The sequence below is a fragment of the Sulfitobacter sabulilitoris genome (assembly GCF_005887615.1).
In the GTDB taxonomy this organism is placed as follows: Bacteria; Pseudomonadota; Alphaproteobacteria; order Rhodobacterales; family Rhodobacteraceae; genus Sulfitobacter_E; species Sulfitobacter_E sabulilitoris.
The window spans coordinates 1-113,910 of the sequence record NZ_VANS01000001.1; the positions used below are offsets into that span (position 1 = coordinate 1).

The 113,910-nt window shown below is 66.1% G+C and carries 103 protein-coding genes, 2 tRNA genes, 1 rRNA gene and 1 riboswitch (1 of these 107 only partly in view); of the genes, 54 read left to right on the forward strand and 52 right to left on the reverse strand.

The genetic code is table 11. From position 1 onward, the window contains the following. From rrf to FDT80_RS00025, 5 genes are all read left to right on the forward strand, one after another. Positions 1–99: ribosomal RNA gene (gene rrf, locus FDT80_RS00005) — 5S ribosomal RNA — on the forward strand; the annotation flags it as partial. A gap of 123 nt (positions 100–222) precedes the next feature. Continuing rightward, positions 223–299, forward strand: a tRNA-Met gene (locus FDT80_RS00010). 270 nt (positions 300–569) lie between these two features. Next, positions 570–1,682, forward strand: a complete 1,113-nt coding sequence (locus tag FDT80_RS00015; protein ID WP_138660204.1) for a family 8 glycosyl hydrolase — start codon at positions 570–572, stop codon at positions 1,680–1,682. Between the two features lie 124 nt (positions 1,683–1,806). Further along, on the forward strand, positions 1,807–2,958 hold the full coding sequence (locus FDT80_RS00020) for an HlyD family secretion protein (protein WP_138660205.1): 1,152 nt from the start codon (positions 1,807–1,809) through the stop codon (positions 2,956–2,958). A gap of 4 nt (positions 2,959–2,962) precedes the next feature. Next, positions 2,963–4,942 (forward strand): glycosyltransferase, encoded by a 1,980-nt coding sequence (locus FDT80_RS00025; RefSeq protein WP_138660206.1) that lies wholly within the window; start codon positions 2,963–2,965, stop codon positions 4,940–4,942. 5 nt (positions 4,943–4,947) lie between these two features. Here the strand turns inward: FDT80_RS00025 and FDT80_RS00030 are convergent, their stop codons facing one another. From FDT80_RS00030 to FDT80_RS00045, 4 genes are all read right to left on the reverse strand, one after another. Further along, positions 4,948–6,042 (reverse strand): HAMP domain-containing protein, encoded by a 1,095-nt coding sequence (locus tag FDT80_RS00030; protein ID WP_138660207.1) that lies wholly within the window; start codon positions 6,040–6,042, stop codon positions 4,948–4,950. 13 nt (positions 6,043–6,055) lie between these two features. After that, on the reverse strand, positions 6,056–6,682 hold the full coding sequence (locus FDT80_RS00035) for a hypothetical protein (protein WP_138660208.1): 627 nt from the start codon (positions 6,680–6,682) through the stop codon (positions 6,056–6,058). Between the two features lie 176 nt (positions 6,683–6,858). Then, positions 6,859–10,296, reverse strand: a complete 3,438-nt coding sequence (locus FDT80_RS00040; protein ID WP_138660209.1) for a YhaN family protein — start codon at positions 10,294–10,296, stop codon at positions 6,859–6,861. Beyond that, the gene (locus FDT80_RS00045; protein WP_138660210.1) at positions 10,296–11,552 is read right to left on the reverse strand and encodes a metallophosphoesterase family protein; all 1,257 of its coding nucleotides are present in this window, start codon (positions 11,550–11,552) and stop codon (positions 10,296–10,298) included. Before FDT80_RS00045 ends, FDT80_RS00040 begins: the two co-directional genes overlap by 1 nt. 187 nt (positions 11,553–11,739) lie before the next feature. On the opposite strand from FDT80_RS00045, the gene FDT80_RS00050 reads away from it, so the two are divergent. Next, the gene (locus tag FDT80_RS00050) at positions 11,740–12,588 is read left to right on the forward strand and encodes a glycosyl hydrolase (protein ID WP_246039768.1); all 849 of its coding nucleotides are present in this window, start codon (positions 11,740–11,742) and stop codon (positions 12,586–12,588) included. Positions 12,589–12,646: 58 nt separating this feature from the next. Here the strand turns inward: FDT80_RS00050 and FDT80_RS00055 are convergent, their stop codons facing one another. The 5 genes from FDT80_RS00055 to FDT80_RS00075 form a co-directional block, all read right to left on the reverse strand. Further along, the gene (locus FDT80_RS00055) at positions 12,647–14,002 is read right to left on the reverse strand and encodes a CoA transferase (RefSeq protein ID WP_138660212.1); all 1,356 of its coding nucleotides are present in this window, start codon (positions 14,000–14,002) and stop codon (positions 12,647–12,649) included. Between the two features lie 73 nt (positions 14,003–14,075). After that, positions 14,076–15,500 (reverse strand): hypothetical protein, encoded by a 1,425-nt coding sequence (locus tag FDT80_RS00060; protein WP_138660213.1) that lies wholly within the window; start codon positions 15,498–15,500, stop codon positions 14,076–14,078. Positions 15,501–15,507: 7 nt separating this feature from the next. Then, the gene (locus FDT80_RS00065; RefSeq protein WP_342777619.1) at positions 15,508–16,272 is read right to left on the reverse strand and encodes a methyltransferase domain-containing protein; all 765 of its coding nucleotides are present in this window, start codon (positions 16,270–16,272) and stop codon (positions 15,508–15,510) included. After that, positions 16,269–16,670 (reverse strand): GtrA family protein, encoded by a 402-nt coding sequence (locus FDT80_RS00070; RefSeq protein WP_138660214.1) that lies wholly within the window; start codon positions 16,668–16,670, stop codon positions 16,269–16,271. Before FDT80_RS00070 ends, FDT80_RS00065 begins: the two co-directional genes overlap by 4 nt. Further along, entirely contained in the window at positions 16,667–17,668 is a 1,002-nt protein-coding gene (locus tag FDT80_RS00075) for a glycosyltransferase family 2 protein (protein ID WP_138660215.1), read from the reverse strand. Before FDT80_RS00075 ends, FDT80_RS00070 begins: the two co-directional genes overlap by 4 nt. 285 nt (positions 17,669–17,953) lie before the next feature. On the opposite strand from FDT80_RS00075, the gene FDT80_RS00080 reads away from it, so the two are divergent. Together FDT80_RS00080 and mnmH are read left to right on the forward strand one after the other, a co-directional pair. Beyond that, positions 17,954–18,784: a DUF2189 domain-containing protein gene (locus tag FDT80_RS00080; protein WP_138660216.1), complete on the forward strand. Its 831-nt coding sequence runs from the start codon at positions 17,954–17,956 to the stop codon at positions 18,782–18,784. Between the two features lie 79 nt (positions 18,785–18,863). Continuing rightward, complete coding sequence (gene mnmH / locus FDT80_RS00085; RefSeq protein ID WP_138660217.1) at positions 18,864–19,919, forward strand: tRNA 2-selenouridine(34) synthase MnmH; 1,056 nt, start codon at positions 18,864–18,866, stop codon at positions 19,917–19,919. Here mnmH and selD read toward each other — a convergent pair. Then, positions 19,916–22,093: a selenide, water dikinase SelD gene (gene selD / locus FDT80_RS00090; protein WP_138660218.1), complete on the reverse strand. Its 2,178-nt coding sequence runs from the start codon at positions 22,091–22,093 to the stop codon at positions 19,916–19,918. The two genes, mnmH and selD, sit on opposite strands and share 4 nt — an antisense overlap. A gap of 217 nt (positions 22,094–22,310) precedes the next feature. Between selD and FDT80_RS00095 the strand changes: the two genes are divergently transcribed. From FDT80_RS00095 to gdhA, 4 genes are all read left to right on the forward strand, one after another. Then, positions 22,311–23,489, forward strand: a complete 1,179-nt coding sequence (locus tag FDT80_RS00095) for an efflux RND transporter periplasmic adaptor subunit (RefSeq protein WP_138660219.1) — start codon at positions 22,311–22,313, stop codon at positions 23,487–23,489. Then, on the forward strand, positions 23,486–26,605 hold the full coding sequence (locus FDT80_RS00100; protein WP_138660220.1) for an efflux RND transporter permease subunit: 3,120 nt from the start codon (positions 23,486–23,488) through the stop codon (positions 26,603–26,605). The genes FDT80_RS00095 and FDT80_RS00100 overlap by 4 nt, the downstream gene beginning before the upstream one ends. A 197-nt stretch (positions 26,606–26,802) precedes the next feature. Beyond that, positions 26,803–27,897 carry an alkene reductase gene (locus FDT80_RS00105; RefSeq protein WP_138660221.1) on the forward strand — a complete coding sequence of 365 codons (1,095 nt, stop codon included), beginning with the start codon at positions 26,803–26,805 and terminating at the stop codon, positions 27,895–27,897. An 81-nt stretch (positions 27,898–27,978) separates the two neighbouring features. Next, positions 27,979–29,331 carry an NADP-specific glutamate dehydrogenase gene (gdhA, locus tag FDT80_RS00110; RefSeq protein WP_138660222.1) on the forward strand — a complete coding sequence of 451 codons (1,353 nt, stop codon included), beginning with the start codon at positions 27,979–27,981 and terminating at the stop codon, positions 29,329–29,331. Positions 29,332–29,337: 6 nt separating this feature from the next. Here gdhA and FDT80_RS00115 read toward each other — a convergent pair whose 3' ends face one another. Continuing rightward, positions 29,338–30,747: a pyridoxal phosphate-dependent decarboxylase family protein gene (locus tag FDT80_RS00115; protein ID WP_138660223.1), complete on the reverse strand. Its 1,410-nt coding sequence runs from the start codon at positions 30,745–30,747 to the stop codon at positions 29,338–29,340. Positions 30,748–30,923: 176 nt separating this feature from the next. Here FDT80_RS00115 and FDT80_RS00120 point away from each other — a divergent pair, with 176 nt between their 5' ends. Genes FDT80_RS00120 through FDT80_RS00130 form a run of 3 tightly spaced genes read left to right on the forward strand, consistent with a single transcriptional unit; the run spans position 30,924 to position 35,076 of the window. Continuing rightward, positions 30,924–32,270, forward strand: a complete 1,347-nt coding sequence (locus tag FDT80_RS00120; protein ID WP_138660224.1) for an aromatic ring-hydroxylating dioxygenase subunit alpha — start codon at positions 30,924–30,926, stop codon at positions 32,268–32,270. Between the two features lie 56 nt (positions 32,271–32,326). After that, positions 32,327–33,769, forward strand: a complete 1,443-nt coding sequence (locus FDT80_RS00125; protein ID WP_138660225.1) for a glutamine synthetase family protein — start codon at positions 32,327–32,329, stop codon at positions 33,767–33,769. Continuing rightward, positions 33,769–35,076: a cytochrome-c peroxidase gene (locus FDT80_RS00130; protein ID WP_138660226.1), complete on the forward strand. Its 1,308-nt coding sequence runs from the start codon at positions 33,769–33,771 to the stop codon at positions 35,074–35,076. The genes FDT80_RS00125 and FDT80_RS00130 overlap by 1 nt, the downstream gene beginning before the upstream one ends. Here FDT80_RS00130 and FDT80_RS00135 read toward each other — a convergent pair. Then, positions 35,073–36,632 (reverse strand): CRTAC1 family protein, encoded by a 1,560-nt coding sequence (locus FDT80_RS00135; protein ID WP_138660227.1) that lies wholly within the window; start codon positions 36,630–36,632, stop codon positions 35,073–35,075. The two genes, FDT80_RS00130 and FDT80_RS00135, sit on opposite strands and share 4 nt — an antisense overlap. Then, a complete protein-coding gene (locus FDT80_RS00140) occupies positions 36,548–37,825 on the reverse strand; it encodes an ROK family transcriptional regulator (RefSeq protein WP_138660228.1) in 1,278 nt (425 codons plus the stop codon). The genes FDT80_RS00135 and FDT80_RS00140 overlap by 85 nt, the downstream gene beginning before the upstream one ends. A 219-nt stretch (positions 37,826–38,044) precedes the next feature. On the opposite strand from FDT80_RS00140, the gene xylF reads away from it, so the two are divergent. From xylF to FDT80_RS00170, 6 genes are all read left to right on the forward strand, one after another. After that, positions 38,045–39,058: a D-xylose ABC transporter substrate-binding protein gene (gene xylF, locus FDT80_RS00145; RefSeq protein WP_425471970.1), complete on the forward strand. Its 1,014-nt coding sequence runs from the start codon at positions 38,045–38,047 to the stop codon at positions 39,056–39,058. 117 nt (positions 39,059–39,175) lie between these two features. Further along, positions 39,176–40,477 carry a sugar ABC transporter permease gene (locus FDT80_RS00150; protein WP_138660230.1) on the forward strand — a complete coding sequence of 434 codons (1,302 nt, stop codon included), beginning with the start codon at positions 39,176–39,178 and terminating at the stop codon, positions 40,475–40,477. Position 40,478: 1 nt separating this feature from the next. After that, the gene (locus FDT80_RS00155) at positions 40,479–41,252 is read left to right on the forward strand and encodes an ATP-binding cassette domain-containing protein (protein ID WP_138660231.1); all 774 of its coding nucleotides are present in this window, start codon (positions 40,479–40,481) and stop codon (positions 41,250–41,252) included. A gap of 5 nt (positions 41,253–41,257) precedes the next feature. Beyond that, positions 41,258–42,697, forward strand: a complete 1,440-nt coding sequence (gene xylB, locus FDT80_RS00160) for a xylulokinase (RefSeq protein WP_138660232.1) — start codon at positions 41,258–41,260, stop codon at positions 42,695–42,697. Next, entirely contained in the window at positions 42,694–43,998 is a 1,305-nt protein-coding gene (gene xylA / locus FDT80_RS00165; RefSeq protein WP_138660233.1) for a xylose isomerase, read from the forward strand. Before xylB ends, xylA begins: the two co-directional genes overlap by 4 nt. A 9-nt stretch (positions 43,999–44,007) precedes the next feature. Next, complete coding sequence (locus FDT80_RS00170; protein WP_138660234.1) at positions 44,008–44,949, forward strand: glucokinase; 942 nt, start codon at positions 44,008–44,010, stop codon at positions 44,947–44,949. 34 nt (positions 44,950–44,983) lie between these two features. Here FDT80_RS00170 and FDT80_RS00175 read toward each other — a convergent pair whose 3' ends face one another. Together FDT80_RS00175 and FDT80_RS00180 are read right to left on the reverse strand one after the other, a co-directional pair. Further along, positions 44,984–45,898, reverse strand: a complete 915-nt coding sequence (locus tag FDT80_RS00175) for a 2-dehydro-3-deoxygalactonokinase (protein ID WP_138660235.1) — start codon at positions 45,896–45,898, stop codon at positions 44,984–44,986. Further along, on the reverse strand, positions 45,895–46,659 hold the full coding sequence (locus FDT80_RS00180; RefSeq protein ID WP_138660236.1) for an SDR family NAD(P)-dependent oxidoreductase: 765 nt from the start codon (positions 46,657–46,659) through the stop codon (positions 45,895–45,897). Before FDT80_RS00180 ends, FDT80_RS00175 begins: the two co-directional genes overlap by 4 nt. 442 nt (positions 46,660–47,101) lie before the next feature. On the opposite strand from FDT80_RS00180, the gene FDT80_RS00185 reads away from it, so the two are divergent. The 9 genes from FDT80_RS00185 to FDT80_RS00225 all read left to right on the forward strand — a co-directional run bounded on the left by FDT80_RS00185 (position 47,102) and on the right by FDT80_RS00225 (position 55,973). Further along, a complete protein-coding gene (locus tag FDT80_RS00185; RefSeq protein ID WP_138660237.1) occupies positions 47,102–47,584 on the forward strand; it encodes a MarR family winged helix-turn-helix transcriptional regulator in 483 nt (160 codons plus the stop codon). Between the two features lie 72 nt (positions 47,585–47,656). After that, positions 47,657–49,276 (forward strand): AMP-binding protein, encoded by a 1,620-nt coding sequence (locus tag FDT80_RS00190; RefSeq protein ID WP_138660238.1) that lies wholly within the window; start codon positions 47,657–47,659, stop codon positions 49,274–49,276. Continuing rightward, positions 49,273–50,112, forward strand: a complete 840-nt coding sequence (locus tag FDT80_RS00195; RefSeq protein WP_138660239.1) for a tryptophan 2,3-dioxygenase — start codon at positions 49,273–49,275, stop codon at positions 50,110–50,112. Before FDT80_RS00190 ends, FDT80_RS00195 begins: the two co-directional genes overlap by 4 nt. Beyond that, positions 50,113–51,303 (forward strand): kynureninase, encoded by a 1,191-nt coding sequence (gene kynU, locus FDT80_RS00200; RefSeq protein WP_138660240.1) that lies wholly within the window; start codon positions 50,113–50,115, stop codon positions 51,301–51,303. A 129-nt stretch (positions 51,304–51,432) separates the two neighbouring features. Next, positions 51,433–52,539, forward strand: coding sequence for an ABC transporter substrate-binding protein (locus FDT80_RS00205; RefSeq protein WP_425471971.1), 1,107 nt, complete (start codon positions 51,433–51,435; stop codon positions 52,537–52,539). Positions 52,540–52,635: 96 nt separating this feature from the next. Beyond that, positions 52,636–53,556, forward strand: a complete 921-nt coding sequence (locus tag FDT80_RS00210; protein WP_138660242.1) for a branched-chain amino acid ABC transporter permease — start codon at positions 52,636–52,638, stop codon at positions 53,554–53,556. Further along, positions 53,556–54,539, forward strand: coding sequence for a branched-chain amino acid ABC transporter permease (locus tag FDT80_RS00215; RefSeq protein ID WP_138661719.1), 984 nt, complete (start codon positions 53,556–53,558; stop codon positions 54,537–54,539). Before FDT80_RS00210 ends, FDT80_RS00215 begins: the two co-directional genes overlap by 1 nt. After that, on the forward strand, positions 54,532–55,287 hold the full coding sequence (locus tag FDT80_RS00220) for an ABC transporter ATP-binding protein (protein WP_138660243.1): 756 nt from the start codon (positions 54,532–54,534) through the stop codon (positions 55,285–55,287). The genes FDT80_RS00215 and FDT80_RS00220 overlap by 8 nt, the downstream gene beginning before the upstream one ends. Next, positions 55,284–55,973 carry an ABC transporter ATP-binding protein gene (locus tag FDT80_RS00225; protein ID WP_138660244.1) on the forward strand — a complete coding sequence of 230 codons (690 nt, stop codon included), beginning with the start codon at positions 55,284–55,286 and terminating at the stop codon, positions 55,971–55,973. Before FDT80_RS00220 ends, FDT80_RS00225 begins: the two co-directional genes overlap by 4 nt. On the opposite strand, the gene FDT80_RS00230 is transcribed toward FDT80_RS00225, so the two are convergent. The 3 genes from FDT80_RS00230 to FDT80_RS00240 are packed head-to-tail and all read right to left on the reverse strand — an operon-like array spanning position 55,970 to position 58,013. Continuing rightward, complete coding sequence (locus FDT80_RS00230) at positions 55,970–56,767, reverse strand: metal ABC transporter permease (RefSeq protein ID WP_138660245.1); 798 nt, start codon at positions 56,765–56,767, stop codon at positions 55,970–55,972. The two genes, FDT80_RS00225 and FDT80_RS00230, sit on opposite strands and share 4 nt — an antisense overlap. Further along, entirely contained in the window at positions 56,767–57,537 is a 771-nt protein-coding gene (locus tag FDT80_RS00235) for an ATP-binding cassette domain-containing protein (protein WP_138660246.1), read from the reverse strand. The genes FDT80_RS00230 and FDT80_RS00235 overlap by 1 nt, the downstream gene beginning before the upstream one ends. Continuing rightward, on the reverse strand, positions 57,537–58,013 hold the full coding sequence (locus FDT80_RS00240; protein ID WP_138660247.1) for a helix-turn-helix domain-containing protein: 477 nt from the start codon (positions 58,011–58,013) through the stop codon (positions 57,537–57,539). Before FDT80_RS00240 ends, FDT80_RS00235 begins: the two co-directional genes overlap by 1 nt. Positions 58,014–58,102: 89 nt before the next feature. On the opposite strand from FDT80_RS00240, the gene FDT80_RS00245 reads away from it, so the two are divergent. Continuing rightward, the gene (locus FDT80_RS00245; protein WP_138660248.1) at positions 58,103–59,035 is read left to right on the forward strand and encodes a zinc ABC transporter substrate-binding protein; all 933 of its coding nucleotides are present in this window, start codon (positions 58,103–58,105) and stop codon (positions 59,033–59,035) included. Between the two features lie 117 nt (positions 59,036–59,152). Here FDT80_RS00245 and FDT80_RS00250 read toward each other — a convergent pair whose 3' ends face one another. Both FDT80_RS00250 and FDT80_RS00255 read right to left on the reverse strand, forming a co-directional pair. After that, entirely contained in the window at positions 59,153–61,189 is a 2,037-nt protein-coding gene (locus FDT80_RS00250; protein WP_138660249.1) for a PhoX family protein, read from the reverse strand. A 198-nt stretch (positions 61,190–61,387) separates the two neighbouring features. Then, positions 61,388–62,596 carry an FAD-binding domain-containing protein gene (locus FDT80_RS00255; protein WP_342777621.1) on the reverse strand — a complete coding sequence of 403 codons (1,209 nt, stop codon included), beginning with the start codon at positions 62,594–62,596 and terminating at the stop codon, positions 61,388–61,390. Positions 62,597–62,812: 216 nt separating this feature from the next. Between FDT80_RS00255 and FDT80_RS00260 the strand changes: the two genes are divergently transcribed. The 6 genes from FDT80_RS00260 to FDT80_RS00285 all read left to right on the forward strand — a co-directional run bounded on the left by FDT80_RS00260 (position 62,813) and on the right by FDT80_RS00285 (position 66,689). Beyond that, on the forward strand, positions 62,813–63,445 hold the full coding sequence (locus FDT80_RS00260; RefSeq protein ID WP_138660251.1) for an ATP-dependent Clp protease proteolytic subunit: 633 nt from the start codon (positions 62,813–62,815) through the stop codon (positions 63,443–63,445). A gap of 145 nt (positions 63,446–63,590) precedes the next feature. Next, positions 63,591–64,856: an ATP-dependent Clp protease ATP-binding subunit ClpX gene (gene clpX / locus FDT80_RS00265; protein ID WP_138660252.1), complete on the forward strand. Its 1,266-nt coding sequence runs from the start codon at positions 63,591–63,593 to the stop codon at positions 64,854–64,856. Positions 64,857–64,997: 141 nt separating this feature from the next. Then, positions 64,998–65,378, forward strand: a complete 381-nt coding sequence (locus FDT80_RS00270) for a RidA family protein (RefSeq protein WP_138660253.1) — start codon at positions 64,998–65,000, stop codon at positions 65,376–65,378. A gap of 85 nt (positions 65,379–65,463) precedes the next feature. Further along, on the forward strand, positions 65,464–65,847 hold the full coding sequence (locus tag FDT80_RS00275; protein WP_138661720.1) for an NADH:ubiquinone oxidoreductase subunit NDUFA12: 384 nt from the start codon (positions 65,464–65,466) through the stop codon (positions 65,845–65,847). A 12-nt stretch (positions 65,848–65,859) separates the two neighbouring features. Then, the gene (gene mlaD / locus FDT80_RS00280; protein ID WP_138660254.1) at positions 65,860–66,321 is read left to right on the forward strand and encodes an outer membrane lipid asymmetry maintenance protein MlaD; all 462 of its coding nucleotides are present in this window, start codon (positions 65,860–65,862) and stop codon (positions 66,319–66,321) included. Positions 66,322–66,359: 38 nt separating this feature from the next. Further along, positions 66,360–66,689: a DUF2155 domain-containing protein gene (locus tag FDT80_RS00285; RefSeq protein ID WP_342777622.1), complete on the forward strand. Its 330-nt coding sequence runs from the start codon at positions 66,360–66,362 to the stop codon at positions 66,687–66,689. On the opposite strand, the gene aat is transcribed toward FDT80_RS00285, so the two are convergent. The 8 genes from aat to FDT80_RS00325 all read right to left on the reverse strand — a co-directional run bounded on the left by aat (position 66,653) and on the right by FDT80_RS00325 (position 74,705). Beyond that, positions 66,653–67,261 carry a leucyl/phenylalanyl-tRNA--protein transferase gene (aat, locus tag FDT80_RS00290; RefSeq protein ID WP_138661721.1) on the reverse strand — a complete coding sequence of 203 codons (609 nt, stop codon included), beginning with the start codon at positions 67,259–67,261 and terminating at the stop codon, positions 66,653–66,655. The genes FDT80_RS00285 and aat overlap by 37 nt on opposite strands. Positions 67,262–67,294: 33 nt before the next feature. Next, on the reverse strand, positions 67,295–68,647 hold the full coding sequence (gene accC / locus FDT80_RS00295; protein ID WP_138660255.1) for an acetyl-CoA carboxylase biotin carboxylase subunit: 1,353 nt from the start codon (positions 68,645–68,647) through the stop codon (positions 67,295–67,297). 13 nt (positions 68,648–68,660) lie between these two features. Further along, positions 68,661–69,155 (reverse strand): acetyl-CoA carboxylase biotin carboxyl carrier protein, encoded by a 495-nt coding sequence (gene accB, locus FDT80_RS00300; RefSeq protein WP_138660256.1) that lies wholly within the window; start codon positions 69,153–69,155, stop codon positions 68,661–68,663. A gap of 247 nt (positions 69,156–69,402) precedes the next feature. Beyond that, positions 69,403–70,158, reverse strand: a complete 756-nt coding sequence (locus FDT80_RS00305; protein WP_138660257.1) for an ABC transporter ATP-binding protein — start codon at positions 70,156–70,158, stop codon at positions 69,403–69,405. Between the two features lie 60 nt (positions 70,159–70,218). Next, on the reverse strand, positions 70,219–70,977 hold the full coding sequence (locus tag FDT80_RS00310; RefSeq protein ID WP_138660258.1) for an ABC transporter ATP-binding protein: 759 nt from the start codon (positions 70,975–70,977) through the stop codon (positions 70,219–70,221). 11 nt (positions 70,978–70,988) lie between these two features. Then, on the reverse strand, positions 70,989–72,179 hold the full coding sequence (locus tag FDT80_RS00315) for a branched-chain amino acid ABC transporter permease (RefSeq protein ID WP_138660259.1): 1,191 nt from the start codon (positions 72,177–72,179) through the stop codon (positions 70,989–70,991). A gap of 3 nt (positions 72,180–72,182) precedes the next feature. Continuing rightward, positions 72,183–73,214: a branched-chain amino acid ABC transporter permease gene (locus FDT80_RS00320; protein ID WP_138660260.1), complete on the reverse strand. Its 1,032-nt coding sequence runs from the start codon at positions 73,212–73,214 to the stop codon at positions 72,183–72,185. Between the two features lie 126 nt (positions 73,215–73,340). Then, positions 73,341–74,705: a substrate-binding protein gene (locus FDT80_RS00325; RefSeq protein WP_138660261.1), complete on the reverse strand. Its 1,365-nt coding sequence runs from the start codon at positions 74,703–74,705 to the stop codon at positions 73,341–73,343. 236 nt (positions 74,706–74,941) lie between these two features. On the opposite strand from FDT80_RS00325, the gene FDT80_RS00330 reads away from it, so the two are divergent. The 5 genes from FDT80_RS00330 to FDT80_RS00350 all read left to right on the forward strand — a co-directional run bounded on the left by FDT80_RS00330 (position 74,942) and on the right by FDT80_RS00350 (position 81,071). Then, positions 74,942–76,258: a helix-turn-helix transcriptional regulator gene (locus FDT80_RS00330; RefSeq protein ID WP_138660262.1), complete on the forward strand. Its 1,317-nt coding sequence runs from the start codon at positions 74,942–74,944 to the stop codon at positions 76,256–76,258. Positions 76,259–76,370: 112 nt separating this feature from the next. Then, positions 76,371–76,739, forward strand: a complete 369-nt coding sequence (locus FDT80_RS00335; RefSeq protein WP_138660263.1) for a response regulator transcription factor — start codon at positions 76,371–76,373, stop codon at positions 76,737–76,739. A 5-nt stretch (positions 76,740–76,744) separates the two neighbouring features. Then, on the forward strand, positions 76,745–77,041 hold the full coding sequence (locus tag FDT80_RS00340) for a hypothetical protein (protein ID WP_138660264.1): 297 nt from the start codon (positions 76,745–76,747) through the stop codon (positions 77,039–77,041). Next, positions 77,041–79,728 carry an ATP-binding protein gene (locus FDT80_RS00345; protein ID WP_138660265.1) on the forward strand — a complete coding sequence of 896 codons (2,688 nt, stop codon included), beginning with the start codon at positions 77,041–77,043 and terminating at the stop codon, positions 79,726–79,728. The genes FDT80_RS00340 and FDT80_RS00345 overlap by 1 nt, the downstream gene beginning before the upstream one ends. A 116-nt stretch (positions 79,729–79,844) precedes the next feature. After that, the gene (locus FDT80_RS00350) at positions 79,845–81,071 is read left to right on the forward strand and encodes a FliM/FliN family flagellar motor switch protein (protein ID WP_170311750.1); all 1,227 of its coding nucleotides are present in this window, start codon (positions 79,845–79,847) and stop codon (positions 81,069–81,071) included. Here the strand turns inward: FDT80_RS00350 and FDT80_RS00355 are convergent. The 13 genes from FDT80_RS00355 to FDT80_RS00415 form a co-directional block, all read right to left on the reverse strand. Next, positions 81,068–81,493 (reverse strand): protein tyrosine phosphatase family protein, encoded by a 426-nt coding sequence (locus FDT80_RS00355; protein WP_138660267.1) that lies wholly within the window; start codon positions 81,491–81,493, stop codon positions 81,068–81,070. The genes FDT80_RS00350 and FDT80_RS00355 overlap by 4 nt on opposite strands. Positions 81,494–81,502: 9 nt before the next feature. Further along, entirely contained in the window at positions 81,503–81,934 is a 432-nt protein-coding gene (locus FDT80_RS00360; RefSeq protein ID WP_138660268.1) for a DUF6691 family protein, read from the reverse strand. Further along, entirely contained in the window at positions 81,934–82,362 is a 429-nt protein-coding gene (locus tag FDT80_RS00365; RefSeq protein ID WP_138660269.1) for a YeeE/YedE family protein, read from the reverse strand. Before FDT80_RS00365 ends, FDT80_RS00360 begins: the two co-directional genes overlap by 1 nt. A gap of 104 nt (positions 82,363–82,466) precedes the next feature. Continuing rightward, a complete protein-coding gene (locus tag FDT80_RS00370) occupies positions 82,467–82,709 on the reverse strand; it encodes a hypothetical protein (RefSeq protein ID WP_138660270.1) in 243 nt (80 codons plus the stop codon). Positions 82,710–82,758: 49 nt separating this feature from the next. Then, complete coding sequence (locus tag FDT80_RS00375; protein WP_138660271.1) at positions 82,759–83,577, reverse strand: TonB family protein; 819 nt, start codon at positions 83,575–83,577, stop codon at positions 82,759–82,761. Continuing rightward, positions 83,577–83,963, reverse strand: coding sequence for an ExbD/TolR family protein (locus tag FDT80_RS00380; RefSeq protein ID WP_342777624.1), 387 nt, complete (start codon positions 83,961–83,963; stop codon positions 83,577–83,579). The genes FDT80_RS00375 and FDT80_RS00380 overlap by 1 nt, the downstream gene beginning before the upstream one ends. After that, positions 83,960–84,343: an ExbD/TolR family protein gene (locus FDT80_RS00385; protein ID WP_138660272.1), complete on the reverse strand. Its 384-nt coding sequence runs from the start codon at positions 84,341–84,343 to the stop codon at positions 83,960–83,962. The genes FDT80_RS00380 and FDT80_RS00385 overlap by 4 nt, the downstream gene beginning before the upstream one ends. Beyond that, positions 84,343–84,987 carry a MotA/TolQ/ExbB proton channel family protein gene (locus FDT80_RS00390; protein WP_138660273.1) on the reverse strand — a complete coding sequence of 215 codons (645 nt, stop codon included), beginning with the start codon at positions 84,985–84,987 and terminating at the stop codon, positions 84,343–84,345. Before FDT80_RS00390 ends, FDT80_RS00385 begins: the two co-directional genes overlap by 1 nt. Further along, complete coding sequence (locus FDT80_RS00395) at positions 84,984–85,775, reverse strand: cobalamin-binding protein (protein ID WP_170311751.1); 792 nt, start codon at positions 85,773–85,775, stop codon at positions 84,984–84,986. The genes FDT80_RS00390 and FDT80_RS00395 overlap by 4 nt, the downstream gene beginning before the upstream one ends. Beyond that, positions 85,775–86,542: an ABC transporter ATP-binding protein gene (locus FDT80_RS00400; RefSeq protein WP_138660274.1), complete on the reverse strand. Its 768-nt coding sequence runs from the start codon at positions 86,540–86,542 to the stop codon at positions 85,775–85,777. The genes FDT80_RS00395 and FDT80_RS00400 overlap by 1 nt, the downstream gene beginning before the upstream one ends. After that, complete coding sequence (locus FDT80_RS00405) at positions 86,539–87,519, reverse strand: FecCD family ABC transporter permease (RefSeq protein WP_138660275.1); 981 nt, start codon at positions 87,517–87,519, stop codon at positions 86,539–86,541. The genes FDT80_RS00400 and FDT80_RS00405 overlap by 4 nt, the downstream gene beginning before the upstream one ends. Next, entirely contained in the window at positions 87,516–88,361 is an 846-nt protein-coding gene (locus FDT80_RS00410) for an ABC transporter substrate-binding protein (RefSeq protein WP_246039771.1), read from the reverse strand. The genes FDT80_RS00405 and FDT80_RS00410 overlap by 4 nt, the downstream gene beginning before the upstream one ends. Further along, complete coding sequence (locus FDT80_RS00415; protein ID WP_138660277.1) at positions 88,348–90,159, reverse strand: TonB-dependent receptor plug domain-containing protein; 1,812 nt, start codon at positions 90,157–90,159, stop codon at positions 88,348–88,350. The genes FDT80_RS00410 and FDT80_RS00415 overlap by 14 nt, the downstream gene beginning before the upstream one ends. Before the next feature lie 146 nt (positions 90,160–90,305). Further along, a riboswitch (cobalamin riboswitch) is annotated at positions 90,306–90,516 on the reverse strand. Between the two features lie 131 nt (positions 90,517–90,647). Here FDT80_RS00415 and FDT80_RS00420 point away from each other — a divergent pair. Further along, positions 90,648–90,935 (forward strand): DUF2312 domain-containing protein, encoded by a 288-nt coding sequence (locus FDT80_RS00420; protein WP_138660278.1) that lies wholly within the window; start codon positions 90,648–90,650, stop codon positions 90,933–90,935. A 371-nt stretch (positions 90,936–91,306) separates the two neighbouring features. Next, complete coding sequence (locus FDT80_RS00425) at positions 91,307–92,263, forward strand: calcium/sodium antiporter (protein WP_138660279.1); 957 nt, start codon at positions 91,307–91,309, stop codon at positions 92,261–92,263. A 6-nt stretch (positions 92,264–92,269) separates the two neighbouring features. Here FDT80_RS00425 and FDT80_RS00430 read toward each other — a convergent pair whose 3' ends face one another. Beyond that, positions 92,270–93,145: a hypothetical protein gene (locus FDT80_RS00430; protein WP_138660280.1), complete on the reverse strand. Its 876-nt coding sequence runs from the start codon at positions 93,143–93,145 to the stop codon at positions 92,270–92,272. 127 nt (positions 93,146–93,272) lie between these two features. On the opposite strand from FDT80_RS00430, the gene FDT80_RS00435 reads away from it, so the two are divergent. Continuing rightward, positions 93,273–93,348: transfer RNA gene (locus FDT80_RS00435), tRNA-Thr, on the forward strand. A 161-nt stretch (positions 93,349–93,509) separates the two neighbouring features. Here the strand turns inward: FDT80_RS00435 and FDT80_RS00440 are convergent. The 3 genes from FDT80_RS00440 to FDT80_RS00450 all read right to left on the reverse strand — a co-directional run bounded on the left by FDT80_RS00440 (position 93,510) and on the right by FDT80_RS00450 (position 95,035). Further along, positions 93,510–93,881 (reverse strand): hypothetical protein, encoded by a 372-nt coding sequence (locus FDT80_RS00440; protein ID WP_138660281.1) that lies wholly within the window; start codon positions 93,879–93,881, stop codon positions 93,510–93,512. Between the two features lie 198 nt (positions 93,882–94,079). Next, complete coding sequence (locus FDT80_RS00445) at positions 94,080–94,634, reverse strand: hypothetical protein (RefSeq protein WP_138660282.1); 555 nt, start codon at positions 94,632–94,634, stop codon at positions 94,080–94,082. Beyond that, the gene (locus FDT80_RS00450) at positions 94,631–95,035 is read right to left on the reverse strand and encodes a hypothetical protein (RefSeq protein ID WP_138660283.1); all 405 of its coding nucleotides are present in this window, start codon (positions 95,033–95,035) and stop codon (positions 94,631–94,633) included. Before FDT80_RS00450 ends, FDT80_RS00445 begins: the two co-directional genes overlap by 4 nt. Positions 95,036–95,580: 545 nt before the next feature. On the opposite strand from FDT80_RS00450, the gene FDT80_RS00455 reads away from it, so the two are divergent. Beyond that, positions 95,581–97,317: a plasmid recombination protein gene (locus tag FDT80_RS00455; protein ID WP_170311752.1), complete on the forward strand. Its 1,737-nt coding sequence runs from the start codon at positions 95,581–95,583 to the stop codon at positions 97,315–97,317. Here FDT80_RS00455 and FDT80_RS00460 read toward each other — a convergent pair. Further along, positions 97,277–97,984, reverse strand: coding sequence for a hypothetical protein (locus FDT80_RS00460; RefSeq protein WP_138660285.1), 708 nt, complete (start codon positions 97,982–97,984; stop codon positions 97,277–97,279). The genes FDT80_RS00455 and FDT80_RS00460 overlap by 41 nt on opposite strands. Positions 97,985–98,224: 240 nt before the next feature. Here FDT80_RS00460 and FDT80_RS00465 point away from each other — a divergent pair, with 240 nt between their 5' ends. From FDT80_RS00465 to FDT80_RS00485, 5 genes are all read left to right on the forward strand, one after another. Beyond that, positions 98,225–99,760 carry a type I restriction-modification system subunit M gene (locus FDT80_RS00465; RefSeq protein ID WP_138660286.1) on the forward strand — a complete coding sequence of 512 codons (1,536 nt, stop codon included), beginning with the start codon at positions 98,225–98,227 and terminating at the stop codon, positions 99,758–99,760. After that, positions 99,753–101,069, forward strand: coding sequence for a restriction endonuclease subunit S (locus FDT80_RS00470; RefSeq protein WP_138660287.1), 1,317 nt, complete (start codon positions 99,753–99,755; stop codon positions 101,067–101,069). Before FDT80_RS00465 ends, FDT80_RS00470 begins: the two co-directional genes overlap by 8 nt. After that, positions 101,066–101,905, forward strand: coding sequence for a DUF3800 domain-containing protein (locus FDT80_RS00475; RefSeq protein ID WP_138660288.1), 840 nt, complete (start codon positions 101,066–101,068; stop codon positions 101,903–101,905). Before FDT80_RS00470 ends, FDT80_RS00475 begins: the two co-directional genes overlap by 4 nt. Positions 101,906–101,924: 19 nt before the next feature. Continuing rightward, a complete protein-coding gene (locus tag FDT80_RS00480) occupies positions 101,925–105,020 on the forward strand; it encodes a type I restriction endonuclease subunit R (protein WP_138660289.1) in 3,096 nt (1,031 codons plus the stop codon). A 125-nt stretch (positions 105,021–105,145) separates the two neighbouring features. Next, positions 105,146–105,337: a hypothetical protein gene (locus FDT80_RS00485; protein ID WP_138660290.1), complete on the forward strand. Its 192-nt coding sequence runs from the start codon at positions 105,146–105,148 to the stop codon at positions 105,335–105,337. Positions 105,338–105,366: 29 nt separating this feature from the next. Here FDT80_RS00485 and FDT80_RS00490 read toward each other — a convergent pair whose 3' ends face one another. Next, positions 105,367–106,806: a DUF6538 domain-containing protein gene (locus FDT80_RS00490; RefSeq protein WP_342777625.1), complete on the reverse strand. Its 1,440-nt coding sequence runs from the start codon at positions 106,804–106,806 to the stop codon at positions 105,367–105,369. Between the two features lie 779 nt (positions 106,807–107,585). On the opposite strand from FDT80_RS00490, the gene FDT80_RS00495 reads away from it, so the two are divergent. Both FDT80_RS00495 and FDT80_RS00500 read left to right on the forward strand, forming a co-directional pair. Beyond that, positions 107,586–108,656: an OmpA family protein gene (locus tag FDT80_RS00495; protein ID WP_138660292.1), complete on the forward strand. Its 1,071-nt coding sequence runs from the start codon at positions 107,586–107,588 to the stop codon at positions 108,654–108,656. Then, positions 108,657–110,180: a caspase family protein gene (locus FDT80_RS00500; RefSeq protein WP_138660293.1), complete on the forward strand. Its 1,524-nt coding sequence runs from the start codon at positions 108,657–108,659 to the stop codon at positions 110,178–110,180. Here FDT80_RS00500 and FDT80_RS00505 read toward each other — a convergent pair whose 3' ends face one another. From FDT80_RS00505 to FDT80_RS00525, 5 genes are read right to left on the reverse strand one after another with little or no spacing between them, the layout of a single operon-like run. Beyond that, complete coding sequence (locus FDT80_RS00505) at positions 110,181–111,677, reverse strand: DUF4384 domain-containing protein (protein ID WP_138660294.1); 1,497 nt, start codon at positions 111,675–111,677, stop codon at positions 110,181–110,183. After that, entirely contained in the window at positions 111,674–112,078 is a 405-nt protein-coding gene (locus FDT80_RS00510; RefSeq protein ID WP_138660295.1) for an ExbD/TolR family protein, read from the reverse strand. The genes FDT80_RS00505 and FDT80_RS00510 overlap by 4 nt, the downstream gene beginning before the upstream one ends. Further along, the gene (locus FDT80_RS00515; protein ID WP_138660296.1) at positions 112,075–112,479 is read right to left on the reverse strand and encodes an ExbD/TolR family protein; all 405 of its coding nucleotides are present in this window, start codon (positions 112,477–112,479) and stop codon (positions 112,075–112,077) included. Before FDT80_RS00515 ends, FDT80_RS00510 begins: the two co-directional genes overlap by 4 nt. Before the next feature lie 3 nt (positions 112,480–112,482). Next, entirely contained in the window at positions 112,483–113,103 is a 621-nt protein-coding gene (locus FDT80_RS00520; protein WP_138660297.1) for a MotA/TolQ/ExbB proton channel family protein, read from the reverse strand. A gap of 3 nt (positions 113,104–113,106) precedes the next feature. Then, entirely contained in the window at positions 113,107–113,535 is a 429-nt protein-coding gene (locus FDT80_RS00525; RefSeq protein WP_138660298.1) for a hypothetical protein, read from the reverse strand. A 318-nt stretch (positions 113,536–113,853) separates the two neighbouring features. Here FDT80_RS00525 and tssA point away from each other — a divergent pair, with 318 nt between their 5' ends. Beyond that, positions 113,854–113,910, forward strand: the 5' end (the start) of a protein-coding gene (tssA, locus tag FDT80_RS00530) for a type VI secretion system protein TssA (RefSeq protein WP_138660299.1). Its footprint extends 963 nt past the window's final position; 57 of the gene's 1,020 nt are visible here — the first part of the coding sequence; it begins with the start codon at positions 113,854–113,856; its stop codon lies beyond the right edge, outside the window.

The window sequence follows — 113,910 nt, forward strand, 5'->3', positions numbered from 1 at the left end:
CGAGCAAAACACCCGATCCCATCCCGAACTCGGCAGTTAAGTGCCGCCGCGCCGATGGTACTGCGTCTTAAGGCGTGGGAGAGTAGGTCACCGCCAAACCTAGTAAAACCTCTGCAAAACCGTATCTCTCGATCGATGACACACACAGCGACACAACGCGCGATCCAAACGATCCGCACACAGGGCCAAAACTCGCAAAGCGCGACAACCGGCCATAAGCGTCGCGGGATGGAGCAGCCCGGTAGCTCGTCAGGCTCATAACCTGAAGGTCGTAGGTTCAAATCCTACTCCCGCAACCAGTGTTACAGAACCGCCCGCAGCACCAAAACTGCGGGCGTTCTTGTTTGCGCCAAGTGTCGATGAATTTCATGTCAAACCGCCGCGGTACGGAGCAGCCTTTGGTCGCGCCGTGCACCACAATGACGTAGCTTCGGGCGATCTTATCGATTGGCCGGACGACTGGATTTCGCGATAGTGGTCAACACCGGGGCGCGTTGTTTGTGAATCGGTCGCCGCCGATTTTTGGCAGCAGACTGGCCGCAACTGCCTGACAGAAGACGCGAGAAGAGATGGCACGTTCAATTGACCCACGGTTCCGCCGTTCGAGCGCCGGTGCGAGCGGCAACGTCATGGACCGGCGCACGGCGGCGCTTGGTCTGATGGCGGCCTGCGCTGTGGCAGGCGACGTCGCGGGCGAGACGGCTGGCGCACCGGCGGCCGTGCCGCAAAATGCCGCCTGGTCGAGTTGGGCCGCAAGGTTTCTTGGGGCCGACGGTCGGGTGATCGACGATCAGGCGGGCGGGATCAGCCATTCCGAAGGCCAGGGGTACGGGCTCCTTCTGGCGCAGGCGCATGGCGACAAGACGGCGTTTCGCGGCATCGAGGACTGGACGACCGCCAATCTTCAGGTGCGTCAGGATCACCTGATGGCCTGGCGCTGGCACGTGAATGGTGCGGTGCGGGCGATGGACTGGCACAGCGCCACCGATGGCGATGTGTTCCGCGCCTGGGCGCTGCTGCGCGCCGGGCGGGCAACCGGCTGTTCCGACTGGGTGGCCCGGGCAGTCGCGATCGCCCGCGATATAGACGCCCTGTGCATCGCGCCCGATCCGCGTGCGCAGCAGCTTCCGATCCTGCGCCCGGGCGCCGAAGCGCGCATGACGGCGGACAGGGTGTTGTTCAATCCTTCCTACATCATGCCACGTGCCTTGCGCGCACTCGGCACGGCGGCCGGCACGCCGCGACTGATCGCTGCGGCGGATCATGGCGAACGGCTGATCGCGGACCTGGCGGGGCAGGGGGCGGTGCCAGATTGGATCGACGTGACTGAACAAGGCTTTGACGCACCGCGCGAACACGACCTGCGATCTGGCTATGATGCGCTTCGCCTGCCGCTTTATCTGATCTGGTCCGGACAAGGGCGGCATCCGGGTGTCGCGCGCGGCCTCGAAACCCTGCAGCGGGCCCGCGCCCCCGGTCATCTTGCGGTTGTCACCGATGCGGATGGCGCCGTGACTGCCGAAAGCGATCAGCCGGGTTACCTGTCCATCGCGGCGCTCGCCCGGTGTCGCCCGCGTCCTGTCACGCCAACAGATGCGGCGGGCCAATCCTATTACCCTGCGACCCTGCAGCTTCTGGCGCAGGTGGCGGCGCGTGAACAGGACGCATGCGAAACCTTGTGATCCTGTTGCAAGTCATGGCTGGCGGGTTTCTTCCGACTTGCCTAGGGTGCGATCCAGTTCTATGGCGAGCCTGCCGTGACATGGCTTGTCTTTCCCCTAGTGTCTTGAGTGTTGGAAGAGTTGCATGAAGTATTCCAGGCTGTTGTTTGGTCTGTTGGTTGTCGTGATCGCGCTTTGGGTTCTTGTCGGCGAACAGATGGCCGGCGCAAGCGCCAATGCCTTTGTCAATGCGCGCGTGGTGACCGTGCGCAGCGACGTGGCGGGGCAGGTCGACATGCCCGCACGGTCGCTGGGCGCGCGCGTGGCCCAAGGCGAGGTGCTGGCCTCGGTCACCGACCCGCTGGTCGATACCATCCGCCTGAATGATCTGCTGATGGAACGGTCGTTTCTCGAGGCCGAACAGGCGCGCCTGGCAGAACGGCACGACACCGCCAAGGCCACGGCCGCGCGGTTGGAGGATCGGTCCGCCGCATATGCCGCCGCGCGCATCGCTGACATTTCCGCACGGCTCGACCATGCTCGCATCCGCCTGGCGTTTCTGATGGGGCAGGTCCCGGCCGGAACCGTTGCCGCGTCGGAGGGGGGCGCGGCAGCGATGGCGCGGGCCACGCCCAACCTTGCGGTCGATCAGGCGCGCGAGCTGGTCGAGGTGCTCGAAATTGCCCTGCGCGCGGCCAGGGCGGGCGTGTTTCTGGGCGATGGCTACAATGACGCCCCCCATTCCGAGCAGCGCGCGCTGGACCTGGACGACGACATTGCCACCCTGGAGGCCGCGCGCACCGAGGCGGCCGCCCGGCATGCCGCGCTTGAGACACGCATCGCGCACGAACGGCGCCACGTGAACGGCCTGACGGGCGGAGAGCTTTATGCCAACGCCGACAGCCTGTTCTGGGAGGTTCTGGCCGCCGATGGCATCTTTGTGCAGCGCGGCGACCCGATCCTGCGCCTTGTCGATTGCACTTCGCAAATGGTCAGCGTGTCTGTCAGCGAAACGGTGTATAACGACCTGCGGCCGGGCCAAGAGGCCGAATTCCGCGCGATGGGCGCATCCCGTGTCTTTCCGGCGACCGTGTCGCGGCTGGCGGGAAACGGGGCCGCAACGGTGTATCAAACCCTTGCCGTCGCCCCGAGCCAGGATCACCTGGAGCGCTATGACGTGACGTTGCTGGTGCCCGGGCTGGCCGAGGACCCCGACTTGAACTGCGCGATCGGCCGGACCGGGCGGGCGTTCTTCGATCGCCGCCCGCTGGATTGGGTGCGGGCATGGTGGCCCTGACGCGATGATCTTTCCCCATATCAGCGAAATTGGTTCCGCCTATACATTGGTGATGCTGTTGGCGGGGCTTGGGCTGGTGCTGCCCTTCGTGGTCGACCGGCAGCGCACGCTGCACCGGACGCTGCTGTTTGGCGTCGCTTTCGTGTTCGCCGCTCGCTACGCGATCTGGCGGACGACCGACACGCTGGCCCCCGCCGCGTTGACGCTCGACATGGCGGCAAGCTGGTCGCTCTATGCACTTGAGATGCTGGCATTGGCGGGATCGCTCAGCGCATTCGTCATCATGTCGCGCCTCACCTCGCGCAGCGACGAGGCGACCGCGAACGCCGGCTGGTGGGGGGCCGCGACGCCCAAGGTCTCGATCCTGATCGCCACATACAACGAATCCCTCGAAGTTCTGGAGCGCACGGTGATCGGCGCCAAATCCCTGCGCCATCCCAACAAGGAGGTTTGCGTTCTCGATGACGGGCGCCGCGACTGGCTGCGCGACTACTGCGACGCGCAGGGGGTGCGCTATGTCCGGCGGCCCGACAACAAGGGCTCCAAGGCGGGCAACATCAACCACGCGCTGGCGCTTTTGGCCATGGACCCGGAGCCGCCCGATTTCATCGCCGTGCTGGATGCCGATTTCGTGCCGCACCGGGGCTTTATCTCGCGCAGCCTGGCGCTGTTTCATGACCCGCAGGTGGGGCTGGTCCAGACGCCGCAACACTTTTTCAATGCCGACCCCATTCAGCACAACCTGGGCGTCAGCCGATCCTATCCCGATGAACAGCGGTTCTTTTTCGACCATATGCAGCCATCGCGCGATGCCTGGGGGATCGCGTTTTGCTGCGGCACGTCATCGCTGGCGCGTTGGTCCGCGGTGCAGGACATCGGCGGCTTTCCCACCGATAGCGTGACCGAGGATTTCATGCTGACACTGGCGCTGCAGGACGCGGGCTGGCGCACGGTCTACCTGGCGGAGCCGCTGACCGAAGGCCTCGCGCCCGAAGGCCTGAAGGAATACGTTACCCAACGCGCGCGCTGGTGTCTCGGCCTGATGCAGATCGCCCGGTCGCGGCTGGGTCCGCTGGGGCGCAACGCGCTGCGCCTGCGCGACCGCTGGAGCGTGATCGACAGCGTCTTCTACTGGCTGACGACCTTTCCGTTCCGCATCGCTGCGATCATCTATCCGCTGCTTTACTGGTTTTTCAACATCACCGTGGTGGATGCGCGCCTGGCCGACGTGATCTCGTATTTCGGCGCCTATTACTTGTGGATCCTCATCACCCTCAATCTGCTGAGCCGCGGCATGGTGGTGCCCATCCTCAACGACGTCAGCCAATTGCTCGCGGCGCTGCCGATCACCCGCGCGGCGGTCGTCGGTCTCCTCCGCCCGCACGGACATCCCTTCAGCGTCACGGCCAAGGGCGGCGACCGCGACCGGATCAACGTGCAATGGCGGTTGATGGCGCCCTTTGCGGTGCTGCTGGCGCTGACGCTGGTCGGGCTGGGCATCGGGATCGTCTCGGACCGTTTCGCGTTCAACGATGCGGGCGACGGAAAATGGGTGGTGCTGTTCTGGACAGTCTACAATGTCGTGGTGCTGGCGGTGACCGTGCTGGCCTGTGTCGAGCTGCCGCGCCGCGAACGCCATGTCGCGGACACGCCCGAGCGCGCCTGCTTTGTCACCGGCGACGGCGCGAAGGATCTGTGGATCACGTCGCTGACCGAAGACACCGTGCGCCTGCGCGGCCCGATTTATCCCGAGGGCACGCGCGGCATCCTGGGGATCGACGGGGTCGGCGACGTGGAGGCCACCGTGATCTCGGGTCTCAAGGACGGGGCGCGCCTGCACCTGCGGCCCACGACCGCGCAGCGCGAGGCACTGCTGCTGCGCTTTTACACCGAAGACAACACGCCCGGCATCGCACGGGTCAGGACATCGGCGATGCTGGGCGATATCGTGCGGCGCCTGTCGTTCAGTTCCGGACGGTCCTGAGCCGGCTAGGGCTTGCGCGCCGCCTGTAGCCGCGCCAGGGCCGATGACATCTGCGCCAACTCGCGCGTCCGCTTGTGATCGGGCGGATACACGTCATCGCCATCCGCGATCTGTTCGGCCGAGCGCGCCAGATGTTCAATCGGGCGGATGAAGACCAGCGAAAACACGGCCGTGATACTGGCCAGAAGCGTCAGAAAGCCCGCAACGGCGATCCACCAGACGTCCCCGAGCCAGCTCAGGCTGGGTTGAAACGCCTCCGCATCGAGCCGCCCGACAAGCCGCCAGCCGAAATTCGGCAGATCGCCATAGGTGACGGTCGGCACCAGCGACGCAAACGACACCCGCCCATCGGGCCAGACCTCGCGCCCGCCGCCCGCCGTGCCCGCCGCCGCCGCGCGCAGAATCTGCAATTCTTCGGGCGAGGGAACATCGGGACGTGTTGCCACGATCACGGTGCCGTCGGCGCGGGTCAGGTAAAGGTCGAGCCCGAGAGACGCCGCCGTCTCCGAAAGGATCCGCTGGGCCCAGGAAAAGTTGACGTGAACCCCGACGACGCCCTGAACGCTGCCTTGCGCATCGCGCACCGGATGCGCAAGATCGACAAAACTCAGCACCTCGTTTCTGCCGGGATAGATGAACCGTGAGAGCGCTTCCGATTTGCGCACGTCGCCGCCGTAGCCGGTCTTCAGGCCATTGCGAAACCAAGGCTCCGCGCTGACGTCCTCACCGACCAGCATCTTGTCCGACGCCTGCCGCACCGTGCCGCTCAGATCGCTGTAACCGATCCAGCTTATCCTGCTCTTGTCGGCGCTCAGCCCGTCCAGAAGGGTCGCGATCTCAGCGGGCGCCGCGCCGGGAATGGCCTGCGACACGAATTTCAGGTCGTTCCAATTATAGTGCAGCGTCCGCGCCAGCACGAGGCCCGCCGCCTGGGTGCGTTGCCGGACCGCGGTGTCGAGCGCATCATCGACCAGCCGCGCCGAATGGCTCAGGAAAAACGCGACACATCCAAGCCCGACCGCCACGACACCCACCGCGACAAAGCCGTAGACGGCCCTGACCAGCGTCAATTGAGGGTAGGTTGCACGTTGGTCGGCCATGATCGATCCCTTTTCAGAACGTATTTATCGCGATGCCGGCGAATACTTCACCTGCGTCGAAACGGTATCCCGCACGCAGGCTGACCGGGCCATCGTCGAGCGCGCGCGACATCGCGAGGGTGGTTTCCCGGTAGGTGTCGCTTTCGCCGTGCGATACCTCGATGGTGATGCCCGGGCCCGACAGGCCGAACTGCGCCAGCAGGAACCACGCGTTTTCGATGGAATTGAGGTCTGCCAGCACGAAAAAGCTGCCATATCGCGTGGCATCGTACCGTTCGGCCACCAGCTTGACGCCGGCCCTGGCCCGGCCCGCGCCGGTATCCTTGCGTTCGTACCCCAGCGACGGACCCGCCCGCAGGGTCGCAAGGTCGCCGCCCCAGGGAAGTCGATAGAGCGCGTTCACCCCATAGCTGTCGCCGCCGTCGTAATCCACGGCGATGGCCCCGAAGGACACCGGGCCGCGCGCCATGTTGACCACCGCGCTGGTGGTCGAGGACGATACGTCGAACTGAAAAAACGTGCCGTCGGCCTGTGCGGGGGCGGCCTGCAACGCGGCAAGAAGGGGCAGCGCAAGGGCAGGCCACCACGACCGCCTCCGCATCGGGATACCGCGCGGCGCGCAGGCACTCTTGAACATCATCGGCAACTCGCAAACCTCGTATCGACCAGACGGAACGCCGCCGGCGGTACGGGCCTGCGGGCACAAGTCGTTAATCACACCCGCGCGCCGGGGTTAAGCCGTCGCGTCACGCGGGGCGAAGGATTGCCGACGCGCCGACGCGTTGCGGCAACACCGGTGGAGGGCGGCGCGCCGGGTCAGACGATTTCGTGCACGACCGGCTCTGTGGTGCACACTTCGCGCGCGATATCGACCACGTGGCGGTGATGGGTCAGGTAGATGGCCTGTCCCGATTGCCCGATCCGCTCCATCACCCGGCAGGCCGCCCGCGTGCGGTCCTCGTCGAAGGTCTCGAAGATGTCGTCGCAAAAGAACGGCAGGCGCACCCCCTGTTGCGCAAGTTGGGTATAGGCGGCCGCCCGAAGCGCGAGGTAGAGCTGAAACCGCGTGCCCTTGGACAGGTCCTGCGCCTGCTTGGCCACGCCCGCGGCATCGACGGCCAGCAGCATCTCGGACGTGCCGTCGGGCTGCGTGCGCAATTGCGTGTAGGCGCCGTTGGTCAATTCGGCAAAGGCCTGCTCGGTGGCCTGCATCATGCCGCTGCGATGCGCGTCCCGGTATCGCCGGATCGCCTCTTCGGCCAGCCGCAGGCCAAAGCGCAGTTCGAGATAGCCGAGCGCCGCATCCTCCAACTGCAACTCCAGCGTCGCCCTGCGTTGGGTCAGCCGCGCGACATCCCAGTCGCCGGTCACGCCGTCCATCTCCCGCCGGGCGGTGGTGCGCGCCTCTATGGCCTGGTCCAGCCGGGTCTGAACCGTCTCCAACTCGTCGTCGATCGTCGCCGCTGCGGCCTCCAGGTCGGCCGCCGTCGCGGTGTCGAGCGCCGCGCGCGCGGCTGTCAGCGACCCGACGGACAGGACGTTCAACACCTGCGCGGTCAAGTCAGCAAGCCGGGTCCGGCCGTCGATTGCCTCGCGGGCCGTGGCCACGGCCGTTCGCAGGTCGGCGACCGTAGCCGTCGCGACGGTGTCGGGAAACAGCGCGCCGATGTCACGGACCTGGCGCGCGATGTCCTCCAGCGTCTCGCGGGCCAGCGCCAGCTTGGCGTCACCGTCTTCGATGTCGCGTGTCAGCCGGTCATGCCGGTCCTGCGCTTGCCGCGCCTGCTCGGCGATCCCGCTCAGGGTGGCATGGGTGTCCAGCGGGTGTGCGTCCTGCGGCACCTGATGCGCCGCGGCGAGGGCCGCCATCCTGTCGACAAACGCGGCCTGGTCGGCTTCCATCGTGCTCACCTGCCGTGCAGCGGTGGTGCGGGTGGCGTCCAGTTCGCGCAAAACGCTCAGCGGTTTGAGGGAGGCGTCAAGCGTCGCCGCATCGACGGCACCGGACAAGGCTTCGGCGACCAGCGCCGTCCAGGCCTCCGCCGCCTGCGTCGCGGCCTGCGTCAGCGCGGCAAGGCGCAGCCTGCGGCGCGACAGATCGGCGGCCCGGTCGGCCACGGCCTTGCGCGCATCGCCCAGGCTGGTTTCGTGGTCGCGCTCGGCCAGGGCAAGATCGCGCGCGGTGGCGATCAGGGCGTCGAACGCGGGCGCATCCAAGGCCACCCGCGGGCGCAGCGCATCGGCCAGCCGCTGCACGGTGTCGAGCAGGGGGGCGTGGCGTTGGCGAATACGCGCAAGCCGGGTGTCCGCCGTGGCGGCGGTGGTGTGGCGCGTGACCCAGCCCAGCAGATCGGGGGCCGACAGTGGTGCGGTCAGGCCGCAGTCCCGGCAGGCCGCTGCGATCCGCGCCTCGACCGCCTCGCGCGATGCCAGTTGGCCCCGCAACGTGGCCTCCGCCGCATCGGTGCGCGCGCCTGTCTGCTCCCGGGTGTGCTGGATATGCCGCAACTGGCCCAACTCGCGGGCCTGCGCCAGACGCGCCTTTGCCAAGGCATCCACCCGCGCCATCGCCTCGGCCACAGGCGCCGCGCTGTCGCGCGTCAGCGTCGAAAGATGCGCGGCCCAGGCCCTGTCCCGCTCCGCGGTCAGGGCGTCGGCCTCGGCGTCCCCGATCTGGCCCAGGTCCGAGGCCATCCGGGCGATCCGGGTGTCATCGACCGCCGCGTCCTCGCGGTGTTGCGCCAGGGCGTCGCGGGTTCGGGCGATGCCCTGGGTCAGGGCGGCGTGTTCATCGACAAGGGCCTGCGCCTCTAGCAAGGTGACCGGGCAGGCCGGCAGATCGTCGAACCGCTGCCCCTTGATCGCCAGCGCATCGAGCGCATCGCGACGCTGCGCGGCGGCGTTTTCGATGTCGTTTCGCGCGGCGGCGTGGTCGGGCAGGATCCGATCGGCGGCGAACCGGGTCAGGATCTCGCCGATCCCGGCCTGCGGCCCAGCGGCCTTGCGGATCGTGGCCAACTCCGCCTCGGCCTGCGCGTGCTGCTCTGTCAGCGCGGCGACTTCGTCGTGCTCGGTGGCGCGGTCGCGGGCGGCGGCGCGCATCGCGTCGCGCGCGGCCTCGATCTGTTCGATCTGCGCGGGCGAGAGGACAAGCCGGCGCGGATCGGCTTCCTCGGGCAGGTCCAGGGCGCTGGCCTCGCGACCCATGTCGCGGGTCGCATCCTGCACCGCCTGACGTCGTCGCGCCAGATCAAGATCGGCAGAGATGAAGCGGATGCGCAGGGTGTCGACGGCCTCCAGGTCATTGGCCAGCCGCGCCTGTTCGGGGTGCAGCGCGATCTGCCCCCTTGCGGCGCGCAACTGCTCGATCTCGTCGGCGAGCCGGTCGGCGTTGGCCTGCGCGCGGGTCTGTTCGGTCAGCAGGCGGACAAGGTCTTCGGGGTTGACGTCGAGCCGTGCGGGATAGTGATCCAGCGGCGCGACCTTCTGCTCAAGGGTGGCGATCTGCGACAGCATGGGCAGGGCCGCGCGCTGGGCGCGCGTCCCGGCCTCCCGGCTGCGCAACCGGTCGCGCCCGGCGCGCAGCGCGTCTTCCTCCGCCTGTGTGTCCTGCACGGCTTGCTTGAGCTTGCGGTAAGCGCTTGCGGGCACATCGAGGTCGCGGATCTGGCGGTCGATCTCGGCCAATTCCTTTTTCAACTGCGCCATTTCGGTGGTGCTGGCGCGCTTGCGGTATAGCGCATCCGCCTGTCCCGCGACCTGATCCAGAACCGCGGTCAGGTCGCTGACGCCGGCGGCCGCGGAAAACAGCAGTCGGCCGATGTCGCCCCTGCTGCTGGCGATTTCTTCGCCGCCCTTTTCGATGGTCTCGTCATCGAGGCACAGAAGATTGCGGTAATCGCCAAGCGACAGGCCGCCCAGATGTGCCTGCAAGGCGCTTTCGGGCAGGGGGGTGCCGTGATCGTCCAGCAACGATCCGCTGCGTTGCGGCAATCGCGTGAAATGCCGGTCGGCGCCGTCGATCTGCAACAGGCCCGACACCTGAAGGTTCTTGCGCTGGTGCTGGAAGTCATAGGGCTCGCGGTGGGCAAACCCGTAGAGCAGGCGCAAGAACGCCTCCATCGACGTGGTTTTGCCCGCTTCGTTCGGGCCGTAAATCACATGGAAATCGCACTGTCCCGTGCCATCGCCGAAATCGTAGCTCTTGCCGTTGAAATGGCCGAAACGGTCCAGGGTCAGCCGCCGGAGACGCATCAGCCCGCCGCCGCTTTCATCAGCGCCAGAAGCCGCGCGGCGCCCGACGAGGCCAGTGCCTGACCAAGGGCGGTGGCGGCGGCCTCGTCGGGGATCAGCTTGGCGCGGCGCTGCGGCGGCAGTTCGGCCAGCAAGGTATCAAGCTCGGCCTGAAGCTCGGCGGTGAATGCGGGTTCGCGCCGGATCGCCTGCATCAGATGCGCCAGCTCGTCCGTGGACGCCGCCGCGTTGCCGTCGTCATGCCCGGCCGGGTCGCGCAGATCGAAGTCCAGCTTCTCCACCCAGATCCGTCCGGTGTCCGCGGCCAGTGCGTCGGCGGTTTCGCGCCACATGTCGCGGTCGCGCAGGTACTGCCAGCGGCGCGCGGTCGGTCCCGTCACCGTCAGCCGGACGATGGCCGCCTGCGATGGCAGGTCCCGTGACACGCCGCGCAAATCCTCGCGCAGCCGGGCCCGCAGGGCGGCGTCGTCATCCATGCCGGTCGCATCGACGGCAAGGTCCAGGAATTCGATGGCCGAGGTCGGGATCTCTTCGATGCCGATCGCGGCGCCGTCGATGCGCAGCAGGGTCGCGGATTTCGTGCCCGCCTCGCCGATGTCGCGGCCCTGCGGCATGCCGGGCATGACGATCCAGGGCCGGTGCGCATGCACCTGCCGCTTGTGCACGTGTCCCAGCGCCCAATAATCGAACCCCATGCCCGCCAGTTCCGTGACAGAGCAGGGCGCATAGGGATCGTGCCCCGCGGCCCCCGCCAACGACGTGTGCAGCATGGCGATATTGACCGCCCCGTCGACGGGCGCGCCGAATTTGCCAAGCAGGCTTTCGGGCGCGTGCCGCCCCGAAAAGCTGACGCCGTGGATCCAGATGTCGTGACCGCCAAGCTGCACCTTGCCGCCGCGCCCGTCGAAGACATGGACATTGTCGGGCAGCGAAACCTCGCCAGTGATCGGGTTCTCGGCGTCGTGGTTGCCCTTGATGTAGAAGACGGCGATGCCCGCCGCGTGCAGCCGGTCCAGCTGGGCGGTCAGAAAGGCGGCGGTCCGCGCACTGCGTTCGGCCCCGTCGAAAAGATCCCCCGCGATCAGCAGGGCGGCGACCGCTTCGTCCAGCGCCACGTCGACGATCCGGGTGAACCCCGCGCGCGTGGCCGCCTGAACCCGGTCGCGCAACGCCGCATCGCGCAGCGCCAGCGAAAGCAGCGGCGAATCGAGGTGGCAATCCGCCGTGTGCAGGATCTTGATCGGGGTCTGTGTCATGTCCCGGTCAGGTAGAACTTGGCGCGCGCGGAAATGCAACGGGCGATATGCTCCCGCCCTGCGCCTGCGCCCATCGCGCGGCTCGAAACCGCGGGTGGGGTTTCACCTTTGCCACAGTCTCGTGCCATGACCGCCATATTCTCATCCATGTCGCCGCGTAACCTCGCGCAAACACTGCGAGGGCGCTATGATCCGTCGACTTGTCATCTTTTGTCTGGGGCTCATGCTCGTGACCCAAGCGGCCCATGCGCAGAAAGCCGGCGTCGGCGCCTGGGAAAACTCGCGCAACACCACGCTGGAATGGATCGAAGACACCCCCGCGCTCGGTTGGTATTACAACTGGCGCACGGACCAGATGTGGCATGCCAAACGATCCCGGCGATCGGTGGAATTCGTGCCGATGATCCATGGCGCGGGCGACATCGACAAAAAGATCCAGTCATCCCTGCGCGTCACCCATCTTTTGGGCTTCAACGAACCCGATGGCGGCTCGGGCCGTCATCAGGCCGGGCTGTCGGTGGAAAAGGCCGTGGCGCTCTGGCCCCGGCTCGAGGCGCGGGGCCTGCGGCTTGGCAGTCCCGCCACCACGCAGGGCGGCACGTTGGGCCGCGGGTCGTGGCAGCGGCGCTTCATGGACGAGGTCGAGGCGCGCGGCCTGCGCGTCGATTTCATGGCGGTGCATTACTACTCCACCGATGGCGATGTCGGCGCCTTTCGCAACTGGCTGAGGGCGGTGCACGCCGAATATCGCAGGCCGATCTGGGTGACGGAATTCGCTCTGATCGACTGGAGCAGACCGGCGGCCACGACCCATGCCCGGAACGCCCAATTCGCACAAGCCGCCATCGTGATGATGGAACAGCTGCCCTTTGTCGAACGCCACGCGTGGTTCGCGGCCAATCCCTACAAATGGAAAGGCCGCTATCCGCAGATCAACCTGGTCGATGACCGGCTGAGGCCGACGGCCGTCGGCATCGCCTTTGACAAGGTCCTGAGCGCGGTGGGCGGCAGGACGGTCGCAGGGCTGTCGCAATAATCCGTCCGATGATCGCGGCTGCCGGACCTGACCGCGACTTCAGGGTCCGCTAAGGCCCTTACTCCACGCGCCACTGCGGCGGATCGCGGCGCAAGGGCCCCGCCGCCCGGTCCCAGTGCTGCGACCAGTCGCCGACCTGCACCGGCGGTGCGACACGCCGTGCGGGCCCCCAATGGGTGTTCTCCGGCGCCGGTGCCAGGTCGTCGTCGCGCAGCGTGACGGGATGCGCCGGCGCAAGGCTCCCTGCGCATTGCATCAAGAGGTGTGCGCTGCGGGCCAGCGACAATCGCGCGCTTGCGATCCGGCCCTGTTCGCGCAGCGCCAGTGCCTGCACCGCCGCGGCGGCCATCAGGTATCCGGTGCCGTGGTCCAGGGCCTGCACGGGCAGCGGGCGGGGGGCGCGCGCATCACCGTCGCCCTGCGGCGCGGCGATGCCGGTGCTCATCTGGACAAGGCTGTCGAAGCCGCGCCGCTGCGCCCACGGGCCGGTCCAGCCATAGGCGCACAGCGTCACGTCGATCAGATCGGGGTTCAGCCCCCGCAGCGTTGGGGTGTCGTATCCCAACCCGGCCAGCGCGCCGGGGCGCAGCCCGTGCACCAGGATGTCGGCCTCTCGCAGCAGCCGTTCGAACACCCTGCGATCGGCGGCCGCCCGCAGGTCCAGTTCCGCACAGCGTTTGCCCAGCGTGATCTCTTGCTCGACCGCCGGTTCCGTCCAGCCCGGCGGATCGATCCGCAGCACATCGGCCCCGAACCCCGCCAGAAACCGCGTTGCCACCGGCCCGGCCAGAATGCGCGTCAGGTCCAGCACGCGGCACCGGCCAAGCGGGCGGCCGGGCGTGCCGACCGCGCCATGCCGCGCCTGCGCGGCGCGCTGATCCCAGTGTATCAGCGGTTCGGCCCGAACCGCGCGGCCCTGCGGGTGCCTGGCCCAGTCCTGCGGCGCGCGTAACTGCGCCGCGCATCCGCCCGCGCGGACAATGGCATCCTCCAGATCGGCCGCCGACCACGCGGCGATGGCCTCGGCAAAGGCGTCCTTGCCGGGCTGCGCCGCCACGACGCGCAGTGCCGCCGCGCGGTGATGCGGCGCGTTCGTGTGCAACCTGATCCACCCATCCCGCGCGCGGTAGTTCGCGCTGAGCGCATCCCAGGCGTCGGGACTGTCCCAGCCATCGGGTCGCAGGGTCATGTCGAACCACAGCGACGCGCGCCGCCTGTCCACCCGAACCGCGCCCGGGGCCACGCCGCCCAGCCGCCCCAACGCCACACCCGCCGCCCCGATCGTCGCCGCCGCGAAATCGCTGACCGCATAGGCCGAGGGCAATGCGCACCCCGCGTCGCGGTCGGTGTCTATTTCGGGCAGGGGGGCCCCGAAGAGAGCGGTGGTGATGTCGGTCCAGTAGGCAAGCGTCATGTTCGGCGTCTCCTCGGGCGATGACGGCGCTAGGCATATCCGTGCCATCCATAGCCTTTGACCGGTGAAATCTCTAGCGGGAAGGGACCGTGGAGGGCAACCAGATCAGGCTGCCGCCGTCGTGCTGCGCGATCAGCGCCTCGCCCGCCTGCACCGGCCGCGCCGAGGCGGGCGGCGTCGCCGGATGCCCGGTGCAGAGCTGGGGTGTCTCGGCACACAGCACGACCTCGCGGCCCGTCAGGTACACCAGCCGCAGGCGCAGCCCGCGCGCGTTCTGGATACCCGCGCGGGTCGCGCCCGCCAGCGTCCGGTAGTCGCCGCGCAGGATGATCGCGCCGCCCGAGGGCCCGGCGGCCTGCGCCAGCGCGCGGGTCTGCGCCTGCCAGTCCCATCCGTCGGTATATTGCCTGGCGGTTTGCAGCAGGTAGCTTGCGACGATGAAGATCACCATATTACGCGCCAGCCGCGCGGCCAGGCCGCCGCGTCGCGACAGCAGCAGCGCCGCGCGCATCATGACCACGACATGGATCATCCAGACAAAGCCGAAGGCGCGCACCGGCACGGTCACGCCGGTGCTCAGGATCTGCAGGCACAGCAGCCCGGTGCCCGCGATCAGGACCGTCAATGCGGCCACGGCGGCCCAACGCTCCGCCCGCCACAGCACGATCAGGCCGCCCGCCGCCAACAGCCCATGTGCCACCGACAGCGGCGTGAACCCCCATGCAAAGGCCAGCGCGGTCTTCCGCGCGACCACGCCGATGCGGTCAAGATTGGCCATCAGCGACGCCAGGTCCCGCGTCGGCTGCGGCGTGCGCCAGTCGGCCATGGGAATGCCGAAAATTCCGTGCTCAAGATAGTTCAGCCCGTAGATCGCGAGTATCCCGAGCGCGAAGCTGGCGATGAAAATCGCCAACGGCCCGGCGACGTCGCGCCACGATGTCTGCGCGCCGTGTGTCGTCAGGCAAACCGCCAGCAGCAGCAGTGGATAGGTCGTGTAGGCCATCAGCGTGAGCGGCACGAAAAGCACCAGCAGCCAGCGCATCGCGCGCGGCGGCAGCCGGTTGGCCAGCACCGCGAACAGCGCCACCAGCGCCAGACCGGGGATCAGCGTATTGAACCACAGCGAAATCAGCAGCGCGGGCGGCGCGACGGCGATCAGCAGCGCAAGCCCAAGCACCGGCCAGACCGCGGCATCGCGGCCCAGGGCCGCGCGCGCGGCGGCGGCGCAAAACACCGCCCAGCACAGTTGATAGGCGGCGAAATTGGCCCAGGCAGGCGTCATCACCCCCCGCAGGTGCCACCAGTAATTCAGCCAGCGCCCTTCGTGCAGGGTCTTGGCATAGAACCCCGAAGGATCGACCAGAAGCGCCGGGAAATCGTCGTGCCGCACCAGCGGATCGATCAACTGCGGCAGCGACACCGCCATGAGCACCGCATAGACGACCGCCACCAGCCGCAGGAGCGACGGTGGCGCGCCGCTGTCCCACAGACGCGCCATGCCGGGCTCAGACCTGCCGCGCGCGCGCCCGCGCCCGACGCGCGATAACCCCCGCGCGGACCTGAGCGATGCGCGTCACCGCGCCGCGTGGCAGCAGCGACACCACCGCCAGCCGCAGGCGCCACGACGCGCCGCCCCCGGTTTGCAGCCTTGCGCCGTCCTTGAGTTCGCGCGCCAGAACTTCTGGCGGCAACCCGGCGCGACCAGCGTCATTGGCATAGAGCACCGTGTTGAAGCGATACCATTTTTCGACCTCCGCGCGGTCGCGCAGCGCCGGGCGCACGCAGTCGAACGCGCCGTAGCCATGCGCCGCGAACAGGTCCTGCCAGAAGGCCAGCGGCTGTTCGTTGATGTGAAATTCGCCGCCTTGACCGGGGACGGCGGCGGAAAACAAGACCCTGTCGCTGTGGCGCACAAGGCTTTCGACCAGTTGCGCCGAGGCCGCGGCGGGCAGATGCTCTCCGACCTCGAGGCTTTGCGCCAGGTCGAAGCGGCGGCCGAGGTCGAGAGGCTGCGTCAGATCGGCGGCGCAAAAACGGTCGCGCGGCACGGCAAGCCGGTCGCGATCAACGTAATCGCCGTCCACCGCCATCACGTCGTCCACCCCCGACGCGCGCCATTCGCCCGCCCAGACACCGCGCCCGCTGCCCAGATCCAGCAGGCTGCGCGCGCCCAGATGCGGCTGCATGACCGCGATCATGGCTCGGGCCGACCGGCGCGCGCCGGCGTCGATATAGTCGAAAAACTGGTTGGAATAGATATGCGCCATCATTGCCTCGCGCCGGGGTCTGCATCGGCAAATACCCAGAGTCTGAAAAAGAGATAGTTCTGCACCGGAAGCACCACGGCCACCAGCCCCGCCGCCATCCACGCGGGCCAGCCCAGCCGCGGCCCCAGCCCGGAGGTGATCAGCGTCGAGACCACAAGCCCCAGCCCGATGGCGACGGCAAAGCGCAGCGCCTGCGCGGACACGTTTAGCGGCTTGCGGAAGGTCCAGAGAGACTGGGCCACGTATTGAACGGCCACGGCCAGGCCGAAGGCCGCGACATTGGCAAGACCGCGCGACAGCCCGAGCGCTGCAAGGCCCACGAAGATCGCGACGTAGAGTGCCGCGACCCCGATGCCGACCGCCGCAAAGCGCAGCATCGCGGAGGAGGGCGCAAGGCTCATCCCTTGGCCTGTGCTTTGACGGGGGCCTGCGCCTTGGCGGGGGCGGCATCGTCGGCGGTGTCGGGGCGGGCCGCGGCCTCGCCGCCGATCTCGTCGGCCAGGAAATAGAGCGGACGGCGCTTGGTTTCGGTATAAAGCCTGCCGATGTATTCGCCCATGATCCCCAACGTCAAAAGCTGGATGCCCGAGAAAAAGCTGATGGCCAGCGTGACCGAGGCCCAGCCGGGGGCGGTGCTGAACAAATAGAGCGAGCCGAAGACATAGACGGCCATCAACAGCGTGACGAAGAGGCTGAGAAAAGACAGCCGCGTGGCAAAGCGCAGGGGCTTGATCGAAAACCCGGTCAGTGCATCCGTGGCAAGCCGCAGCATCGCGCGCAGCGGATACTTGGTCACGCCGGCGTGGCGCGCGTCGCGTTCGTATTCAAGCCCGATCTGGCGAAACCCGGCCCATGCGAACATCCCCCGGATGAACCGCGCGCGTTCGGGCATGGCCAGCACGGCGTTCAGCACCTGGCGGTTCACCAGCCTGAAATCGCCTGTGTCCTTGGGAATGGGCACGTCCGACAGGGCATTGAGATAGCGATAGAAGAGATAGGCCGACAGGCGCTTGAACACCGTCTCGCCCCGGCGCGCGGCACGGCGGCCATAGACCATGTCATAGCCGCGATCCATCAGCGCCATCATGTCGGTCAAAACCTCCGGCGGGTCCTGCAAATCGGCGTCGAGCATGAAGATCCGCGCGCCGCGGGCCGCCTGCAGCCCCGCGGTCAGCGCAACCTGATGCCCGCGGTTGGCCGACAGCCGCAGGCCGCGCACCTGTGGCACCTGGGCTTGCGCCGCGACGATCCGGTCCCAGGTTTGATCGGAGGATCCGTCATCGACGAGTATGATCTCGGCCCGCGCGGACCACGGCGCGATGGCCGCCGCCAGTCGCTCGACCAGATGGGGGATCGTTTCTTCCTCGTTGTAACACGGGACGACGACGCTCAACTCCACGGGATGCCTGTCTTTCTGCTCGGGACATTTGCTTTTTGTCTATTTCCGCCGCGTCAGGGCCCTCTGGCAAGGGCCAGCGCCCCGTCGCCACCGTCAAAGCCGCCGGGACGGGGTGAAATGTGCGTTAAATGCCACAACAGGCGCGCAGGGGTGGGGGTCACGGGGGTATCACAACGCCGTGCGGTCACGGGACGATGACCGGCATTTCTGGTATGCTTACCAGCGGATGGCCTGCGGACCGAGTCTTGCGGGTGCCACGGCCTTTCCCGACCGAAAGGACAGCCCATGACCGATTTTCACGTGCTCAGTCCCGGCCGCCACGCGCCGCCGCAGGTGACCCTGCGCCGGATCACGATGCGCGATGTCTTCGGCGCGCTGGCCGACGGATGGGATGATTTCATGGCGCGGCCCTCGCATTACTTCTTCGTGGCGGTGCTTTATCCCTTCATGGCCTTTGCGCTGTATTTCTGGGTATCGCGCGGCAATGCGCTGCAACTGATCTACCCGATGATCACCGGCTTCGCGCTGCTGGGGCCGGTGGCGGCGCTTGGGTTCTATGAAATCAGCCGCCGCCGCGAACAGGGGCTCGACGACCGCTGGCGGCATGCGCTTGGTGTGCTGCGGTCGCCGGCCTTGCCCGCGATCGCGGTGCTGGGGCTGTGGCTGCTGATCCTGTTTCTGGCGTGGATCTACACGGCCGAGGCGCTGTACAACGCGACGATGGGGCCGGGGCGCGCGGTCGGGCTGGGCGACATGCTCTGGCAGATCATGACCACGCGCGCGGGCTGGACCCTGATCGTGCTGGGCAATCTGCTGGGCGCGGTGTTTGCGCTGGTGACGCTCTGCACGACCGCGATCGCCTTTCCGCTGCTGCTGGACCGCGATGTCGGGCTTGTGACGGCGGTGTCTGCCTCGACCCGCGCGGTGCTGGACAACCCCGGCCCGATGCTGGGCTGGGGGCTGATCGTGGCGGGGTGTCTGGCGCTGGGGGCGCTGACGCTGATGATCGGGCTGATCATTGTGCTGCCGGTGCTGGGCCACGCGACGTGGCACCTGTACCGTGCGCTGGTGCCCGCGCCGCCGGGCGGGCCCGGAGGGCAACAGGCGCCAGATTGACCTTGGCGCGGTATTGCGGCACACCCCCGGTAACAGACGCGCGCCGCCGCGCATCTGCGCCCCTGACCCCCAAGGCCCGATGCCCATTCATCTCACCGACCTCAAGGCCCTCGCCGATCTGCCCTTCGATCAGGTGATCGATGTCCGCTCTCCGACCGAATTCGCCCAGGATCACATTCCCGGCGCGATCAACCTGCCCGTGCTGAGCGATGCCGAGCGAGCGGAGGTCGGCACGATCTATGTGCAAAAGGACCGGTTTCTGGCGCGCAAGGTGGGGGCGGCGCTGGTCGCGCGCAATTCCGCCCGCCACATCGAAGGTCCGCTGGCGGATCGTGACGGTGGCTGGCGTCCGCTGGTCTATTGCTGGCGCGGTGGGCAGCGGTCGGGATCCTTCGCGTCGATCCTGCAACAGATCGGCTGGCGCGTCGGGCTGGTCGAGGGCGGCTACAAATCCTATCGTCGGCTGGTGGTCGATGCGCTGTACGACCGGCCGCTGGATCTGCGGATCGTGCTGCTGGCCGGGGGCACCGGCACGGCCAAGACACGGATCCTGCATCACCTGAAGGCCGCCGGTGCGCAGATGCTGGACCTTGAGGGGCTGGCAAATCACCGCGGGTCGCTGTTTGGCGGCATGGGCGATCCGCAACCGAGCCAGAAGATGTTTGAATCGCGGCTGGCGACGGCAATCACCACGCTCGACCCCGCGCGCCCCGTGATCGTCGAGGCGGAAAGCAACAAGATCGGCGACCTGCTGATCCCGCCTAGCCTTTGGTCGCTGATGAATGCGGCCCCGCAGGTCGAAATTACCGCACCGCTGGCGGCGCGGGGGCGGTATCTGATCACCGCCTATGCCGATCTGCTGGACGACGCGGATCTGCTGGCGCGCCGCATCGACAAGCTGGCGCCCTATCACGCCAAGGCCCAGGTCGAGGCATGGCACGCGATGGCCGGCCGCCGCGCGTTCGAGGCGCTGGCGCGCGATCTGGCCGAGCAGCATTACGATCCGCGCTATGCCAAATCGACGCTGGAGCGCCGCGACGTGGCCGCACGGATCGACATGCAGGAGCTGACGGATGCGGAGATGGTGGCGGTCGCACCGCGGATCATCGCCGCCGCGGAGCGCGCCGCGGGTTAATCCGCGACGCGCAGCGCCGGCGGCCCGCTGGTAAACCTGCCGATCAGGGCGGCCTCGTGCCCCGCGGCGCGAAGCCTGTCCACCAGCGCGCGTGCGTCTTGCGCGGCAACCGCCGCCAGCAACCCACCGGCGGTCTGGGGATCGTGCAGCAACGCGCCGCGCGGGCCGCGCGCGCCGGCGACCGGCGCATGCGCCAGGTTGTCGGCATGGATCGTGGATCGGTGGCCCGCCGCCGCCAGGTCCTGCGCACCGGAATAAAGCGGGATCGCATCGAGCGTGATCCGCGCGCCCACGCCGCTGGCCCGGCAGATCGCCATCAGGTGGCCCGCCAGGCCGAAACCGGTCACATCCGTCATCGCGTGGGCCCCGCGCAGGATCGCCGCCGCGTCGCCCTGCGGCGTGGCCATGCGCGCCAGCATCGCGGCCACGTCGCGGCCCCTCGCGCGGCCCGCCATTTCGGCCGCCAGGATCGTTCCGCTGCCGATGGGCCGGGTCAGCAGGATCGCATCGTCTGCCCGTGCGCCCGCCTGCGTGATCGGATCGCCGGGGCACAGGCCCGTCACGCTGAACCCGATGGTCAGTTCCGAGCCCATCGAGCTGTGTCCGCCGACCACATCCGCCCCGGCCGCGCCAAACACCGCCCGCGCGGTGTCCAGGATTTCGGCCATGCTGCGCGCCTGCAGCGGCGGCGACATGCGCGGCAGGATGACGGTGCACAGCGCGGCCTGCGGCTCGGCCCCCATCGCCCAGATGTCGCCCATCGCATGCACCGCCGCGATCCGCGTCTGCATCGCCGGATCCCCGGTGAAGCCGCGCAGGTGATCGGTCGTCAGAACCTGCCGCGTCTCGCCGAGGCGCAGCACCGCCGCATCGTCGCCGGGGCGCGACAGAACATCGTCGCGGCGCGGCTCGAACCCGGCCAGCGCGGCGCCCAGAACCCCGGCGCCGACCTTGGATCCGCAGGCGCCGCACAGCGGCTGGGCGGCGGCGTTGCCGTCGTCATCATCCAGGGCGCGCGGCACCGGGGCAGGGGGCACGGCCATCTGCGGCAGGTCGCCCAGTCTGTCCATGAAGGCGCGGTCGATCCGGTCCTTCCAGCGCCAGAGCAGCGGGCCGGACAACGGCAGGCCGTATTTCTCGGCCAGCGCCGATCTGCCGCCCAGCGAGATCAGCTTGAGGTAGCGCTTTTGCGGACGGAAGGCGCGCATCGCGCGGCCTGACAGCGCGGCGCGCAGGTTGTCGTGCAGCACCGGCGCCGCGCGCACCGCGAACACCCCCGCCTTGGGACGCGGCGCATGCGCGAGGTGGGCGCAATCGCCGACCGCGAACAGCCCGTCGTGACCGGCAACTTGCAACGTCGGTCCCACCCGGATGAACCCGTCCCGCAGGGGCAGACCGGTGTCGCGCAGCCAGTCGTGCGGCGTTGCCCCGGCGGCCCCGACCACCAGCCGCGCGGGAATATGGTCGCCGGTTTCCAGCGTGACGCCGCGATCCGTCACCTGCGCCACCCGCGCGTCGAAGCGGCAGGTCACCCCCTGCGCGCCAAGCGCCCGCATCAGCCGGGCACGGGTCGCGGGGCCGGTCCCCGTCAGCGTCGTCTCGGCCTCGATCAGCGTCACTTGGGCGCGCGCGCCCGCGGTGCGCAGCGCATGCGCCATTGCCATCGACAGCTCGACCCCCGCGACGCCGCCGCCGATCACCGCCACCTGCGCCGGCAGATCGCCTGTCCGGACCCCGGCCAGCATCTCGCGCCAGGCGGCCGCGAAACGGTCCAGTGGCTTGGCCGCGATGCCATGTTCGGCAAAGCCGTCGATCTGCGGCATCTGGGCCGTGATGCCGATATCGAGCGACGCGACATCGTAGCCGACCGCACCATGCCCCGGCACCATCGCCTCGCGCCGATCCGTATCGATCCCCGTCACCGCGCCCAGGATCAGCCGCGCGCCGGCAAAGCGCGCCAGCCGCACCAGGTCTATGTCCAGCTCGTCGCGGGTGTAATGCCCGGCGACATGCCCGGGCAACATGCCGGTGTAGGGGGCGGTGGGGCCGGGGTTGATGAGTGTCAGGCGCGTGCCCGGCAGCGGATTCATCCCCCAGCGCCGCAGCACCAGCGCATGCGCGTGGCCGCCACCGATCAGCACCAGATCACGGGTCAAGGGAATATGCGCCTGCATCGGTGGCCTGTCTGTCCAAGGGCGGTGGTGTCCGGCGGGCCGGATACCCGCCGTGAGGCGCGATGTAGCGCAAATTCCCGGCGATGGCCAATACCGCCCAGCGCCCGATGTCACGCTTTCGTCAATCCAGCGTGACATTTGCCGGAACGTGCTATCCTTTCACGTCAGGCACGTCCGGATCATGACCGGGACCGCGTAACACTTAAGGAAGCCGCCAATGTCATTTCTGCGCCAGCTGATCCTGTCCCTGGCGGTCATCGCCGGGGCGCTGTTCGCATGGATCACCTATGTCCCCTCGGCGGTTCCGATCCTTGATCGCATCGGCGTGCTGACCCTGCTGGGCGTGGACCCCGCCAGCCTGCAGTCCGCGCCGCAGGCCGGTGCGGCGCAGCGGCGCGGCGGGGGCGCGTCGCAGGTGCTTGTCTCGCCGGTGCGCGAGGAGGTGATGACCGACCGTGTCACGGCCATCGGGGACGGGCGCGCGCACCGCTCGGTCATCGTGCGTGCCGATGCGGTGGGCACGATCACCGAACTTTCCGCCACGGCCGGGACCTACACCGAAGCGGGAACCGTGATTGCCCGCCTCGACAACGAGGCGGAGACCATCGCGCTGGAGCGCGCGCGGATCACCCTTGCCGATGCGCAGGACGAGGCCCAACGCCTGTCGCGGCTGGAAACCACCGGTGCCGTGACCGAAGTGCGCCTGCGCGAGGCCGAACTGGCGCTGAGGACGGCGGAGCTGGCGGTGCGGCAGGCCGAATACGACCTGTCCAAGCGCCGGATCGATGCGCCGATCTCGGGGTGGCTGGGCCTGATCGACGTCGAGCCGGGCGACCGTGTCGCGGCCTCGGACGTGGTGGCGCGGATCACCGACCGGTCGCGGATCGTGATCGATTTTCGCGTGCCCGAACGGATCATTAACCAGCTCCGCACGGGCGGCAGCGTCGAGGTGGTGCCGCTGGGACTGCGCGGCACGGTGCTGCAGGGCGCGATCAGCGCCATCGACACGGTGGTCGACCGCGCCAGCCGCACCCTGCGGGTGCAGGCCGAGGTGGAGAACGCCGCCGACCGTCTGCGCGCGGGCATGGCGTTTTCCGTCGCGCTCAGCTTTGCGGGCGATGCGGTGTTGGCGCTCGAACCGCTGTCGCTGCAATGGTCGAGCGGGGGCGCATTCGTCTGGGCCGTGCGGGAGGGCAAGGCGGCGCGGGTGCCTGTCACGATCCTCCAGCGTACCGCCGACAGCGTGTTGGTCAAGGCCGATCTCGACCCCGGCGAGCCGGTCGTGACCGAGGGCGTGCAAAGCCTGCGCCCCGGCGCGGAGGTCAGCATCGCCGACCAGACCGAAGCGGCGCTGCGCCGCCAGGCGGACGCGGCGCGGGGCGAGGTGACGCAATGACCGACGCGCCTGCACCCGGCGGGGCGGCACGCGATGCGCACCGCTCGGGCACGGCGCTTTTCGTGCGGCGCCCGATCCTGGCCTTCGTGCTCAATGCGCTGATCGTCATGGCGGGGCTGGCGGGGCTTCTGGGCGTCGAGATTCGCGAATTGCCCAACGTGGACCGGCCCGTGGTCACCATCACCACGCAGTTTCCCGGGGCCTCTCCCGAGACGGTGGACCAGGAATTGACCGGTCGGATCGAAGGGGCCGTGGGCCGGGTCGCGGGGGTGCGGTCGATCTCGTCCAACTCGCGTTTCGGGCGCAGCCGCGTGACGCTGGAATTTGAGGACGGCATCGACATCGACGTGGCGGCGACGGATGTGCGCGACGCGGTGGCGCGGATCGCGGGGCAGATCCCCGACACGGCGGAACCGGCGCAGATCGTCAAGGCGGACGCCAATGCCCAGCCGGTTATGCGCATCGCCGTCACGTCCTCGGGGCGGTCGCCGCAGGATCTGACCCGCATCGTGCGCGAGCGGGTGGAGGATCGGCTGATTTCGGTGAACGGCGTCGCCGACCTGCAAATCTACGGCGACCGGGAGCCGATCTTCCGCGTCGATATCGACCTGCTGGAACTGGCCAGCCGCGGGCTGACGCTAGCCGACATGCGCCGCGCGCTGAGCACGGTGGCCTTTGACACGCCGGCGGGCGACCTGACGGGCAGCCGCCAGACGATCAGCGTGCGCACCACCGCAACCATTGCCACCCCCGCCGCCTTCGAGGCGTTGCAGATCGCGCCCGATGTCGCCGTACGCGACGTGGCGCGCGTCACCCTTGGCCCGGCACCGGATGAGACGCTGCTGCGCGCCAACGGCCAGACCGGGCTTGGCATGGGCGTGATCCGCCAGGCGACCTCGAACACGCTCGAGATTTCCAAGGCGGTGCGCGCGGTCGTGGCCGAACTGGACAGGACCCTGCCCGACGACATCAACATCTTCGTCACCTCCGATGACGCGGTTTTCATCAACGGCTCCATCATCGAGGTGCTGAAAACGCTGGGCCTGGCCATTTCGATCGTGGTCCTGGTGATCTTCGTGTTCCTGCGCGACGCGCGCGCCACGCTGATCCCGGCGCTGACCTTGCCCGTGGCGCTGATCGGGACGCTGGCGGCGATCTACCTGGTGGGGTTCTCTGTCAATATCCTGACGTTGCTGGCGCTGGTGCTGGCCACTGGCATGGTGGTGGACGACGCCATCGTGGTGCTGGAAAACATCGTGCGCCGCCGCGGCGAGGGAATCGGCCCGCGCGCCGCGGCGATCCTGGGCACCCGGCAGGTCGTCTTTGCCGTCATGACCACCACCGCGACACTGGCGGCGGTCTTCATTCCGCTGTCGTTCCTGCCGGGCCAGGCGGGCGGGCTCTTTCGCGAATTCGGCTTCACGCTGGCCATCGCGGTCATGCTGTCCTCGGTCGTCGCGCTGACGCTGTGCCCGGTGCTGGCCAGCCGCCTGCTGACGGCAGCGCCGCGCCGCGATGCCCGCGGGCCGCTGATCTGGCTTGGCGCGCGATTGCAGGCGGTCTATGCCGCCAGCCTGCGCGGCGCACTGGCGGTGCCGGTGGTGGTCGTGCTGGTGGCGGCGCTTTTCGCGGCGACGGCGGTCATGGTCGCGGGCGGCATCCGGCAAGAACTGACCCCGACCGAGGACCGCGCGGTGGCGCTGCTGTCGGTCACGGCGCCGCAGGGCGTGTCGCTGGACTACACCACGGGCAAGATGCAGGAGATAGAGGACGCCGTGGCCCCGCTGCAGGCGTCGGGCGAAATCACCAATGTCTTTTCCATCACCGGCTTTGGCGCCGACAACCGCGGTTTTATGGTGTTCACGCTGGCCAAGTGGGACCAGCGCGCGCGGCCGCAGTCCGCGATCGTGGGCGAAATCAACGGCAAGCTGCGCCAGATCATCGGCGTGCGCGCCTTTGCGATCCAGCCCAATTCGCTGGGGATACGGGGCGCGGGCCGGGGGCTGAGCTTTGCCATCACCGGCGACAATTATGACCAGCTGGCGCAGGTGTCGCAGACGCTGGTGGAGCGGATGCAGGACAATCCGGCGATGGGGCAGGTCCGGCTGGAATACGAGACAACGCAGCCGCAACTGTTTATCGACATCGACCGCGCCCGCGCCTCCGACCTTGGCATCGACATCACCGGGCTGGGCGATGCGCTGCGCGCGGTGCTGGACGGCCGGACGATCGGCGCGGTGTTCATCGACGACACCAGCTACGACGTGCAGATGCTGTCGACATCGACGCCGGTCGACGACCCCGGCGATCTTGAGAACATCTTTGTCCAGACGGGCGACGGGCAGATGGTGCCGATGTCCAGCTTCGTCACGCTTGAGGAACGCGCTGTGGCGCCCGAACTGGACCGCGAAGGGCAGAACCGTTCGGTCGAGATCTCTGCCGGGCTGACGCCCGAGCTGTCGCTGGGCGACGCGCTGGACCAGGTGCGCGAGCTGTCCCGGGAGGTGTTGGCCGAGCAGAACCGGATCGTGCCGCTGGCCGAGGCGGCGACGCTGGACCAGACCTCGGCCGGGCTGCTGGTGACCTTCGGCTTTGCGATCCTCGTGGTGTTCCTCGTGCTTTCGGCACAGTTCGAAAGCTTCGTCTCGGCGGTGGTCGTGATGGCGACGGTGCCCATCGGGCTGGCCTGCGCGATCTTTGCGCTGCTGTTCACAGGGCTCAGCTTGAATGTCTATAGCCAGATCGGTCTGGTGATGCTGATCGGGATCATGGCCAAGAACGGCATCCTGATCGTGGAATTCGCCAACCAGTTGCGCGATCAGGGGCAGGATGTGAAATCCGCCATTCTCGATGCCTCGACGATCCGGCTGCGGCCGGTGATGATGACGATGACATCGACCGTGCTGGGCGGTGTGCCGCTGATCCTGTCGGCGGGCGCGGGGGCCGAAGCGCGCGAGGCGCTGGGCTGGGTCATCGTGGGCGGGCTGGGGCTGGCCACGTTGTCCACGCTCTACCTGACTCCGGTGGCTTATCTGCTGCTTGCGGGCCTGTCCAAGCCGCGCGCCGCGCAGGACGCCCGCATCGTCGAGGAGTTGGAGGCCGCCGAAGCCTCCTGACGGGTCGCGCCGCCGCGCGCCGCCGGCCCCGTCGCGCGCATCCGATCGCGCGGAACGATGCCTCGCGGGTCGCTGACCGCACTGCGCGACGGTGCACAGGCCCGGTGCGCGCCCCGGTTGCCCGGACGCGGAACAACCCTGCCGACATTGCGTTGACCCCGGACCGATCAACCGACGCAACGTGAAAGCAATTCCCCATGACACACCATGAAAACCTGTTCGATCCCGCACTGATGGGCGATCTGACCCTGCCCAACCGCGTGCTGATGGCGCCCCTGACGCGCAACCGCGCGCAGGGCGACGGCGTACCCAGGGACATCGCGCAGACCTACTATACCCAGCGCTCCAGCGCCGGGCTGATCCTGACCGAAGCGGCGCAGATCTCCGCGATGGGCAAGGGCTATCTCGATACACCCGGCATCCATACCGACGCCCAGATCGCAGGCTGGAAAACCATCACCGACGCGGTGCATGCCGCCGGGGGACGGATCTTCTGCCAGCTATGGCACGTGGGCCGCATCAGCCATGTGTCGCTGTTGCCCGAGGGGCGCCAGCCGGTCAGCTCGACCGACACCGCCGCCAAGGCGCAGACCTTTACCGCCAACGGGTTCGAGGACACGTCCGAGCCGCAAGCGCTGGATGCGGAGGGGATCGCGCAGACGCTCAAAGACTATGCCACCGCGGCCCGTGCCGCCAAAGACGCAGGCTTTGACGGGGTCGAGGTGCACGCCGCCAACGGCTACCTGATCGACCAGTTCCTGCAGGACGGCGTGAACGACCGCGGCGACGCCTACGGCGGATCCGTAGAGGGCCGGATGAAGTTTCTGATGGAGGCGCTGGACGCCGTCGAAACCGTCTGGCGGCCCGAGCGCATCGGCGTGCGCCTGTCGCCCCTGGGGCAGGCCAACGACATGTCCGACAGCGACCCCGAGACGCACTACGCCCGCATCTACGCAGCGCTGAGCGCCCGCAAGCTGGCCTATCTGCATGTTGTCGAGCAGTTTCCCGGCAACGAGGACGACGCCGGCGTGCAGATCCTGCGCCGCCTGCGCCGGCATTACGACGGCTTTTATATCGCCAACGGCGGCTATGACGCGGGCAGCGCGGAGCGGGCGATCGCGTCGGGCCATGCCGACGCCGTGACCTTTGGCCGCGATTTCATCGCCAACCCGGATCTGCCGGAGCGGTTTCGCCGCGGTGCGGATCTGAACCCGCAGGACCCCGATACGTTCTACGGCGGTGGGCGCGAAGGTTATACCGACTACCCGTTTCTGGAAACCGAACCCGCCTGATCTATCTTTCCCGGCAACAAACGGCCCCCGCGTGTCTGCGCGGGGGCCCGTGCTGCCGTCATTCCCCCGAAAGGACCGCCCATGCCAAGCCCCGCAAAACTCGATGTCGATGATTTCCTGTCGCGTCTTAAGGACCGCACCCCGCACGAGGATGCCTTTCATCAGGCGGTGGGCGAGGTCGCGGCCGACGTGATCCCGATGATCAACGACCGCCCCGCCTACCGCGAGGCAGCACTGCTGGAGCGGATGGTCGAGCCCGACCGCGTCGTCAGCTTCCGGGTCGAATGGGTGGATGACGATGGCCGCGTGCAGGTCAATCGCGGTTACCGGGTGCAGTTCAACTCCGCCATCGGACCCTACAAGGGTGGGCTGCGGTTTCACCCAACCGTGACACCTTCGGTGCTGAAATTTCTCGGGTTCGAGCAGACGTTCAAGAACGCGCTGACGGGCCTGCCGATGGGCGGCGGCAAGGGGGGATCGGATTTCGACCCCTCCGGCCGGTCAGAGGCCGAAATCATGCGCTTTTGCCAATCCTTTATGCTTGAGCTTTATCGCCACATCGGCCCGGACATCGATGTGCCCGCCGGCGACATCAACGTCGGCGCGCGCGAAATCGGGTATCTGTTCGGTGCCTACAAGCGCATCACCAACAATTTCGAGGGCGTGCTGACCGGCAAGGGCCTGTCCTACGGCGGCAGCGAAATGCGCACCGAGGCGACGGGATACGGCGTGGTGCAGTTTCTCGATCACATGCTGGCCGCGCACGGTCGGTCGGTCGACGGGCAGAACATCGTCATCTCGGGCGCCGGCAACGTCGCGACCTATGCCGCCGAACTGGCCACCGACCGGGGCGCCAAGGTCATCACTCTGTCGGATTCGCGCGGCACCATCCACGACAAGGACGGCTTGACGCCCGAAAAGATCGACTGGGTGCGCGATCACAAATCCAAACCCGGCGCCAGCCTCGAAGCCTATGCCAACGCGTTCGACGCCGAGTGGCTGGAGGGCAAGGCGCCCTGGGGCGTTGCCTGTGACATCGCGCTGCCCTGCGCCACGCAGAACGAACTGGACGAAGAGGGGGTCAAATCGCTGATCGACGGCGGCTGTTTTGCGCTGGTCGAGGGGGCGAACATGCCGGTCACGTCCAAGGGGTTGAAGGCGGTGCAGCAAAGCGACCTGCTCTATGCGCCGGGCAAGGCCGCCAATGCGGGTGGCGTCACCGTGTCAGGGCTGGAAATCAGCCAGAACCAGATGCGCCGCGACATGACCAAGGAGGAATTATGCGCGTTGCTGAAGGACGCGATGAAGGAAATCCACGACAAATGCGCGCAAGCCGGGCGGATCAACGACGCGCGTGTCGATTACGCCCGCGGCGCCAATATCGCGGGCTTTGAAAAGGTCGCGACCGCGATGCTGGCGCAGGGCGTGTTCTGAGGACCGTCACAGGGTGGCGGCGATTTCGGTGATGACCTCGAAGGCCATGTCCACATCCTGTGCCGTGGCGGTGAACGCCCCCGCCTGAAACCGCACCACCAGCGCGCCGTCGATGCGCGTCTGTGTCAGGTAGATGCGCCCATCGTCGTTGATCGTGTTCACCAGCCGCTGGTTCAGCGCATCCAGATCGCCCGCGCGCGGCGGCGCGTAGCGAAAGGTGAACAGCGACAGCATCGGCGGGGTCACGATCTCGAACCCCGGCACCGCCGCGATCCGCCGGGCCAGCCCCTGCGCCCAGGCGACGTGGTCGCGGATCATCGCGCGCAGGCCCACTAGCCCGTGCACGCGGATCAGGAACCACAGCTTGAGCGCGCGAAACCGGCGGCCCAGCGGCACGGACCATTCGGAATAATCGATCACCCCGTCCGCGCCATGGGTCCTGAGGTATTCCGGCTGAATGGCCAGCGTGCGCACCAGATCGTCGGGATCGGCAACGAAGTGCGTGGTGCAGTCGAACTGCGCGCCCAGCCATTTGTGCGGGTTCAACACGACGCTGTCGGCCCGGTCCACCCCCGCCCAGAGCGGCTGGAACTCGGGGCAGATCATCGCCGACCCGGCCCAGGCCGCATCGACATGGGTGTAAAGCGCCTCTGCCTCGGCCACGTCCATCACGGCGGCGATGTCGTCGGTGGCCCCCGCGCTGGTGCCGCCGACACAGGCGACGATGCCTGCGGGCAGATGGCCCGCCGCGCGGTCGGCGGCAATCGCCCGGCGCAGGGCGGCGGTGTCCATCGCGCGGCCGGGACCGGTGGTGGGGATGCGCACCAGGTTGGCCGCCCCGATCCCCGCGATCCAGATCGCGCGGTCGATGGAACTGTGCACCTCCGCCGAGGCATAGACACGCAGCGCGGGTTCTCCCGAAAGTCCGGTGGCGTTCCCGCGCCAGCGCAGCGCGCGTTCGCGCATCGTCAGCACGGCGCACAGCGTGGCCGATGACGCGCTGTCCTGAATGACGCCCGCAAATCCGGGCCGCAGCCCGACGGCCTGGCGCATCCAGTCGGTGACGCGGGTCTCAAGCTCGGTCGCGGCAGGCGAGGTCTGCCACAACATGCACTGCGCCGCGATAGCCGAGACGTAATATTCCGCCAGCACCGACACCGGCGCGGCGTTGGCCGGGAAATACGCGAAGAAGCGGGGATGCTGCCAATGGGTCATGCCGGGCAGGATCGTGGCTTCGAAATCGGCCAGGATATCCTCCATGTCCTCCGCCGTCTCGGGCGGGGCACCTGGCAGGGCCGACAGGATCGCGCCGGGTGCCGTCTGCGCGCGCACCGGGCGGTCGCGAAGCCCCGCGTGATAGTCGCTGGCCCAATCGGCGGCGCGGCGGCCCCAATGGCGAAAGTCGTTCCAGTTCATTGCCTTGCCCCTGCCGCCATTGTCCGGTCTGGCGCGACCCTATGCCGGGCGGCGGCCCCTGCGCAAGATCGCCCGACGCGCCATGCCGCGTCTTGACAGGCGCGGACCAAGGCCCAAAGCTGACGCGCGACGCAACCGGCCGCCGCGGCGGCCCGACAGCCCCGAAAGGCCGCTCCATGATCTCGCAGGAGATGAACGACCGCCTGACCCGAACCGGCCCCGGCAGCGACGCGGGCGCGGTCATGCGCCGCTATTGGCAGCCCGCGGCGCTTTCGGACGAACTGGCGGTGCCGCGCCCGGTGGTGCCGGTGCGCCTGCTGGGCGAAGACCTTGTGCTGTTTCGCGACGACAGCGGCGCGCTGGGCCTGATCGGCCGCGCCTGTCCACATCGCGGCGCGGATCTTTGCTATGGCCGGCTCGAGGACAACGGTCTGCGCTGCCCGTTTCACGGCTGGCATTTCGACCGCACCGGCCAATGCGTCGAACAACCCGGAGAGCCGGAAGGCGCGCGCATGCACGAGCGGATCCGCACCGCCAGCTATCCGGTGGTCGAGAAGAACGGCATCGTCTGGGCCTACATGGGCCCCGGAGATCCGCCGCCCTTTCCCGATTTCGACTGTTTCCGCGCGCCCGACAGCCACGTGTTCGCGTTCAAGGGGCTGTGGGCGTGCAACTGGCTGCAGGCGATGGAAGTCGGCATCGACCCCGCGCATGCGTCGTTCCTGCACCGTTTCCTGCAGGACGAAGATCCGGCCGACAGCTATGGCAAGCAATTTCGCGACACCGCTGGGGCGACCGACATCCCGATGACCAGGCTGCTGCGCGACTATCCGCGTCCCGACATCACGGTGGAGGACACCGACTATGGGCTGCGGCTGATCGCGCTGCGGCATCTGGACGATGGCCGCACCCATGTGCGCGTGACCAACCAGATCTTTCCGCAGGCCATCAGCATCCCGATGAGCCGCGAGATGATCATCACCCAGTGGCACGTGCCCATCGATGACGAGCGCTGTTACTGGTATTCGATGTTCACCAGTTTCACCGGCCCCGTGGACAAGCAAAAGATGCGCGACCAGCGTCTGCGCGAACACCGGCTGCCGGATTACGCGCCGCTCAGGAACAGCGCCAACGGCTATGGCTTTGACCCGGTCGAGCAGGCGCGCGAGACCTATACCGGCATGGGGCTGGATATCAACGTGCACGACCAGTGGGCGGTGGAAAGCCCCGGACCGATATTCGACCGTACCCGCGAACACCTGGGCAAGACCGATGTCGCGATCATCCGCTACCGCCGCATGTTGCGCGCGGCGATGGACGCGGTGACGGCGGGCACGGAGACGGATCTGCCGATGCGCGGCGGTGCGGCGCAGGCGGCGGCGATCCGCGGACCGATCAGCAACGACACGATTGCCGCCAGCGGTGGCGATTGGCACGCCGCCTATACCGCCGGCGACGCCGAGCGGCGCGCGGCCTGCACGGATTGGGACGCGTCGATCGCCACTGCCGCGAAAACCGGGTGACGCGGTGCATGTCGCGCGGCTAGACTGGCTGCGGATCGGGGTATGACGTGACGGACATGGACGACGGTATCAAGCAGGGCGCGCTGGCGCGACTGGGGCTGCTGGACGAGGACGCGGTCGCGCGGGCCTCGGATCTCCTGGCGTCCGTGCGCAACAGCACGGTCGAAACGGTTCGCGTGCTCTTTGCCGATCAGCATGGCGTGCTGCGCGGCAAGACCGTGGTCGCCTCCGCCTTCGGGTCGGTGCTGGCCAATGGCATCAATGCGCCCTCGACGCTGTTGCTGAAGGACACCGCGCACCGCACCGTCTATCCGGTCTGGGATGGCGCGGGCGACAGCCCGATCAGGGGGGCGGGCGACGTGCTGCTGGTGCCGGACCCCGCCACATTCCGCACCCTGTCATGGTCGCCGCGGTCGGCCTGGATCCTGTGCGACGCGGTGATGACATCCGGCGCGGAAATCGCATTCGCCCCCCGGACCGTGCTACGCCGCGCGGTGGCGCGGCTGGGGGCACAGGGCATGGCGATGCGGATGGGGCTGGAGGTCGAATTTCACGTCTATGCCCTGAACGACGAGGCCGTGTCGCACGCCGATGCCACGATGCCGCCGCGGCCCGCGCAGACCCGGCCCCTTGCCGCCGGTTACCAGCTTCTGACCGAGACGCGGTACGCCCGGCTGGAGCCGGTGATGGACAGGCTGCGCCACGCGTGCCAGCACATGGGCCTGCACGTCCGCTCGATGGAGGTCGAGATGGGGCCGAGCCAGTTCGAATTCACCTTCGATCCGGGCGATCCGATGACCCAGGCCGACAACATGATGATGTTCCGCACCCTGACCAAGGAGGTGTGCGCGCAACAGGGGCTGCATGCCACGTTCATGTGCCGCCCGCGGCTGGAGAACGCCTGCGCCTCGGGGTGGCACCTGCATCAGTCGCTGCTGGATCGGGCCACGGGGGCGTCGCTGATGATGCCGCGGGCGGACGGAACGCCGAGTGCGCAGGCCAGCGCCTGGATCGCGGGGTTGCTGGATCACGCTGTCGAAAGCTGCCTTCTGACCACGCCCAGCGTGAATGGCTACAAGCGGTATCAGCCCTTTCAGCTGGCGCCCGACCGCATCGCATGGGGGCGCGACAATCGCGGCACGATGGTGCGCGGATTGATGACCCCCGGCGATCCGGCCAGCCGCATCGAGAACCGTGTCGCGGAAACCTCCGCCAACCCCTATTACTTCTTCGCCTCGCAGATCTTGAGCGGTCTTGACGGCATCACCCGCGCGCTGACCGCGCCCGCCCCCGTGGAAAACCCCTACGAGGGCCCGGCAGAGGCCTTGCCCGCATCGCTCGGGGAAGCCATCGACGCATTTGCCGGGTCGGCCTTTTACCGCGACGCGCTGGGCGACGGGGTCGTGGACTATCTGGTACGGATCAAGCGCGCGGAATGGGCGCGCTACCTGGGGGCCGTGTCGGAATGGGAACAGGCCGAATATTTCGGGCTGTATTGATGCGGATTTGGGCGATCATCGCGGCGGTTCTGTGCGCCGGCATGGCGCTGGCCGATCCGCCGCGTGCCGTGACCGAGGCCGACTATGCGCCCCTGGACATGGCGCAGGTGCGGCTGGGGCGGATGCTGTTCTACGATCCCATCCTGTCGGGCAACCGCAACATCTCCTGCGCGACCTGTCATCACCCGAAATTCGCAACCGCCGATGGCCTGGCGCTGGGTCTGGGCGAGGGGGCCGTGGGGCTGGGCCCGGAGCGCCGCGCAGTGCCCGACACCCTGCCGGAGGCGCGCATTCCACGCAACGCGCCCGCGCTTTTCAATCTTGGCGCGTCCGAGTTCACCCGCCTGTTCCACGATGGCCGGATCGAGGCGGACGCCGGCAAACCCGGCGGCCTGCGAACCCCGATGGGCGCGGAAATGACGCAAGGCTTTGCCAACCTGCTGTCGGCGCAGACCATGTTTCCGGTGCTGTCGGCGGATGAAATGGCGGGTCACTACAGCGAAAACGACGTGTCGCAGGCCGTCCGGCAGGGGCGCATCACCGGATCGGGCGGCGCGTGGGACATCCTGAGCAGACGGGTTGCCGACACGCCCGGCTACGCGCCCTTGGTCGCGGCTGCCTTTCCGGGCGTCGGCGGGATCGGGTTTACGCATATCTCGGACGCCATCGCCGCCTTTGTCGCCTTTGAATGGCGCAGCGACACCAGCCCCTTTGACGCCCATCTGCGGGGGCAGGCCGCGCTGACGGGCCCGGCCCGCGCGGGCATGGCGCTTTTCTATGGCGACGCGGGCTGCGGCACGTGCCACGGCGGGCCGTTCCAGACCGACCACGGGTTTCACGCGATGGGCGTGCCGCAGTTCGGGCCGGGCAAGGCCGCCAGCTTTGAGAGCCACGCGCGCGATACCGGCCGGATGCGCGTGACGGGCCACACAGAGGACGCCTATGCCTTTCGCACGCCGTCGCTGCGCAACGTGACCGAAACCGCGCCCTACGGTCACACCGGAAGCCACGCCGATCTCGCGGCCTTCATCGCCGATCACGCGGACCCGGCGGCGGCGCTGGACCGGTTCGACCGCGCCACCCTGCGCCTGCCGGATCTGCCCGGGGCGCAGGATTGGCGGCATATGGACACGCCGCAAGATCAAGCGGCGCTGCGCGCGGCCATCACCGTCGCGCCCAAGGCGCTTTCCGACCGGCATATCGCCGCGCTTGTGGCTTTTCTGGGCAGTCTGCGCGACCCCGTGGCGCTGACCGGGCGGCTTGGCGTGCCCGACGGCGTGCCCAGCGGGCTGCCCGTCGACCGTTAGGGCCGCAGCGTGAGGCGCTGGTTGACGACGACATCGCGCATCGTCGTGTGCCGCCCACCCGGCCAGTCCACCGCGATATCGGCCCTGTCCGCAGTTCCCAGACCGAAATGCAGCGGCCCGGCCTGGCCCGAGGCATGACCGCCGCCGACCGTGACCTCCTGGACCTGCGCGCGGCCCGCCGCCCGCACCGTCACCAGCGCGCCGATGGCCCGTGTGTTGGGGCCGTCGGCGCGCAACTCGATCTGCATCCAGGCGCCGGTGCCCGGTGTCGCGTTGCGGTAGATCTCCATCGGGGCGCGGCGGTTCACCACCACCAGGTCCAGCCGCCCGTCGCCGTCGAAATCCGCCAGGGCCGCACCGCGCGAACGTGCGGTCGTCGCCACGCCCGCCGCGACAGACGCCTCGTGAAACGTGCCGTCCGCGCGCTGCATCAGCAGGCTGTTGGGGTCCTCCATCGCCAGCCCCGGCATCTGATCGACGTTGCCCTTGGCGATGAACAGATCGGCTCGCGCGTCATTGTCCAGATCCCCGAATTCCGCGTGCCAGCCGGTCGAGGGGCGGCCATCGTCGCCGACATGCGGGCGCTGCGCATAGGTGCCGATGGCGTAGGGGGCGGCGGCATAGGTTCCGTCGCCCTGCGCCAGTTGCAAAAGCTGATCCCCCATCGAGGTCAGCATGACCTCGGCACGCCCGTCGCCGGTGATGTCGCGGCTGGCGATGCCCATGCCCCACAGGCTGACGTCGGCCCAGCCGTCGTCCGGCCCCAGAAACCGGCCCAGCGACAGGTCGTACATCTGCTCCGACCCGCCGCGCAGATAGTAGTGGCGGTCATTCGAGATGCGCAGCCGCGGCGTGCCGCCCGCGTCACGCGCAAACAGCATCGACAGCGCGCAATAGCCGGGGGCAAGCGTCGCGGCGCGGAACCGCCCGTCGCGCCAGCGGTAGAGCAGGTTGTCGTCGCAGGTGCCGAAGGGGCCATCGGGATCGGCGCGATCGACGTAGTTGCCGACCGCCAGCACCGGCGCGCCATCGACCCAGGTGGCGGAAAACGCGGTGGACCATGCGTCGCCGCCGTCCAGCCCCCAGCGCGCGGTCACATCCTGGAACCCGCAGGCGCCGTCGCCGCGCAACGCCATGTTCGCGCCCACCCGCAGCACCATCAGATCCAGCGCGCCGTCGCCGTCGATGTCCAGCGGATAGGCCCCCGTCACGCCGCTGATCGCGGGCAGGGGGGCGGCGTCGAAGCGAAACGCGCCGCGGTTGCGGATCAGCCGCGCCGGGCTGTCGCCGCCGGCGGCAAAGAGGTCGGGCAGGCCGTCGTCGTCGCAATCCAGCACCGCAACCCCGCCGCCGACGAAATGCGTCCAGCCGCCGGTATAGCGATGCTCGGGCAACCCGCCCGAGCGGTCCTCGAACCGCACCTCGGCCCAGGCACCGGTGGCGCAGAGCGCCGCGGCCAGCGCCAGCGCCCTCACGTCTTGCCCGCCGCCATCGCGTCCGCCGTGTCCGACAGGGCCAGCGCGGCGGCGCCATGCGCCCACATCAGGTCGCCCCATTCATGCGTCTCGACGCGTTGCGCCCGATCCCGGCGGTTGAGCGTTTGCGCCTGCATCTCGGCCAGCACCTCTTCGGCGTAGAGGTAGTCGTATTGCATCCGTTCGCCCGCCAGGATGATCAGCGGCGGATCGAAAAGGTTCACCACATTCGCCAGCCCCAGTGCCAGGAACCGCCCCGCGCGCGAAAAGATGGTGCGCGCCGCCTCGTTGCCCGCCTTGGCCTGCTCGTAGAGCTGCTCCAACATCGCTTCGGGCTTTTGCGTCGCCTGTCCCGTCGGATCGAGCGCGGTCGAGGCTTCGCGCACCAGCGCGTAATCGGCGACGTATGCCTCGAGGCATCCGCGCTGCCCGCACTGGCAGAGCGCACCGTCCAACTGCACCTTGGTATGGCCCAGCTCCATTCCCAGACCGCCCGCGCCGCGATAGAGGCGGTGATTGATCACCAGCCCCATGCCGACGCCGTCCTCGATCGTGACGACGGCGAAATCGGCCATCTCGCGGCCCTTGCCGAACCACAGTTCGGCCAGCGTCACGAGGTTGGCGTCGTTGTCCACCGCCACCGGCACGCCAAAGGCGGTCTCGGCCAATGTGCGCAGGGGGCGGTTTTCGTCGGTCAGCAGCGGCGACCAGATCATCCGCCCGCTGGCATGGTCGATGATGCCCGGCATGCCCAGCCCGATGCAGGCGATATCGGCGCGGTGCAGCCCGGCTTGATCCAGCAGATCGTCCAGCACCTGCGCGGTTTCCAGCAGGATTTGGTCCAGGCTGCGCCGACGCATCGCACAGGGGACGCTTGCCTGCGCCAGCGGCCGCCCGGCCGCATCGACCAGAAGTGCCGTATGATGCGTGCGCGACAGCTTGATCCCCACCACGAAGCCCGCATCGGGCCGCACCGACAGCGCCACGGGCGGGCGCCCCCGGCTGGAGGGGCGGTTGAGGTCGGGCTGTTCGTGCACCAATCCCAGATCCAGCAGTTCGCCGACCAGGGCCGTGACCGAACCGGGGCTCACGCGCAACTGTTTGGCGACATCGCTGCGCGAAATCTGTCCCGCGGCGCGCACGCATTCAAAGACCCGGTGGCGCAGCGCGCTGCCGCCGCCGTCGGTTTCGGGGCGAATCGGCCCGCAGCCCAAAAGCGGCCCATCGGGGCCGGTCAACGCGGGGTCGGGCAGGGGCGGCGCATCCAGGGTCATTACTTCAGTATCCGAATAAAAGATTTGCGACATTCATGGCTTAGGCCCTCATATATCGGTATTATCCCGCTTGAGCCGAAGATTTCAGCGCTGTGTTGATAAATTTATTTTGACAGATGAATTAAAACCGTCAATCCTTTTGCTCATGCCATCAAGCCAAAATCGGCATCAAGACGACATAAAGGTCCGTGGGAGGAACCAATGAAGACAATCATGATCATGGGCGTGGCCCTGTCCGCCGCGCTGAGCACCACAGCGCTTGCCGGAAGCCATTCGATGACGGTCGGCGTGAGCTGGTCCAACTTTCAGGAAGAGCGCTGGAAAACCGATGAGGCGGCGATCAAGGCGGCGCTCGAGGCCGCGGGCGCGGAATACGTGTCGGCCGATGCGCAAAGCTCCTCGGCCAAGCAGCTTTCGGACGTCGAGAGCCTGATCGCGCAGGGTGTCGACGCGCTCATCATCCTTGCTCAGGACGCGCAGGCGATCGGCCCCGCCATCAACGCCGCCGCCGACGAAGGCATCCCGGTCGTGGGCTATGACCGCCTGATCGAGGACCCGCGCGCCTTCTATCTCACCTTCGACAACGTCGAAGTGGGCCGGATGCAGGCCCGTGCCGTGCTCGAGGCGGCACCGACAGGCAACTACGTGATGATCAAGGGCTCGCCCACCGATCCCAACGCGGATTTCCTGCGTGGCGGCCAGCAGGAGGTGTTGCAGGCGGCGATTGACGCGGGCGACATCACCATCGTCGACGAGGCCTATACCGACGGCTGGCTGCCCGCCAACGCGCAGCGCAACATGGAACAGATCCTGACCGCGAACGACAACGACGTCGATGCGGTCGTGGCCTCGAACGACGGCACCGCCGGCGGTGCGGTCGCCGCGCTGGCCGCGCAGGGCATGGACGGGATCCCGGTGTCGGGTCAGGATGGCGACCACGCCGCGCTGAACCGGGTGGCCAAGGGCACGCAGACCGTCAGCGTCTGGAAGGACGCGCGCGATCTGGGCAAGGCGGCGGCGGAGATCGCCGTGTCGCTGGCCGAGGGCACCGAGATGATGGCCATCGACGGCGCGCAGGAATGGACATCGCCGGGCGGCACCAAGATGGTCGCGCGCTTCCTGTCGCCGGTGCCGATCACCGCCGACAACCTCAGCACGGTGGTCGACGCGGGCTGGATCACGCAAGAGGCGCTTTGCCAGGGCGTGACAGGCGGCCCGGCGCCCTGCAACTAAACCCATCGTCGCGGGGGCCGTTTGTCCGGCCCCCGCGCAGTCCGGCCCGTGGCCCCCGCAAGATCGCGGTGCGTGGCACTGGCCCCCATTTTCCTGCCGAGCAAGGATCCGACCGCCATGACGGATGTCTCCTCCTCCTCCTCCTCCTCCAAGGTCAAGACGCTGCGCGGGTTCAAGGCGCTTGAACTTGATACCCGTCTTCTGGGCATGATCGGCGCCTTCCTGGTGATCTGCATCGCCTTCAACGTGCTGACCGACGGGCGGTTTCTGACCCCGCGCAACATCTTCAATCTGACGATCCAGACCGTCAGCGTGGCGATCATGGCCACCGGCATGGTGTTCGTCATCGTGACCCGCCATATCGACCTGGCGGTGGGCGCGCTTCTGGCCACCTGTTCGGCCTTCATGGCGATGCTCCAGGTGCGCTATCTGCCCGATATGTTCGGGCTGGGCCTTGGCCATCCGCTAACGCCGTGGATCACCATCGCGGCCGGTATCGCCGTCGGCACCGCGATCGGTGCGTTCCAGGGCTGGCTGGTGGGTTACCTGACCATTCCCGCCTTCATCGTGACGCTGGGCGGCCTGCTCGTCTGGCGCAACGTGGCGTGGTATCAGACCAGCGGCCAGACCATCGGCCCGCTGGATCCCACCTTCATGAAATTCGGTGGCATCAACGGCACGCTGGGCGCGACCTGGAGTTGGATCTTCGGCGGGCTGGCGGTGCTTTGGGTGGTCTGGTTGCTCTGGTCGGCGCGCCGCGCCAAGCTGAGCCACGGCTTTCCCGTCAAACCGGTCTGGGCCGAAATCACGATGGGCGGGATCATGGCGGCGGGCATCCTGGGGTTCATCGCCACGCTCAACGCCTACGACATTCCCAAGGGCCGCCTGCGCCGCGTCTTTGCCGCGCGGGGCGAAGATCTGCCCGATGGGTTCAGCGCCGCCTATGGCTTGCCGATATCGGTCCTGCTGCTGATCGCGGTTGCGGTCGCGATGACGCTGATTGCCACGCGCACGCGGCTGGGCCGCTACATCTTTGCCACCGGCGGCAACCCCGACGCGGCAGAGCTTTCGGGCATCAACACCCGGCTGCTGACGGTCAAGGTCTTTGCGCTGATGGGTGCGCTCTGCGCGATTTCGGCGGTGGTGGCCAGCGCGCGGCTGACCAACCATTCCAACGACATCGGCACGCTGGACGAATTGCGCGTGATCGCCGCCGCGGTGATCGGCGGCACCGCGTTGTCGGGCGGCATCGGCACGATCTACGGCGCCATCCTCGGGGCCTTGATCATGCAGTCGCTGCAATCCGGGATGGCGATGGTGGGGGTCGATGCGCCCTTGCAGAACATCGTCGTGGGCACCGTGCTGGTCGCCGCGGTGCTGATCGACACGATCTACCGCAAACGCACAGGGGGGAAATGACATGACAACCCAACCGCAACATGCCGGCACGACGCCCCTGGTCGAAATGCGCGATATCTGTATCTCCTTCGGCGGGGTGCACGCGGTCGATCACGTGTCCATCGACGTCATGCCGGGCGAGGTCGTGGGCCTCTTGGGGCATAACGGCGCCGGTAAATCGACGCTGATCAAGATCCTGTCGGGTGCCTACCGCGCCGACAGCGGCGAAATCCTGGTCGAAGGTCAGCCCGTCCAGATCAACAGCCCCCGCGACGCGCGGCGCTACAACATCGAGACGATCTACCAGACGCTGGCGCTGGCCGATAACCTCGATGCGGCCAGCAACCTGTTTCTGGGGCGCGAGCTGACCAATTGGCTGGGCTTTGTCGATGACGACGCGATGGAAGCGGAGACCCGCAAGATCATGGCGCGCCTCAATCCCAACTTCAAGAAGATCAAGGAGCCGGTCAGCGCCCTGTCCGGCGGGCAGCGGCAATCGGTGGCGATCGCGCGGGCGGTCTATTTCAACGCCAAGATCCTGATCATGGACGAACCCACCGCGGCCCTGGGGGTTCACGAGACGCAGATGGTGGCCGAACTGATCCAGGAGCTGAAGAAACAGGGGTTGGGGATCATTCTGATTTCGCACGACACCCGCGAGATGCTGGCGCTGTGCGACCGGGTGTCGGTGATGAAGAACGGGCAGCTGGTGGCGACGGAACGGGTCGAGGACGTCACCGAGGATGACATCCTGAGCATGATCATCATGGGCAAGAAACCCGAAAAGGCGGCCTGAGGGCGATGTACCTCGGGCTTGATCTGGGGACCTCGGGGCTGAAGGCCGTGGTGATGGACGGCGCGCAGGCCGTGCAGGCCAGCGCCGTCGCGCCGCTGAGCGTGCAGCGCCCGCACCCCGGCTGGTGCGAACAGAACCCCGCCGACTGGCTGGGCGCGACCGAGGCGGTGATGGCGGAGCTTGGCGCGCAGGTCGATCTGGGTGCGGTGGAGGCAATCGGCCTGAGCGGTCAGATGCATGGCGCGACGCTCGTCGATGCCGCGGGCGATGTGCTGCGCCCCTGCATGTTGTGGAACGACACCCGCAGCCACGCCGAGGCCGCCGCGATGGACGCCGATCCGATCTGGCGCGCCATCACCGGCAATATCGTCTTTCCCGGGTTCACCGCGCCCAAGGTGGCGTGGGTGCGGACCCATGCCCCCGAGATCTTTGCCCGCATCGACACCGTCTTGCTGCCCAAGGATTATCTCCGGCTCTGGCTGACGGGCGCGGCGGTCAGCGACATGTCGGATGCGTCCGGCACGGCCTGGCTCGACGTGGGTGCGCGGGACTGGTCCGACGATCTGCTGGCGGCGTCGGGGCTGTCGCGGGATCGGATGCCGCTGCTGGTCGAAGGATCGGACCCCGCGGGCAGGCTACGCGACGCGCTGGCCGACCGCTGGGGCCTGCGGCGCGGTGTGGTCGTCGCGGGTGGCGCGGGCGACAATGCCGCGGCAGGCATCGGCGTGGGGGCCGTGGCCAGCGGGCAGGGGTTCATATCGCTGGGCACCTCCGGTGTGCTGTTCGCGGCCAGCGACGCCTACCGCCCCGATCCCGCCAGCGCCGTGCACATGTTTTGTCACGCCTTGCCGGGCATGTGGCACCAGATGGGCGTGATCCTGTCATGCACCGACGCGCTCAACTGGTATGCCGGGCTGGTGGGGGCGGACGCGGCCGGGCTGACCGCTGGTCTGGGCCCGCTGCAGGCCCCTGGCGCGCCGCTGTTCCTGCCCTACCTTGGGGGCGAGCGGACGCCGCACAACGATGCCGCCGCGCGCGGGGCGTTGTTGGGGCTGGGCCACGCCACCGACCGGGCGGCGGGTACCCGTGCGGTGCTCGAAGGGGTGTGTTTCGCCTTTCGCGACTGCCTCGATGCGCTGCGCGACACCGGAACGCGGATCGACAGCCTGATCGCGGTGGGCGGCGGCAGCCGGTCGGACTATTGGCTGGAGGCGCTGGCCACCGCGCTCGATCTGCCCATCGACCTGGCCGCGGGCGGCGACGTCGGCGGCGCGTTCGGCGCGGCACGCCTTGCGCAGATGGCCAAGACCGGGCAAGGCGCGACGCTCGCCGGCCGTCCCGCAATCGCTCGCACCATCCCGCCGCGGCGCGATCTGGTCGCGGCATTTCACACCGGCCACGCGCGCTATCGCGCGGCCTATGCTGCCCTGAAGGACACGATATGACCGACTTTTTCGCCGGGATCGACCCCGTCACCCATGCCCCCGATGCGCCCGCCGACACGCTGGCCTATCGCCACTACAACCCCGATGAGATGATCGCGGGCAAGCGCATGGCCGACCATCTGCGCTTTGCCGTCGCGTGGTGGCACAGTTTTGCCTGGCCCGGCGGCGACCCCTTTGGCGGCCAGACGTTTCACCGCCCGTGGTTCGGCGACACGATGGATCACGCCAGGATGAAAGCCGACGTGGCGTTCGAGATGTTCGGCATCCTCGGCCAGCCCTATTATTGCTTTCACGATGCCGACATCCGGCCCGAAGGCGATGATTTTGCTGAAAACACCCGAAATCTCAACGAGATGGTGGACTACCTCGAGGGCAAGATGGCGGCGGGCGGTCCGAAGCTGCTGTGGGGCACGGCCAACCTGTTTTCGCACCGTCGCTACATGGCGGGCGCGGCCACCAATCCCGATCCGGAGGTCTTTGCCTTTGCCGCGGCGACGGTCAAGACCTGCATGGATGCCACGCACAGGCTGGGGGGTGAAAACTATGTCCTGTGGGGCGGGCGCGAAGGCTACGAGACGCTGCTCAACACCAACCTGCGCCGCGAACGGGACCAGGCCGGGCGATTCCTGCGGATGGTGGTCGAGTACAAGCACAAGATCGGCTTCAAGGGCGCCATCCTGATCGAGCCGAAACCCCAGGAGCCGACCAAGCACCAGTATGACCACGACGTTGCCACGGTCTACGGGTTCCTCAAGGACTTCGGGCTGGAACACGAGGTCCGGGTGAACATCGAGCAGGGTCACGCCATCCTGGCCGGGCACAGTTTCGAGCATGAACTGGCGCTGGCCGCCAGCCTGGGCATTTTCGGCTCCATCGACATGAACCGCAACGATTACCAGTCGGGCTGGGACACCGACCAATTTCCCAACAACGTCCCCGAGGTGGCGCTGGCCTACTACGAGGTGCTCAAGGCAGGCGGGTTCACCACCGGCGGCACCAATTTCGACGCCAGGCTGCGGCGGCAAAGCCTGGATCCCTTTGACTTGATCGCGGCGCATGTGGGGGCGATGGACATCTGCGCGCGCGGCTTCAAGGCCGCCGCCGCGATGCTGGAGGACGGCGGGCTGGAGCAGACCCGCGCCGACCGCTATTCCGGCTGGGACGACAGCCGCGCGCGCAAGTGGCTGTCGGAGGCGACACTGGACGGGATCGCGGCGGAGGTGGAGCGCGATCACATTAACCCGCAGCCCCGCTCGGGGCGGCAGGAGATGCTTGAAAACCATGTGTCGCGCTTTGTCTGAGGGGCGGATATGACCCTTGTTCTGGCGGATGTGGGCGGCACGAACCTGCGGTTTGCGGTGGCCGAGGCGGGCAGCATCGACCCCGCCCGCACGCTTCGGTTCGAGAACGATGCCCATGCCGGTTTCGACGCGGCGCTGGCGGCCTATCTGGCGCAGGCCGGCGTCGGGAAGGTCAGCGGCTTTGCCATCGCGGTGGCGGGGCCCGTTGCCGGCACCCGTGCGACACTGACCAACCGCGATTGGACGATCGATGCACAGCGACTGCAGCGGACCTATCCCGGCGCGACGGTCCGGCTCTTGAACGATCTCAGTGCCTTGGGATACGCGCTTGACCTGTTGCGCCCCGCAGATGTCACGCCGGTCTGGCCCGGCACGCGCGCGCGGCCCGATGACGCGCAGCGGCTGGTCGTCGGGGTCGGGACCGGCTTTAACCTCAGCCCGGTGCTGCGCATGGGCGGTCGGTCGGCCTGCCTGCGGGTGGAATACGGTCTATCGAGCCTGCCCGAGCGGGCGGCGGCGCATTTGCGGGCCTATCTGGGCGATGCGGCCGCGGCGGGCTTTGGCAAGGTCGAACACGCGATGTCGGGTCCGGGGCTTGCGCGCATGCATGCCTTGGCCACCGGGCAGAAGGGCCTTGAGGGGGCCGACATCGACCGTGCCGCCGGCGCAGGCGACGCCGCCGCGCGCAGGACGTTGGATGTCTTTGCCACGATGCTGGGCGATGTGATCGTGGACCTGCGGTTGCAGTACATGCCGCTGGGCGGTGTCTATCTGGCGGGATCGGTCGCGCGCGGGCTGGTGCACGGCGTATCGCGGACCCGGTTTTGCGACCAGATGCAGGCGGACCCCGGCGTTGCGCCCGATCTGCGGCATGTCCCGGTGTCGCTCATCACCCGCGACGATGCCGCGCTTCTGGGCTGCCTCAATTCCGCTCTGTCGGCAGGGCGCTGACCGCCGGCGCGCCGACGGACGGCCGGCGGCGGCGTCATGTGGCGGGCGTCATGGCGCGATATGCCGCCGTCAGCCCGGCCAGCGTCATCCGGTCCGGATCGGCCACCGTCGCGGGCACACCCTGCGTGCGCAGCGCGCGGGCATAGAGCCGGGCAGGTTCCGCCGCGCCAAGGATCGCGATGTCCTGGCCCAGCCAGTAGGGTTTCGCCGCGCCAAGTTCCGCCCCGATCAGCAGCCCCGACAGGCGCGATCGCGCGGCATCGGCGCGCGTGCCCTCCAGCAGATCCGCGGCATGCAGACCGAACAGCCGGGCCGCCAGGCGTTCGGGCCGCGCCATCGCGTCCGCCAGGCCGCTGTCAAAGGCGTCGGTTTCGGCACCCGCATCGCCGCCCGTCACCGTCGTGCGCAGGACCGACTGCGTGGCCAGCAAGGCAAGCAGTTCGCCGGTCATGAAGGTCTGGAAGCTCACGACCTCTCCGGCGCTGACATGCGCCCATCTGGAATGTGTGCCGGGCAGGCAGACCACCCCGTCCCAGCCGGGATTGAGCGACATGAACCCGGCGATCCGGGTTTCGTCGCCTTGCATCACGTCAGGCGGGGTGGATTGCGACAGGCCGGGGATGATCCGGACCCGCCAGCCGCCTGCGGTGGGGGCCACCGCCCCAGGATCGCCCAACGGCGCGCAGGGCACGGCGCGGAAGGGTGCCTCGGCCCGGCCTTGCGGTGACTGGGCGATCCCGCAGGCGACGACGGGCGTTCCGGCGGCGATCGTCCATCCGGCTGTCGCGGCGCGCAGGATCTGATCGAAACCGTCGGGTGCATGCGGGTTGATATCCGCATCCGCCTGCACCTGGGCAAGCCTGGTCGCGCCCTGCATCGCCCAGACCCGCAGACGGTCGGCGCCGCGATCGACGGCGATCCAGTCGGGGGTGATCGCTGCCGCGCTCATCCTGTGTGCACCGCGCCGCCGTCCACCACCATGCATTGCCCGGTCATCATCCGGCTGCTGTCGGACGCCAGGAACAACACCGCATCGGCGATGTCGCGGGGAACCAGGTGGCGCTTGAGGCATTGCCGGTCAAGATGCGCGGCCAGATCCTCGGGCGTGGCCCATTGATCGAGCTGCTTTTGCGTCATGACCCAGCCCGGTGCCACCGCGTTCACGCGAATGCCGTCGGGCCCCAGTTCGCGCGCAAGGCTGCGGCTCAGCGCGGTGATGCCGCCATTGGCCGCGGCATAGGCCGGATAGCCCGTGTTCCCCATCATGTAGCTGATGGAGGAGAAATTGACGATGCTGCCCGTTCCCGCCGCGCGCATCCCCGGCGCCACGGCCTGCGCGGCAAAGACATAGGCCCTGAGGTTGATGCCCAGAAGATCGTCCCAGATCGCGGGTGTCAGATCCTCAAGGCTGTGCCGCATGTCGTTCGCGGCATTCGAGATCAGCACCGACACCGGGCCATGCGCCGCCGCCGCCTCGGCTATGGCGGCGCGCAGGCGGTCGGTGTCGGTGATGTCGCCTTGCACGAACAACGGCGTGCGTCCGTGCTTGGCCTGCATTCGTGCGGCAAAGCCCGAGGCATCCGAACGGCCGATGAAGGCGACCTGCGCGCCCTGTGCCAGGAACGCATCGGTCAGCGCGGCGCCAATGCCCGACCCGCCGCCGGTGATAAAGACGGATCGGCCGGAGAGGTCATGGAAGGTCGCCGTCATGTCATGGTCCTTGCGAGAACGGTTCTGTGGACACGGTGGCATTGAATATCCCGGCGACAGGTACGTCCCGGACACCCCTGTGCGGTCTGGCTGTCGCGGTGGCCGCCCGCAAAAGGCGTCCGTGCCCGCCCCCGCGTGATCTTTGGGTCCCATGCGGCGCGGCGCGCGTCAAGGCCGGGCTTTGGCCCGCATGGAATTGGCGGCGCGATCGGCGGCGTGGTGGCGCCTGCGGTCGAGTGCGGTCGACCCTCGCGCCGCGCGGTCACGCGGGAGCGGGAATAGTTTAGGTATAAAATATTCCCCCTTGAAGCATTTTGCGACTCGCCCTAACGTTCGGGGTGTCGGGACGCATCCGCACCCCGGCGACACCTGATCAAGAGGGAGCCATGGCACAGTCAGACACCGCTGCATCCCGACTGCGCGCATCGCCATCGGGCCGCGCATGATCGCCCCGGCACAGATTGCCGCGTCCGGGTCAAAGGACCGTTTGCGCCTGTGGCTGCGGCTTCTGAAACTGTCGCGCCGTGTCGATGCGCAGTTGCGCGACCGCCTGCGGACCGACTTCGGATCGACCTTGCCGCGCTTTGACGTGATGGCCGCGCTGGCGCGCGATGACGCGGGTCTGAAGATGAGCCAGCTTTCCGGCGTGCTGCGGGTCTCGAACGGGAATGTCACCGGCATCGTGGACCGCCTTGCGCTGGACAAGCTGGTGGAGCGTGTGCCCGTGCCGGGCGACCGTCGTGCGATGGTGGTGCGCCTGACGCAGGCGGGCCGCGCGGAATTCACTCGCCAGGCCACCGCGCATGAGGCGTGGATCAACGAGATGCTGGGGGCCTTTACCCCCCAGGAGGCGCGCCACATGGCCGCGCGGCTGGCGGAGCTTGCAGAGAAAGCGACCGGCCCGGAGACGAAAAATGTGCGATAGACCGGGCCCCCCGCGCACGGCCGATGCCCCGACGGGCGCCGGGCACCCACCTGCCAAGAGCGGAGACTGACCATGCTGCGTCCCTCAGGACATATCGACAGTTTTGCGCGCGACAACCTGCCGCCCGAGGAGCGCTGGCCGGATTTGTTGCTGGAAGGTTTCGACTATCCCGATCGTCTGAACGCGGGGGTCGAGCTGACCGATGCGATGGTCGAGAAGGGCTTTGGCGATCATACCGCGCTCATCGGCAACGGGCGCCGCCGCACCTACAAGGAGCTGAGCGACTGGACCAACCGGCTGGCGCATGCGCTGGTCGAGGACCTGGGGCTGAAGCCGGGCAACCGCGTGCTGATCCGTTCGGCCAACAACCCGGCGATGGTGGCGGCCTGGCTGGCGGCGACCAAGGCGGGCGCGGTTGTCGTGAATTCCATGCCGATGCTGCGCGCGGGCGAATTGTCCGCGATCGTGGACAAGGCCGAGATCAGCCATGCGCTCTGCGACACGCGGCTGATGGACGAGATGACGACCTGCGCGAAAACCTCGAAATTCCTGAAATCCGTCGTGGGGTTCGACGGCACGTCGAACCACGACGCCGAGCTGGACCGGCTTGCGCTGGAAAAGCCGGTGCTATTCGACGCGGTGCCCACGGCGCAGGACGACGTGGCGCTTCTGGGCTTTACCTCGGGCACAACGGGCAGCCCCAAGGCGACGATGCATTTTCACCGTGACCTGCTGATCATCGCGGACGGCTATGCGCGCGAAGTGCTGGGGGTGCAGCCGTCGGACATCTTCGTGGGCTCGCCGCCGCTGGCCTTTACCTTCGGCCTTGGCGGTCTGGCGATCTTTCCCCTGCGGTTCGGCGCGGCGGCGACGCTCCTTGAAAACGCATCGCCCCCCAACATGATCGAGATCATCGAGAAATACCGCGCCACGGTTTGCTTTACCGCGCCCACCGCCTATCGCGCGATGCTGGCCGCGATGGAGGAGGGCGCCGACCTGAGCAGCCTGCGCGCCGCCGTGTCGGCCGGCGAAACCCTGCCCGCGCCGGTCTATCACGACTGGAAGGACAAGACCGGCAAACCCATGCTGGACGGCATCGGCGCGACGGAAATGCTGCATATCTTCATCTCGAACCGCTTTGACGATCACCGCGCGGCCTGTACCGGCAAGCCGGTGCGCGGCTACGAGGCGAAGATCGTCGATGACGCGGGCGCGCAGGTGCCGCGCGGCACGGTGGGGCGGCTGGCGGTGCGCGGGCCGACGGGCTGCCGTTACCTGGCCGATGACCGGCAGGCGGATTACGTCGTGGACGGCTGGAACATCACCGGCGACAGCTTCACGATGGACGAGGACGGCTATCTGCACTTTGCCGCGCGCAACGACGACATGATCGTCAGCGCCGGCTACAACATCGCGGGACCGGAGGTCGAGGCGGCGCTGTTGGCCCATGCCGCGGTCGCGGAATGTGCGGTGGTCGCCGCCCCCGACGAGGCGCGCGGCAGCATCGTGCAGGCGCATGTGGTGCTCAACGACGGCTACGGCCGTGACGCCGACATGGTGAAAGCCTTGCAGGAGCACGTGAAAAACACCATCGCCCCCTATAAGTATCCGCGCGACGTGCGCTTTGTCGATGCCCTGCCCAAGACCGCGACGGGCAAGATCCAGCGCTTCGCGTTGCGGCAAACCGCATGAGCGATACGCCCCCCAGCCGCGGCAAGGCCCCCGACGGCGCGAAGATGGATTTCGCGACCGACATGTCCTATGGCGATTACCTCGGCCTCGATGCGATCCTGACCGCGCAGCATCCGCTGAGCGACGCGCATGACGAGATGCTGTTCATCGTGCAGCACCAGACCTCCGAGCTTTGGATGCGGCTGGCCATCCACGAACTTCAGGCCGCGCGGCGGGTGATGCAGCGCGGTGAGCTGCGCCCGGCCTTCAAGATGCTGGCCCGCGTCGCGCGGATATTCGAACAGCTCAACGGCGCATGGGATGTGCTGCGCACCATGACGCCGAGCGAATACACCGCCTTTCGCCCCAGCCTTGGCAATTCGTCGGGGTTTCAGTCGCACCAGTACCGGCTGGTGGAATACCTGCTTGGCAACCGAAACGGCGCGCTGATGAAGCTGCACGAACACAAGGCGGAGGCCTTCGCCGCCCTCAAGGCCGAGTTGGAGCAGCCGAGCCTCTACCAGGTGGCGATCGCGCTGCTGACCGATCGGCTTGGCGTCCCGGACCAGGCCGGACCGCCCGCCAGCGCCAGCTGGGAGGCCAGGCCAGAGGTGCAGGATCTGTGGAAACAGGTTTATGAACACCCCGTAACATATTGGGAAATATACGAATTGGCGGAGAAGCTTGTCGATCTCGAGGACTATTTCCGCCGCTGGCGCTTTAACCATGTGACCACCGTCGAGCGGATCATCGGATTCAAACGCGGAACCGGTGGTACGTCAGGTGTTGGCTATCTGCGCAAAATGCTGGAAGTTGAGCTGTTTCCCGAACTCTGGCACGTGAGAGGAGCCCTGTAAGTGGCTGACGTAACGAGAAAAGACCTGTTCAACCTGCCTGAGGGGCTGATCTATCTGGATGGCAATTCGCTGGGGCCGATGCCATGCGCGGTGCCTGCGCGGATTGCCGACATGCTGGATGCGGAATGGGGTGGCCTGCTGATCAAGGGCTGGAACGCGGCAGGCTGGATGGACCAGCCCGCGCGCGTGGGCGATCTGGTGGGGCGGCTGATCGGCGCCCCTGCGGGCACGACCGTTCTGGGCGATACCCTGTCGATCAAGGTCTATCAGGCGGTCGCGGCCGCGATCAAGCTGCGCCCCGGACGTCGCGTGATCCTGTCGGACACAGGAAATTTCCCGACCGATCTTTACATGGTCGAAGGGCTGATCAAGACGCTCGATCAAGGTTATGAGCTGCGCACGGTGGCCCCCGAGGCGGTGGCGGAGGCGATCACCGGCGATGTGGCGGCCGTGATGCTGACCCATGTCGATTACCGCACCGGGCGGATGCACGACATGAACGCCGTCACCGCGGCCGCGCATGATAAGGGCGCGGTGATGATCTGGGATCTGGCCCATTCGGCGGGCGCGCTGCCGGTGGACATGGCCGGATCGAACGCCGAGATCGCGATCGGCTGCACCTACAAGTACCTCAACGGCGGCCCCGGTGCCCCGGCCTTCATCTACGTCCGCGCCGATCTGGCCGATACGGTCGAACCGGCGCTGTCGGGCTGGCTCGGCCACCGGGCGCCTTTTGATTTCACGTTGAACTACAAGCCCGGCGCCGGGATCGAGCGGATGCGCGTGGGCACGCCCCCGGTGTTGCAGATGACGGCGCTCGAGGTCGCGATGCAGGCGTGGGAGGATGTGGACATGCACGAGGTGCGCGCCGCCTCTCTGGCGCTGCAGGAGCAGTTCATCGAGGAGGTGGAGGCGCGCGTGCCCGACCTGACGCTGGCCAGCCCGCGTGACGGGGCGGTGCGCGGCAGTCAGGTGTCGTTCGAGTTCGAGCATGGCTATGCCGCGATGCAGGCGCTGATCCACCACGACGTGATCGGCGATTTCCGCGCGCCCAACATCATGCGCTTTGGCTTTACCCCGCTTTACCTGGATGCCGGCGACGTGACCGAGGCCGTTGACCGGCTGGTCAAGGTGATGGACGGTCGTCTGTGGGACACCCCCGAATTCCAGACGAAAAGCCGGGTCACATGACCGGAAACCGCATTAAAAAGAGCTCATAAGAGCCTGAAAAATATATAAACCGGGGACACAAGAGCCCCATCAACACGGGAGACAACGATGAAACTGAAATCCATTATCCTTGCGGCGGGGCTTTGTGCCATGGCCACCGGCGGCTTTGCCGCGGGTCATGAGGGCGGCGTCAAGGTCGGCATGATCACCACGCTGTCGGGCGGCGGTGCGGGCCTTGGCATCGACGTGCGCGACGGCTTCATGCTGGCGGCCAAGATGGCGGGCAATGACAAGCTCGAGGTCGTCATCGAGGACGACCAGCGCAAGCCCGAGATCGCGGTGCAACTGGCCGACAAGATGATCCAGTCCGAAAAGGTCGATGTGCTGACCGGGATCATCTGGTCCAACCTTGCGATGGCCGTCGTGCCCGCCGCCGTGGCGCAGGGCAAATTCTATCTTTCGCCGAATGCCGGGCCCAGCCAGTTGGCCGGCAAGGGGTGCAACCCGCTGTATTTCAACGTCGCTTGGCAGAACGACGCCCTGCACGAGGCCGCGGGCGCCTATGCCAGCGACACCGGCTATCAGAACACCTTTATCCTCGCGCCGAACTATCCGGCGGGGCAGGATGCGCTGACCGGCTTCAAGCGGTTCTTCAAGGGCGAGCCCGCAGGCGAGATCTATACCCAGCTGGGACAGACCGATTATGCTGCGGAACTGGCGCAGATCCGGGCGAGCGGTGCGGATTCGGTGTTTTTCTTTCTGCCCGGCGGCATGGGAATTTCGTTCCTCAAGCAATATGCCAGCAGCGGCATCGACCTGCCGGTCGTGGGCCCGGCGTTCAGCTTTGACCAGGGCATCCTGCAAGCCGTGGGCGAGGCGGCATTGGGCGTGAAGAACACGAGCCAGTGGAGCAAGGATCTCGACAATGCCGCCAACGTCGAATTCGTCGCGGCCTTCGAGGCCGAATACGGGCGTCTGCCGTCGCTTTATGCCAGCCAGGGCTATGACACCGCCAACTTGTTGCTGAGTGCGATGGGCAAGGCCGACGTCAAGGACGCCGATGCCTTCCGCGCGGCACTGGCCGAAGCGGATTTCGCCTCCGTGCGCGGCGATTTCAAGTTCGGCACCAACCAGCACCCGGTGCAGGACTACTACGTGCGCGAGGTCATCAAGGAGGGGGACGTATTCACCAACAAGGTGATCGCGACCTCGTTGACCGACCACGTCGACGCCTATGCGGCCGAGTGTTCCTACTGATCCGATGACGCTGGGGCCCCGGCGCAACCTGCCGGGGCCCGACACGCTTGCGCGCCCCCACGTCGGGCCGACCCTTGCCCAAGGAACGATACCCCCATGTCTTTGATATTGCTGATCGAACAGGTTCTGAATGGGCTGCAGTTCGGCGTCATGCTGTTCTTGATGGCAGCGGGGCTGACGTTGATATTCGGTGTGATGGGCTTGATCAACCTCGCGCATGGGTCGCTGTACATGGTCGGCGCCTTTGCCGCCGCCGCGGTGGCCGGGCTGACGGGATCCTTCGTGTTGGCGCTGCTGGCCAGCCTGATCGCCGCCGCCGCCGCCGGCGCGCTGGTCGAGCTGTTGGTGATCCGCCGGCTTTATGACCGCGACCATCTGGACCAGGTGCTGGCGACCTTCGCGCTGATCCTGATGTTCTCCGAAGGCACGCGATGGGTCTTTGGGTCGTTTCCGCTGTTTCTGGATATTCCGGCAGCCCTCGCGCAGCCCGTGTCGCTGCCCGGCGGGATCCTGTATCCGGCCTACCGCCTGCTGATTATCGCCATCGGCCTTGCCATCGCGGTGGGCCTGTTCCAACTGATCGCGCGCACGCGCATCGGCATCCAGATCCGCGCGGGCGAGGCGGACCGCGAAATGATCGCCGCGCTGGGCGTCGATATCTCAAAGCTCTACACGCTGGTCTTTGCGCTGGGCGCGGCGCTGGCGGGGCTGGCGGGCGCGCTGGTGGGGGCGATCCAGTCGGTTCAGGTCGGCATGGGCGAGCCGGTGCTGATCCTCGCCTTCGTGGTGATCGTCATCGGCGGCATCGGGTCGATCAAGGGCGCGCTGGTGGGCGCGCTTCTGGTGGGTCTGACCGATACGCTGGGCGGCGTGCTGCTGCCGCCGCTCTTCGCCACGTTCATGGAGGCATCGAGCGCCAGCAGCGTGGGCTCTTCGCTGGCGTCGATGTCGATCTACATCCTCATGGCGGCTGTGCTGCTCTACAAACCCACCGGCCTGTTCGGGAGCACGACATGATCCAGCGCGAAACCCTGATCAACTGGGCGCTGTTTGCGTTGCTGCCCGCCACGGCGCTGATTGCCCTGTGGATGGACGAACCCTTTATCATCACGCTGGCCACCAAGGTCGCGATCCTCGCGCTTGCGGGTGTCGGGCTGAACATCGCCCTGGGCCTCGGCGGGCTGGTCAGCCTGGGCCACGCGGCGTTTTTCGGCATCGGCGGCTACGCGATGGGCATCCTCGCCAGCCACGCCCAAAGCTATGCGCCGCTCATGCAGACGCCCGTCTTGATCGAGGGCACGACATCCATGCCGGTGATCTGGCTGGTGGCCATCCTGGCCAGCGCACTTGCCGCATTGGCCATCGGGGCGCTCAGCCTGCGGACCACCGGGGTCTATTTCATCATGATCACCCTGGCCTTTGGCCAGATGCTCTACTACTTCGCGATAAGCTGGCCGGCGTATGGCGGCGAGGACGGGCTGTCGATCTACGTGCGCAACGGCTTTCCCGGCCTCAATACGCTGGACCCGATACAATTCTTCGCCGTGGCCTTCGTCGTGCTGGCGGCGGTTCTGTTCTTCGCCGGCAGGCTGGCGCGCGCGCCCTTCGGCCTGGCGCTGGCCGCTGCCCGCCAGAACCCCGAACGGGTCGAGACGGTGGGCCTTGCGCCCTACAGGCTGCGCCTGGTGGCCTTTGTGCTATCGGGCGCCGTGACCGGGCTGGCCGGTGCGCTTTTTGCCGATCTCAACCGGTTCGTCAGCCCGACGATGTTCAGTTGGCAGATGTCGGGCGAAATCATGATTTTCGTCATCCTCGGCGGGGTGGGGCGGCTCTTTGGTCCGGTCGCGGGGGCTGCGCTGTTCATCCTGCTCGAACACGTTCTGGGCGGCCTGTCGGACTATTGGCACGTGTACCTGGGGGGCTTGTTGCTGTTGGTGGTGCTGTTCGCGCGCGGCGGAATGATCGGCCTTGCGGCCGGACGGGAGGTGGCGCATGACTGAACCGCTCTTGCAGATCAAGCACCTGCGCAAGGCCTTTGGCGCGCTGGTGGCGACCGACGACGTGTCGCTGACGCTCTATCCCGGTGAAATCCACGCGCTGATCGGCCCCAATGGCGCGGGCAAATCCACCCTGATCAAGCAGATCGCGGGAAACCTTGCCCCCGACGCGGGCGAAGTGTGGTTCGAAGGGCGCGATGTCACGCCGCTCTCGACGGTCGAGCGTGCCCGCGCGGGGCTTGGCCGCACATTCCAGATCAGTTCGCTCGCCATGGACTACACCGTGCTGCAAAACGCGGTGTTGGGGGCGTTGGGGCGGCGCGGCACCGTCTGGCGTTTTTTTCGCCCCGTGATGCGCGACGCCGATCTGCGGGCGCGGGCCGAGGCCGCGTTGCACCGTGTCGGGCTGATGGATCACGCGCACAAGCGCACCGCCGACCTCAGTCACGGGCAGCGCCGTCTTCTGGAGGTCGCCGTGGCGCTGACGCTGAACCCGCATGTCTTCTTGATGGACGAACCGATGGCGGGGCTGGGCGCCAGCGGATCGAAACGCCTGACCGGATTTCTCGACGATCTGCGCCACGAGGCGCCGATCCTGTTGGTGGAGCATGACATGGACGCGGTCTTTGCGCTGGCGGACCGCATTTCGGTGCTGGTCTATGGCCGGATTATCGCCACCGGCACCGCCGAAGAGATACGGGCCGACCCCCTTGTCCGCGAAGCCTATCTGGGCGCGGAGGATGCGGCATGAGCTTTCTGCAACTCCGCGGTGTCGAGGCGTTCTACGGCCCCAGCCAGGCGCTTTTCGGCGTCGATCTGGCGTTGGAGGAGGGCGAGGTCTGTGCCCTGATGGGGCGCAACGGGATGGGCAAGTCTTCGACCATCAAGGTGATCTGCCGGCTGCTGAAGGAAGCCCGCGGCACGGTCGAATTCGCCGGACAGGATCTGACCCGGTTGCCGCCGCACCGGGCGGCACGCACCGGTCTGGGGCTGGTGCCGGAGGGGCGGCGGTGTTTCGCGCCGCTGACGGTGCATGAAAACCTGATCGCCGCCGCGCGCCCCGGACCATGGGATTTCGCGCGCGTGTGCAAGCTGTTTCCACGACTGGGCGAACGCCGCGATCAGGTGGCGGCCTCGCTGTCGGGCGGCGAACAGCAGATGCTGGCCATCGGGCGCGCACTGATGACCAACCCGCGGCTGCTTATTCTGGACGAGGCGACCGAAGGGCTGGCCCCGGTCGTGCGGCAGGAAATCTGGTCCGCGCTGGCGACGCTCAAGCGCGAAGCGGGGCTGTCGCTGCTGGTGGTGGACAAATCGCTGGCCGAATTGCGCGCCGTGGCCGACCGTGCCGTCATTCTGGAACGCGGCAGCACCGTCTGGGCCGGGCCGATGGGCGACCTGGCCGCCAGCGTGGCGGATCGCTACCTGGGGGTCTAGCCGGCGGTGCCGCGCGCGGCGCCGAGGCTGGTCGAGACGACGAACACCGCCGCGGCAAGGCTGACGATGGTGGGGCCGGTGGGGGTGTCGAAGGCAAACGACAACATCAACCCCCCAAGGGCCGACGCGCCGCCGATGATCGCGGCGATCACCGCCATGGCCTCGGGCGTGCGGGCAAAGGGTCGCGCGGCCGCGGCGGGGATGATCAGCAAGGCGGCAATCAGCAGCGCGCCAACCACCTTGATCGCCACGGCGACCGTGATGGCCAGCGCCAGCGTCATCAGCAACTGTTCGCGCCGCGGCGCGATGCCGCTGGCCTGCGCCAGATCGGGGCTGAGGGTCGCCGTCAGCAGCGGAACCCATCGCCACGCCAGCAGCGCCACGACAAGCGCCACGCCGGCCCAGATCACCGCCAGATCGCCCGCCGATACCGCAAGGATGTCGCCGAACAGGTATCCCATCAGGTCGATCCGTACGCCCGGCAGAAACGAGACCGCCACCAGGCCCAAGGCCAGCGCCGCATGCGCAATGACCCCCAGCAGCGCGTCCGACCCGATCCCGCGCCCCGACAATGCGGTGATCAGCACCGCCATCGCCAGCGCTACCGCCAGAACGCCGCCAAAGACCGGCAGGTCCAGCGCCAGCGCCAGTGCAACGCCCAGAAGGGCGGCATGGCTGGTGGCGTCGCCGAAATAGGCCATCCGCCGCCAGACCACGAAACACCCAAGCGGGGCTGCGGCCAGCGCCACGCCAAGCCCGGCAAGCGCCGCGCGGATCACGAAATCGTCCAGCATCAGTTCTGCGCCTCGTGACCGTGGTCGGGATCGTGGTCATGATGATGATGGTGCCTGTCCGGCCCGTGCGAATGGCTGTGCTCGTGCCGATACAGCGCCAGCGCCCCTTGGGTGCCGGTGCCAAAGAGCGCGCGATACTCGGGCGCGCTGGCCACCAGTTCGGGCGTCCCCTCGCAGCAGACATGCCCGTTCAGGCACAAGACCCGATCCGATGCGGCCATCACGACGTGCAGATCGTGGCTGACCATCAGCACGGCACAGCCCAGATCGCGTCTGACCGCCTCGATCTGGCGGTAAAACGACGCGGCCCCCGGCTGGTCCAGCCCCTGCGTCGCCTCATCCAGGATCAGGATGTCGGGCCGGGCCAGCAACGCGCGCGCCAGCAGAACGCGCTGAAACTGTCCGCCCGACAGGCCCGCCATCTGCTGTTCCGCCAGATCGGGCAGGCCGGCCTTGTCCAGCGCGGCGGCGATGTCGGCCGCGCCGTGGCGCGACGGCAGGTTCAGAAAGCGCGCCACCGTCAGCGGCAGCGTGGCGTCGATCGCAAGGCTTTGCGGTACGTAACCGATGCGCAGCCCCCGCGCGCGCGCCACCGTACCGCCCGCCGGAACCAGCGCACCGATGAGCGCGCGCAGAAGGCTGGACTTGCCCGATCCGTTCGGCCCGACGATGGTCACGATCTCGCCCTTGTCGATACGAAAATCCACCCCGCGCAGTACGATCTGCCCGCCATGGGCCAGCGTCAGCCCGCGGGTCTCGATCAGCGCCATCAGCCGTGATCCTGACAGGCGGGGCAGAGGCCCTCGGCCTCGACCACGGTGCGTTCGATGACAAAGCCCGCCGCGCGGGCGGCATCGCCCAGACGGCCCCGACCCACGGCGGTGTCGGCTTCGGCCACGGATTTGCAGGTGCGGCAGATCAGGAACGCGGGCGCGTGATCGGCGCCGGGATGGGCGCAGGCGATATAGGCGTTCAGCGCCTCGATCTTGTGGGCAAAGCCCGCCTTGACCAGGAAATCCAGCGCCCGGTAGGCGACCGGTGGCTGGTGGCCCAGCCCGTCCTGCGCCAGATGTCCCAGCAGGTCGTAGGCCCCCAGCGCGCGGTGTTCGCGCAGCAGGATTTCCAGCGCGCGTTGCCGCACCGGTGTCAGGTTCAACCCGTCACGGGCGCATTGCGCGCGGGCCCGCGCCAGCGTGTCGCTGACGCAGGCGGCGTGATCGTGGTTTTGAAATCCGATGGTCGTCATCCGTGCGGTCCGATCTGCATTTCAGGGATTGATATGTTATAACATCCACATTAGCAAGAACCGATCCGCAGCCACCGAGGATCGCCATCATGCTCACCCGTCTCTTCGCTTTTTGCCTCTATGTCCTTGCCCTGCCTGCCGCCGCCACCGCCGATGCCCCGCGCGTGGCCACCGATATCGCACCGGTCCACGGGCTTGTCGCGCAGGTGATGGCGGGGGTCGGCACGCCCGATCTGGTGGTTCCGCCGGGCGCGTCGCCGCACGGCCACGCGATGCGACCGAGCGAGGCGCGGGCGCTGTCGCGCGCGGATCTTGTCATCTGGATCGGGCCCGCGCTGACACCGTGGCTGCAAGGACCGATCGACACGCTGGCGCAGGGGGCCGACAGGCTGACCCTGCTGGAAGCCCCCGGCACCATCTTGCTGCCCTTTCGCGAGGGGGCGGCGTTCGAGGCCGACGACCACGACCACGATCACGGTCATGACGAGACGACCCATCAAGAGGAGGCTTCCGATCCGCACGCATGGCTCGACCCGCGCAACGCCTCTGTCTGGCTTGAGGCGATCGCGGCGCGGTTGTCGGCGCTCGATCCGGCGCATGCCGCCACCTACCGCGCGAATGCCGCCAGCGCGCAGGCCGATCTTGACGCGCTTGAGGCCGAGATCGCCGCGCTGCTGACACCGTTGCAGGGCCGTCCGTTCGTCGTCTTTCACGACGCCTACCATTATTTCGAAGCGCGGTTCGGCACCGAGGCTGTTGCCGCCCTGTCGTTGGGCGATGCCAGCGATCCGGGGCCTGCCCACCTGGACGAGGTGCGCGATGCAATTGCCCGGTCGGGCGTCACATGCGCCTTTGTCGAGCCACAGGTGAACACCGGCCTGATCGACGCGGTGGCCGAGGGACAGGCCGTGCGGATCGCGACGCTGGACCCGCTGGGCCTGGATAGTCCGCCGGGGCCGGGGTTCTATCCGGCCTTGCTGCGCGGCATGGCGCGGGCGATGGCGGACTGCCTGGGCGGCTGACCCGGACCGGCGCGGCCAACATGGTGCTGGCGGAGCGGGGGGCACCCTTCGCGGAAAAAGCCCCGCCGGTAAAGGCGGGGCGTCGTGTTCTGACGGCCGGTTTTCGGTCGGAAATCGTCAGACCGCGATCTTGCCGCCGCCTGTCTTGGTCACCACCAGGACCGAGGGGCGCGGCGGCATCGCGGGGTCGAAGTCGGGCCAGCGCGTCGCGGGATCCTCGAAGGTGCTGTCGCGCTCGAACCCGGTGAGAGCCTTGGTGCCGTCCGTGCCGGGGTGCTGCACCGCAAGGAACAGCGTTTCGCCGTCGTCGGTGAAGTAGGGGCCGCACAGCTCGCCGCCGACGGGGCAGCGGAAGAACAGCTTCGAGGCGCCGCGCAGGTCGCCTTCGGTCTCCAGCGCATAGAGGCCATCGGATTTCCCGGTCTTGCTCCAGCCCGATCCCTGGTCGGTCGAAATCCACAGCCGCCCTTCGGCATCCACCGCGGCGTTGTCGGGCGAACTGAACCAGCCGTGCTCCGATGTCTCGGGGTTCCACTGCGCGCCGACGTCCTCGACGCTGGGATCGCCGCATTTCACGAGGATCGACCAGGCGCCGCGAATCGCGGCGTGATCGCCGTTGTCCTCCCTGATCTCGATGATGTGGCCGAACGCGCTTTCGGGGCGCGGGTTGGCGGCGTTGACCTGATCGGGCTGGCGCTTGGTGTTGTTGGTCAGCATGATGTAGGCGGTGCCGCCGGGGCCCGGCTGCGCGTCTTCGGGGCGGTCCATCGGGGTGGCGCCCAACAGGTCGGCCGCGAGGCGCGTGTCGATCATCACGTCGGCCTGATCGTTGAACCCGTTGTCCGTCGTCAGCGGACCCTGCCCATGCACCAGCGGCATCCACTCCACGGTGCCGTCCTCGTCGAAACGCGCGACGTAGAGCGTGCCATCGCTCAGCAGCCTCGAATTGGCCGCACGGTCGTCCGTCACGGTGCCGCCAGAGACGTATTTGTATTGGTAATCAAAGCGGTTGTCGTCGCCCGAGTAGATCACCAGCTTGCCATCGGTGCTGATCGTGGTTTCCGCGCCCTCGTGGCGGAAACGGCCCAACGCGGTGTGCTTGACCGGCTTCGCCGAGGGATCGCGCGGGTCCACCTCGACGATCCAGCCCCAGCGGTTCGGCTCGTTGGGTTCGCGATCGATGTTCCAGCGGTCGTGGTATTTGCCCCAGGCATACCACATGCCGGGCACGCCATAGCGTCGGTTGCGCCTGGCCTCGGCCTCTTCCATCCCGGTGACGTCCGGCTTGCCTTCGGCATCGACCTTGTCGGTCCAGAAATAGCCGTGAAAATTTTCCTCGGCCATCAGGTAGGTGCCCCAAGGGGTCATGCCGCCGGCGCAGTTGTTGACGGTGCCGATGACGGTCATGCCCTCGGGGTCGGCGTTGGTCTGCATCCGGGGATGGCCCGCGGCGGGGCCGTCGATCGTCATCTCGGTCGCCAGCGGCGTGATCCGCCGGTTGTAGGTGCTGTCGCGGACCACGGCCCATGTGCCGTCGTCGCCGCGCGCGATCTCGACCACCGTGCCGCCGTGCGCGGCCATTTCGATGTCGACCAAGTCGCGCGTCATGCCCTCGAAGGCGGCGCGATCCTGGCGGCCAAGGCCGGGAAACATCACTTCTTCGTTTGTGTATTCGTGGTTCACGCACAGCAGCCCGCGCGTGCCGTCGTCGTTCAGCGCGGTAAAGCCCACGTAGTCGTTGTTGTACCCGAATTGCTTGAGTTGCGCCTCGGCGGTCTGGTTCATCACGTCGAATTCGGGCGCGTCGGCGGTGATCGGATCGCCCCAGCGCAACAGCACCTGCGCGTCATAGCCTTCCGCGATATGATGCGTGGTGTCGTTGCCCCATGCGATTTCGTCGAATTTATAACGGCTTGCCGCATGGGCGGCGGCGGCGGCCTGCTTGGGTGCGATCATCGCGGATGTGCCGAACAGCGCGGTCGTCGCGGTCACGCCCAGCATCCCGCGCAGCATGTCGCGGCGGCCATAACGGCGATTGATCACATCGCCGATGGTGCGGCCCAGGTTGGGGTTCGTTGGAATGTCGTCGAAGGCCTCGAAGGCCTCGGCCTTGTTGCCGATTTCGGGGTCGTTGATGATATCTTTGCGGGTCATGGGCAGCTCCAGTCGGAATGATGCGTATCAAAGGCCGCGACGCAAGACAGCGGCGCGAGGTCGATGACGATGGACTGCCCGATGATTGTAACCTTGGCGTGACAGGTTCCACTGAAATCGCGTGGTCCCGCCCTCTGGCGTCGGTGTGCTACCTTAGGTGGAATATGCGGCGCACGGCAAGCCCGCCGTTCCTGACCGCTACAGCCCGGCGGCGGCCAGAAGATCGGGGATGTGCTTTTTGAACGGAAAGAAGCCCTTGGTCGCGTGTGGCCAGGCGCGGCTGTCGAAATCGCGGCGCACCGCGGTCACCGGCGGCATGTCCGGGTGATCGGCCATCCGCGCCAGCAGATCGGCGTTGGGCCCGACGGGGGCGTGCGCCATCACGATCTGGTCGATTCCCGCGCCTGCGGCCCAGTCCGCCACCGCCTGCGCATCGCCTGCCACCGGGGCCACGTCGCCAAGGCGTTCGGCCCAGCGGGTCGTGACGTCTTGCAGGGCGGCGTGATGAAAGGCGGCCCTGTGCGGCGCGGGATGCAAGGGGCTTTGCGTGCTGGCGGCATCGACGGGCAGGGTGGCTACCGGGGCGATTCCGCGATCCAAGATGAACGCCGGGCTCAGATCGTCGGTATGCAGGATGAACCCGGTGCGCAGGCCGGGATCGGGCGGGGTCTGGCCCGTGGGCAGGGCGCGTGGCTCCGGGTCCGGTCCGGCGGGGGACAGGGCGGGCGCCTCGCGCGCAAGTTGCCCGGTCGGATCGAAACGGCCATCGGTATATTTCGCGATATTGTCGGGCCGGGCGGCATAGGTCTTGCCGCGCGTCTGAAGCCCCGCGACCCAGCGCCAGCCAAGCGTGTTGGACGCCGGATCGCCATCCAGCAGGTGCCGCAGAAAGAAATCCGCACCCAGCACCCAAGGCAGGTCGAGCGTGAACACCCAGATCGACGCGAACCACATGCGCGCGTGATTGTGCAGATACCCCGTCTGCGCCAGTTCCCGCGCCCAGGCGTCGAAACACGCGATGCCGGTGTCGCCCGCGCAGGCGGCCTCCCACCGCTGGCGCAGACCGCCCTGCGTCTGCAGGTCGTCCACCGCGCGGCGCACTTGGGTCTGGTAATCGGCCCAGACGCCGGGGCGCAGTTCCAGCCAGCCTTTCCAATAGGTGCGCCAGAACACTTCCTGAACGAATTTTTCCGCCGAGGACGCGGCGTGGCGGCCCAGCACGGCGGCCAGAACCTCCTCTTCGGTCACAAGGCGGGTGCGCAGGTAGGGCGACAGGGTCGAGACGTGCTGATGCGCGCCCGGCCCCAGATCGTAGTTGCGGCGCGCGGCATAGTCGCGCGCGGCATGGGGGACGAAACGCGCCAGCCGGTGCAGGGCGTCGGTGCGGTTGGGCGGGAAATGGGTCAATGCGACGCTCATTCCGGGCGAGTTAGGCCGGGGGCGGCGGCGTTCAAGGACGCAGGCGATCGGCCGAGGGATGCAAGCGCGCCGGACGGTCGATTTGCCCGTGACCTGACTGCGATCTGTCCGGCCCCCCTTGCAGCCCCCCAGTGCCGATACTAAGCTTTGTGTAACGGTTGCCTTGGTATGGTCCCGGGCGCACAAATCAAACAGGCAGATTCCATGAATGATCCCTACGACACGTACATGAACACCCTCGTTCCGATGGTGGTCGAACAGACCAGCCGGGGCGAGCGTGCCTATGACATTTTTTCGCGCCTGCTCAAGGAACGGATCATCTTCTTGTCAGGCCCGGTGCACGATGGAATGTCGTCGCTGATCGTTGCGCAATTGCTGCACCTCGAGGCGGAAAACCCGTCCAAGGAAATCAGCATGTACATCAATTCGCCCGGTGGCGTGGTGACCAGCGGCCTGTCGATCTATGACACGATGCAATACATCAAGCCCAAGGTCAGCACGCTGGTCATCGGGCAGGCGGCGTCGATGGGGTCGCTGCTGCTGACGGCGGGCGAGGCGGGGATGCGGTTTTCGCTGCCCAACAGCCGTGTGATGGTGCACCAGCCCTCTGGCGGGTATCAGGGCCAGGCGACGGATATCATGATCCACGCACAGGAAACCCAGAAACTCAAAACGCGCCTGAACGAGATATATGTCAAGCACACAGGCCAGACTTTGAAGAAAGTGGAAGAGGCGCTGGAGCGTGACAACTTCATGTCGCCCGAGGATGCCAAGAACTGGGGCCTGATCGACGAGATCGTCGAAAGCCGCGGCAAGGCGGACGACGAAGCGAAGTAAGACAAAGCGCCGCGGCGGGCTGCCATGATTTTGCGATTGTGGACCCGCCGGGGCTGCCCTAAGCTTGGGGTGCGATACACGCGACACGGGCACGCACCGCCCATCGGGGCGGCGCTGATGGAACGCAAGACCTGAAAGGGTTGACATGGCTACGAATACGACGGGCGACAGCAAGAATACGCTTTACTGCAGCTTTTGCGGCAAAAGCCAGCACGAGGTGCGCAAGCTGATCGCGGGGCCGACCGTGTTCATCTGCGATGAATGCGTCGAACTTTGCATGGACATCATCCGCGAAGAGACCAAGGCCAGCGGGTTGAAATCCACCGACGGTGTGCCGACGCCCAAGGATATCTGCGATGTACTTGACGATTACGTGATCGGGCAGGCAAACGCGAAAAAGGTCCTCTCGGTCGCGGTGCACAACCACTACAAGCGCCTCAATCACGCCCAGAAGGGCGGCGATATCGAACTGGCGAAATCCAATATCCTGCTGATTGGCCCGACCGGCTGCGGCAAGACGCTGCTGGCGCAGACGTTGGCGCGCATCCTCGATGTGCCGTTCACGATGGCCGATGCAACCACGCTGACCGAAGCCGGTTACGTGGGCGAAGACGTCGAGAACATCATCCTCAAGCTGCTGCAAAGCTCGGAATACAATGTCGAGCGCGCGCAGCGCGGCATCGTCTACATCGACGAGGTCGACAAGATCACCCGCAAGTCCGAGAACCCCTCGATCACGCGCGACGTGTCGGGCGAGGGCGTGCAGCAGGCGCTGCTCAAGCTGATGGAGGGTACGGTCGCGAGCGTGCCGCCGCAGGGCGGGCGCAAGCATCCGCAGCAGGAATTCCTGCAGGTGGACACCACGAACATCCTGTTCATCTGCGGCGGTGCCTTTGCCGGACTGGACCGGATCATCGCGGCGCGCGGCAAGGGATCGGCGATGGGGTTTGGCGCGGATGTGCGCGACAAGGACGCGCGCGGCATCGGCGAAATCTTTACCGATCTGGAACCCGAAGACCTGCTGAAATTCGGCCTGATCCCCGAATTTGTCGGCCGCCTTCCGGTTCTGGCGACGCTCGAGGATCTGGACGAGGACGCGCTTGTCACCATCCTGACGCAGCCCAAGAACGCATTGGTCAAGCAGTACCAGCGCCTGTTCGAGCTGGAGGACACGCAGCTGACCTTCACCGATGATGCGCTCAAGGCGATCGCCAAGCGCGCCATCGAGCGCAAGACCGGCGCACGGGGTCTGCGCTCCATCCTGGAGGATATCCTGCTCGATACCATGTTCGATCTGCCGGGGCTCGACAGCGTGACAGAGGTCGTGGTGAACGAAGAGGCGGTGATGTCCGACGCCAACCCGCTGATGATCCACGCCGACGCGGAGAAAGCGCCGGCCTCGGCGGGGTGATCCGCTCCGCTGGAGCGGGACGATCGCCCGGAACGGCGCGCAACACGACACATCGGGCGGGCCACAATGGCCCGCCTTTTTCATGTCCCACGCCCGGCGCGGGTGCCGGACACCAGGACAGCACAGCAAGGACACGCACAGATGACGATCACTCGTATTCACTCCGGTGGCGCCTTTGAATCCAAGATCGGCTATTGCCGGGCCGTGATCGCGGGCGGTTTCGTGCATGTCGCGGGCACGGTTGCGGCAGGTCCGGATGTGCCGGAGGGAGTCGTCGAACAATGCGCCTCGGCGCTCGACGTGGTTCGCACCGCGCTGGCCGAGGCCGGATGCCGCTTTTCGGACGTGGTGCGCGTGACCTACATGCTGCCAGACCGGAGTGAGTTCGAGCCGTGCTGGCCGCTGCTGGCGGAGGCCTTCGGCGACAACCCTCCCGTCGCCACGATGATCGAATGCGGGCTTATCGACCCCAAGTACCGGATCGAGATTGAAGTCACCGCGATGCTGCCCGGACGGGAGTAGCACAGGCCCGCCAATCGCCCGCATCGCGCTGGACCTTTCGCCGGGCTTGCGTCATATGTGGGCCAACCAGCTTTCGGAGGCTTTCATGGGCATCGTCAATTCCCTTCTGCGCGCAGTCACATGGTGGAACGGCCAGACGCTCAATACCCAGCTTTGGACATGGCGCAAAGGCGTCAAGGTCGGAGAAGACAGCCAGGGCAACGTGTTCTACGAGACCCGCGACAAATCCCGCCGCTGGGTGATCTTCAACGGTGAGGCGGAAGCCAGCCGGATCGACCCTGACTGGCACGGCTGGATGCACCATACCTGGAACGAGCCACCCACAGCGAAACCGCTGCCGCACAAGCCCTGGGAAAAGCCGCATCAGGAAAACCTGACCGGCACCCCGCTGGCCTATGCGCCCAAGGGATCGATCCGCCGTTCCGATCCCGCCGTGCGCAGCGATTACGAGGCTTGGACCCCGGAATAAGGCCCGCGAGAAATGTCTGAAAACAGCACAGAAGTTATCGTTGGCGGCGCCGTTCTGGCGGGGGCCATAGCGTTCATGCTCTATGCAGGCCAAGCCACCGGCTATGCCACCGGCAGCGCGACCTATCCGCTGACCGCCAGCTTTCGCAGCATCGAAGGCATCACCGTCGGCAGCGACGTGCGGCTTGCGGGCGTCAAGGTCGGCACCGTGACCGATATCGAACTGAACATCGAAACCTACCGCGCCAGCACCACCGTGGCGGTCCAGCAGGACATCGCGATCCCCGACGACAGCGCCATCACGGTCGCATCCGAAGGGTTGCTGGGCGGCAATTTCATCGAAATCGTGCCCGGCGGATCGCCGTTCTTCTTTGAGCCGGGCGCCACCATCGAAGACACCCAAGGCGCCGTCAGCCTGATATCGCTCCTGCTCAAGTTCGTGACCGGCAGCGGCGACAGCGGGGCAGGGGAATGATGCTGCGCGCGGTGTGCCTGGCTGCCGGGATGGCCGTGATGAGCGTCGTCGCCTTGGATGCGCAGGAACAGGTCAGCCAGGCCCCCGGTGCGGTGCTGCGGGGGCTCGACAAGATCAACGGCGTCACCAGCGACATCGAACTGGCCGCCGGCACCACCGCGGCCTTTGGCACCCTGCAGATCACGCTGGACGATTGCCGGTATCCGGTGGGCAACCCGGCCGGCAACGCCTATGCGGCGCTGGAAATCTCGGAAATGGGGCAAACCGGCACGCTGTTCAGCGGCTGGATGGTCGCGTCGGCCCCGGCGCTGAGCGCGATGGATCACCCGCGCTACGATGTCTGGGTCATGAGCTGCACCACGTCCTGAGGGGAGCGCACGGGCGGCGCATTGAACTCCGCCTCGCGCGCCAGCGCGGCGTCCAGCCTCTTGTGATACTCCTCGCGGCTGATCTCCTGCCCGCCGAGGCGTAGCAAGTGGTCGGTCACGAACTGCGTATCGAACAGCGTGAACCCCGCCTCGCACAGCCGCCCGACAAGGCAGGCCAGCGCGATCTTCGACGCGTTGGTGCGCCGCGAAAACATGCTTTCACCGAAAAACGCAGCGCCCAACGTGACGCCATAGACGCCACCGACCAGCACGGCACCCTCCCAGACTTCGATGGAATGGGCCTGTCCACGGGCATGCAGGGCAAGGTACAGATCGCGGATTTCCGCGTTGATCCAGGTGTCGGCGCGATCCGCGCAACCTTCGACCACACCGGCGAAATCCTGATCGTAACTGATCTCGAACCGGGTGTTCCGCATCGCGCGGCGCAGCGACCGCGACGCGTGAAACCCCTCCAGCGGCAGGATCCCGCGCCGCCGCGGATCGACCCAGAAGATATCCGGGTCGTCGCGGTGTTCGGCCATCGGAAAGATCCCGATGGAATACCCATGCATCAGCAATTCCGGCGTCAGCACGTAGTCCGCCGATCAACTGGTGCCGAGATTGGTCTCGAGCCAATGCTCCAGCCAGTGGATGTTATAGGTGCCGTTCAGCACGTCCGGCTCCTCGAGCAGGGCATGAAACAGCGGTACGGTCGTGTCCACGCCGTCCACGATCAGCTCTCCCAGGGCCCGGTGCAGACGCGCCAGCGCCTCGGGCCGGTCGCGGCCATGCACGATCAGCTTGCCGATAAGGCTGTCGTAATAGGGCGGGATCTTGTAGCCGTCGTACAGTGCACTATCCATTCGCACGCCCAACCCGCCGGGCGCATGGTACTGCGTGATCCGGCCCGGACAGGGCGAAAAGGTCGGCAGCTTTTCGGCGTTGATCCGGACTTCGATGGCGTGGCCGTTGATCTTCAGGTCGTCCTGGGCGAACGACATCGGCAGCCCGGCGGCCACGCGGATCTGTTCGCGCACAAGATCCACGCCAAAGATGCCTTCGGTCACCGGATGTTCCACCTGCAGGCGGGTGTTCATTTCGATGAAAAAGAACTCGCCGTTCTCATAGAGGAATTCGATCGTTCCCGCGCCGATATAGTTGATCCGCGCCACCGCATCGGCACAGGTCTTGCCGATCCGCGCGCGTTCCTCGGGGGTGATGACGGGGCCGGGGGCCTCCTCGAACACTTTCTGGTGGCGGCGTTGCAGCGAGCAGTCGCGCTCGCCCAGATGCACCGCGTTGCCCTTGCCATCGCCAAAAACCTGGATTTCGATGTGGCGCGGCGTGGTCAGGTATTTCTCGATATAGACTTCGTCGTTGCCGAAGTTCGACTTGCCCTCGGCCCGCGCGGTCATGAACGCCTTTTCCATGTCACGCGCGGTCTGTGCGACCTTCATGCCGCGCCCGCCACCGCCGGCGGTGGCCTTGATGATCACCGGGTATCCGATCTCATCGCCCAGGCGCTTGGCGTCCTCCAGCGTGGCGACACCGCCGTCGCTGCCGGGCACACAGGGCACGCCGAGCTTTTTCATCGTCTCCTTGGCGGTGATCTTGTCGCCCATGATGCGGATATGTTCGGCGGTGGGGCCGATAAAAGTCAGGTCGTGATCTTCCACCACCTGCACAAAGCCCGCATTTTCGCTCAGAAAGCCATAGCCGGGGTGGATCGCCTCCGCGCCGGTGATCTCACAGGCGGAAATGATCGCGGGTATCGACAGATAGCTTTGCGTGCTCGACGGCGGGCCGATGCAGACGCTCTCGTCGGCCATGCGCACATGCATCGCGTCGCTGTCGGCGGTGGAGTGGACGGCTACCGTTCCGATGCCCATCTCGCGCGCGGCGCGCACGACGCGGAGCGCGATTTCACCGCGGTTTGCAATCAGGATTTTCTTGAACATGACGCTGCGCCCCTTACTCGAGGATCACAAGCGGCGTGCCGTATTCGACCGCCGCGCCGTCCTCGACGATGATGCGCTTGATCGTGCCCGCGCGCGGAGCGGGGATGTGGTTCATCGTCTTCATCGCCTCGACGATCAGCAGCGTGTCGCCCTCCGCGACCTGCGTGCCGACGCTGATGAATGGCGCAGCGCCCGGTTCGGCCTGCATGTAGACCGTGCCCACCATCGGCGACGACACGGCGCCGGGGTGATCGGCGGGGTCTTCGGACGCGGCGGCCGCCGGTGCGGGCGCGGCGGCGGCGGGCGCGTTTGTCGGCGTCGGTGCGCTGGCTGCCGAAAACATCTGTGCGACGGGCTGTTGTTCCATCTTGCGGCTGACCCGCACGTTCAGGCTGTCGTCTTCGCCATAGTCGCGTTTGACTTGCAATTCAGTCAGATCGTTTGCGCGTAGCAGTTCCGCCAGGGCCTGAATAAAGGCCACATCTGCATCATGGTTCGTCTTCGTCATAGCTATCCTCGACCGGTTCCAGGCGGGCCCTTGTCAGTCCGGCCCCTGCCATTTGCCCCAGCTTATAGGGCATGGGTTGACCTTATGAAAGCCGCCTCTTGCCAGCATGGGGTTCCCGCGGCGCGCGGCAAAGTCAAAAGGGCGCGCGATCCACCGATCGCACGCCCTGCCGCATGTTTCTTTTGGCCTGAAAACACCTCGGGGTCAGGGGCAGAGCCCCGACATCGCCCGCCGCCCGCGCGCGGCCTCAGATCGCGAGGTATTCCTCGCGCAGTTCCTTGTTGTCCAGCACGTCGGCGGCGGTCCCGTCGAACACGATGCCACCGGTATCCAGAATCACCGCCCGGTCCGCCAGTTGCAGCGCGCGCACCGCGTTTTGCTCGACGATCACGGTGGTGATGCCCTGATCCTTGATGATCCGAAGGGTCTTTTCGATCTCGTCCACGATCACCGGCGCGAGACCCTCGTAGGGTTCGTCCAGCAGCAGCACCTTGATGTCGCGCGCCAACGCCCGGGCAATCGCCAGCATCTGCTGCTCACCGCCCGACAGGGTCACGCCCTCCTGCGCGCGCCGCTCGCCAAGACGCGGAAACAGCTCGTACAGCCGCTCGATCGACCAGCCGACGGGCGGCGCGATCTGCGCCAGCTTCAGGTTCTCCTCGACGGTCAGACCGGGGATGATCCTCCGGTCTTCGGGCACAAGTCCAAGCCCCGCGGCAGAGGCCTCGTGGCTTGCCATGTTGTGCAACGGCTGGTGATCGAGCCAGATCTCGCCCCTGCGCACCTGCGGATTATCAAGCCGCGCAATCGCGCGCAACGTCGACGTCTTGCCCGCGCCGTTGCGCCCCAGCAGAGCTAGGATTTCACCTTCGTGCACGTTAAAGCTGACGCCCTGCACGATATAGCTTTCGCCGTAGTAGGCATGCATGTCCCAGACCGACAGAAAGGCGGGTGCAGTGGCGGCATGGTTGGCATTCTTGGAAAAGTCCGGCTTCACGTTCATGGCTGTCTCCTCGCGGTGGGGGGCGGGGCAGGGCGCGGGGCCCTGCTTGGCGTCCTTGGGTTAATGCGCGGTCTCGCCCAGATAGGCTTCGCGCACCTTGGGGTGGCCCTTGATCTTGTCGGGGGTGTCCTCGACCAGCGGGGTGCCCTGGGCCAGGACGGTGATCCGCTGCGCGAGAGAAAACACCACGTGCATATCATGTTCGATGATGGCGATCGTGATGTCGCGCTCGTCGCTGATCTGCTTGAGCAGGTCGATGGTGTTGTTGGTGTCGGCGCGCGCCATGCCCGCCGTCGGCTCGTCCAGCAGCAAAAGCCGCGGATCCTGCGCCAGGCACATGCCGATCTCAAGCCGCCGCTTGTCGCCGCGCGACAGCGACGAGGCGTGCATATGCCGCTTTTCGATCATGTTCATGTCCGACAGCATCGCTTCGGCCTTGTCGATCACGTCGTGCTGGTTCACCACCCGGGTGATCGCGTTCAATTCGAACGCGCCGTCGCGCTTGGCGAAACACGGGATCAGCATGTTTTCCATCACCGTCAGATCGCCAAAGATCTCGGGCGTCTGAAACACGCGGGAAATGCCCATCTGGTTGATCTCGTAGGGTTTGCGCCCCAGCACCGACTGCCCGTCGAACATCACCGATCCGGTGTCCGGGATCAGTTTGCCCACCAGGCAGTTCAGCAGCGTGGACTTGCCCGCGCCGTTGGGCCCGATGATCGCATGGACGGACCCCTCCGCGATGCTCAGGTTCACGTCGCCCAGTGCCTGCAGGCCGCCAAAGCGTTTTCCGACGTTCTTGACTTCAAGGATACCCATTGGACCCCTCCTTATTCCGCAGGTTCGGTTTTGCCGCTGGCGCTGTCGTCCTTGGCGGGTTTGCGGCGCAGCAACCGGCCGATGCGCTGACCGCCCTCGACCAGGCCGCCGGGCAGGAAGGTCACCACCAGCATGAACATGATACCCAGCGTCAGGCTCCAGCCCTTGCCGACGAAGGGGTGCACCAGCGTGACCATCAGGTCCTCGATGCCATCGGGCATGAACGAAAACCAGCTGTGCAGCACGCTGTCGTTGATCTTGGAAAAGATGTTTTCGAAGTATTTGATGAAACCCGCGCCCAGCACCGGACCGATCAGCGTGCCGGCCCCGCCCAGGATGGTCATCAGGACGACTTCGCCGGATGCGGTCCATTGCATCCGCTCGGCCCCCGCCAGCGGATCCATCGCCGCCAGCAGCCCCCCCGCCAGTCCGGCATACATGCCCGAGATGACAAAGGCCGCGAGGGTGTAGGGCTTGGTGTTGAGCCCGGTGTAGTTCATCCGCTGCTGGTTCGATTTCACCGCCCGCAGCATCATGCCGAAGGGCGAGCGGAAGATGCGGACCGACAGGTAGAAACACAGCAGCATGATTACCGCACAGACGTAGTAGCCGACCGAGAAGGTGAAGGACCAGCCGCCCAGGAACAATGTGGTCGCGTCGTTCATCTCCGCCCCGAAGAGGTTGGGATAGCGCGCCGCGCCCGCCCCATCCAGGATACGCGGATCGGACAGGGAAATCTGCAGACCCGTTTCACCGTTGGTGATCGGCGTAAGCACCGAATAGGCAAGGTTGAACGACATCTGCGCGAAGGCCAGCGTCAGGATCGAGAAATAGATGCCAGAGCGCCGCAGGCTGACGTAGCCGATCACGACCGAGAACAGCCCCGCCACGATGACCGACAGCGCAATCGCCGGAATCACGTTCATCGTCAGCAGCTTCATCATCCAGACCGCCGAATACGATCCGACCCCCAGAAAGGCCGCGTGCCCGAAGGACAGATACCCGGTGAGGCCGAACAGGATGTTGAACCCGATGGCGAAGATGCCGAAGATGACGAAACGCTGCATCAGATCCGGATAACCCGCGTTGAACTGCGCCATCGCGCTGTCGGCGGGAAACGGGTTGAGGATGAACGGAGCGAACATCGTCAGCATTGCCACGATCAGCAGGAGCGTGGTGTCTTTGGTATTGAGACCGAACATGGCTTATTCCTCCATCACGCCCTTGCGGCCCATCAGGCCGCGGGGGCGCGTCAGCAAGATGATGATTGCGACGACATAAATGATGATCTGGTCGATCCCGGGCAGCAGGTCCTTGACCTCGTTCATCGAGGCAAAGGATTCGAGGATGCCCAGCATGAACCCGGCCAGTACGGCACCGGGCAGCGACCCCATGCCGCCGACGACGACCACCACGAAGCTGAGCACCAGGAAGTCCATGCCCATGTGGTAGTTGGGGCTGTTGATGGGCGCGTACATCACGCCCGCCAGTCCGGCCACCGCCGCGGCGATCCCGAACATGATGGTGAACCGCTTGTCGATGTTGATGCCCAGCAGGCCCACGGTTTCGCGGTCCGCCATGCCGGCGCGGACGACCATGCCGAAGGTGGTGAATTGCAGGAAGGCAAAGACCGCCCCGATGATTATCGCCGAAAAGGCGAAGTAGACCAATCGCCAGTAGGGATAGATAATCGCGTTGGGATCAAAGCCCAGCAGCACACCGAAGTCGAAGGAGCCGCGGAACATGTCGGGCGCGGGCGTCGGGATCGGGTTGGCGCCGTAGAAATACTTGATGATTTCCTGCAGCACGATGGCCAACCCGAAGGTCACGAGGATCTGGTCCGCGTGCGGGCGCTTGTAGAAATGCTTGATCAGCCCGCGCTCCATCACGAAGCCGATGGCGATCATCACCGGAACCGCCATCACAATGGCGATGGGCACGGCCCAGTCTATTATGGTCGATCCGATATTCGGCCCGAACCAGCTTTCAACATAGGTCGAACTGACCTTGAGCGGATTGCCGAGAAAGTCTTTCTTCGTCTCGTCAATGGTCTCGTAACTGAGCGTCAGGAACCGCTGCATCGTGACGGCACAGAAGGCGCCGATCATGAACAGGGCGCCATGCGCAAAGTTCACGACGCCAAGCGTTCCGAAGATCAGCGTCAGCCCCAAAGCGATCAGCGCATAGGCCGACCCCTTGTCGAGGCCATTGAGAAGTTGAAGGAGTATCGCGTCCATGAGATCACCACCTGTCGGGTTTGTGGTCATTGCGCCGCTTGTCGGCCAAAGCGGCCGGCCAAGGGGCGGAGCGGGTCGAGGCCGGGCTGCGCGCCCGGCCTCTGGTCAAAGGCAAACCGGGGCCGTTTATGCGCCGGGGTTGCATTCGCCCAATGCGCCACCGGCGAACATCGGATGCTCGGGATCGTAGGTGACCTGCTCGGCCGGGGTCACTTCGACGATTTCGACAAGGTTGAATTCGTCGCTCGGGTCTTCCGCGCCGCGCACGACCAGCACGTCCTTGAAGCACTGGTGATCGTCGGCACGATAGAGCGTCGGACCGTTGCCCAGACCGTCGAATTCAAAGCCCGCGAGGGCCTCGCCCACGGCGCAGGGGTTGAACGAACCCGCACGTGCCACGGCATCCGCATAGAGCAGCGTCTGCGCATAGCAGGTCTGGGCGGCCTGGCTGGGCGGGAAGCCGTACTTGGTGCCGAAGGACTGGACGAAGGCGTTGGTGCCCGCGTAGCGGTCGCCCATCTGGTTTTCGAGCTTCCAGTCCCAGTTCTGCGAACCGACGATGCCCTTGATGTTCTGACCGGCACCCTTGGCCATCAGCTCGGAGTAGAGCGGCACGACGATCTCGAAGTTCTTGCCATTCACCTGTTTGTCGCGCAGGCCGAACTGGACCGCGTTGGTCAGCGAATTGACCATGTTCCCGCCGTAGTGGTTCAGAACCAGCACATCCGCGCCGGAGTTCAGCACGGGCGCGATATACGACGAGAAGTCGGTCGCGGCGAGCGGCGTGCGCACGTCGTTGATGGTGGACCAGCCCATGGCTTCGGTCGCGGCCTGGATCGATTCCTGCTGCGTCCAGCCCCAGGTGTAGTCGGCCGTCAGGTGATAGGCCGCGCGGTCGTCGCCATAGAGGTTCTTGAGCACGGGCGCCAGCGCCGCAGCCGACATATACGCGTTAAAGAAGTGACGGAAGCCATTGGCTTTCTTGTCTTTTCCTGTCGTATCGTTGGAGTGCGTCAGGCCGGCCATGAAGATGACGCCGGCTTCCTGGCAGAGGCCCTGAACGGCCACGGCCACGCCCGAGGACGAACCGCCGGAGATCATGATCGCGCCGTCTTTTTCGATCATCGACTTGGCGGAGGCGCGCGCGGCATCCGATTTCGTCTGGGTGTCGCCGGTCACGTACTGGACCTTCTTGCCCATGATGCCGTTGCCTTCCAGCGCCTTCGAGGAGAAGGTGTTGAGCATGCCGCCGTCACCCCCGCCATTGAGGTGCTCGACCGCCAGTTCAAACGCGCGCAGCTCGTCCGCGCCTTCGTCGGCATAGGGGCCGGTCTGGGGCACGTTGAAGCCCAGTGTCACGGTGTCGCCGGTCGGTGCGTTGGTAAATCCGGAATGTGCGGCCGCCGACAGATAGGTCGGCAGCGCCAGACCCGCGCCGGCAACTGCGCCGGTCTGCAGCACGCCGCGACGTGTCAGGTTCATCTTGGACATGAAAATCCTCCCAATTGTTTTGATCGTGGCTGGCCGGAACCTCCCCCAAGCCGGCCACGAGGCACAAAGGTGCAAAGACGTTATCGCCTGATTTGTGAAAATTGCGCAATAACCCCCTTGATAAAAACGATAATTTTGTAAATAACTGCACAAGGATTTGCCCGGACTTGTAAATTACATGATGTTGCAGCGCAGAAACCCGTTGATATTGCGGCAAAATGAACCCCCGGTGGCCCATGCCGCGTGAGGGGCTGACCGGCAGCCGCATCCGCGAACGCCGCGGTGTGGTCGGCTTCAAGCAGGCCGAACTGGCGCGCAAGATCGGGATCTCGGCCTCGTACCTCAATCTCATCGAACACAACCGCCGCAGAATCGGCGGGAAACTTCTGCTCAACATCGCCCGCGTGCTGGGGGTGGAGCCGTCGATGCTGACCGAAGGCGCCGAGGTCGCGCTGATCGCCACGCTGCGCGAGGCGGCGCTGGATGCCGGGCTGCCCCCGTCCGACGCCGAATATGCCGAGGACTTCGCCGGCCGCTTTCCCGGCTGGGCCGAAGCGATGGCCCGCACGCACCGCCGCATCGCCGCGCTCGAGCGCACGATCGAGACGCTGACCGACCGTCTGGCGCATGACCCGCAGCTTGCGGCCTCGGTGCACGAATTGCTGACCACCGCCGCCGCGATCCGCGCCACGGCCGCCATTCTGGCCGAGGAGCCGGATATTTCCGACGAATGGCGCAACCGGTTTCACGCCAACATCAACGACGACAGCCGCCGCCTTGCCGACAGCTCCAAGGCGCTCGTGGCGTATCTCGATGACGATCAGGGCGGCAGCGATGCCGCCAGTTCCCCGCAAGAAGAGGTCGAGGCGTTCTTGTCGGCCAACGACTATTCCTTTCCCGAACTCGAGGCGGGAGAGGCGAGCATCGACGACATGATCGACGCGGCCGGTGACGGCAAGGACGGCGGGCCGCTGCGGTCGGTCGCGGCCCGCCACATCGCACGCGGTGTGCTGGATCGGGTGGTGCGCGATGCCGCCCAAGTGCCGATGTCGCGGCTGTGCGACGCGCTTGGCGGTGCGCCCCCCGATCCCGCCGCCCTGAGCCGCAGTTTCGATGCGCCCGTGCCGATGATCCTGCGCCGTCTGGCGTCGGTTCCGGGGCTGGCGGCGGGGCTGGTGGTCTGCGATCGCTCTGGCAGCCTGATCTTTCGTCGGCCCCTACCGGGGTTCGACATTCCGCGCTTCGGGGCGTGCTGCCCGCTCTGGCCGCTGTTTGCGGTGCTGGGGCATCCGGGGCAGGTGATGCACGACCGGGTGGCGCAGCTTGGGCGCGGCCAGGCGGAATTCGATACCTACGCCGCGTCGGGCACGGTGGGCAACCCGGTCTATAATGCGGCCCCGCTGGTGCAGGCGACGATGCTGATCCTGCCTCGCCCCGCGTCCGAGGGGGCGGCCGCGGGCGATGTGCTGCGTGTCGGATCGACATGCCGCGTCTGCCCGCGCGACGGCTGCCCGGGCCGCCGCGAACCGTCGATCCTGAGCGAAGGATTTTGACAGGGCCCGCAAAAGCGGGAATACTTCAATCGCCGGACGGCACAGGAGGCAGCCCCGCCAGGGGCTGGCCCGTCCGGCACAGAACGAGAAATTTCGGGGGGAGGCACCGGACATGGGCAAGCATGTGCTGCTGGTCGAGGACGAGCTGAACATCGTCGAGGCGATGCGCTTTTTGCTGAGCCGCGACGGCTGGCGGGTCGAGGCCCATTCCGATGGCGCCAGCGCGGTCGAGGTCATTCGCGGCACCCGGCCGGATCTGGTGGTGCTGGACGTGATGCTGCCCGGCAAGAGCGGGTTCGATATTCTGGGCGAGCTGCGCGAGGACGCGACCACCGCCGACCTGCCTGTGCTGATGCTGACCGCACGCGGCCAGGCCCGGGATCGCGACATGGCCGAAAAGGCCGGCGTGAGCCGTTTCATGACCAAGCCGTTTTCCAACACCGAAGTCCTCAATGCCGTCCGCGACCTGATGCGGGGCTGACGCCGATGCCCCAGCCCGGAACCCCCCTTTTTCTTGAGCGCCGCAGTTATCGCGTGCGCAGGGTCATGGATGCGGTGCGGCTTTTGCCGGTCCTGGGGCTGGCGCTTTGGATGGTGCCGCTGCTCTGGCCGGTGGCCGATCCGCTGCCCCCGGTGCAGGACGGCGCCGCCACACCCGTGTCGATGAGTGCCGCGCTGACCTATATCTTCGGTGTCTGGGCCGGGTTGATCGTGCTGTGCCTGCTGCTGTGGTCGCGCGCGCGGCGCATCCCGCCCGATACCGCGCCGTCGGGACAGGGCTGATGGCATCGCTCAACACCCTGATCGCGGTGTGCCTGATCTATGTGGCGTTCCTGTTCGGCGTGGCGTTCGCGGCCGAACGCGCGGGCATTCGCGGGCGCGCGGGCTGGCTGCTGCGCTCGCCCTTGGTCTATACGCTGTCGCTGTCGATCTATTGCACCGCCTGGACGTTTTACGGCGCCGTCGGCTATGCCGCGCGGTCGGGGCTGGAATATGTCACCATCTACCTCGGCCCCAGCCTCGTGATGATCGGATGGTGGTGGGTGCTGCGCCGCCTGGTGCGGATCGGGCGCAGTCACAAGGTCACCTCGATCGCCGACCTGATCTCCTCGCGCTATGGCAAGTCGAACACGCTGGCCATCGTCGTGACGCTGATGGCGGTGATCGGCGTCACCCCCTACATCGCGCTGCAACTGCAATCCGTGACCCTGTCGCTGTCGATCTTCGCAAGCGCCGAAGGGGCCGCGACACGGATCGACAGCGCGTCCTCGGCGCTGTGGGTCGCGGCGGGGCTGGCGCTTTTCACGGTTCTGTTCGGCACCCGCAACCTCAACGCCAATGAACGTCACCACGGCGTCGTCATCGCCGTCGCGGTCGAGGCCGTGGTCAAGCTGGTGGCCTTGCTGGCCGTGGGTATCTTTGTGGTCTGGGGGGTCGCGGGCGGCCTGCCGCAGACGCTCGCGCGGATCGACGCCTCGCCCATCGGCACATGGCAGATGCAGGGCAGCCGCTGGGCCGCGCTGACGGTGTTGTCGGCGGCGGCATTCTTGTGCCTGCCGCGCATGTTCCAGGTGATGGTGGTCGAAAACGACGACGAACGGCACCTTCAGATCGCAAGTTGGGCCTTTCCGCTCTACCTCATGCTCATGAGCCTGTTCGTGGTGCCGATTGCCGTCGTCGGGCTCGACCTGTTGCCGCCGGGGTCCAATCCCGACCTCTTCGTGCTGTCGCTGCCGCTCAGCCAGGGGCGCGACGGGCTGGCGACGCTGTCGTTCCTGGGCGGGTTTTCATCGGCCACGTCGATGGTGATCGTGGCCACGCTGGCGCTGTCGACGATGGTGTCGAACCACGTCGTCATGCCGATCTGGCTGACGCTGCGCACCGGCGGGGCGACGCAGTCGGGCGATGTGCGCGACGTGGTCATATTTGCGCGCCGGGTGTCGATCCTGGTCATCATCGCGCTGGGGTACGTCTATTACCGCGCCTCCGGCGGGTCGGGCGCGCTGGCGGCGATCGGCCTGATTTCATTCGCCGGTGTGGCGCAGTTCCTGCCCGTGACGCTGGGCGGAATTTTCTGGCGCGGCGCTACGCGGATGGGGGCGCTGGTGGGGTTGGGCACGGGCTTTGGCCTGTGGGTCTATACCATGCTGCTGCCCGGGTTCGGCGCGGGGGCGATCCTGCCCGCCGGGGTGATCGACGCGGGCCCCTGGGGCATTTCGTGGCTGCGCCCGCAGGCGCTCTTCGGGGTCGAGGGGCTCGACCCCACGGTGCATGCCGTGCTCTGGAGCCTTGCGCTCAATTCACTGTCGTTCGTCGTGGTGTCGCTGGTCACCTTTCCGCGCCCGCTGGAACGGTTGCAGGGCGCGCAATTCGTCAACATATTCGATCACTCGGGCCAGGCCCGCGGCTGGAACGCCAGTGTCGCCGAAAGCGAGGACCTGATGATCATGGCGCAGCGCATCCTGGGCGCGGCCGAGGCGCAGAGCCTGTTCCAGTCGGAGGCGCGGCGCCAGGGGCTGTCGGGGCATCTGCCAGAACCCACGCCCAAGTTCGTGCAGGGGCTGGAGCGTGAACTGGCGGGCTCTGTCGGGGCGGCCACGGCGCATGCGATGATCGGCCAGATCGTCGGCGGCACGTCGGTGTCGGTGCAGGATCTGATGGCGGTGGCCGACGAATCCGCGCAGATGCTGGAATACTCCAGCCAGCTCGAGGCGAAATCGCGCGAGTTGAGCCAGACCGCCGCGCAACTGCGCGAAGCGAACGAGAAGCTGACCGAACTGTCGCTGCAAAAGGATGCGTTCCTCAGCCAGATCAGCCACGAGTTGCGCACGCCGATGACGTCCATCCGGGCATTTTCGGAAATCCTGCGCGATACCGAAGGGCTGCACCCGGAGGAAAAGACCAAATATGCGTCGATCATCCATGTGGAGACGATCCGCCTGACCCGGCTGCTGGACGATCTTCTGGACCTCAGCGTGCTGGAAAACGGCCAGGTCACCCTGAACCGGCAGAGCGGCGCGCTGTCGGATGTGCTGGATCATGCGATCACCACCGCGCAGGCCAGCACGGATGGCCGCATCGCGATCCGGCGCAGTCGCGGCAACGAGGCGGTCATGCTGCAGACCGATCTGGACCGGCTGAGCCAGGTTTTCATCAACCTGATCACCAACGCGCAGAAATACTGCGCGGCGGATGCGCCCGCGCTGACCATCGACGTCGCACGCGACGGCGGTGCGGTGGTCGTCGATTTCATCGACAACGGCAGCGGGATACCGGCGCAGGCGCGGCAGGTGATGTTCGAAAAGTTCAGCCGTCTCGGCCTGCAGGACAACAAGGGCGCGGGGCTTGGCCTCGCGATCTGCCGCGAGATCATGCACCGGCTGGGCGGCGACGTGGTGTACCGCACCGGCACCGGCGGGACGGCCTTTCGGGTGATCCTGCCGCAGGCGCAATCGCTTGCGGCGCAATAGCGCGCGGGACCGGTGCGGGCGCGATACGCGTCTTGGCGCCGATCTAAAGACGTTGGTAACCAATGACCGCTATGCCTGCGGGTCAGGACCACGGGCGGCGAGGATTTCGGCACAGGATGGGCACGTCACACGACAACGCGCCGTTGCGGCGCAAGGCGCAGGCCGGGCGCCAGACCCATCAGGCGCGGGCGATGTCGGTGCCCAAGGCGCTGCGCGTGGCGATGGCGAAATCGGCCGACAGCCTGTTCGACATGGCATTGTCGGTCATCGGGGCGACCACCAGACGCTGTGCCGCCGAGGGGCTGGAACAGGAAATCGACGCAGGCGCGCTTTTGCTGTTGCTTGATGGCCCCGACCGGCGCGTCGGGGCGGCACTGCTGGCCCCGACGGTGGTGGGGGCGCTGATCCAGCAGCAGACGACGGGCCGCGTGACGCCCGACACCGCGGTGGATCAGCCGCGCGCGATGACGGCCACCGACGCGGCGCTCGTGGCGCCCCTGATCGACGCCCTGTTTTCGCGGGCGGCGCCCTTGCTGGAAACGGCGACGGACCGGGCCCTGCTGGGCGAATACCGTTTCGGCAGCCGCGCCGAGGGGGAACGCCTGTTGCTCATGGCGCTTGAGGCGCAGAATTACGAGGTGGTTCGGCTGACGCTGGATGTGGCGGCGGGCGCGCGGCAGGGCATGCTGACCCTGATCCTCCCGGTGCTTGACCCGCACGACCTGGCCCCGACGGGAACAGCCGCAGCACCGGGCGATCAAGATCGCGGCCCCGCCCGGTCCGGCGAGCAGCCCCGGTCGCGCGCCGCGATGTCGAAGGTGGCGATGCAACTGCCGACCGACCTTACCGCCGCGCTGTGCCGGATCCGGCTGACGGTGGGAAAATTGGGGCGGCTGGCCCCGGGTGACCTGCTCGACCTGCCTGCCGACGCCTTTGCCCAGACCTGCGTGACCACATCCAGGGGGCGGGTGCTGTCTGCCGGGGTTCTGGGGCAGGTCGATGGCAAGCGCGCCGTTCGGTTGGTCGGGCTGTCGGGCGCGGCGCGGCGCGGGGCGGCGCAGGGCGCGGGGGGCATGGATCTGCCGGATCTGGGCCAGGGGGCGGCACCCGCCACCGCCACCGCCACCGTGGCCGGCCGTCGCCTGCCGCAATCCTCCGGATTGGCCGCAGGCCCCGCCGAAGACCTCGAAACGGCGCTCGATCTTTCCGGTATTCCCGATCTTGATCTTCCGGACCTGCCCGAACTGCCGGCCACCGACGACATCATGCCCGACATGTCCGATCTACCTGAGTTGGACGATCTGCCCAGCCTGGACGATCTGCCCAAGATCAACATCGCCTAGCGGGCGGATGCGGCCTCCAGCGTGGGGCGCAGGTTTTCCAGGTCGTAGCCGCCCGCGCGGGCGGCGGCGATGATGTCGTCCACCGGCCGCGACCCTGCTTCGCCCAGGGCCCAGGCGATGGTCGACCGGGTGCCCGAGGCGCAATAGGCCAGCACCTTGCCGTTCGCCGCCTCTGCCAGCGCGCGGTTGTGCGCGATCACGTCGGGGGTCATCGTCTGGTGGGTCAGGGGCTGTTGCGCGAAGGCGATACCAGCCGCTTCTGCCGCGGCCTTGATGGCGGCGGCCTGATGGCTGGGCGGCACCTCGGCATCGGGGCGATTGCACAGGATCAGGGTAAAGCCCGCCGTGGCCAGGGCGGGCATGTCGCCCGGATCGATCTGCGGTGCGGCGAAAAAGCGGGGGGTGATCTGACGGATATCCATGCGCTCTGATTACGCCCTGCGCGCGGCACTGTCCAGACGGGCGCGCAGCGGCGGGGCCGCGATCATGCCAGCCAGCATCGAGACGAAAAACACGATCCCGCCAGTCTGACCATAGCTGAGCGAGGCGATGGCCGGGCCGGGGCACAGACCCACCAGGCCCCAGCCGATCCCGAACAGCAGACCACCCGCCAACAGCGCGGGATCGAGCCGCGGATCGGGCCGCGTCGGAAAGGACCCGCCGGTGGCCGGTGCGCGCCCGATCGTGAGCCGCCAGGCCAACGCCATCGGCAGAATGGCCCCGCCCATCACGAACATGAGCGTCGGATCCCAGTCGCCGAAGATGTCGAGAAACCCCAGAACGCGGGTCGTGTCGGTCATGCCCGACAGATGCAGGCCCGCGCCGAACAGCCCGCCTGCGATCAAGGCGATGACGCGCCGCATCACAGTGCTCCCAGCAGCGCGCGCACCGCCGCCACGGTCAGAACGCCGGCACCGATGTAGACCAGCGTCGCGACGATGCCGCGCGGGCTGAGCCGGCTGATGCCGCACACGCCGTGCCCGGACGTACACCCGTTGCCGATGCGCGTGCCCAGCCCCACCAGCACGCCGGCCGGCACGATCAGCCAGATGTCGCCCGTCACCCCGGTATCGACCCGCGCCCCGCCAAGGTAGTGCAGCGCGGCGGGCACCGCGATCAGGGCCGCCAGAAACGCCAACCGCTCGGCGGCCGTGTCGCGCCCGCTGGTGTCGACCAGGCCGCCGATGATGCCGCTGGCGCCCATGATGCGCCCGTTACCCAGCAGGTAGACGGCCCCCGCAAGCCCGATCAGACCGCCGCCGACGAGCCCCCAAATCCACGCGATATCCATTGTCTGGCTTGTCCCTTCTGATGATGCCGGGCATCCGGCCCCAAGTCTGTGCGGCTTATGACCCGAGGGGCCGGTGCGGTGCAAGGGGCGCGCGCCAGGTGCGTCTAGCCCAGCAGGATGCCCACAACCACCATCATCAGCCCGATCACCGACAAGAACAGCGCGCCGAGGTTCAGCGGCAGCACGGCTTGCAGAACGGCGCGCATCTGGTCTTCGGGCAGGGCGGCGCGGCGGGCGCGCATGACCCGCAGGATGCACCAGACGAGACCCAGAAGGCCCACGACCGACACGGCGGCCCCGCCCCAGATCATCAGGTCGAAGGCGGAGAGGGAGACAGTGTTATCCATGCCTCACGCGCTAGCCAATCGCGCGGCGATTGACAAGCCCCGAAGGCGTCTAGCGCGTGAAGGTCAGCGCGAGGCTGAAGGAATAGCTGGCCTGCGTCAGCCCGGCGGGTGCACCGGCGAAGCGGCCCGCCTGTGTGACGGCCCTGAGCGCGGCGCGATCCAGGGCGGCGCTGCCCGAACTGGCGACCACCTGCGCGCCCTCAAGCCGTCCGTTGCGCGCCACGGTCAGTGCCAGCCTGGTCGTGCCGCTGTCGCGGCTGCCGCGCGGATAGGTCATGTTGCGGCGCACCCGTGCATAGATGTCCGCGCCCCAGGTCGCGCGCAGCGCATTCGTCTGCGCCGGGCTCAGCGCCTGCGAGGCATTGTTGCCGCCGCTGCCCGAAACCTCCGAGCGGGCCTTGCCGCGGGCGGTTCGGTGTGCTGCGGCGGCCTGTGACGGTGCGGGCGTCTTGGCCGCCGTCGCGGTCTGCCTGTCGGGTCGTGGCCTGGGGCGGGCGACCTCGGTCGGGGCCGGTCTGGGCGCGGCGGTTGCGGTGTCGATGCGCGGCAGGGACGGCGCGGTCGGGGCCGCGATGGCGGGCATCGGCCGCAGGCGCGCGGGCGTGTCGCCGACCGGGGCAGGCGGCGGCGCAGCCTGGTGCGGGGCCGGGGCCTGCGCCACGGGCAGGGGGACCGGGGCCACATCCGGCGGGCGGGTCCAGCCATTGACGAGTGCGGCCTGGCTTGCGCTGGCCGCGCTGACGCTGATCCTGTCGGTGCCCTGATCGCCTGCGGCGGTCGCGCCCTGCGGCTGCGGGCTGGCCGCCCAAAGGCCCAGGTGCACGCCGGTCGCGAGGCTCAGGAAAAGGGCTGCCTCGATCACGCGCATCAGCGATCTCCGGTCACGAGGCGGGTGGCGGTGACACCCGCCGCCGCCAGTTTCGGCAAGAGCGCGGCCAGCACCGTGGCGGGCAGGGCCGCATCCGCGCGCAGGTCAAGCGGCCCGGTCGCATCCCGCGCGGCAATGGACGAGATCGCCGCGTCGCCCGTCAGACCGCCGTAGGACAGTTCGCCATCGGCGGCCACGTACAGAACATCGCGCCCCGGCGCGTCGCCCGCCGCATCGCTGCCCGGCGGGGTCACGTCGAACGGCTCCGGCGGGGCGATCTGGGCGCTCATCAGGAAAAAGATCAGCAGCAGGAACACGACATTGATCATCGGTACGATGTTCTCGGTCCGGCGACGGCGTGGGCGCGGCGGGCCGATCTGCATCATTGCCCCTCCACGAGGACAAGCCGTTCAAGGCCCGCGGCGCGCAGCGTATCGATGACGGTGACCAGCCGTTGCACGTCGGCCCCCTCAAGCGGGCGCAGGATGACGGTGTCGGAGGGGTCCCGCATCAACGGATCGAGTGCGGCGGCCAGGCCCGGCAGGTCGATCGCGCCGCCGTTCAGCCTGACACCGGCGGGCGTCACATCGACCAGCCGGGGTGGCCCGGCATAGGGCGCGCCGACCCCCGCGGTGGTCAGCGGCAGGGTGAAATCCTGCCCGAAGCGTGCAACCAGCATGAAGAACACCAAAAGCAGAAACACCACGTCGATCATCGGCGTGAGGCTGGGGCCGCGGCGCGGGCGGGGCGGGGCGAACCGGAACATCAGTCGCGCCGCCCCTGCAATGGGCCGCGGGTGAAGACGCGGGTCGCCGCGTCCTCCATGTCGGCCTGAAGCCGGTCGCAGAGGCTTTCGAACCAGGCCAGCGCCACGCCCGCCGGGATCGCCACGGCCATGCCGGCGGCTGTGGTCAGCAACGCCTCCCAGATGCCGCCCGCAAGGGCCGCGGGATCGGCGCGGCTGCCGGCCTCCTGCAGGGCCTGGAACGCGCCGATCATGCCCAGCACGGTGCCAAGCAACCCCAGCAGCGGCGCGATGGTCGATATGAGTTCCAGCGCGCGCAGACCCCGCCGCGCCTCGGCCAGATCGGCGCGGGCGTGACGCTGGGTTTCCTCGCGCGCCTGCGGTTCGCTGAGCGACGGATCGCGGCGCGCGGCCATCGCCACGCGCACCAGCCGCGCGCGCAGCGACCGGCGGCCCGCCACGCGCGCCGCGGCCTCCTCGGCCTGTCCCGCCTCCCACGCGGCCAGCGCGGCATGCGTCGCCGCGCCCGACCACGCGCCCATCATCGCCAGCCGCCACAGCTTCCACATCACCAGCGCAAGCGTCAGCACCGACAGCGCCGCGATGACCCAAAGCGTCGGGCCGCCGCGCTCCAGAAAAGCGATCAGATCGGCGGGCAGGATCATGGGAATACCTCCTCTGGACCCCAGAGCGCGCGCAGGATGGCGTCGAGCCCATCGCTGAGCGCCGCCGGGCCGGGTTGCAGGATCAGGGGCGATTTTATCTCGTGGATGTGCCCGCCCGCAACGGCGGGGATCGCACCCCAACCGGGGCGGGCGGCGATCTTTTCGGGCCGCACCTTCTTGCCGCACCACGAGGCGAGGATCACATCCGGCGCGGCGTCGATCACAAGGCCGGGGTCGAGGATGCGGGCCCGTGCACCCTGCGCGCCGCGCAGATGGGCAAAGACGTCGCGCCCGCCCGCGATCTCGATCAACTCGCTGACCCACCCGATGCCGGCGATGGGCGGATCGTCCCATTCTTCGAAATACACGGCCGGGCGGCGCGGCCATGTGCTGTTGCGCAGCCGGTTCAGGCGTGCGTCATACCGCGCCGCCAGCGCCGTGGCCTGCGCGGCGCAGTGGGTCAGCGCGCCCAGGGTGCGGATCATGTCGAGAATTCCCGCCACGGAGCGTTGGTTGAAGCCATGCACCGCGATGCCCTGCCGGATGAGGTCCGCGGCGATATCGGCCTGCAGGTCGGAAAAGGTCAGCACCAGATCGGGCTTGAGCGCCACGATCTTGGGCACGTCGGCGCTGGTGAAGGCGCCGACGCGCGGCTTGTCGCGGCGCACTTGCGGGGGCCTGACGGCATAGCCCGTCACACCGACGATGCGGTCTTGCTGGCCCAGCAGATACAGGGTTTCGACGGTTTCCTCGGTCAGGCAGACGATGCGTTCGGGGGGGTAGGCCATCAGCCGTCCTCCCGCAGGATGTCCAGGGGTTGAAACACCGGGCCCTGCGCGGTCTGTTCGAAAAAGGCCGAGACGCCAAAGACCTGGCGCAGGTTGGCCTGGGTCAGGACCTCCGCGGGCGGACCATCGGCCACCAGCCGCCCGGCCCCCAGCAGCACAAGCCGGGTGCAGTGCCGCGCGGCCAGGCCCAGATCGTGCAGCGAGGCGATGACCGACCGCCCGCCGCGCGCCAGGCCCGCAAAGATCTGCATCGTGGCGATCTGGCCCGCCGGGTCCAGACCCGCGATGGGTTCGTCCGCCATCAGCAGCGGCGTGTCCTGCGCCAGCGCGCGCGCGATCAGCACCCGCGCCTGTTCGCCACCCGAAAGCTGCGTCGCGGTGCGGGTGCGAAGCCCGTCGAGCCCCATGTGGGCGATCGCCGCGTCCACGGCGCGCCGGTCCGTGTCGCGCAGCCGCGCGCCGCGTGGCAGATGCGGGATGCGCCCCAGTGCGATCAGGGTCTCGACGCTCACCGGCCAGGCGATTTCGCGGGTCTGGGGCATCCAGGCGCAAGCCTGTGCGCGGGCGCGCTCGGGCAGGGCGGCCAGCGACGAATGTCCGCGATGCGGCAGCAGCCCCAGTGCCCCGCGCATCAAGGTGGTCTTGCCCGCGCCATTTGGACCGATCAGCCCGACGCATTCGCCGGGCCCGACCGCCAGCGTCACCGCGTCGATCACCGGGCAGGCGCCGCGCAGAACGGTCAGCTTGTCGAGGGTCAGGCGGGTCATCGCATCTCGCCCCGCGTCTTGTAGATCAGGTGCAAGAACAGCGGCGCGCCCACCAGCGCCATCAGCACGCCCAGCTTCAGGTCACGCTCCGGCAGCAGGACGCGCACCGCGATGTCAGCGGCCAGCACCATCGCCGCCCCCCCGAGCGCCGACGCCCACAAAAGCCGCGAGGGCCGCCCGCCGACGAAGGGGCGCAGCACATGCGGCACGACCAGGCCGACAAATCCGATGGCCCCCGCCACCGCCGTGGCCGCGCCGACGCTGGCCGCCGTGCCCACCACCAACGCCAGACGCACCCGCGGCAGCGCCACGCCCATCGCCTGCGCCGCGTCCTCGCCCAGCGTCAGCGCATCGAGGCCGCGCCCCAGCGCGCCCAGCAGCGCCCAGCCCACGACCATGAACGGCAGGGCGATCCAGACATGCGACAGCGACCGGTCGGCCAGCGACCCCAACATCCAGAACACGATATCGGCGGCGGCAAAGGGGTTGGGCGACAGGTTCAGCACCAGCGAAGTCAGCGCCGAGGCGAGCGCCGAGATGGCGATCCCCGCGAGGATCAGCGTCAGCGAGGATCCGCGCGGCCCTGCCAGCGTGAGGATCAGGGCCACCGCCACCAGCGCGGAGGCCAGCGCCGCTGTCGGCAGGGCCAGCGCGAACCACAGCGCCGCCCCGGTCTGCAACGCCAGCACGGCCCCCAGCCCCGCGGCCGCCGACACGCCGATCAACCCCGGTTCGGCCAGCGGATTGCGCAGGTAGCCCTGCATTGCGGCCCCCGCCAGGCCCAGCGACCCGCCCACCATCATCCCCAGCAGCGCACGCGGCAGGCGGATTTCACGCATCACGACGCTGAGCGGTGTGCCATCGTCGCGGATCAGTGCCAGCAGGCTTTGCCCGGCGGTGACCGGCACGGCGCCCGTGACCAGCGACCCGATGAAAAGCGCCGCGCAGAGCAGTGACAGGACCAGCGCCAGCCTCATTGCACGGCCTTGAGCGACAGGCGCAGATCGCGCAGGGACCGGATGGCGCGCAGCACGTGCGGCGTGCCGCAGATCCAGTCGCGATCGGTGATCCGGCCGGCGATCCGGGTGCCTGCCAGCGCATGGAGGGCCAGGTGGTCGAGCGTCGCCTCGGCGCGCGCATCGCCCGGATAGTCGCGGCCCTGAATGATCACATCAGGGGCCAGCATCACCAGCCGCTCCAGCGGCAGGGTGCCGCCCGCGGTCAGGCCCGCCTCTGACGCGACATTGGCGAAACCGGCGGCGCGCAGGATGTCGCCCGCCAGCGTCTTGTCGCCCGAGGTATAGGCGTTGACGTAATAAAGCGCGGCGCGCGGCCGGGCCGCGCCGGGTGCGGCGGCCAGAGCGGCCAGATCGCCGTGGAACCGCGCGATCAAATCGGCGGCGGCGTCCTCGCGCCCCAGCAGCGCGCCCATCTGCACGATCCGGTCGGGAATGTCGGCCAACGACTGCGCGGGGGTGAATTGGACCACGTCCAATCCCAGGCTGCGCAGCAGGGTCACGGTCGCGGGTGCGGTGAAGGTGCCCGCCAGAACCAGATCGGGCGCCAGAAGAAAGACTTCCTCCGCGCCCGAGCCATTGGCGGGCAGGGTGCGCGCGGTCTGCGCCATGACCGAGCTGTCCGCGTCATGTGACAGCCGCGAGACGGAGACGAGTTGCCCCGGCGCGGCCAGCATCAAGGCAAGCTGATCGGTGCACAGATTGACCGAGACGACACGCCGGGGCGCATCGCCCGCCATGGCCGCCGTGGCGGCACCGGCCCAGGCCAGCACCGCCAGAGCGAGGAGGTCAGAACGACGCACGGACACCGAAGTAGACCGCCCGGTCGGATGTGCCATAGCCTGCGGAGGTCTGGTATTCCTCGTCAAAGAGGTTCTCGATCCGCAGGTAGGCATCGGTCTGATCGGTGATCGCATAGCCGATGGTTGCGTTCACGACCGTGTAATCGGCCTGCGGCATCGCCGGAAAGCCTTCGTCGGCGCGGCCCGCGATATGGTTGAGGGCAAGCTGCGTGCTCCACTGATCGGTCCATTGCGCATCGACGCCCAGCACGACGTTGTGCTCCGGCACGCGCAGCAACTGGTTGCCGTTGCGGTCCTCGGCGCGAGTATAGGTATAGCCGCCAAAAGCCATGATGCGATCGTTCAACGGCACTTCGCCGGTCAGCTCGACCCCGCGGGTGCGGCTGGTGCCGGGGATCTGCGTATAGGTGGTGGTCCCGAAGTCGATCAGGTTCTCGATCTCGGTGTAGAAGAGGGTCGCCTTGACCCCAGCGCCATTGGCATAGTCGTGCGCGACGCCGACCTCGGCGCTGCGGCTTTCCTCGGGCTCCAGGGTCGGGTCGCCGAAGGGGCCGAACAGTTCGTACAGCGACGGCGCGCGGAAGCCGTTGCCGATGGAGGCGCGCAGGCGCGTGTTGCCCGACAGGCGGTGAACGATGGCCGCGCGGTTCGACTGAAACCCGCCGAATTCGGAGTGGTCGTCATAGCGGCGCGTCAGGGTCAGGTCGGTATTGGCCCCCAGCATGTATTGCGATTCGATAAAGACCGCCGCGATGTCGTATTCGCCGGTCACGGTGTCGGCGGCGAATTCCTCCTCGGTATAGCTGAGCCCGAATGCCAGATCGACATTGCGGATCCGGGTCACGCCCTTGTACTCGGCTTCGCGCCGCTCGCCTTCGAAGCGGTTGGTGAACCCGACCGGGTATTCGCGGGTGATCTTGGAATAGTTCAGCGCAAAGCTGTGATCGATCCGGTCGCCGTCATGGGCGAGCGACAGGCGCGCCGTCGAGCGTTTCGCGAATTCGCGGTCATCGCTGTCGGCGATGACGAAATTGGGGGGAGGGAACCCATCCTGATCCGTTTCGGTGTCCAGATGGCTCAGGACAAGACCCAGGGTCAGCCGGTCGGTGGCGCGGATATCGGCCGTCAGCGTCGCCTGGGTGCCGGAAAAGCCGTCGTCCTCGGTGTTGCCGTCGTTTTCATCCGCGGCGGAAAAGCCGTCGGTGACATAGCGCGCAAAGGTGAAGGCCAGATCGGCGCGGTCGGTGCGGGTCAGCACGGCCAGCGATGCGGACCGGGTGTTGTAGCTGCCGTATTCCGCGCCCAGGCGCAGTTCGGTGCCTGGACGGGTGGGGCGCAGGGTGGTGATATTGACCACGCCGCCGATCGCCTCGGACCCGTAAAGCGCCGATTGCGACCCCTTGAGCACTTCGATCCGGCCGATGCCGGAGGTCAGAAGCCCGCCGAAGCTGAACTGGGTCTGCGGTCCGGACGGATCGGTCACGTCGATGCCGTTGATGTACACGGGCACATAGCGCGCGGGCAGTCCGCGCAGGCTGATGTTGCTGGCGGCGCCGACACCGCCGTTGCCCGCCACGGTGATGCCCGGCAAGCGTGTCAGCACATCGACGACCTGGACCGTGCCGGAGGCCTGCACCTCGTCTTCGGTGACGATTTCGACCGTGGCCCCGGTGCGGTCGGTGGCGCGGGGGGTCTCGTTGGCAAAGACGGTGATCTCGCCCAGGTCAAAGTTGTCTTGGGCGGTGGCGGGAAGTGCCACGAGGGCCATAAGGCTGGCGGTGGTAAGAAGGTGTTTCAAGCTGGTGCCCTTTCCAGAGCGATGCCCGCGATCGCGCGGGGACGTTGATAGCAATGCAGGGGGAAAGGGAATGGCCCCTTCCCGCAAACGGTGAAGCGCCACCACATGCGGGACATGCCGCCGACCGATGCGCACCCCGCGCACCCATCCGGGTGATCACTCTGGCAGGTCTCCTGACTCGCGCGTCATCGCTTGGCCGAACCTTCCCGCACCCGGTGTGATGGGGGGCAGTGGTATCTGTCGGCCGCACTCTGCGCTTACAGTTGCGGGGGCAGTCGTGGAGTTGCGCCGGACGGCCCGCACCACGTTCCCTTTAACGACGAGTCGCCCCGCCGAACCAAAGTAACCTCGGACTAGCGCGCAAGGCCCCGCCGATCAAGTGGCGAATGCGACCAGATGGCGCGGGGGCACGTCAAAGGCGGCTTGCGAAGGGTCTTTGAGGCGGCTAGGCAGAGGGCCAGATCGACACATCAGTTCAGGAGCGCGCCATGAGCGACTTTTCCACCGACCCTTCCGTCATCGACAGCGCACCGGGCGACGCCACCTACAAGGTCACCGCAAACGAGCTGCGCCAGTTCGTGGAGCGCATCGAGCGTCTGGACGCCGAGAAAAAGGACCTTGCCGAGCAGCAAAAGGAGGTCATGGCAGAGGCGAAGTCGCGCGGCTATGACACCAAGGTGCTGCGCAAGGTGATCGCGCTGCGCAAGCGCGAGCCGGACGACATCGCCGAGGAAGAAGCCGTGCTGGACATGTACAAGGAAGCGCTGGGAATGTGAGTCGCCAGTCTGCGCGCGGGCCTTTGAGACCCCGGACACGACCACGCCGATGGGGCAGCCCGTCGGCGTTTTGCTGTCACCGGAGGGCTGACCGCTTCGACAACCGGCAGGACGACACGTCGGGCTCGGCCAAGGCGGTCTTGCGGCTAGCGCGTGTCGTTGCGCCACCGGTCAGGTTGGGCGCACGGCGCCGTATCGCGGGCGGCCCGCGTGGCACGGATCGGCAGCGCGGAGCCGCGGCTGGGATCAAATTTCCGGGTTCTGGTCCGGCGCCCTTGTGTGGACCGGCGGCCATCTACATGTGACTCTCCGTTGGGCCGAGGGCAGCGGCGCAACCTTATTGGACCCCACTGGCCCGACGGGCGTGATTTATGGACTATTTATTGGTGACAGGCGGGTTGATCGGCCTCGTTCTGGGCGGCGAGGCGCTGGTGCGCGGCGCGGTGTCACTGGCCGAAAGGTTCGGCATCTCGCCGATGATCATCGGGCTGACGCTGGTGGGCTTCGGCACGTCCACGCCCGAGCTTGTGACCTCGTTGCAGGCTGCCTTTGCCGGGTCGCCGGGTATTGCGGTGGGCAACGTGGTCGGCAGCAACATCGCCAACATCCTCCTGATCCTGGGTGTGGCGGCGGTCGTCCTGCCGATCGCGGTGACGCCGGCGGCATTCCGGCGCGACGGCACGGTGCTGGCGCTGGCCTCTGGCCTCTGCCTCTGGGCTGTGCTGGGCGGGCAGCTGGGGCAGGGCGCGGGCGCGGTGTTCGTGGCGGCTCTGGCGCTCTACCTGGGTGTGACCGTCTATGTCGAGCGGCGCACGACAACAGCAGCCGGCCTGCTCTACGAGGCCGAGGCCGCCAGCCTGCCACCGGCCAGGACCCGCCCCTGGACAGCCCTGCTGACCCTGCTGGGCGGCCTGGTCGTGACGATCCTGGCTGCCAGGATGCTCGTCACCGGCGCGGTGTCCGTCGCCGCCGCGCTGGGTCTGTCGGAGGCGGTGATCGGCCTCACGATCGTTGCGGTCGGCACCTCCATGCCCGAACTGGTGACATCGGTGGTCGCCGCCCGCCGGGGGCAAAGCGACGTCGCATTGGGCAACGTGATCGGCAGCAACATCTTCAACGTGCTGGGCATCATGGGGGTGACCGCGCTGGTGCATCCCATTCCCGTGCCGCAGGTGATTGCCGACCTCGATATCTGGGTGATGCTTGGCGCGACCGCGCTCTTGGTGCTGTTTGCGCGCACCGGATGGCGGATCGCGCGGCGCGAAGGGGCGTTCTTGCTGCTCAGCTATGGCGCCTATGTCGCATGGCTGCTGCGGGGCGCGGCATAGCGCGCGTCAGGGCGCGATGACCTGCACACCGGGAATGCGCTGTATCTCAAACACGTCCTCGTCGTAGACTTCGGTCATGTCGTTCACCAGGGCATCGGTCCATCCCGGCATGTCGAGCTCTTCCTCGATCTCTTCCTCGATCGCGAACTTGTCCAGGAAGGCGGCGATGACCCGGCGCTTTTGCACCTCGGTCATCACCGGATGGGCCTTGAGGTAGGCGCGAAAGCGCAGCATCCCCTCCTTGGACATGATGTCGCTCAGAAGGTCGAACCCGCCGATGATCTTTTCGCCATGCTCCAGACCCGCCAGTTCGCGGATGATCTGGGCCCAGATCAGCGGCGTGTCCTCGTTGCACCAGACGGTGATGTCGATGTCGGGCACGGCCTCGCGGATGCGCAGCAGCGTGTCCGACCACCTGATCGCGCGCGGATCGACGCCGCCCACGAAATCGTCCATCTCCTCGCGCGGGGACTGGTCAAAGGCGGCCGGCAGAAACGTCGCCGGATTGCGGATCGCCATGAACAGCTCGATCTGGTCATGCGGAAACAGCTTTGTCATGTGGGCCAGCCGTTTCGGCGCTTCGGTATAGATCAGCCCCTGCCGCACCGCGGCGCGCGGCGCGCCAAAGAAATGCGCGTTCGACAGGATCACGCGATCGGCGGGCTCGTCGTCAAGAATGGCATCCAGCAGAACCTCGCGCGCCCCCGGCGAGGGGGCGGTGTCCTGCATCGCGGCCAGCGTTTCGCGCAGCAGCTTGCGATACTTGCCCGGTCCGGGCACCGCGACGCCGCGCTTGGCGAAATCCCCCTTGTTGCGAAGCAGGCATTTCATCAGCCGCTCCTCTTCGGTGAAATGGGCGCCGGTGTGGAGGACAAGCTGCATCGTGTTCTGGGGTCCTGTCTGAAAGATGGCGCAAACTAGCCTGTGACGGGTGTCATGTAAAACGTCAAAGCAAAGGCGATTTTCCGTCTTGCAGGACGCGGCCAATCCGACTAAACGAGCGCCCAGTGCCCCTATAGCTCAGCTGGTAGAGCAACTGATTTGTAATCAGTAGGTCCGCGGTTCGAGTCCGTGTGGGGGCACCACTTGTCAAGCGAAAAACCCAAGAAATGTTGGTTTCCTGAGCTTTTCAGTGGTTTGTCTGCGATATTTGTCCCACAAACTGTCACACACTCTCACCCTGCGGTTCGAACGCTCCGGTTCGAATTCATCCTTGGTGAGGTGTCAGGTGGTCCTCGTCTGAGCGTCAGCTGCGGTATGACGCTCTCAGGAGGTGTGTGCTCACATCCGCGAGCCGCGGGCCATAGTGTTTGATCGCGTTTCCGAGACCGCCGCTCAGCCTTGTTTCACGCTCGAGGACCTCGACGACAGCAAACGGAACCGTCACCAGCGCGAGGACGATCTGGTTGATCGCGCGGACGATGGTGTCGATCGCCGGGCTTCGCTCGTTGAACAGGCCAGTGAGATCTTCCACGGCTTCCCGCGCGTCGAGGTCGCCGATGCAGTCACAGAGATCCCATAGCGTGAGCGAATGTTGATCAAAGAAGGCGCGCGCGTCTTCGATATTTGCCTCGAGGATATCAGCGCGGGATGTGTCGGTGCGATTGTGAACGTTCATGGAAGTCTCCTTATGCGCAGCCGGACGACGCAAGCGAACCGCGCGATTGATCTCATCAATGTCGTCAAGACCGCCAAGGCAGGAGAAATCCTGGCGGTTTGGTCAGGTTCGCGTGATTGCGAACTTGACCGAAAGGAATGATGCAGGCGGCTGATCCATCCCGCTTAGTGGGCGCACCGTTCCTCGTCCTTTGTGACGTCAGCTGTAACCTTCGGAGGCGGCATACCATGCCATTGCCAGGCGAGCCGCGTCGTTGCCCGCCCGATGCGACGGGCGCAACCCTTTCTGGAAAGCGTGAGCACGCTTGATCCCTGGAAAGCCAAACGGCGCGATTGCTGCATTAAAGCCAAGGATTTCGAAGATGTAGGTCGCGCAGATGGTATCGGCGAGCATGTCGAGGCAAAAGCGATCGAGATCAGGGTCATTCGAAACAATCGTCAATCCAGCGATCGACTCGAGGTATTCAGCCGCAATGAGATCGGCCGGTTGCACGCTCTTGAGCCTATCTCGAGATATGTCGTGGATTTGTTTATGCGCAGATGACCACAGGTCCTCCCGCCAGGACGGGTGGGGCCGGATCAGATTGCCTTGGACCCGGACTGATCCATCCGATTGGACGCGGGCCGTGCCAATCTCGATCGGCCACGAACCGCGATCCTGCCCAGCAGTTTGGAAGTTGAGAAAGATCAGATGCTCCCGATCGAGGGCTGGCAACTGATGCCGGTCGCCGTTGATTCTGCTGTCATCGCTCATGCCGCTGCCCTCCCATCGCTGGACTGCTGTTCAGCGGCGGTGTCCATGTCAGAAATGATAGTGGCCAGTTCGTCGGTAAGAAGGCAGATATCGTCGACGATTGGCTCCGATGGGTCGATTGCCAAGAAAAAATGTGCCTCAGGACGCGTGAGATCGTCGACGTTCTCGAGGGCCAGAATGTCGAACAGATCGTGCAGCGCTCTGATTGTCCGGCTGGTCGGGCCCTCTTGGTCAGACATGCCGTCCACGATCCGGTCAACGAGATGAATTCCACGACCACCAGCGAGAAGCGCTGCGGCGTCGTAAAGCGCATCTTGGTGGCTGTCGACAAAGCGATCAAGATTGGATGGCGTGTCGTCCTTCGGGGGGCGGATTTGTGCAGTATTCACGGTGTCGAACATGGAGAGACTCCTTGGGTTGAGATGTCGGGGCTGCGGTCTATCAGCGACCGTCAAGTGACCCCCTCTCCCATCGGTGCCCACTGGCGGCCGGTGCTGATCGGGTCTCGCAAGAAGGGCCCGATTTGCATTGGCAGCCTGGCACCCCGGCCTCCAACCGTTCGACAACTCCGGTGATCGTGGATCTCCTGGGACGCAGATTGGGTGAGGTCGAGGAGAGGGCCTGCCCTCTCATCGCTGGCCGTGAGGAGCGGCGAGCAGCGGGGGTTTGGGGGAGAGTGCGGAACGACTTCCCCAGCCTGTCGGGAGACGCCGAAGTGCAGAAGTGGCGAACGATGCCGTCGTCCGCGCAGGACCGCCACCCCGGCGTGAAGGGGCCCTCGGAGAGCCGCGCGTATTGAGCCCCGAAGGGGCGTCTCGCAATACGCATAGTCGGTCTCTAAGAGTATTGAACCGACCCCCCGGGCGGTCGCTCAATCCATTTTTGCGAACCCTCGGTCTTACCTACGTCCCTTCCACTTCAACGCAAAATGAAAGTGGAGAACGGAATGTCAGGTTATCAATTCGCGCATGTGGAAGTCTACTCGGCGAAGGGCGCGCCGGGCGGGCAAGCCAAGAAGAAGAACGGCCAGCGCGCTTGGACGGCGCAAGAAATCCTGGACGAAGCGGAGCGCCTTGAGCTTGCATCGATGCACGTCGCGGAGGGTGGCCCTCCACCCGAGATTATCCCCGGTGAGGTTGATGATTTCCCGTCCTTGCGCGACGCACAGGTAAGGGCGTCTTCGAAGAAGGAGTCGTTTCCGTACACCGAGAAGGATGGCACTGTGAGCAAGCGCCAGCGCAAGCTCCGTGCAGATGCGGCGTCGCTTTACACCTGCGTGATATCTCTGCCGGTCCTGACCGAAGATGCTCTCGCGGACCCAGCACTGAAGTCAGACTGCATGCGCGTGATGGGCCAGGCGATGGAACACGAGCGCAAGCGTCTGGAGAGCCTTGGCGGACGCATGATGATGGGGGTGGTCCACTGGGATGAGCGCAATGTCCATGTGCATCTCTATGGCCTCGACCTTGAGAAGGGCCGTGTCGACCATCTGCATCCGGGCCGGAGTGCCAAAACGGCCTTCCATGAAGCGCACAAGGGCAAGTCGGCAAAGGACGTCAAGAAGGCGGCAAACGCCGCCTATTGCGACGCGATGCGGGAATGGCAGAACGACCTGCATCGTGATGTCTTCTCGGACGCTGGACTTCTCCGGTTCGGCCCGCGCCGGGCGCGGCTTTCCACAGCCGAGTACAACAAGCTGAAGGCCGCGAAGGCGCAGGAAGCAGTGGATACACGGAGGGCGGACGCCGCAAAGGCCCGACGCGCGACGTACGAAGGCGCCCTCGCCGATATCGTCAGAAAGGCTGGCAGCGCCATTCAGGAAAGCGCCAAGGCATCGAATGAGGTCGCCAAGCGAAAGGTAGACCTGCTGGTTCGGGAAGGTGATGCCGAAGGCAAAGCAGCCCTTGCGGAGCAAGAGATCAACCGTGGTCGCGAGATGTCCCACAACGCCGAAGCCAAGATGAGAGCCATCGAGGTCGGTCTGAACGCCATTGAGACGCGACAGATGGATTACCGGCCCGAAAAAGAGAAAAAGCCTGAAGGCCTGAAGTTCGGTCCGGCCGCACCCAAGGATAAAGCAAAGCGGACGACACTCGCCGACGCGGTCCGGCCTGCCTATGATTTCCTGGTCGGCATTGCGAAGAGAGCGTTTCGGCTGAGGCAGAAAGAGGCTGACCTGACGCAAAAAGAGGCCGAACAGGCTGATGAGCGCCGCCATCAAGAAGCCGAGATGCGGCGAAGGGCCGCCATACTGGAAAAGACGGAGAAGGCGGCGGGGCGGAACATACCAGATGATATCGCCGCCATTGCACAAGACCGGCCTCTGGAGAACAACCACGATGATTTTCCTGGGGCTTGTTTTGTGACTCGCGATATGGACTTCTCGAAGCTCTCTGAAAAGTTTGACGAGACGACGAACCTCGATCTGATGAAAGCGCACCGTGCCACCTCGGACGCCGTTTTGATTTGTCAGGAGCGGCCGGAAATCTTGGACGATTTCGTGAAGGGACAGCAGGCGATCGAAGCCGTCGCGGCGCTGCGGGGCTTCGATCTGGAGACCGGAAAGCACGATCCTGCGAAGGCTGCGGACAAGGCACTGGCTACCCGCCACGAAGACCAGCTGCCCGATCCGATCAAGGTTGTCAGGAAGGATCTCCAGCGTCAGCGTCAGCGGGGAGATTGACGCCGGGAAGGTCAAAAGTTTCCGGCTCATCAGGCTTCGCGGTTGTTGGGCCGGATTTCTTTGTTTTGCGAGTTGGCGTCTTCGGCTCATCACCAGACGGCTCCTGCGCGACCTTGACTGCGAACAGGGCGAGGATCTTGTCCTGTTCAGCCAGACGCGCCTCGGCAGCCATAAGAGCAGCACGTGTATCCTCAAGCGCTTTACGTGTTGCCTCGAGGGTAATCTCTGCCTGTTCCGCCCGTACTAACGCGTTCTTCTCGGCGGCCTCGACCAAGACGATTACGTCCTGCATCTCACCGACCTCTTCGCGGTACATCGCATCGCGCGCGGTCTGGCTGCGTTTGAGATCCACGATCTCTTCATTCTGATACTCACGGGCTTTCGCCCACATCTCCTTCAGCACCTGTTCGTGCGCCAGCGTCAACGCTTCTGGAATGTCCGGCATCGATGCCAGTTTGGTCTGAACCGCCATCAGCCGCGTCTTGACCGCGCGCACCGCAGGGCAGAGCCGTGAGTTGGACGTTTTGATCGTCACGTTCAACGCATTGATCGTCGGCATCGCGCCGTCGTGCTGCGCCATATGTTCGAGGATGGCGGCTTCCACCCGGCGCTCCAGGTCAGGATCGGCGGGCTGGTCAACTGTAAGGTTCGGTTCGTGTTTCGTCATGTCTGTCTCCGGTCGGGGTGTAATGCCCGGTAACGGTATTACCGAGTATTACCGGCGCGGGGGCGGCCGGTAGACAGAAGATTGTGTTGATTGCCAGGGCGGGAAGCACTTTTTGCCCCACGAGTCCGTTTTGCAACAGCAATCAGTCATTGGATGTTCCATCATTGATTCAATCTGCAATAACAGTATCCTGACCGGCAAAGAGCTGGACAAAAAGTGCGGCCACCCGAGGCAGGTAATATGACAATCGAAAAAACGCTGTTCGCTGCGGCGGATAAAATGCGCGGGTCGATGGACCCCGGCGAATACAAGCACGTGGCCCTGGGGCTGCTATTCCTCCGCTACATATCCACGGCCTTCAGTCGCAAGCACGATGCGCTTATGGCCGAAGATGGCCCGGAAGTCGCCGAGGATATTGACGAATATCTCGCCGATGGCATCTTCTGGGTGCCGGAGGCCGCACGTTGGCGGCACCTGTCTGCGCATTCCAAGGACCCAAAGATCGGCGTCATGGTGGACGATGCGATGCGCGCCATCGAGGAAGACAACAAGCAACTCAAGGGTGCCCTGCCCAAGGTCTTCGGGCGCGCCGGGCTTGATCCTGCGGTCGTCACCGGCCTGATCGACCTGTTCTCGAACATCAAATTCGACGGCACGCCGAAGGATTTCGATCTGGTCGGTCGCGTCTATGAATACTTCATCTCCGAGTTCGCATCCAACGAGGGCAAGCGTGGCGGTGACTTCCACACGCCCAAGCCTGTCGTCGAGTTGATCGTCGACATGCTCGAGCCGCTCAAGGGCCGCCTGTACGAGCCTTGCCACGGGTCCGGCTCGTTCATCGTGCAATCCGAACGGTTCATCGAAAAGAACAAGTATTCCCGCCTCGATCTGGCCGTCTATGGGCAAGAGCGGAACCACACGACATATGGCCTCGCCAAGATGAACCTTGCCATCCGCGGCATCGGTGCGGACGGTCTGCGGTGGAACCCCGAAGGCACGCTTCTCAAAGACGCCTTCCCGGATGAGAAATTCGAGTTCGTGATGGCAAATCCACCCTTCAACGTCTCAGACTGGTCCGGTGATATCTTGGCTGAGGATCGGCGGTGGACGCCGTTTGGCACGCCCCCGGTGGGCAACGCGAACTTTGCCTGGATGGCGCATATCTATGACAAGCTGAGCAGCACCGGCATTGCGGGCGTTGTCATGGCCAACGGCTCCATGTCGTCGATGTCCAGTGGTGAGGGTGACATTCGCCGCGCCATGGTCGAGGCAGAGGCGGTGGACGCCATGATCGCCCTGCCGGGGCAGCTGTTCTACGGCACCCAGATCCCGGCCTGCATCTGGATACTGGCCAAGGACAAATCGAACGGCATCGCCAAGGACGCCAAGCTGCGCGACCGGCGCGGCGAGGTGTTGTTCATTGACGCCCGCAAGATGGGATCGCTGGTGGCAGGCAGCCGCAAGCAGAAGGAACTGACGCAGGACGAGATCGCGCGCATTGCGACGGCCTACCATGCGTGGCGGGGTGAGCCTGACGCGGGCGCGTACGCCGATGAGCCGGGCTTCTGTAAGGCGGCGTCGCTGGAGGAGATCGCGAAGCACGGGCATGTTCTGACGCCGGGACGATATGTCGGTGCCGGTGCCGCGGAGAAGGACGGCGAACCGTTCGAAGAGAAGTTCGACCGGTTGACAGCGGAGTTACGTATGCAGTTTGCGGAGGGGCGGCGGCTGGAGACGGAGATCGAAGCTCGGTTGGAGAAACTTAGCAATGCTTAAGGCGGCCCGGAAAACCATAAAAGAGTGGCAGGCTGAAGGCGTGATTCGGGTAGAAGACGGAAATCACGGCGAGAATAGACCGCGAAAACACGAGTTCTCCGAGGAAGGCATGTCGTTCATACGTGCCGCCGATATGCGTGACGGGTCCGTCTTATTCGATAGTGCGGCGAAAATTGATCATGTCGCTCAGTCGCGTGTGCGGAAGGGGATCGGTCAGCCGCAGGACATCCTGATTTCCCATAAGGGAACGGTGGGTAGAGTGGCGCGGGTGGGCAAAGATGCGCCTCCTTTCGTATGCAGTCCACAAACGACTTTCTGGCGAGTGCTGGACGAAAATCGCGTTGATCGCGACTACTTGTTTGCCCTCATGCGATCCTATCAGTTTCAGACCGAGTTTGCTGTTCGCGCTGGTGAAACCGATATGGCTGGCTACGTTAGCCTTACCTCTCAGCGCGATCTCGAACTCGCACTGCCCCCGATCAATGAGCAACGGGCAATCGGTGGGATGATCGGTGCCCTCGACAAAAAGATCGGAGTAAATCGGTGGATGTCTGCGACGCTGGAGGAGATGGCGCGGGCGCTTTATCGGTCGTGGTTCGTGGATTTCGACCCCGTCCACGCCCGCGCCCTCGGCCAGCCCCCCGCCCACCTGGACGAAGCCACCGCCGCCCTCTTCCCCGACAGCTTTGGCCCAGATGGGCTACCGAAGGGGTGGAAGGCCGGAACGCTTGCTGAGATTGCATCAAATGTCCGGCAGCAAGTGAAGCCAGATGATACCAAGGCTGAGACCCCCTATATCGGTCTCGAACACATGCCCCGGCGTTCCATCGCCCTGTCAGACTGGGGCGAAGCCGGACAGGTGGGCAGCGCGAAATCGGCGATGCACCGTGGTCAGATCCTATTTGGCAAGCTCCGTCCCTACTTTCACAAGGTCGGGATCGCCCCAAAAGATGGGATCTGTTCCACCGACATTCTTGTCATCGACGCAATGTCTGATCGCTGGCGCGAACTGGTTCTCACCGTGGTGTCTTCGGATACCTTCGTTGAGCATGCGAACGCGTCTTCATCCGGAACGCGCATGCCGCGCTCCAACTGGAAGGACATGGCCCGCTACAACATCGCGATCCCTCCAGAGCCAGTCGTCGATGCTTTTTCCGAACTCGTACGACCAATGACCAAAAAGATCGTAGCGGGCACTCATGAAGCGCACACACTCGCCGCCCTCCGCGACACGCTTCTGCCCCGCCTCATGTCCGGCGAGCTTCGCATCCGCGAGGCGGAGAAACAGATTGAGGAAGTCGTGGAATGAAGTTCATCTACATTGACGAAAGCGGCTCACCCGCAGATGGCGATGTCTTCGTGATGTGTGGTCTGATGGTCGACGCCTACAAGCTGCGCAAGAAGACGGCCGATTTCGACCGGAAGCTGGGCGAATTGCTGGCAAGGTACCCGGGCAGCGGCACTGAACTCAAGACATCACGCTTTATCAACGGAAAGGGCGGATGGAGCCAAATTCCGCCGCATGAGCGTAAGGACTTCCTGACCAACATATGTCGGCTCGCAGTGGCAAACGGTGGAAAGCTCTTCGGTATCGGCCTTTCCTTCCAAGCCCTCGACGAGGCCAAGGGTGATGGGCATGGTCATCCCTTTGGCGACAGCTATTGGCTGGCCGGAGGAATGTTCACGGCATGCCTCGTTCAAAAGAAGATGCAAGGCATCAAGGGAGGCAAGGGCCTTACCGTCGTTATCATGGATGACAACAAGGCAGGGATGCCGCAGCTTTCTGATGGTTTGTATCAGGCGGATGTCTGGTATGACGGCCTCTATCAGGTGCGAGGCAAGAACCGCGGAAAGTCCGTGTGGTTTCCGCGTACAGGGGCGGACCGGCTCGACCAGATCATCAACACCGCCTTCGCTATCAAATCGGACCACTCATCGCTGGTGCAAGTCGCGGATGCGATCTGCTACGTCTACCGCAGGCATTTGGAGCTAACGGTCGGTGCCGAAGCATATCCCGGCGAGCAGGCTTTCTATGAGGGCCTTGTCGGCATCCTGGAACCACAGAGGGACAAGCTTGGTCATACGCCAGATGAGCCGAGTGCGGCTTTCTACCGAGCCGCTGTTCATGAAGGATGGGCAATATGAACCCGTCTGAGGAAGAGTAATGGCCTGGAACTCCGAAAGCGATCTCGAAGACTGGATGATGTCGAAGCTGGCGTGCCTTGGCTTTGCCACGGCGTCGGGGGCGGAGATATCTCCGGAGAAGCGCGATCCGGAACGCCGCAGTTTTCACGACGCGATCCTGCGCAAGGTTCTGGCGAAGGCGGTGCGTCGTCTCAACCCGGAGTTGCCTGATGGCGCAGTGGGCGAGGTTGTCGCTGCGGTTTGCGACCAGAAATTCGCGGGCGATCCGATTTCGGAGAACAGGCATCTGCACGATCTGATGGTCCGCGGCGTCCCCGTGACCTTTTTCCGCGACGGTGAAGAACGCAACGGCCGCGCTGCACTGGTGGACTGGGACGACGAAAACAATGCGTGGCACGCCTTCAACCAGGTGGACATGGTCGGGCGAAACCCCCGCATTCCGGACATTGTCCTGTATCTCAATGGCCTGCCGCTGGTGGTCGTCGAATTGAAGGGCACTGAGGGCGCGGACCTCGAGAAGGCCTTCAACCAGATCGAGACCTATAAATACGACATTCCGAACCTGTTCCGTACGGTCGCCTTTTCGGTTATTTCGGACGGCCTGAATGCACGTTACGGCACTCAATCCGCCGCGCTCGACCGATATATGCGCTGGAGGACTGTTGATGGCGAGAAGATCGTCGCCGAGACGGAAGGCCTGGCTCTTGGAACCCTGACCGAAGGATTGTTGAACCGAGGCACTCTGCTGGAGATGCTGCGCTCGTTCATCGTTTTCGAGGATGAGGGTAAGGGCGCAATCAAGAAGGCGGCGGGCTACCATCAGTTCCACGCGGTGAGGAAAGCGGTGACGTCGATCCTGTCGGCGCGTGGAGATGACGGAAAGGGTGGCGTGATCTGGCACACCCAGGGGTCAGGGAAATCCTTGCTCATGGCTTTCTTGGCCGGACGTGCGATGCACCTGCCTGATCTGGAGAACCCGACCCTGCTTGTCCTGACAGACCGCAACGATCTCGACAATCAGCTGTTCGGCACATTCGGCCGCTGTCGTGATCTCCTTGGCGAAGATCCTGTTCAGGCGGACAGCATCGAAGATTTGAAGGGTCTGCTGAATCGGCAGGTCGGCGGTGTCGTCTTCTCGACCATCCAGAAGTTCCGTCCGGAGCGTGGGGCTGATTTCCCGCAGCTTACCGACCGCTCGAACGTCATTGTCATGGTCGACGAAGCGCATCGCACCCAATACGGGTTCGACGCCCAGATCGACGCTACCTCGGGCGACGTGAAGCGCGGCTTGGCGCACCATCTGCGATCTGCACTGCCGAATGCCGTCTATGTCGCATTCACCGGAACCCCGGTGGAGTTGGTCGGAGCCAACACGCGATCCGTGTTCGGCGACTATATCGACGTCTACGATATCGCGCAGGCCGTCGAGGATGGCGCCACAGTGCCGATATACTATGAGGGTCGTGTCGCGCGCATCGAAATCGACGAAGACGTTCAGGCTGCTCTGGACGAAGAGTTTGAGGATGCGACTGAAAATCTGGTCGAGACCGAAGCGAGTGCCGCGGCGAAGAAGTGGTCGAGGGTCGAAGCACTGGTTGGGGCCGAAAAACGGCTGGATGCAGTAGTGCAGGACATTCTCCAGCATTTTGACGCTCGCTTGGAGGCGATTGACGGCAAGGCAATGATCGTTTGCATGAGCCGTCGGATTTGCGTTGAGGCCTATCAACGGATCGTCGATGCCCGACCTGATTGGCATGCGGATGCCGATGAGCTCGGCGCTGTGAAAGTGGTTATGACCGGCAATGCGACCGATCCAGCGTCGTTTCAGCCCCACATAAGAGGAAAGGCGAAGCTCGAGGCTCTCCGTCGTCGCTACAAGGACACCAAGGACAAGCTGCGGTTGGTTATCGTCCGTGACATGTGGCTGACGGGGTTTGACGCGCCATGTATGCACACGCTCTATGTCGATAAGCCGATGCGCGGGCATGGGCTGATGCAGGCAATAGCACGGGTAAATCGCGTCTTTGCAGGGAAGCCTGCCGGGTTGGTGGTTGACTACATCGGTCTGGCTGCGGAGCTGAAGAACGCCTTGGCTCATTATTCCAAAGGGGATCAGGACCAAACCGGCATCGATGAGCGTGAAGCTGTAAGCGCCTTCCTCACGGCGTTGGAGGTTGCCAGGGGGCTGTTTCACGGCTTCGACTACTTGTCCGCACTGGGCCGCGACAGCACCGCGCGACTGGAACTTCTACCGAGCGCCGCCAATCACATTCTTGGCAAAGCCAGAGAAGACGAGAGCGGCAATACTGAAGATTTCGGAAAGCGCTTCCATGATGCCGTCGCCAGCTTGGCAAAGGCGTTCAAACTATCTGCGGGTTCTCCAGAGGCGAGTCAGAACGCAGAAGAAGTCGCGTTCTTTTTCGCCGTCAGGGCAGCGCTGCTGAAAATGGATGTAAAGGGTGGTGCCTCTCGAAATACCAGTCCCGATTTTGCGATCGAACAGCTTTTGAACCGCGCAGTCGCATCAACGGAGGTCGTCGACATCCTGGAGGCGTGTGGCTTTGATCGCCCAGACATCAGCGTCTTGTCTGAAGATTTCCTGATGGAGATCGAAAACATGAAGCATAAGAACCTGGCGGTTGAGGCGCTCAAGAAGCTTCTCAATGGCCAGATCAAAGCCAAGACGCGCGGGAACGTCGTCCAGAATGCCAAGTTTTCAGATCGGCTAACTGATGCGATTGCTCGCTATCATAATCGCAGCGTAGACGCCCTTCAGGTGCTTCAGGAACTGATCGCCTTGGCGAAGGATCTGAAGGCGGTGCCCGACGACGATCTGACAGAGGCGGAACGCAGCTTCTATGACGCTCTTGCGCAGAACGAGAGCGCCGTCGAAGTCATGGGCAACGAGGAGTTGCGGGTCATCGCAACAGAACTTGTCAAGTCGGTTCGAGAAAGTTCGGGGACAGATTGGTGGCAGAGAGACGATGTTCGAGCAAAGATGCGCGTCGTGGTGAAGCGCATTCTGCGACGGCATGGATATCCTCCAGATCTACAATCTGAGGCAGTAAAACTGGTGATACAGCAAGCTGAGGCATTGGCGCGCGTCATAACATGACAATTCAGGCTTGAAGAGGTCGCGGTTCCATCTGAGATCGAAAATCTCAATAAGGGGTTTCCAGCGAAGATTCCCAAATCTTTCAAGTCGGTCCGATTTCCTCCGAGGTTAACTCGGAGCATGAGATGGAAGACCAGAAAAAGAAGATCGAAGAGGCTATCGTCTTGGTGGCACGGATCATCACAGAACGCGCGGACGGCGGTAAGTACCTACCAGTCTACAATCGGCTGAAGGCCGAAAAGATGGCGCTGTCGTCGCAAGATGACCGTCTCGAAGAGATCAGGCAGATTGCGGAAGGACAGCGGCAAGCGGCGTAAAAGCCGCCTGCCGCCGCCGAGCCACCGGATCATTCGGTCCGGTGGCCTTTTTCATTCAAAATATTGTCGATTTCGCGGCGGAGCACCTTGATCGGACGCGGCTTCCAGGTAGGCGTCTCGAACGCGACCATCTCCTGCAACAGCGCACGGATACGCAGGTCCAGGTCGCTGCCGTAAACGGGTCTGCCACGGATTGCGCCGATCGAATGACCCATAAGGTATGCCCGCTCCTCATTGTCCATTTTTACCGCGATCATGCGATCTTCGAAAGAATGTCGCGTGCAGCTGATGGTGTAGTTCTTGGTCGCGTCGGCCGGCAATGCGGGAAGCAAGTCATGATCGCGCAAAAAGTTGTTTACAGCAGTTGAATACCTTGCTTTCCCTCGATGCCTCGGGAATCCCAAAGGATTGCGTTTCACCGCTTCCAAGGATGCGCCCATCAGAATGACTGGTCTCTTGGAGGCCTTGTTTTTAATATCCCGTCGGTCGTCACCTTCCGTGACGATGCGGATCTTGATGTGCGGTATCTCATGATCCAGATGGATGTCGCTCGCCGGCATATCGTAGACCTCGGTGCCACGGTTTCCACATTCCGCGGATATGATCGCAATGTCAGAATCTTGCTGATGAAGGCCTTCCAAAACACGCTCTTCAATCAGTTTCTCGCGAATCCAGGTGTCTGGAAGAGCTGGACGTCTACGTTCCCTTTCGTCTTGATCGCTGGCCAACACGTCGACCTTCATGCCGAGAAGGGGATTCTTGCGCTTGCTACGAGGTAGGCGGATGTCGTCATAATGCGCATCGATCATCTGCCGCACGTACCGGATCTGCTTGTTTGCATAGTTGGCCGTCACCTCTCCTTTGCGGTAGCGGCTCTTCCAGAAGTCTTCGTAGTCGATGGCATCCTGTTCCGAGACAGTGAAAATCGTCCGCTTCCCGATATGTTTTGTGAAATCCTTGGCGGCACGGACGAAATTCGTGGACCATTCGCGTTTCTGACGCGCATTTTTGGCCTTGATATCGGCTTTCTTCAACGTCGGCATGCGGGCAGCCATTTTTCTCAGGGTCAGGTCCGGCAGATCGACCGCGCCAAGTGCGGCGGGCACGGCGAAGGACTGCGCTTCATTCGCACTCAACTTTTCCATACGGGCCAAGAGATTTTCAATGGGTCCTGTAACCAAGTCCTGCATCGGACTGAACGTCATGCCCCAACCTCTGAGTAGTTCGGTTGACGCATTGAACAGTGCGCGCTGGTCGGCGCTGCGGCCAGCTCGCAACGCGTCCCACTCGCGACGAAGCGCAACCTTGGCTATGGCGCACTGCGCCTCAGCCTCTTGGCGATCTTTGGTATGCAAAGACCGTTCGATCATCTCCTTTGGCTCAATGTCCGAGTAAGCCCTCGGGACGCGCATCTTTAGCCAATAGATTTGACCGCGCATCGTCAGGCCAGATATAGATTTTGCCGTCATTTTTGTGTCCCACAAACTGTCCCACAAAGGGGCTGTTTCTTTGAAGCTCCGGCCAAGAGGGCCGAGAGCGATTTGTTCAAAGAAACTGGTGCTTTATGCGCAAAAATAGAAAAACCATTTCTTTACAGACGGCTACAGTGTGGGGGCACCACCTTTTCAGTCAAAATATTGAAAACGCGTCAGCTTTTGGCCAGATCCAACGGTCGTGGTCCATGCCGGCTCACGTTGGTGCCTTCATCCGCTCGCGGACACCCCTCAAGGACCCCCCTAGGCCGGATCGCGGGACCGCGCCGTCACGTCGGGACTTGTCGGTCTCGTCAACTGTAACAGAGGGACATTCACCGCCGCTGGGACGCGCCCGCATCGGGTGGCGGCAACCGTGCAGCGTGCAGTCTTGCGGCACGTCTTTTCTCATCCGTTCATTCCGCGCGGCACTGGCCGCAGTGGCGTGCGTCGTGCCTTCGCCGTTGCAAGAAAGCACGCGGCCCGGCACGATCGCGGCGTACGCCTGCCGCCTGCACGGGCCGACGGAATGCCGGGGCCGGGTCCCGGCGACGCGCGCCAGGACGTCCCTGATCTTGCAGGCGCACGCCCTGCGATCGGGCGGGTGCGGTCGGTCGCCGTGCCTGCCAAGGCGCGCCCGCCTCCTTTCATCGCGCATGTTTCGCGGAATATAAGACTGGCTTTCCTTGCGCTCACTCTTGTAGCCTGTTCCTGTCCTTGCGGCTCTGGACGTTTTTGCGCGCCGAAAATTTTTATCACGGTCATAGGAGTGTTCGATGTTTTGCACCAAGATCAGAGTCGTGGCGGCGCAGGTCTCAGCGCTGTTTGTGATCCTCGGCATCGCGATCGCAGGCCCCGCCGCGGCGCAGGATCCCTTTGCCGGTGGCTGGACACTCCAGCCCTCCATGTCGAACCTGCGGTTCCAGTCCGTGAAAAAGCAGACCGTGGTCGAATCCAGCAGCTTTGCGACCCTGCAGGGCGGCATCGACGAAAGCGGCCTTGCGCAGGTCTCCGTGCTGCTCGATTCCGTCGATACCAAGGTGGATCTGCGCAATGTCCGGATGCGGTTCCTGTTCTTCGAGACGTTCAAGTTTCCCCAGGCGACCATCTCTGCCCGGATCAACCCCGCCGCTCTGGCCGATCTGGCCACGGTGCGGCGCAAGCAGATTCCGGTCGACTATGCCATCGACCTGCACGGGGTCAGCAAAACCTTGTCTTCCACGGTGGTGGCGACGCTGCTGAGCGATGACATGGTGTCGGTCGCATCGGATGCACCGATTTCCATCGCAGTTGCCGATTTCGATCTGACCGAAGGGCTGGGCAAGCTCGAAGAGGCCGCGAACGTCGACATCATTCCATCGGCGACCGTCAGCTTCGACTGGGTGTTCTTGCGCAACACGCAATCCGCCGCCGCGGCCCCGGTACCCGCCCCCGTGGCGCCCGCGTCCGTCGCTCTCGAGGCCGAGGGCGATTTCGACGCCGAGGCCTGCAAGGGCCGCTTCGAGATCCTGTCGCGCACCGGGAACATCTACTTTGCATCCGGGTCCGCCCGGCTGGAGGAGAAGAGCGCGCCGTTGCTCGACAGTCTGGCCAATATCGTGTCGCGCTGTCCGGGCATGGTGATCGAGGTGGGTGGGCACACCGATTCCGTCGGAGGCGAGGCGCAGAACATGCGTCTGTCGCAGGCCCGCGCGGCATCCGTCACCGACTACCTGCGGGCCAAGGGCCTGGGCAACGACGCGCTGGTCAGCAAGGGGTACGGAGAGGGCGCACCCATCGCCACCAACGCGACCAAGGAAGGCCGCTGGAAAAACCGAAGGATCGATTTCAAGGTGCTTGAGAACTAGATGATGACGTCTTTTCGTTTTTTCGCCCCGCTGATGCTGGCGCTGTGGTCCACCGCCGTCTGGGCAGAGCCGCGCATCGCGCTGATTGTCGGCAACGGCTCCTACACCTCTGTCACCACGCTCGACAACACGGTGCCCGACGCCGAACTGATGGCGCGCACGCTGACCGCGCAGGGGTTTGACGTGACGATCCTGACCGATACCGACCAGGCGACCCTAAACGCAGGTATTTCGCAATTCGGCCGCGACCTGCGCGCGGCCGGGCAGGACGCGACGGGCCTGTTCTACTATGCCGGCCACGCGGTACAGTCCTTTGGCACCAACTTTCTGTTGCCCACAGACACGCTGCTGACCGATGCCGCCGACCTGTCGCTGGTTGCGGTGCAGGCGGATGCCGTGCTGCGGCAGATGCGATCGGCGCGCAACAAGACCAACATCGTCATTCTGGATGCCTGTCGGAACAACCCGTTCAAGGCGATCCGCGATCTGAACGACAATGGCCTTGCGGAAATGAACGCGCCCACCGGCACTTTCCTGTCCTATTCAACCGCGCCCGGTGCGGTCGCGCTCGACGGTCTGGACGGCAACAGCCCCTTTACCAAGGCGCTGGCGCGTGAAATTCCCGCGCCTGGCGTCCCGATCGAGCAGACCTTCAAGAAGGTCCGCGTCGCCGTGATCGACGAGACGAACGGCCAGCAGACGCCGTGGGACACCTCGTCGCTGACGGGCGAGTTCATGTTCGAACCCGAAACGACGTTGAGCGCGGAAGAATTGCAGGAACAGCAGCTTTGGGCCTCGGTGCAGCAAAGCGACGATCCGGTTCAGATCATGCTGTTCCTGCGCGGCTATCCAAATGGCCGGTATCAGGACGATGCGCGCGCGTTGCTGAACGTGCTGATGGCCGAGGAGTTGGCGCCCAAGCCGCAGGCCACCCCAGAGCCCGCGACCCCTGTCATCGCCGCGCCGGCACCCGCACCCGCACCGCAAGGCCCGACCGCAACGGAAGAGGCGTTGATCGCCACCGCGCAATCGCTGGGCACGGCAGAGGCGTATCAAGCCTATCTCGATGCGTTCCCACAGGGGATCTATGCCGAGCTGGTCGCATTCGAACTCGGCGTGATCGCGCAAAAGGCGCAGCGCACCGATGACACGCCCAACCCCACGGCCGGCCCGGTCGAGACCGCCGCGCTGAACCGTGCGGTTGCCCCCGAATCCGATGCCAATGCCTTGTCCGGGCTGACTTATGTCATGCCGTTTCCAATAGGTGGTCCCCCGATCGAGGGGCAGACCATCGAGCAGATCACCGGTCTTTCGCCGCTTTTCGCTCCGATCGTAGGGCTGCCCGAGTCGCTTTGGAAAGATCAGAAATGCTCCTCCTGCCACGAATGGACCCGCGAGGCGCTGTGCACCCAGGGCAAGACCTACGTGAGCGCGCCCGATGATACCGCCGTGACCAAGAAGCACCCGTTCGGCGGGGTGTTCAAGAAAGGACTCAGGGGCTGGGCCGGTGCGGATTGCCCCTGATCACTCTGCCGTGGTCGAGATGAAGAAATAGACCCACTCGCCCTTGAAGTCAGGATGCTCCGCGCGGGCTTGCGCAACCCGCTGCTTGAGAAACGCAAGATACGGCTCTGCCGGTTCCTGCAGCGGGCGCGGGTCATCATAGAGCGGCACCGACGCGGCAAAGGCAACCGCGATTTCCTGTCCAAACGGCGGGCCCACCGTCAGTTCCAGCGAAGGCTTGTCGCCCCGGTCGCGCCCGACGCTCATCGCGGCCTTGGCGGGCGCGCGTTCCAGCGGGACGATTTCGTTGGGTTGCAGGTGGATCACGCTGCCATCGGCGGCGAAATAGTCGACGTAGACATAGCTGGCGTAATCCGGCCCCTGGAGATCGAGGCTCAGCCGCTGACCGTCGCGGTAGCTGTAAGTTTGCGCGAACCCATCGGACCCGATCACGCGGGGATTGGTCAGTTGTTCGGTCGATTGCGGCAACCCCACGTCGGCGATGCCCGCCAGCGCGCCGCATTGCGGGCGCGGCAGGATCAAGAGCTGGTCCGACAGCGCGATCGCATCGCCGACCTGTGCGCGCAGGGCCGCCAGAACAGGTGCGCGCACCGCGTCCTGCGGGATGTGGCCGCGCAGTTCGAGCGCGCCGGTTTCGGGAATGAACGTCGTCTGTAGCCGCGCGCAGGGCACCGAGGCCAGAACCCCCGCGATGCCGTCGCGGACCTCTCGCGCGCCGGCGGCCAGATCGCCGTCTTGGGTGAATGCGGCGATGGCGTCCAGGGATGCGGCGCTGATCGGTGTTTCGCCCGCGCCTGACCAGGCCAGTTCGGCGGTGCCGCTGAGGGAGGGAAGCGGCAGGTCGACCGCTGGCGGGGCCAGGGGGGGCGCTGCCGCCAACGCGGGGGCAGGGGCCGACAGCGCGGCGGCGGTCCGGGCGACCTGCGGTATCGCCGCCTGTCGAACGGCAGAGGGCAGAACCTGCGCCTGTGCGATGCGGCCCCTCGGGGCGGGGCTTGCCGCGGATGCGGCGGGCGCGGGTTGTTGTGCGCCGATCCTCTGACCGGTCTGTCGCTGCGGCGGGCTTGGCGGGGGGCGGGGGGCGTTCGCGGCCAACCGGGCCTGCGGCCCTGCGACAGCCTGCGCCGTGTGTCGCGGCAGATCTGCCGCGCGTGCCGTGTGTTGCGACAGATCCGCCGCGCGTGCCGTGTGTYGCGGCAGATCTGCCGCGCGTGCCGTGTGTTGCGRCAGATCYGCCGCGCGTGCCGTGTGTTGCGGCACGACACCCTGCGCCGCGCCTTGCGCTGGGGCCGCGCGTTCGATCGCCGCCTCGCCCGCGTCGGGCAGGGGGGCCGCCGTTCTGCGTGTGACCTGCTGTGCGTCGACGCTGAACCGGGTCTTCGGCACGGGCTGATCCGCAACGGCGTCCGGCTCGAGCGTCACGGCCAATGCGCCAAGCGCCGCCGCATGGGCGGCAAGCGACCCGCAAAGCGCAACGACCCAGCCGCGCGGGCTCATGGCGCGGGCGGCGTGACGACCAGCACCACGTCCCTTGCGCCCATGGCTTCGATCTCGGCCACCAGTGGCAAGACCTCTGACAGGGGCGCGTCCTGGTGGGCGTTCACCCGAATGAGCCGGTCCGGCGCGCTCTGCAGCGTCTGCGCGATCTGCTCGAGCGCCTGCGCCCGGCTGACACCCGCACCGCCCAGCGCCAGCGCCCCGTCGGTGGCAATGGCAAGGGTCACACCCCCGCCCGGCATATCCGCCCCGGTGCGCGCCGTCGCGGGGGTCACATCGAACGGGGCCGTCGCATCCATCCGCCCGATCAGCATAAAGAAGACCAACAAGAAGAACACCACGTCGATCAGCGCGATGATCGTTTCGGGCGGGGTTCTGCGCGGCGCGCGGGCAAGTTTCATGGCGCGGCCACCTGAACCACCCGAAGCCGCCGGACACCCGCCGCAGTCGCCACGTCCATAAGCGACACGAGCGACTGCGTGTCGGCCCGCAACGAGGGCAATATCATCACCGAAACGTCGGTCGACAGGGTCGCCAAGGTGGATGATAGCATGTCGTAGGACATGGCCTGTCCGCTGACATGGGGCGTGCCATCCGCGCCGAGGCGGATCATCAGCACCGGGCCGGAGGCGGGCTTGGCCGGTGTCGCGACGCCATCCTCTGCGGTGTCGATCATCGGGATCATGTCAAGGTCGAGATAGGTCGATGTGACCATGAAGAACACCAGCATGATCAGCAGAACATCGACCATCGAAACCAGAGAGATCAGCCGGGGCGGCGGTGTCTGGCGTCGCAGTCGCATGCGTTAGCCCGCGCCATCGTGACCGGAGAAAAGCTGCCCGACGCTGACTTCGATCTTGCCCGCGGCGCGGTCCACTTTTTCCGACAGCAGGCTTGCCGCGACGGCCGCCGGAATGGCGACAAGAAGCCCCGCGGCGGTGGTCAGTAAAGCCTGCCAGATGCCGCCCGCGAGCAGTGACGCATTCGCGGCCCCCTCGGCGAGCGCCAGTTCCTGAAACGCTTCGATCATGCCCAGGACCGTGCCCAACAGCCCCAGCAGGGGGCTGATCATGGCGACCAGTTCCAACAGGCGGATGTGGCGTTGCAGGGCGGCGAGCTCGACATTGCCGCGCCATTCCAGTTCCGCCTCGAGAGGGGCGCGCGCCCGGCCGCGATCAAGCCCCTGCATGGCGGCCTGCGCGATCCGGTCCGCCGGCGACGCGGCGCCCTCCAACGCCTTTATCGCGGCGTGGCGGTCGCCGTTGGCCCAAGCGCCGATCGCCGCCGAACGCCGCGCATCGCCGCCCGTAACCCCCCGTAATTGCGCTATTTTCACCAGGATAAGGGCAATCGATCCCAGCGAAAGCACGATCAGAACGACGACGATCGGACCGCCGCTGAGAATCGTGTTGGTCAGCGCCCGCATCGCTTATTTCACCAGTCCGGCAGAGGTCCGGCTGACCAGGGTCAGGAGCGGAAAGCAGTCGATCTGGTCGCTGTTCTGCGGCTGGCACGAACCGACATCATGCAGCAGAACCTCAGAGATGTCATCGCAACCGATCTGCGGAATCTCGAACAGTTTCAGCGTCGTGCGCGCGACGGGAAGGGGGGCCGCGTCGATGGTCAGCAATTGATCGATGATGCCGCCCTGATCCAGGATGGCCAGCGACATCTCGAACCCTTCGAAGCTATTGCCGGTCTTGTTGCGGAACAGGAAAAATGCACGGCAGCCACTGGTCTCGCCGGGTTCGAATTTATTGAGTTCGACGGTCAGCGTGCCGGTCTGCGCCGTGGCGGCGACCGCGCAAAGCGGCAGGGCAGCGAGACCGATGGCGAGCCGGGAGAGGATATGGCGCATCCGGAAATTCCTTTTGTGAACTGCGCCAACGATGGGCGCTGGGCCACCATCCGGTCAAGGCCGTTTGCATAGCGCGGATCGGGAAATTGACAAGAAAGAACGATTGACCTGTGTTCAACTTTCCGTAAGGGTAGCTCTGACTCCAAGGTGATGCACACGGCGGTCCGACATTTTTTTTGTTAGATATTTCATTTGGCTGCCTGCACCTCAAAGACAATTCGCCCCGTTTCGCGGTATAAGCTGTGACATGGCGCATCAAGAATACTGACCCTGCGAAAGCTGCTTTCGCAAATTTATATCTGTAAGGAAGTTGGGCTTTTGGATTCTCTCCTGAAAAGCATTGGAGATGATGCGCCGAGCGGTGAAAACCTGGAA

Coding starts and splice junctions, on each gene's coding strand:
- FDT80_RS00015 (WP_138660204.1), top strand. CDS start 570: ATGGCACGTTCAATTGACCCACGGTTCCGCCGTTCGAGCGCCGGTGCG.
- FDT80_RS00020 (WP_138660205.1), top strand. CDS start 1,807: ATGAAGTATTCCAGGCTGTTGTTTGGTCTGTTGGTTGTCGTGATCGCG.
- FDT80_RS00025 (WP_138660206.1), top strand. CDS start 2,963: ATGATCTTTCCCCATATCAGCGAAATTGGTTCCGCCTATACATTGGTG.
- FDT80_RS00030 (WP_138660207.1), bottom strand. CDS start 6,042: ATGGCCGACCAACGTGCAACCTACCCTCAATTGACGCTGGTCAGGGCC.
- FDT80_RS00035 (WP_138660208.1), bottom strand. CDS start 6,682: ATGATGTTCAAGAGTGCCTGCGCGCCGCGCGGTATCCCGATGCGGAGG.
- FDT80_RS00040 (WP_138660209.1), bottom strand. CDS start 10,296: ATGCGTCTCCGGCGGCTGACCCTGGACCGTTTCGGCCATTTCAACGGC.
- FDT80_RS00045 (WP_138660210.1), bottom strand. CDS start 11,552: ATGACACAGACCCCGATCAAGATCCTGCACACGGCGGATTGCCACCTC.
- FDT80_RS00050 (WP_246039768.1), top strand. CDS start 11,740: ATGATCCGTCGACTTGTCATCTTTTGTCTGGGGCTCATGCTCGTGACC.
- FDT80_RS00055 (WP_138660212.1), bottom strand. CDS start 14,002: ATGACGCTTGCCTACTGGACCGACATCACCACCGCTCTCTTCGGGGCC.
- FDT80_RS00060 (WP_138660213.1), bottom strand. CDS start 15,500: ATGGCGCGTCTGTGGGACAGCGGCGCGCCACCGTCGCTCCTGCGGCTG.
- FDT80_RS00065 (WP_342777619.1), bottom strand. CDS start 16,272: ATGATGGCGCATATCTATTCCAACCAGTTTTTCGACTATATCGACGCC.
- FDT80_RS00070 (WP_138660214.1), bottom strand. CDS start 16,670: ATGAGCCTTGCGCCCTCCTCCGCGATGCTGCGCTTTGCGGCGGTCGGC.
- FDT80_RS00080 (WP_138660216.1), top strand. CDS start 17,954: ATGACCGATTTTCACGTGCTCAGTCCCGGCCGCCACGCGCCGCCGCAG.
- mnmH (WP_138660217.1), top strand. CDS start 18,864: ATGCCCATTCATCTCACCGACCTCAAGGCCCTCGCCGATCTGCCCTTC.
- selD (WP_138660218.1), bottom strand. CDS start 22,093: ATGCAGGCGCATATTCCCTTGACCCGTGATCTGGTGCTGATCGGTGGC.
- FDT80_RS00095 (WP_138660219.1), top strand. CDS start 22,311: ATGTCATTTCTGCGCCAGCTGATCCTGTCCCTGGCGGTCATCGCCGGG.
- FDT80_RS00100 (WP_138660220.1), top strand. CDS start 23,486: ATGACCGACGCGCCTGCACCCGGCGGGGCGGCACGCGATGCGCACCGC.
- FDT80_RS00105 (WP_138660221.1), top strand. CDS start 26,803: ATGACACACCATGAAAACCTGTTCGATCCCGCACTGATGGGCGATCTG.
- gdhA (WP_138660222.1), top strand. CDS start 27,979: ATGCCAAGCCCCGCAAAACTCGATGTCGATGATTTCCTGTCGCGTCTT.
- FDT80_RS00115 (WP_138660223.1), bottom strand. CDS start 30,747: ATGAACTGGAACGACTTTCGCCATTGGGGCCGCCGCGCCGCCGATTGG.
- FDT80_RS00120 (WP_138660224.1), top strand. CDS start 30,924: ATGATCTCGCAGGAGATGAACGACCGCCTGACCCGAACCGGCCCCGGC.
- FDT80_RS00125 (WP_138660225.1), top strand. CDS start 32,327: ATGGACGACGGTATCAAGCAGGGCGCGCTGGCGCGACTGGGGCTGCTG.
- FDT80_RS00130 (WP_138660226.1), top strand. CDS start 33,769: ATGCGGATTTGGGCGATCATCGCGGCGGTTCTGTGCGCCGGCATGGCG.
- FDT80_RS00135 (WP_138660227.1), bottom strand. CDS start 36,632: ATGGGGCGACCTGATGTGGGCGCATGGCGCCGCCGCGCTGGCCCTGTC.
- FDT80_RS00140 (WP_138660228.1), bottom strand. CDS start 37,825: ATGACCCTGGATGCGCCGCCCCTGCCCGACCCCGCGTTGACCGGCCCC.
- xylF (WP_425471970.1), top strand. CDS start 38,045: ATGGGCGTGGCCCTGTCCGCCGCGCTGAGCACCACAGCGCTTGCCGGA.
- FDT80_RS00150 (WP_138660230.1), top strand. CDS start 39,176: ATGACGGATGTCTCCTCCTCCTCCTCCTCCTCCAAGGTCAAGACGCTG.
- FDT80_RS00155 (WP_138660231.1), top strand. CDS start 40,479: ATGACAACCCAACCGCAACATGCCGGCACGACGCCCCTGGTCGAAATG.
- xylB (WP_138660232.1), top strand. CDS start 41,258: ATGTACCTCGGGCTTGATCTGGGGACCTCGGGGCTGAAGGCCGTGGTG.
- xylA (WP_138660233.1), top strand. CDS start 42,694: ATGACCGACTTTTTCGCCGGGATCGACCCCGTCACCCATGCCCCCGAT.
- FDT80_RS00170 (WP_138660234.1), top strand. CDS start 44,008: ATGACCCTTGTTCTGGCGGATGTGGGCGGCACGAACCTGCGGTTTGCG.
- FDT80_RS00175 (WP_138660235.1), bottom strand. CDS start 45,898: ATGAGCGCGGCAGCGATCACCCCCGACTGGATCGCCGTCGATCGCGGC.
- FDT80_RS00180 (WP_138660236.1), bottom strand. CDS start 46,659: ATGACGGCGACCTTCCATGACCTCTCCGGCCGATCCGTCTTTATCACC.
- FDT80_RS00185 (WP_138660237.1), top strand. CDS start 47,102: ATGATCGCCCCGGCACAGATTGCCGCGTCCGGGTCAAAGGACCGTTTG.
- FDT80_RS00190 (WP_138660238.1), top strand. CDS start 47,657: ATGCTGCGTCCCTCAGGACATATCGACAGTTTTGCGCGCGACAACCTG.
- FDT80_RS00195 (WP_138660239.1), top strand. CDS start 49,273: ATGAGCGATACGCCCCCCAGCCGCGGCAAGGCCCCCGACGGCGCGAAG.
- FDT80_RS00205 (WP_425471971.1), top strand. CDS start 51,433: ATGGCCACCGGCGGCTTTGCCGCGGGTCATGAGGGCGGCGTCAAGGTC.
- FDT80_RS00210 (WP_138660242.1), top strand. CDS start 52,636: ATGTCTTTGATATTGCTGATCGAACAGGTTCTGAATGGGCTGCAGTTC.
- FDT80_RS00220 (WP_138660243.1), top strand. CDS start 54,532: ATGACTGAACCGCTCTTGCAGATCAAGCACCTGCGCAAGGCCTTTGGC.
- FDT80_RS00225 (WP_138660244.1), top strand. CDS start 55,284: ATGAGCTTTCTGCAACTCCGCGGTGTCGAGGCGTTCTACGGCCCCAGC.
- FDT80_RS00230 (WP_138660245.1), bottom strand. CDS start 56,767: ATGCTGGACGATTTCGTGATCCGCGCGGCGCTTGCCGGGCTTGGCGTG.
- FDT80_RS00235 (WP_138660246.1), bottom strand. CDS start 57,537: ATGGCGCTGATCGAGACCCGCGGGCTGACGCTGGCCCATGGCGGGCAG.
- FDT80_RS00240 (WP_138660247.1), bottom strand. CDS start 58,013: ATGACGACCATCGGATTTCAAAACCACGATCACGCCGCCTGCGTCAGC.
- FDT80_RS00245 (WP_138660248.1), top strand. CDS start 58,103: ATGCTCACCCGTCTCTTCGCTTTTTGCCTCTATGTCCTTGCCCTGCCT.
- FDT80_RS00250 (WP_138660249.1), bottom strand. CDS start 61,189: ATGACCCGCAAAGATATCATCAACGACCCCGAAATCGGCAACAAGGCC.
- FDT80_RS00260 (WP_138660251.1), top strand. CDS start 62,813: ATGAATGATCCCTACGACACGTACATGAACACCCTCGTTCCGATGGTG.
- clpX (WP_138660252.1), top strand. CDS start 63,591: ATGGCTACGAATACGACGGGCGACAGCAAGAATACGCTTTACTGCAGC.
- FDT80_RS00270 (WP_138660253.1), top strand. CDS start 64,998: ATGACGATCACTCGTATTCACTCCGGTGGCGCCTTTGAATCCAAGATC.
- FDT80_RS00275 (WP_138661720.1), top strand. CDS start 65,464: ATGGGCATCGTCAATTCCCTTCTGCGCGCAGTCACATGGTGGAACGGC.
- mlaD (WP_138660254.1), top strand. CDS start 65,860: ATGTCTGAAAACAGCACAGAAGTTATCGTTGGCGGCGCCGTTCTGGCG.
- FDT80_RS00285 (WP_342777622.1), top strand. CDS start 66,360: ATGAGCGTCGTCGCCTTGGATGCGCAGGAACAGGTCAGCCAGGCCCCC.
- aat (WP_138661721.1), bottom strand. CDS start 67,261: ATGCATGGGTATTCCATCGGGATCTTTCCGATGGCCGAACACCGCGAC.
- accC (WP_138660255.1), bottom strand. CDS start 68,647: ATGTTCAAGAAAATCCTGATTGCAAACCGCGGTGAAATCGCGCTCCGC.
- accB (WP_138660256.1), bottom strand. CDS start 69,155: ATGACGAAGACGAACCATGATGCAGATGTGGCCTTTATTCAGGCCCTG.
- FDT80_RS00305 (WP_138660257.1), bottom strand. CDS start 70,158: ATGAACGTGAAGCCGGACTTTTCCAAGAATGCCAACCATGCCGCCACT.
- FDT80_RS00310 (WP_138660258.1), bottom strand. CDS start 70,977: ATGGGTATCCTTGAAGTCAAGAACGTCGGAAAACGCTTTGGCGGCCTG.
- FDT80_RS00315 (WP_138660259.1), bottom strand. CDS start 72,179: ATGTTCGGTCTCAATACCAAAGACACCACGCTCCTGCTGATCGTGGCA.
- FDT80_RS00320 (WP_138660260.1), bottom strand. CDS start 73,214: ATGGACGCGATACTCCTTCAACTTCTCAATGGCCTCGACAAGGGGTCG.
- FDT80_RS00325 (WP_138660261.1), bottom strand. CDS start 74,705: ATGTCCAAGATGAACCTGACACGTCGCGGCGTGCTGCAGACCGGCGCA.
- FDT80_RS00330 (WP_138660262.1), top strand. CDS start 74,942: ATGCCGCGTGAGGGGCTGACCGGCAGCCGCATCCGCGAACGCCGCGGT.
- FDT80_RS00335 (WP_138660263.1), top strand. CDS start 76,371: ATGGGCAAGCATGTGCTGCTGGTCGAGGACGAGCTGAACATCGTCGAG.
- FDT80_RS00340 (WP_138660264.1), top strand. CDS start 76,745: ATGCCCCAGCCCGGAACCCCCCTTTTTCTTGAGCGCCGCAGTTATCGC.
- FDT80_RS00345 (WP_138660265.1), top strand. CDS start 77,041: ATGGCATCGCTCAACACCCTGATCGCGGTGTGCCTGATCTATGTGGCG.
- FDT80_RS00350 (WP_170311750.1), top strand. CDS start 79,845: ATGGGCACGTCACACGACAACGCGCCGTTGCGGCGCAAGGCGCAGGCC.
- FDT80_RS00355 (WP_138660267.1), bottom strand. CDS start 81,493: ATGGATATCCGTCAGATCACCCCCCGCTTTTTCGCCGCACCGCAGATC.
- FDT80_RS00360 (WP_138660268.1), bottom strand. CDS start 81,934: ATGCGGCGCGTCATCGCCTTGATCGCAGGCGGGCTGTTCGGCGCGGGC.
- FDT80_RS00365 (WP_138660269.1), bottom strand. CDS start 82,362: ATGGATATCGCGTGGATTTGGGGGCTCGTCGGCGGCGGTCTGATCGGG.
- FDT80_RS00370 (WP_138660270.1), bottom strand. CDS start 82,709: ATGGATAACACTGTCTCCCTCTCCGCCTTCGACCTGATGATCTGGGGC.
- FDT80_RS00375 (WP_138660271.1), bottom strand. CDS start 83,577: ATGCGCGTGATCGAGGCAGCCCTTTTCCTGAGCCTCGCGACCGGCGTG.
- FDT80_RS00380 (WP_342777624.1), bottom strand. CDS start 83,963: ATGATGCAGATCGGCCCGCCGCGCCCACGCCGTCGCCGGACCGAGAAC.
- FDT80_RS00385 (WP_138660272.1), bottom strand. CDS start 84,343: ATGTTCCGGTTCGCCCCGCCCCGCCCGCGCCGCGGCCCCAGCCTCACG.
- FDT80_RS00390 (WP_138660273.1), bottom strand. CDS start 84,987: ATGATCCTGCCCGCCGATCTGATCGCTTTTCTGGAGCGCGGCGGCCCG.
- FDT80_RS00395 (WP_170311751.1), bottom strand. CDS start 85,775: ATGGCCTACCCCCCCGAACGCATCGTCTGCCTGACCGAGGAAACCGTC.
- FDT80_RS00400 (WP_138660274.1), bottom strand. CDS start 86,542: ATGACCCGCCTGACCCTCGACAAGCTGACCGTTCTGCGCGGCGCCTGC.
- FDT80_RS00405 (WP_138660275.1), bottom strand. CDS start 87,519: ATGAGGCTGGCGCTGGTCCTGTCACTGCTCTGCGCGGCGCTTTTCATC.
- FDT80_RS00420 (WP_138660278.1), top strand. CDS start 90,648: ATGAGCGACTTTTCCACCGACCCTTCCGTCATCGACAGCGCACCGGGC.
- FDT80_RS00425 (WP_138660279.1), top strand. CDS start 91,307: ATGGACTATTTATTGGTGACAGGCGGGTTGATCGGCCTCGTTCTGGGC.
- FDT80_RS00430 (WP_138660280.1), bottom strand. CDS start 93,145: ATGCAGCTTGTCCTCCACACCGGCGCCCATTTCACCGAAGAGGAGCGG.
- FDT80_RS00440 (WP_138660281.1), bottom strand. CDS start 93,881: ATGAACGTTCACAATCGCACCGACACATCCCGCGCTGATATCCTCGAG.
- FDT80_RS00445 (WP_138660282.1), bottom strand. CDS start 94,634: ATGAGCGATGACAGCAGAATCAACGGCGACCGGCATCAGTTGCCAGCC.
- FDT80_RS00450 (WP_138660283.1), bottom strand. CDS start 95,035: ATGTTCGACACCGTGAATACTGCACAAATCCGCCCCCCGAAGGACGAC.
- FDT80_RS00455 (WP_170311752.1), top strand. CDS start 95,581: ATGTCAGGTTATCAATTCGCGCATGTGGAAGTCTACTCGGCGAAGGGC.
- FDT80_RS00460 (WP_138660285.1), bottom strand. CDS start 97,984: ATGACGAAACACGAACCGAACCTTACAGTTGACCAGCCCGCCGATCCT.
- FDT80_RS00465 (WP_138660286.1), top strand. CDS start 98,225: ATGACAATCGAAAAAACGCTGTTCGCTGCGGCGGATAAAATGCGCGGG.
- FDT80_RS00470 (WP_138660287.1), top strand. CDS start 99,753: ATGCTTAAGGCGGCCCGGAAAACCATAAAAGAGTGGCAGGCTGAAGGC.
- FDT80_RS00475 (WP_138660288.1), top strand. CDS start 101,066: ATGAAGTTCATCTACATTGACGAAAGCGGCTCACCCGCAGATGGCGAT.
- FDT80_RS00480 (WP_138660289.1), top strand. CDS start 101,925: ATGGCCTGGAACTCCGAAAGCGATCTCGAAGACTGGATGATGTCGAAG.
- FDT80_RS00485 (WP_138660290.1), top strand. CDS start 105,146: ATGGAAGACCAGAAAAAGAAGATCGAAGAGGCTATCGTCTTGGTGGCA.
- FDT80_RS00490 (WP_342777625.1), bottom strand. CDS start 106,806: ATGACGGCAAAATCTATATCTGGCCTGACGATGCGCGGTCAAATCTAT.
- FDT80_RS00495 (WP_138660292.1), top strand. CDS start 107,586: ATGTTTTGCACCAAGATCAGAGTCGTGGCGGCGCAGGTCTCAGCGCTG.
- FDT80_RS00500 (WP_138660293.1), top strand. CDS start 108,657: ATGATGACGTCTTTTCGTTTTTTCGCCCCGCTGATGCTGGCGCTGTGG.
- FDT80_RS00510 (WP_138660295.1), bottom strand. CDS start 112,078: ATGAAACTTGCCCGCGCGCCGCGCAGAACCCCGCCCGAAACGATCATC.
- FDT80_RS00515 (WP_138660296.1), bottom strand. CDS start 112,479: ATGCGACTGCGACGCCAGACACCGCCGCCCCGGCTGATCTCTCTGGTT.
- FDT80_RS00520 (WP_138660297.1), bottom strand. CDS start 113,103: ATGCGGGCGCTGACCAACACGATTCTCAGCGGCGGTCCGATCGTCGTC.
- FDT80_RS00525 (WP_138660298.1), bottom strand. CDS start 113,535: ATGCGCCATATCCTCTCCCGGCTCGCCATCGGTCTCGCTGCCCTGCCG.